The sequence below is a fragment of the Pantoea sp. SORGH_AS_0659 genome (assembly GCF_031453915.1).
GTDB lineage: Bacteria > Pseudomonadota > Gammaproteobacteria > Enterobacterales > Enterobacteriaceae > Pantoea > Pantoea leporis.
In genome coordinates this window covers 2,693,597-2,806,803 of sequence record NZ_JAVJAK010000001.1, presented here as the reverse complement: position 1 = coordinate 2,806,803, position 113,207 = coordinate 2,693,597, and the positions used below count along the sequence as shown (strand labels likewise).

The window sequence follows — 113,207 nt, the reverse complement described above, 5'->3', positions numbered from 1 at the left end:
TCGCCGCTACGGTTTTGCCATCTTCGTTCATGCGCATATAGAAGGCTTTGATGTCTTTCGGGTAGTTTTTCACTACCACCGGCGCTTTGAAGTGCTGCTCTGCGAGATAACGCTCGTGTTCGGATGAGAGATCCACGCCCCAGGAAACAGGGTTCTCAAAGCTCTGGCCGCTTTTCAGCAGAATATCAACCGCATCGGTGTAATCCACCTGAGCAAAGTCGGTCTGTACGAAACGCTCCAGACGCGCAACCGCATCCTTGTCTACACGCTCAGCAAAGAACGCCATGTCGTCGGCGCGCTCGTTCAGCACAGCCTGGAACACATATTTCAGCATGGATTCTGCCAATGCGGCCGCATCATCCAGCGTCGCGAACGCCACTTCCGGCTCCAGCATCCAGAATTCCGCCAGGTGACGGCTGGTGTTGGAGTTTTCGGCGCGGAAAGTCGGTCCAAAGGTATACACCTTAGACAGCGCACAGGCGTAAGTTTCGGCGTTGAGCTGACCCGATACGGTCAGGAACGCTTCTTTACCGAAGAAGTCTTTATCGAAATCGATTTTGCCCTGCGGATCGCGCGGCAGGTTTTCCAGGTCCAGCGTCGAAACGCGGAACATCTCGCCGGCACCTTCGGTATCCGAAGCGGTGATCAGCGGAGTAGAAACCCAGAAATAGCCGTTTTCGTGGAAGAAGCGATGCAGCGCCTGCGCCAGCGTATGACGCACGCGCGCCACAGCGCCCACCAGGTTGGTACGTGGACGCAGATGCGCCACTTCTCGCAGGTATTCGATACTGTGACGTTTCGCCGCCATCGGATAGGTATCCGGATCGTCAACCCAGCCGGTAACTTCGACGTTAGTCGCCTGCAGCTCGAAAGCCTGGCCTTCGCCCGGCGATTCGACCACTTTACCGGTAATGATTACCGAGCAGCCGGTGGTCAGACGCAGCACTTCATCCTGATAATTATTCAGAGAATTATTGACGACGGCCTGAACGGGATTAAAGCAGGAACCGTCGTAAACGGCGATAAAGGAAAGACCAGCTTTGGAATCTCTTCGGGTACGCACCCAACCACGTACGGTGACTTCACTGTCAACCGCGACACGGCCGTGCAGTACATCCGCTACAGGCACAACGCTCATAAAGTTCTCTCTATATATAAAAGAAGGTGGATAAAAGCCCTTTTTCAGGGTTTTGCTATGTTACTTGCGAGCCCACAGGAAACAAGCAAAATTGCCGGGTAAACAGGAGATTTGTTGCGTGAGAGCAGGGCGCAAGCGCCCTGCTATAAGAATCAGCTGGCTCTTTTGACCAGCGGTAGATCGAAGGCTTTGCGCAAGGCGCGCACGAAGGCTTTATCCTGGCAAATGGTTTTGCCGGGGCTGTCGGAGAGTTTTGCCACCGGTTTGCCATTGCAGCTCACCAGTTTGATCACGATATTCAGCGGCGTAACGCCCGGAATATCGCAGGACAAGCGTGTTCCGATACCGAACACCACGTTGGCACGTTGGCCGAAGTGCCGATAGAGCGCCAGCGCTTTGTCCAGATTGAGGTTATCCGAGAACACCAGCGTTTTGCTTTTGGGATCGATATCCAGCCGCTGATAGTGCGCAATGGCTTTTTCACCCCATTCCAGCGGATCGCCGGAGTCATGGCGCAGGCCTTGATAACGATGCGCAAAGCCCGGGCCAAAGTCGCGCAGGAAAGCATCCATGGTGATGCAGTCGGTTAAAGCAATACCTAACTGATCGTCATACTCATCCAGCCAGGATTGCAGCGCCGCACGTTGGCTGTTCGCCAATACCGGGCTGATTTGCTGGTGTGCCTGGAACCATTCATGCGCTTGCGTACCCACCGGATTAAGCTGCAGGCGGCGCGCCAAATCGTAGTTGCTGGTGCCCACCAGCCACGGAAACTCCGCTTTAAGCGTAGCGACGATCGCTTCCTGTACCGCTTTGGAGTAGCGGCGACGGGTGCCGAAATCCATTAGCTGGAAGCGCGACATATCCCAATCGCCGACCTGCTGACGGAAATTCGTAAGCTTGTGCTGCAAGTGCGCAACCGCCTGATCCACCCCCATCTGCGGCGTGCGATGGCGATGCACCACCTCACTGATCAGCGCCAGCAACGGCACTTCCCACAAAATCACTTCACGCCACGGCCCGCTGATCTGAATGGTCAGATGGCCGTTGTTGTTACGTACGTTGACTTGTGAGGGATCGAGGCGGAACTGGCGTAGCCAGTCAAGGTAATCGCGTTGGAAGAAAGGCAGCCCGCTGAGGTAGTGATACTCATCGTCGCTCAGGGCGAGCGTTTGCAGGGTTTCAATTTGTGCGCGGATCTCGTCCGCATAAATACCGAGCAGTTCGTCGCCACGGCAGCGAAATTCCGCCGTAACCGGGACATCATAATAGCGATGATAGACGGCCTGCTGCATGTGAAGCTTATACGCATCGGTATCAAGCAGCGTGGTCAAAATCGGGGAAGCATGTCCAGTCATGGTGCGTTTCAGCATCCTCTTCCGCGGAGCAGAGCCCGGTGTTCAACAAAGTCATAAAGACGCAGGAGTATAAAACAGTAATGACCGCGATCACACCATAATTGCGGGTGGCAGGTCGAGGGTCATTTGTGCCATTGTTAATGAATTGTAGCCTTTTCAACGAACGCACGCATTGACCGTGGCAACAGAGGCACAACCCGCTTAGACTTTGACGGGTCAACATATTAACGATTTAACGATGCGAGAAGGACTCATGACGCAACAGCCGCAAATTAAATATCGCCACGATTACCGTGCGCCGGACTACACCATTACCGATATCGACCTGACTTTTGATCTGGATGCGGCTTCGACGCGTGTCACGGCGGTCAGTCAGGTGAAGCGTTTGGGCGCTACCGATGCGGAACTGCGTCTGGATGGCGAAGACCTCACGCTGGTATCGCTGGCGGTGGATGGCAATCCGTGGCCGCATTACCGCGAAGAAGAGGGCGCGTTGTTCATCAACCAGTTGCCGGACAACTTCACTCTGACCATCATTAATGACATTCATCCGGATAAAAACACCGCGCTGGAAGGGTTATACCAATCCGGCGATGCGCTCTGTACCCAATGTGAAGCCGAAGGTTTCCGCCATATTACGTGGTATCTCGATCGCCCAGACGTGCTGGCGCGCTTCACCACCACCATTATTGCCGATGCCGCGCGTTATCCTTATTTACTCTCCAACGGTAACAAGCTGGAGAGCGGTCGCCATGAAGATGGCCGCCATTGGGTGAAGTGGCAAGATCCGTTCCCGAAACCGTGCTACCTGTTTGCGCTGGTGGCGGGTGATTTCGACGTATTACGTGATAGCTTTACCACGCGTTCAGGCCGCGATGTGGCGCTGGAGATCTTTGTCGATCGCGGCAACCTTGATCGTGCTGATTGGGCGATGACCTCGCTGAAAGCCAGCATGAAGTGGGATGAAGAGCGCTTTAACCTTGAGTACGACCTCGACATCTTTATGATCGTCGCGGTGGATTTCTTCAATATGGGGGCGATGGAGAACAAAGGCCTTAACGTCTTCAACTCCAAATATGTGCTGGCGAAAGCCGAAACTGCCACCGACAAAGATTACCTCGGCATTGAAGCGGTGATCGGTCACGAATATTTCCACAACTGGACCGGCAACCGCGTGACCTGCCGCGACTGGTTCCAGCTCAGCCTGAAAGAGGGGCTGACAGTATTCCGCGATCAGGAGTTCAGCTCCGATCTCGGTTCGCGCGCGGTGAACCGTATCGATAACGTACGTGTGATGCGCGGTGCGCAGTTCGCGGAAGACGCCAGCCCAATGGCGCATCCGATCCGTCCGGATCAGGTGATCGAAATGAACAACTTCTACACCTTAACGGTGTATGAGAAAGGGTCAGAAGTGATCCGCATGATGCACACCTTGCTGGGCGAAGAGAATTTCCAGAAAGGCATGCAACTCTATTTCGAGCGTCACGATGGCAGCGCCGCCACCTGCGATGATTTCGTGCAGGCGATGGAAGATGCCTCGAACGTCGATCTGTCGCAGTTCCGCCGCTGGTACAGCCAGGCGGGCACGCCAATCCTGACGGTGCGCGATGACTACAATCCAGAGCTGGAACAGTACACGCTGCACGTCACCCAGCGCACGCCGGCCACCGCCGAGCAGAAAGAGAAGCTGCCGCTGCACATTCCGCTGGATATCGAACTGTACGATAACGAAGGCAAGGTGATCCCGCTGCAGCATAACGGTCATCCGTTGCATCACGTGCTGAACGTCACCGAAGAGTTCCAGACCTTTATTTTCGATAACGTTTACTTCCAGCCGGTGCCATCGCTGCTGCGTGAATTCTCTGCGCCCGTGAAGCTCGACTACAAATGGAGCGATGCGCAACTCACCTTCCTGATGCGCCACGCGCGTAACGACTTCGCGCGCTGGGATGCGGCGCAAAGCCTGCTGGCAACCTACATTCGCCTCAACGTCGCACGTCATCAGCAGGGCCAGCCGCTATCGCTGCCGCTGCATGTGGCTGATGCGTTCCGCGCGGTGCTGCTGGATGAGCAGGGCGATCCGGCGCTGAAAGCGTTGATTCTTTCGCTGCCGTCTGAAAATGAAATCGCCGAACTGTTTGATGTCATCGATCCGCTGGCGATCTCAGCGGTGCGCGATGCGCTGGTGCGTACGCTGGCTAAAGAGCTGAGTGACGAATTCTTTGCGCTCTATCTGGCCAACCAAAGCAGCGAATACAAAATTGAGCACGCGGAGATTGGCAAGCGCACGCTGAAAAATGTCTGCCTCGGTTATCTGGCCTTCGCCGATGCGGCACAGGCGGACAAGCTGGTGCAGGCGCAATATCAGCAGGCAAACAACATGACCGATGCGTTAGCCGCGCTGGCTGCCGCGGTGGCGGCGAACCTGCCGTGCCGCGATACGCTGCTGGCGGCCTACGATGAGCGCTGGCATCAGGATGGTCTGGTGATGGATAAATGGTTTGTGCTGCAAGCCACCAGCCCAGCGGCGGACGTGCTGAGCAATGTGCGTGAGCTGCTGAATCACCGTTCGTTCACCATGGGCAACCCGAACCGTATCCGTTCACTGATTGGTGCGTTCGCGTCTGGTAATCCCGCGGCGTTCCACGCTAAAGATGGCAGCGGTTATCAGTTCCTGGTGGAGATGTTGACCGATCTCAACACGCGCAACCCTCAAGTGGCTGCACGCATGATCGAGCCGCTGATTCGCCTGAAACGCTACGATGCCGATCGTCAGGCGCTGATGCGTAAAGCGCTGGAAACGTTGCAAGGGCTGGATAAGCTGTCGGGCGATCTGTACGAGAAAATCACCAAGGCGTTAAACGCGTAAGAAAACCATGCGCAATAAATTGCGCCGCTACGAATAAATGCACACATCCGTAGCGGCGCGATTTATCGCGCGTCTTCAATTAACTCTGCTGCGCAAACTTCAACGGCTGCTCTGACGAGCCGCGCTTCATCACCCGATCCAGCACTTCCGCTTCCAGCTCTGCCAGACGTGCCGATCCGCGACGGCGTGGGCGCGGTAAATCGACGATCAAATCCAGGCCAATCTGGCCTTCCTCAATCAACAATACGCGATCGGCAATAGCTACCGCTTCGCTGACATCGTGCGTCACCAGCAGCACGGTGAAGTTATGCTGCTGCCACAGCGACTCAATCAATCCCTGCATTTCGATACGCGTCAACGCATCCAGCGCCCCGAGCGGCTCGTCGAGCAGCAGCAAACCTGGGCGGTGAATCAGCGCACGCGCCAACGCCACACGCTGTTTCTGTCCGCCGGATAACGCGGCAGGCCATTCATTGGCGCGATCCGCCAATCCCACCGCTTCGAGCGCTTCCAGCGCGGCGGCGCGCCATTCGCGGCCTTTCAGTCCCAGCCCTACGTTATCAATCACCTTTTTCCACGGCAGTAAGCGTGAATCCTGGAACATCAAACGCGTATCTTCGCGTGCCTCGGATAACGGCGCATTGCCCGCCAGCAACGCCCCGCGCGTGGTGGATTCCAGACCCGCCAGCAGGCGCAGCAAGGTACTTTTCCCGCAGCCGCTACGGCCGACCACGGCGACGAACTGCCCAGAGGGAATATGCAGATCGATATTATTCAGGATGGTGCGATCGCCATATTGCTTGCTGACGCCATTCACACCAACCGGCGTACCGCGATTTAAGCGCGCCGGATTTAGGGTTGCGTTGCTCATGCGTTCTCCTTCACTTGGTAGGCCGGATGCCAGCGCAGCCAGACGCGCTCCAGCAGTTGTGCCGCGACGTCGGCGAGTTTGCCGAGCAGGGCATAGAGAATGATGGCCACCACCACCACGTCGGTTTGCAGGAATTCACGGGCGTTCATCGCCAGATAACCAATGCCAGAGTTAGCGGAAATGGTTTCGGCGACAATCAGCGTCAGCCACATCAGGCCAAGGGCAAAACGTACGCCAACCATAATCGAAGGCAGCGCACCCGGCAGAATCACCTGAATGAACAGGCTCCAGCCAGACAAGCCGTAGCTGCGCGCCATCTCGACCAAACCCCGATCAATATTACGAATGCCGTGATAAGTATTCAGGTAAATCGGGAACAGCGTGCCCAGCGCCACGAGGAAAATCTTGGCGGATTCGTCGATGCCGAACCACAAAATCACCAGCGGAATCAGCGCCAGATGCGGCACGTTACGCAGCATCTGCACCGAGGTATCCAGCAAGCGTTCGCCGACGCGCGAGGTGCCGGTAATCAAACCCAGAATCAAACCAATCGAGCCACCAATAGAGAAACCGATGGCGGCACGCCAGCTGCTGATCGCCAGGTTTTGCCAAAGTTCTCCGCTCACCGTCAGCTTCCAGAAGGTGATGAGGATGTTTTCCGGTGACGGCAAAATGCGCGTCGACAGCCAACCCACTTGCGATGCCAGTTGCCACAGCGCAATCAGCACCACCGGTAAAACCCAGGGCAGTACAGCATTCGTTAGCTGTTTTTTAACGTTCGCCATCATCTGCTCCTTTAGCTCTGCGACACTTTTTGCGGCGTGAAATCATTGGCCACCGCTTCACCGTGCGCTTGCACCACGCGCGGCTTCGGCACTTCCGGAATCGCCAAATCGAGGTGCGGGAACAGCAACTCACCCACGCGATAAGCCTCTTCCAGATGCGGATAGCCGGAGAGAATAAAGGTCTCGATGCCGAGATCCTGATACTCCTGCATGCGCGCCGCCACGGTTGGGCCATCGCCCACTAACGCGGTACCTGCGCCGCCGCGCACCAGGCCGACACCGGCCCACAGATTCGGGCTGATTTCCAGCTTGTCGCGACGTCCACCGTGCAGTGCGGCCATGCGCTGCTGGCCTACCGAATCGGTGCGCGCAAACGCGGCCTGCGCTTTGGCAATGGTGGCATCGTCGAGATGGGCAATCAGGCGATCCGCCGCTTGCCACGCTTCTTCATTGGTTTCGCGCACAATCACGTGCAGACGAATCCCGAAGCGCACGGTGCGGCCTTGTGCCGCCGCTTTGGCGCGCACTTGCTCAATCTTCTCTTTAACTAACGCCGGCGGTTCGCCCCAGGTGAGATAGACATCGACCTGTTCAGCGGCCAAATCCTGCGCGGCATCTGATGATCCGCCAAACCACAGCGGCGGACGCGGTTCCTGCACCGCTTTAAACATCAGACGCGCACCGCGCACCTTCACATGCTTGCCTTCGTAATCGACGGTTTCGCCTTCGCTTACCAGCCGCCAGACGCGGGTAAACTCAGCGGACTCTTCATAGCGTTCACGGTGATCGAGAAACACGCCATCGCCGGCTAACTCTTCCGGATCGCCGCCGGTGACCAGATTAAACAGCGCGCGACCATTCGACAGACGATCCAGCGTGGCGGCCTGACGCGCCGCCTGCGTCGGTGAAATCACGCCCGGACGCAGTGCGACGAGGAAACGCAGACGCTGCGTAACCGGAATCAATGACGCCGCCACCAGCCAGGCATCTTCACAGGAGCGACCGGTGGGGATCAGCACGCCGCCGAAGCCAAGGCGATCCGCTGCCTGCGCAATCTGTTGCAGATAACCATGATCAACCGGGCGCGAACCCTCCGCGGTGCCAAGATAGTGACCATCGCCGTGCGTCGGGAGAAACCAAAATACGGATACGCTCATGATTAATTTCCTTTAGGCTGGGCGGATTGTGGATGCCAGATGCGGTCAGCAATATTCACTTTTACCGGCATCAGATGATTGGCATAAAACAGATCGGCCGTTTGCTGTTGGGCCTGCGCGGTATGGGCGCTGACCGGCGTAATGGTGGTCGGTGGACGATGGTCGAGATAGCTGGCAATCACCGGTTTCGGTAAGCCCATCGCATTCGCCAGCAGATCGATACTCTGGTCGCGCTGGCTGCGCGTTAACGCATCGGCTTCGCTGAAGGTATTCAGGACCTGCTGCACAAAGGCGCCGTTCGCCTCGGTGTATTTGCGCGTGGCTAAATAGAAGGAGCCGGTTTGATTGAGTTTGCTGCCGTCGGCCAGCACGCGCACGTTGCCTTGCAGCAGCGCGGCAGAGTAGTAAGGATCCCAAATTGCCCAGGCATCAACATCACCTTGCTGAAACGCGGCGCGCGCATCGGCGGGCGTCAGATAGGTTGGCTGAATGTCTTTAAAGCTCAGTCCGGCCTGTTCCAGCGCACGCAGCAGCAGGTTGTGCGAGCTGGAGCCTTTCTGGAACGCCACTTTATGCCCTTTCAGTTCGGCCACGCTGTGAATCGGGCTGTCTTTCGGCACTAAAATCACTTCGGCTTGCGGCTTGGGTGGCTCCGAGCCGACATACAGCAGATCGGCACCTGCGGCCTGCGCAAACAGCGGCGGGATGTCGCCGGTGCTGCCCAAATCGATGCTATCGACGTTAAGCGCCTCGAGCATCTGCGGGCCCGCCGGGAATTCCACCCACTTTATGTTGGTGTGCGGGAAGCGCTGCTCCAGCAGCTTGTGGGTTTTGGCCAATACCATGCTCACCGAACCTTTCTGATAACCGATGCGCAACTGTTCTGGTGCGTCGGCGGCCTGCGCGCTCACGCTCAAGGTGAGCAGCGCCGCGACGGCTGGCATGAGTAAACCCGTCAATATCCTTTTCATCTCTCTTCCTTTATACCGCTTGTGCGTAAGGTGGGTGGCGACGATGCAGCGCGTGCCAGAAGGTATCCAGCGCTTCATCAATGCGTTGCGACAGCAGCGGATCGAGCAGCGGCTGGCGGTCGTAATCGGTAATCTGGCCGTCAGTGGCGAACACGCCGTGCAACACTTCCTGCGCCTTTAGCGCGTTGAGTACTGGCTTCAGCGCGTAATCCACCGCCAGCAGATGTGAAGCACTGCCGCCGCTGGCCAGTGGCAACACCACTTTGTGTTCCAGCGCGCGCTCGGGCAGCAGATCGAGCAGGGTTTTCAGTGCGCCGGAGAACGAAGCCTTATAAATAGGCGTGGCGACAATTACGCCATCCGCCAGCGCCAAATCGGCTTTCAACGCGGCCAATGCGGGAGAATCGAAGCGTGCATAGAGCAAATCTTCAGGCTGGAAGTTGTGAATATTCCATGGAATCACTTCGACACCGCGTGCTTCCAGCGCGTGCTGGCACAGGCTCAGCAGCGCAGTAGAGCGTGAAGGGAAGCGAGGGCTGCCCGCCAGCGTAATAACCCGCATGGTCACTCCTTATAACTGAAAGTTATTGATTATCTGATATTCAGAACTGATGTGTTCAATACTGTCAGAGCAGGCAGCGAGGCTTAAATGATTTATCTGGTAATCCTAAGTCGCAAAATGGGATAGCCAGTGACATATAAAGAGGGGATGAAAACGCAGATTTCAGGCGCTTAGGTATAATCTGAAAAGCGAGGCTGCAAGGGTGCAGTTATATAAATCCTGCGGCCTCAGTGAATGACGTTAATGATTAAAGGGCGTGATGCATGGGTAAAACAGAGTAGTAACCAGAGAAATATATTTACACAGACCGCGCAGTTACCGATTGCATGCAGTGCTTGGTATTGAAAGTTATGAGAAAAGATAAATAATTCTCCACTATTCCCTCCTCCATGAATCGGATAAAACTGATCAACCGTTGTTTATTTCCTAATTTAACGTGGTTTTTATTTCACGAAATTCATGTCTAAACGCGAATAAAGGTTAATAAAATACGCACTATTCAACCCGCTTGTTACAAGTCATGCAAATTTTCGCCGATCAACATCACACTTCATGCAGCTGCGCTGAACAATTAATTTCGTAAGTTACATGTTAATGCTAATCGTGGTTGGAATTAAAATTCCAGGCCTGTTTATAATTGGTTGAGCTAATTTCCGCTAGAACACGATAACGATATTTCACTTATTTATTTACGCCCGCGTTTTGTGGCGTGAACTGCCGTTGCGGCAAATCAATTTATTTTTAGGGAGATATATATGGGTAGTTCTTCATTTGCTCAGGATTTGACTGAGCAGCGGGTCGCGCCTGCCACCTTCAATCGCATCTCACCCTCACCTAACGCTGCAGAAGAGCTGGTATGTTACTGGCTGCAACCCGATGCTGCGGGATCGCATCTCACCTCGTCATTGCTGCCGACCTTTCCGCACAGCACGCCGGCTGAAGATGATTTCCTGCTGTTCAGCGCTGAGCGCAGCGCCTTGCCGGTCAGCCTGCTGCAGGACGTGGCAAAGCTCAGTGACCAGCGTCCCGAACTGAACTGTTTTGTGGTCTCACTGGCGAAGCGCGAGCTGGCGAACGGTTTACACTCTTCTCTGCAGCTGTTTCAGCAACTGCATGCGCAGCGCTGGTGGCAGCAGGGCGGCTTTGCGGTAATCTTGCGTGCTGGCCTGGCCCGCGCGGGAGGGCCGCTGACGCGTATTCAGGATGTGATGCTGGCCGGCTTACTGCATACGCAAACCGCGTGGGTGCTCGACTACGCCAGTGAAGCGTCGCTGACCACTAAAGCAGAGGCCTCGCCGCGCTTAACCTATCAGCAATTTATTACTGATTATGAAAAACTCACGCGTTTGTCACACTATATTCCGGAGCGAAACCGCTATCGGGAAAGTTATTTACGCAGCGGCTTATTACAATTAGTCCAGCACGAGTTAAGTGGCGCCGATAAATTCTCAGATAATACCCGCCATGCATTAACCTACTTTGCGGAAAACTTCCCGGCCAAAGGTGCAATGGAAAAACTTATGTTGAAACAACCTGACATCTATTTCTCCATGATGAAAATGAGAAAAAAGCTGGGCGCTTAGCACCAACGTTAATTTTAAGAATAACTCCGGTGTGCGCGTGAATACTTTTATGTCACGCTTAAGGCCACTGAGATAATCCCCAGATGCCAAAACACCTATGTCTATAAAACGTAACGCGATTGCCAACTATGTTGGTCAAATCTATCTGACGCTGTCAGGTATTTTGGTTGTACCACTTTATATTCAACACTTAGGTATGGAAGCCTACGGTTTAGTGGGCTTCTTTTCGATCTTATTAACCTGGCTGCAATTACTCGATGCCGGTGTTTCGACCACCTTGATGCGGGAAGCGGCGCGCTATCGTGCTAATCAGGCGGAATTTGTCTGGTTCCCGGCGCTGTTTGCCACGCTGACCAAATTCTTCTTGTTCTCCACGATTGTGCTGGTGGTGTTGGGTTGGCTGGCGACGCCGTGGATTGCCACGCACTGGCTGGATGCGCGTCATCTTCCGGCGGGCGATGTGGTGATTGCCGTGGCGATTATGGTGATCACTGCGGCGATTCGCTGGCGCACCAGTCCGTATCGCAGCGTGATTGTGGGCTTCGAACATCAGGTGTGGCTGAACGGCGTCAACCTGATTATCACCACCTTGCGCACCTTTGGCGCGGTGCTGGTAATTCAATTCTTCTCTAATGCGGTATTGGCGTTTTTTGTCTGGCAGTTGCTGGTGTCGATTGCCGAAGCGGCCTGCTGTATCTACAAATCCTGCCAGCTGATCCCCAAAGCGGCGCGCAAAGAGAAGCGCGGCGATCTGAAAGAGGTGCTGAAACCCTTTATTCGTTTTGCGCTCAGCGCGGCATTTTCCAGCGCGGTGTGGACCTTTATTTCGCAAATCGACCGATTGGTGCTCTCCAAGACGCTGCCGCTAAGTGAATACGGTTCATTTACCGTGGTGGCGACCGCCGCGACCGGTATTCTGCTGCTGAGTAGCCCGATCATGCAGGCCATCGTGCCACGCATGACCGGCATGAAAACCCGCAAAGAGGGCGATGCGGAGTCCTTAAAACTTTACCGCTACACCACGCAGGCGGTGGCGATCTTTATGGCGCCGCTCAGTATCACCATCGCCTGTTACGCCGGCCCGCTGCTGTGGGCGTGGACGCAGAAAAGTCAGATTGTTGATGAGATGTCATTTGTCCTTAGCCTGTACGCATTAGGCAGTGGCATTCAGGCCATCTGCGGTTTGCTCTATCACCTGCAATACATCAACGGCAACCTCAAGCTGCACATGAAAGGCTTCACCTGCTTTGCCGTGCTGCTGGTGCCGCTCAACATCTGGTGTGCCATTCACTACGGCGCACTCGGCACCGGTTGGCTGTGGCTGGGCCAGAACATCTTCTATCTGGTGGGCTGGGCGTGGCTGGTGCATCGCCGCTTTGCGCCGGGCATTCATTTCACCTGGTTAACCCGCGACGTGATGCTGATTTGGGCGGTTTCTGCCGTCGTCGCCTGGCTGAGCACCATGCTGCCGATCGAGTGGAACCAAAATCGCTGGCTCAACCTGCTGTGGCTTGGCTTGATTGGCGCGTTCAATCTCGGCGTCTGCTGTCTGCTGCACAGTGTGGTGTTGAAGCGTCTCAGAATTCCGTTGTTTAACGTTGAGGAAAGAGGATGAGCATGATGTCATCTCACCGTATCCCTACGGTTTCGGTCATCATACCGAACTGGAATTGCGCGCCCTGGCTGCCAGAAGCGATGGGTTCATTGCTGCGTCAGTCATCGCCGCCGGAACAGATCATTGTTATCGACGATGGTTCCAGTGACAGCAGCGTAGCCTGGCTCACGGCGTTTGCGGCCCAGCATCCGCAGGTGATCCTGCTGAGCGGTGAGCGCGGCGGCGTCAGCGCCGCGCGTATGAAAGGGCTCTCTGTCGCAACTGGTGATTTTGTTTACTTCATGGATGCGGATGATTTTGTCTCCACCGATTTGTTCGCCGACTTTCGTCGCGTGCAGGCGCGCGCCATGAAGATATCGATCTGTTCTGCTTTGGCGCGAAAATGTTTTTTGATGTGCCTGCCGCGCAGCGCCACTATCAAACCATTCACCAGCGTCATGTCAGTGGATTGCTGCCCGGCGGCAGCACCAGTTTACGTACGCTGATGCAGCATCAGTCGGCGCATCGCGTCGTGTGGAGCAGCATCATTTCGCGTCGCTTGATTGATCAATTGGCGCTGCAGTTTCTGCCGATTCAAAACCATGAAGATGCGCCTTACATGTTTGCGCTCTATCTGCAGGCGCGTAACATTTATTGCACCAGCCAAAGCTACTACTACAAACGCTTTATGCTGACGTCGCTGTCGCAAAGCACGCGCGATTTTTCCTATGTGAAAAATTACTTTATTGCGCGTGAAAGCAGCGAACAGTTCCTGCGCGATCGGCAACTGCCGGTGGATGCGGCGTTGCTGGATAGCTATTACCAAACGGTGATGCACAGCTGCCTGGCGCAGATGCGCAAAAATCACATGGTGATCCCAACGGATTGGCAACCGCAGGTGAATCAGCTGGTGCGCAATGTGTTGCAGCACAGCGCGCGTCTGAAGCTAATGTGGTATTGCCCGACGATTTACAGTGGCTTGCAGGCGTGTCGCGAACAGCTTGGCCGCTATTCTGCACGACGCTGATAACGATCAAATTGTGATGCAGTAGAACAATTTACTTTTGCGCCAGCGCACCTTACCATTCTGGCGCACATTTTCCCGTGCACCCCGACTTCCCTGGTTTCCGTCATTGAGGAGAGTGCATGTTATATCCTATCGTCCGGCCAGCGCTGTTTAAGCTTGATCCTGAGCGTGCGCACGAACTCACCTTTCAACAACTGCGTTTTATTAGCGGCACTCCGCTGGAAGGGCTGATTCGCCAGTCGCTGCCATCACGTCCGGTAACCTGCATGGGATTAACCTTCCCGAACGCGCTCGGCTTAGCGGCCGGTCTCGATAAGAATGCCGAGTGCATTGATGCCTTCGGCGCGATGGGCTTTGGTTTTGTCGAAGTGGGAACGGTAACGCCGCTGGCACAACCGGGAAATGATAAACCGCGTATGTTCCGCTTAGTGCCTGCCGAAGGGATTATTAACCGCATGGGGTTTAATAATCTCGGCGTTGATCATCTGATTGCCAACGTTAAAAAGTCGCGCTTTAAGGGCATTCTCGGCATCAATATTGGCAAAAATAAAGATACGCCGGTCGAGAAAGGCAAAGACGATTATCTGATCTGCATGGAAAAGGTATATGCCCACGCCGGTTATATCGCCATCAATATTTCGTCACCCAACACGCCAGGATTACGCACGCTGCAATATGGCGAAGCGTTGGACGATCTTCTTTCTGCCATCAAATTAAAACAGCAAGAACTACAACAAAGGCACCTTAAATATGTGCCGGTGGCGGTAAAGATCGCGCCGGATCTGACTGAAGAAGAATTGATCCAGGTTGCCGACAGTTTGGTGCGCCACAATATTGATGGTGTGATTGCCACCAATACCACGCTTGATCGTTCGCTGGTCACCGGCCTTAAATACGCCGAAGAAATGGGCGGATTAAGTGGTCGTCCGGTGCAGTCACGCAGCACCGAAGTGATTCGCCGCCTGGCGCAAGAGCTGCAGGGCCGCTTACCTATTATCGGCGTCGGTGGTATTGATTCGCTGGTTTCTGCGCGTGAGAAAATTACCGCGGGCGCAACATTAGTGCAGATATACTCTGGATTTATTTATAAAGGCCCAAGCTTAATTAAAGATATCGTGACCTACCTCTAAGACATTTCCCACTTTACTGCGCCGAGGGGTTTATTTATCCCTTCGGCTCGTTTATATTTTGTCCTGCTGATGCATTTTTCAGCTTTTTCTCAGATTTATTTTTTTAATTAAGCGCCGTTTAGCGCAGCGATAAACCACAGGGCAGATCATGAAAATCAAACCTGATGACAACTGGCGTTGGTATTTCGACGCTGATCATGACCGCATGATGCTGGATTTAGCCGACGGCATGTTATTTCGCTCGCGCTTCTCGCGCAAAATGCTGACGCCTGATGCCTTTAATGTCAGCGGTTTTTGCGTTGATGACGCCGCGCTCTATTTTAGCTTTGAAGAACGTTGCCGTCAGAGTGGATTAAAAGGCGATCAGCGTGCGGAATTAGTGTTAAACGCGCTGGTGGCCAGTCGTTTTCTCAAACCCCTGATGCCAAAAAGCTGGCACTTCACGAATCATGCGCACAGCTGGCAGCCAGCAGCGGGCGATATGGTGGCGGTGACGCTGGCTGATAGCGGCGAACAGGCACAACTGTTTGTGGTTGAAAGCGGTGAAAATGCCGCGCTGTGCTTATTAGCGCAAAACGCGCTAACCGTGGCGGGTAAAGGTATGCAGTTGGGTGATGCGATAAAGATCATGAACGATCGTCTGCGTCCACAGCAGCAGGAACAAACCGCCCACTTTGCGCGGGCGGTGTAATCGGCTTACGCCAGTTCGATATCGCCTGCCGGAATACAGCTGCAGCTTAAGATGGTACCATCCGCGCGCACCGCGCTTTTCTTCAGTGCCTTCACTTCACCCGCCACCAACGTCACTTTGCAGCTGCCACAAATCCCGGCGCGGCACGAGTAGGGAATGCGGAAACCCTGCATTTCCAACTGTTCTAGCAGCACTTGCTGATTGTCGCCGCTAAAGCTCGTCCCCTGATAATCGATGCTCACCGCACTGTGGCTGCTGGCGGCTGGCGCCAGCGTTTCGACCACGGCGCCCGCACCGTAAGCGCGTGGGGTTTGCTTCTCGATAATGGTCACCGCATCGCCGACGCGAATAATGCCGCTATTAAGGGCGATCAAATTCAGGCCGAAATCGATATCGCCGCTGCCATCCTGCGCGCTGCGAAAACCCTGCAAGGTCGAGAGCGGTTCGCCATCAGGATGTTTACGGCCGCTTTCGGTACCGACGGTGGTAAACACGCAGCGGCTGCACGGCTTCGGCATCTCAAAGGTGATCTCGCCAATTTGCAGGCGTTTCCAGCTATCTTCTTCCCAGGCAGCGGCGCCGCTCACCACCAGATTGGGACGGAACTGCTCAACGCGCACGCTGGCCGGACAGCGCTGCTGCAGATCCTGCAACGAGGCCATATTCACCAGCAGGTAAGGAAAACCGTCGGCAAAGCTTAGCGGCACATGATCAAAACGCTTCACGCGGCGCGTCGGTTGCACGCCGGTCCAGCGCAGCTGCACCGGACGCGGGAAGAAGGTGCTTAACCAGCTGTTGATCGCGTCAGGCGCAACGCGCGCGGTGAAATGGTTGCCCCAGACTTCGGTGGGTGACTGCTCAGCGGTGAAATCAGCGAAGCGGATCAGCGCCTGCGAACCATCCGGTGCCTGCAGAAACAGCCCGTCCGGCAGCAGCGCCGGGGTAAAGCGCACCATTTCCGGAAACTGGCGGGCGGTCACGAACGTGCCGTCCCGTTCGGTCACCATAAAGATGCGATCAAAGCCCAGACCGCTTTCCAGCACCTGCGCATGTGACAGTTGCAGACCGCGCATAGATTTAACGGGATGGATGTAAAGGCGTGAAAGCGTAATCATCACCACTCCAAAAAAGGGGTCATAAGTTTTAAAGAAGCTAACTTTATGACATAGCACGCTGATTCGCTATAATGCGCAGCAATTTAAGCAAGAGTAAAAAGTGACGATATGAATTCTCTGTTTGCCAGTACGGCGCGTGGGCTCGAAGAGCTGTTGAAAAGTGAGCTAGACGCGCTGGGTGCGCAGGATTTGCAGGTGGTGCAGGGCGGCGTCCACTTTCAGGCCGACGACCATGTAATGTACCAAAGCCTGCTGTGGAGCCGTCTGGCTTCGCGCATTTTGCTGCCGCTGGGAGAATTTGGCGTCTGGAGCGATCTCGATCTTTACGTGGGGGCGCAAAGTATCCCGTGGACCGAGATGTTCGACAGCAACACCAGTTTTGCCATCCATTTTAGCGGCACCAACGAGGTGATCCGCAACAGCCAGTTCGGTGCGCTGCGCATTAAAGATGCCATCGTCGATAGTTTTACCCGCCAGAATCTGGAGCGCCCGAACGTTGATCGTGAACAACCGGGCATCCGCATCAATGCGTGGCTGAACAAAGATCGCGTCAGCATCGCGCTGGATCTAAGCGGTGATTCACTGCATCAGCGCGGCTATCGCCAGCAAACCGGCGCAGCGCCGCTAAAAGAAACCTTAGCGGCAGCCATCGTGATGCGTTCCGGTTGGCAGAGCAGCACGCCGTTGGTCGATCCGATGTGTGGTTCCGGTACGCTGCTGCTGGAAGCGGCGTTGATCGCCTGCGATCGCGCGCCTGGCCTGCTGCGTACCCATTGGGGCTTCAATCGCTGGAAGAAACATAATCAGGCTGCATGGCAGGAAGTTCATGCTGCCGCAAAAGAGCGCGCGCGCGTGGGTACCGCCGCTGCGACCGCCCGTTTCTTTGGCTACGATAATGACAGCCGCGTGCTGGAATCGGCGCGCGCCAACGCCCGTCGTGCAGGCGTGTTCGAGCTGTTCACCTTTGCGCAGCAGGATGTGATTAAGCTGAAGAATCCGCTGGCGGGCAAAGAGATTACCGGCACGGTATTGAGCAACCCGCCGTACGGTGAGCGTCTGGAAAGCGAACCGGCGCTGATTGCGCTGCACAGCCAGCTGGGCCGCATCATGAAGCAGCACTTCGGCGGCTGGAATCTGTCGCTGTTCAGCGCTTCGCCAGAGCTGCTGAGCTGCTTGCAACTGCGTGCCGATCGCCAGTTCAAAGCCAAAAATGGCCCGCTGGAGTGCGTGCAGAAAAACTATCAGCTGGCTGCGACCAGCGCAGAAGGCGGCGCGCAGATCGCCGAAGATTTTGCTAACCGTCTGCGCAAGAACCTGAAGAAGCTGGATAAATGGGCGCGTCAGTCGAATATCGATTGCTATCGTCTGTATGACGCCGATCTGCCTGAGTACAACGTAGCGGTCGATCGTTACGCTGATTGGGTGGTGATTCAGGAGTATGCGCCGCCGAAAACCGTGGACGCCAACAAAGCGCGTCAGCGTCTGTTCGATGTGATCAGCGCTACACTGAGCGTGCTGGAGATCCCGGCCAATCGTCTGGTAATGAAGACCCGCGAGCGCCAAAAAGGCAAAAGCCAGTATCAAAAGCTGGGCGAGAAGGGCGATTTCTTCGAAGTGCAGGAATTTGATGCGCGCCTGCTGGTGAATCTCACCGATTATCTGGATACTGGTTTGTTCCTCGATCACCGTATCGCGCGCCAGATGCTGGGCAAAATGAGCGCAGGCAAAGATTTCCTCAATCTGTTTGCGTATACCGGCACCGCCAGCGTACACGCCGGTTTGGGTGGCGCGAAAACCACCACCACCGTGGATATGTCGCGTACTTATCTGGAGTGGGCCGAGCGCAACCTGCGCCTTAACGGTTTAACCGGCCGTAATCATCGCCTGATGCACGCCGATTGCCTGAGCTGGTTGCGTGAGAGTGACGAACAGTTCGATTTGATCTTTATCGATCCGCCGACGTTCTCTAACTCTAAGCGCATGGAAGACGATTTCGACGTGCAGCGCGATCACATGATGCTGATGCAGAACCTGAAACGTTTGCTGCGTCGCGGTGGCACCATTATGTTCTCCAACAACAAGCGCGGCTTCAAAATGGATCTCGACGGCTTAGAACGTCTGGGTCTGCAGGCGCAGGAAATTACCCAAAAAACGCTGTCGCAGGATTTCGCGCGCAACCGTCAAATTCACAACTGCTGGCTGGTTAGCCACGCCGGTAAGGAATAAGTTTTATGTCACTGATCAGTATCCATGGCGCTTACCTCTCGTTCAGCGATGCGCCGCTGTTGGATAACACCGAACTGCATATCGAAGAGGGCGAACGCGTCTGTCTGGTTGGCCGTAACGGCGCCGGTAAATCGACGCTGATGAAAATCATCAACGGCGAACAGCCGCTGGATGACGGCCGCATCATTTATGAACAGGATTTGGTGGTGGCGCGTCTGCAACAGGATCCGCCACGCAACATTACCGGTTCTGTTTATGACTTCGTTGCCGAAGGCGTGGCCGAGCAGGCGGAGCATCTCAAGGCTTATCACGCGATTTCCCATTTGGTGATGGAAGATCCGAGCGAGAAGAACCTGAACGAGATGGGCCGTTTGCAAACCATCCTTGACCATCAGAATCTGTGGCAGCTGGATAGCCGCATCAACGACGTGCTGCAGCAGATTGGTCTGGATGCGGATACCGAGTTGTCTTCGCTGTCTGGCGGCTGGCTGCGTAAAGCGGCGTTGGGCCGCGCGCTGGTGAGCAACCCGCGCGTACTGATGCTCGACGAACCGACCAACCACCTTGATATCGAAACCATTGATTGGCTGGAAACGTTCCTCAAGACATTCACCGGCAGCATTATCTTCATTTCGCATGACCGTTCGTTTATTCGCAACATGGCGACGCGCATTGTCGATCTTGATCGCGGCAAGCTGGTTTCCTGGCCGGGCAACTACGATCTGTTCCTGACCGGCAAAGAAGAAGCGCTGCGTGTCGAAGAGATGCAGAACGCCGAGTTTGACCGCAAGCTGGCGCAGGAAGAAGTGTGGATCCGTCAGGGCATCAAAGCGCGCCGCACGCGTAACGAAGGCCGTGTACGTGCCTTGAAAGCGCTGCGTAACGAGCGCTCTGCACGTCGTGAAGTGATGGGCAAAGCCAATATGCAAGTCGGCGAAGCGGCACGTTCAGGCAAAATCGTGTTTGAGATGGAAGATGTCAATTACAGCGTGGGTGGCAAAACCCTGGTGAAAGACTTCTCTACTCAGGTGCAGCGCGGCGACAAAATCGCCCTGATTGGCCCGAACGGTTGCGGTAAAACCACCTTGCTGCGTTTGATGCTGGATCAGCTGAAAGCCGACAGCGGCCGCGTGCATTGCGGTACCAAGCTGGAAATCGCTTACTTCGATCAGCACCGCGCTGAGCTGGATCCGGATCGTACCGTGATGGATAACCTCGCTGAAGGTAAGCAGGAAGTGATGGTTAACGGCAAACCGCGCCACGTGCTCGGTTACCTGCAGGACTTCCTGTTCCATCCGAAACGCGCCATGACGCCGGTGCGCGCCTTGTCCGGCGGTGAGCGTAACCGCCTGCTGCTGGCGCGTCTGTTCCTCAAGCCAAGCAACCTGCTGATTCTCGATGAACCGACCAACGACCTCGACGTCGAAACGCTGGAATTGCTGGAAGAGCTGGTGGATGGTTATCAGGGCACCGTGATGTTGGTGAGCCACGACCGTCAATTCGTCGACAACACCGTGACCGAGTGCTGGATCTTTGAAGGCAACGGCGAAATCGGCACCTTTGTCGGTGGCTATCACGATGCTCAGCAGCAGCGCGCAGCCTATAAGCAGGGTAAAGCCTCGCAGGCTAAACCGGCTACACCGGTGAAAACCGCTGAGAAAAGTGACGCCGCCAAACGTCCGGCCAACAAGCTAAGCTATAACCTGGCACGTGAGCTGGAACAGCTGCCACAAAAACTGGAGCAGCTGGAAACCCGCATCGGTGAGTTGCAGGCTAAAATGAGTCATCCAGATTTCTTCAGCCAGCCACACGATAAAACCCAGCCGGTTCTGGATGCGTTAGCGCAAACCGAGCAGGAGCTGGAAGTGGCGTTCGAACGCTGGGAAGAGCTGGAAGCACTGAAAAACGGCGCGTAATCGGAAGGAGTCAGCATGTGTGCAGCGGATCAAGCGCATCAGTGGAGTCTTTGTCCACAGTGTGATTTAACAGTAAAGCTGCCCGCTGTACCGGTTGGCAGCCGTGCGCGTTGCCCGCGTTGTCACACCACGCTGCAAGCCAACTGGGAGGAGCCGCGTCGACGTCCGACCGGCTACGCCTTTTCGGCGCTGTTCATGCTGGTGCTGGCCAATCTGTTTCCTTTCATCAATATGCACGTCGCGGGATTGAGCAGCCAGATATCGCTGCTCGAAATTCCCCAGGTGATGGATCGCGAAGATTACCGCAGCCTGGCAACGCTGTTTCTGCTGTTTGTGCAGGGCATTCCTGCCTTCTGCATGATCACCATTATTCTGCTGGTCAATAACGTCCGCATGCCGCACAGCCTGCGGCTTGGGTTGGCGCGCGTGCTGTTTCAGCTGCGTAGCTGGGGCATGGCGGAAATTTTTATGGCCGGCGTGCTGGTCAGTTTCGTTAAGCTGATGGCGTATGGTGAGATTGGCCTCGGCAGCAGTTTTTGGCCGTGGTGTCTGTTCTGCGTGTTGCAATTGCGCGCTTTTCAATGTGTTGATCGCCGTTGGGTGTGGCACCGCATCAATCCGTTACCGCCGTTGCCGAAAACGCCGCTGGCCGGTGTTAGCGGCCTCAAGCAAGGTTTGCGTAGCTGTCCGTGTTGTACCGCGATTCTGCCCGCTGACCAACTGGCGTGCCCGCGTTGTGGTGTGAAGGCGCATGCGCGCCGCAAGCACAGTCTGCAGTGGACGCTGGCGCTGCTGATCACCTCGGTGATGCTCTACATTCCCTCGAATATCATGCCGATCATGGTGACCGAAACGCTCGGTTCGCAATATCCTTCGAACATTATGGCCGGGGTAATTTTGCTATGGAGCGACGGTTCGTGGCCGGTGGCGCTGGTGATCTTCATCGCCAGTATCATGGTGCCTTCGCTGAAAATGCTGGCGATTGCCTGGCTGTGCTGGCACGGCAGCGGACGCGGTGGGCGCGATGATGAAAAGATGCACGTGGTTTATGAGGTGGTTGAATTCGTTGGCCGTTGGTCAATGATTGATGTGTTTGTAATCGCCGTTCTCTCTGCGCTGGTGCGGATGGGTCGGCTGATGAGCGTGTATCCTGCGCCGGGCGCGCTGCTGTTTGCCATGGTGGTCATCCTCACCATGTTTGCCGCAATGACCTTTGATCCGCGCCTGCTGTGGGATCGACAACGAGAAACTGAACGTAAGGAGCCGCGTCTTGACGGACAACCATCACGGGACTGCTAAGGTCGACCAGATTAAACGCTGGTCGCCGGTCTGGATTGTACCTATTGTCACGCTGTTAATCGGCGGATGGATTCTTTTTTATCACTTCAGCCATCAGGGCCCGGAAGTGACGCTGATTACCGAGAATGCGGAAGGCATCGAAGCCGGTAAAACCACCATTAAGAGCCGCAGCGTCAACGTCGGTGTGGTGGAAAGCGCGGTTCTGACCGACGATTTGCACCATGTAGAGATTAAAGCGCGTCTTAATTCGGGCATGGAAAAGTTGCTGCAGGGCGACAGCGCATTTTGGGTGGTGAAACCGCAAATTGGTCGCGAAGGCATTACCGGATTGGGCACGCTGCTTTCCGGTGCCTATATCGAGCTGCAGCCGGGCGCGAAGGGCGATAAGCCGGAACGTTATCAACTGCTGGATGCACCGCCGCTGGCGCCGCCGGATGCCAAAGGCATTCGCATAACGCTCGACAGTAAAAAAGCCGGTCAGCTTAATGCGGGCGATCCGGTGCTGTTCCGCGGTTATCGCGTAGGTTCAGTGGAAACCAGCAACTTTGATACCGATAAACGCATGATGACTTATCAGCTGTTTATCTCGGCGCCTTACGATCGCCTGATCACCACCAACGTGCGTTTCTGGAAAGACAGTGGTATTGCCGTCGATATGTCTGCATCAGGCATGCGCGTAGAGATGGGATCGCTCACTACGCTATTCAGCGGCGGCGTCAGCTTTGATGTGCCGGACGGCGCTGAGCTGGGCCGGGCGGCGGAGAACAAGGCGGAATACCATCTGTACGACGATCAGCGCAGCATCCAGGATTCGCTCTACAGTGCTCATACCGATTTCCTGCTGTTCTTCACCGATTCAATTCGCGGCTTGCAGGTTGGCGCACCGGTTGAGTTCCGCGGCATTCGTTTGGGTACGGTGTCACAAGTGCCTTATATGATTCCGGGCGTGAATCAGGCGCTGAATACGGATTATCGTGTGCCGGTGCTGATTCGCATTGAGCCGGATCGGTTTGTTAATCGCCTGGGCGGAGATTTCAATCTTGAGCAGCATCTGCAGGATGGCAAAAAACGCGGTCTGCGTGCGACGCTGAAAACCGGCAACCTGCTGTCTGGCGCGCTTTTTATCGACCTCGATTTCTACGATAACGCACCGGCGTATCAAGGCCCGAATCAGGTGGCTGGCCTGGAAGTGATTCCAACCGTCAGCGGCGGCCTGGCGCAGATTCAGCAGAAACTGATGGCGGCGCTGGATAAGATCAACGGCTTGCCACTTAATCCAGTGCTGAATGAAGCCACAGGTACCTTGAAAGAGAGCCAGCGCACCCTGCAGCGGCTGCAGAAAACGCTGGATAACCTTAATCAGATCACGGCGAATCCGGCGATGAAAACCCTGCCTTCAGACATGCAGCAAACCCTGCGCGAACTGAACCGCAGCATGAAAGGGCTGCAGCCAGGTTCACCGGCTTACAGCAAGCTGGTGGGCGATATGCAGCGGCTTGATCAGGTACTGCGAGAACTGCAGCCGGTGCTGAAAACGCTGAATAGCAAAAGTAACGCGCTGGTGTTTGAGGCCAAGCCGGGCCAGGATCCACAGCCAAAGAGGGCGAAACAGTGAAAAAAGGGCTAATTATCGGGGCGCTGTTGCTGCTGGCAGGCTGCAGCAGCACCATTGAAAATACCTATTATCAGCTGCCTGCGGGCAGCAATGTGGCGCGCGTTGAAAGTGCCGCGGGCACTGGCCAACCGATGATTTGGGTTGAGCAAGTAACGGTACCGGATTACATGGCGGGCAATGGCCTGGTCTATCAGACCAGCGATGTGAAGTACGTGATTGCAGCCAATAACCTGTGGGCCAGTCCGCTCGATCAACAGCTGCAGCAAACGTTGATCAGTAATCTCAGTAAAGCGCTACCTGGCCGCCTGGTTGCCGGTGCGCCGCTGGGCGATACGCACGATACGCTGTCGGTAAACGTTACCGGTTTCCAGGGACGCTACGATGGACAAGTGGTGGTGAGTGGCGAATGGTTACTGCAGCATCAAGGACGCCTAATCAAACATGGCTTTAATCTGACGCTGCCGCAAACCGAAGATGGCTACGATGCGCTGGTACGTACTCTGGCTCTCGGCTGGCAGCAAACCGCACAACAAATCGCAAATAGTGTCGTTTCGCTAAATTAAGATTTGTTCGATGCTTATGCTAAGTCCTTGATTTACTGTAGTGTGATCGCAGTCAAATCAGGGGCTTTTTTTATTGCCTAATCAGCCAGATAGACGATCAACTGACAATTCTACATGGCACTTTAACGTCAAAAACATGACATTGGCGTGAATTTTGCGCATTGACCTTTCTTCGGCATCGGGTTAGAACATTACTGTGGTTGAACATTATATCGCCACTCTTTCTTTCCACCCAGATTCCACCAGACCTGAAATGAGGGAAACGAGGCATGAAGAGACAGAAGAGAGACCGCCTGGAACGAGCACATTCACGAGGCTACCAAGCCGGTATTACGGGCCGCTCGAAAGAGATATGCCCTTATCAATTGATCGATGCACGGTCTCACTGGTTGGGAGGTTGGCGTCAAGCCATGGAGGACAGGTCAGCGGTGGCCTAGCACTGCTGGATGTCTAACATTATGGAAGAAACCTCCGCTGCGTGCGGAGGTTTTCATTTGGAAGGATTAGAAAGCTGAAGTGTCTTTGAACAGACCCACTTTCAAATCGGTCGCAGAGTAAATCAGGTTCCCGTCAACGAAGACTTCGCCATCTGCCACGCCCATCACCAGTTTACGGTTAATCACACGTTTGAAGTGAATTTTATAGGTCACTTTTTTGGCAGTAGGCAGGACTTGTCCAGTGAACTTCACTTCACCCACGCCCAACGCGCGGCCTTTACCTTCTGCGCCCAGCCAGCCGAGGTAGAAACCCACCAGCTGCCACATCGCATCCAGGCCGAGGCAACCCGGCATTACCGGATCGCCAATGAAGTGGCAGTCAAAGAACCACAGGTCAGGGCGGATATCCAGTTCGGCTTCGACGAAACCTTTATCGAATTTACCGCCGTCTTCGGTCATTTTGACCACGCGGTCCATCATCAACATGTTGTTGGATGGAAGCGGCGGTCCATTTTCGCCAAACAGTTCGCCGCGACCCGAGGCAATCAGGTCTTCTTTACTATAGGATTCGCGTTTATCTACCATGTTCTCAATATGCCTTCTTTTAGTGAAGCCCGAATATTAGCGAACAGTTGTACGCTGAGCAATGTTATCAGCTGTGGTTGAACCAGTTGAGCCAACGCAGTGGCCACGGACGCAGGCGAGCTTCCTGCTGGTTCAGCTGGGTAATACGTTCCTGAATGGTGCTAAGCAGAGATTCGCCGCTTTCACTCTGCCAGGCAATGCCGGTCAGCAGCGGCAACGCTTCATCTACGCTCTCAATGGCCCAAAGATGGAATTGTCCGGCCTTAACCGCTTCCACAACATCCTGATTCAGACTGAGATGGCGCGCGTTACTGGCAGGGAAAATGACACCTTGCTTGCCGGTCAATTCACGTGAATGACAGATTTGGAAGAAGCCTTCAATTTTTTCGTTCAGGCCGCCGACGGGCTGCACGTTACCAAACTGATCAACTGAGCCGGTCACCGCAATCTGCTGGTTAACCGGCTGATTAGCCAGCGCACTGATTAACGCACAGAGCTCGGCCAGCGAGGCGCTGTCGCCATCCACTTCGGAGTAGGATTGTTCAAACACCAGTGAAGCGGAGAAGGGCAGCTGTTGCTCCAGCTCCAGCTCGGCAATCAGGTAGGCTTGCATAATCATCATGCCTTTCGCATGGATGTTGCCACCTAATTCGGCTTTGCGCTCCACATCGGTGAACTCGCCATCGCCCGGATGTACCACACAGGTAATGCGCGAAGGTTCTCCCCACGGACGCGGATGGCCTGGGAACTCAACCACCGAAAGGCCGTTGATTTGCCCAACCACTTCGCCTTCGGTTTCAATCATGATCTGATTAAGCAGGATTTCATCACGCATGCGATCGGCGAGGAAGCCTTCACGCCATTGGCGCGCTTCCAGCGCTTCTTTCAACGCTTCGCCATTGATGCAGTCGCCATGCAGCGCCGCTTCTTGCAGCTGGCGACGCAGCCAGCGCGGGCAAAGCGGCAACGTGTCTTGATCACCGGTCATGCGTGCTGCTTCGGTGATCAACAATGGCCAGAAATCGGCTTCAGGCTGCGCTAATCCGGCTTGTTCGGCTTGCGTTAGCGTCCACTGGCACCATGACGTCATGTCATCTTCGTCGAGAATTTGTAAGCTCTCTTCGAATTCGCTATACAGCGCCATCTCATGAACTTCGACGTCCATTTCCTGGAAGGCGGCCAGTGCATCACGGTCGCCACACAGTACCAGACGCACTTGCAACGGTAGCGGGGGAATGGCAACGGGCAATGGTTGACGCTCATCCTGTGAATACCAATCGAAGCGACCTTGCTCAATACACTTACGCAAACGCAGCCACAGCAGCGGCTGTGCCAGTAAAGTGTTGACCGCAAGAATCAACGTACCGCCATTGGCGCGATGCAGTAAGCCCGGTTCAGGCTGCACACGGTCTTTATATTGACGTACGCAACCGAACAACTGTTCAGCTTCAATCCAGTCGGCGAAATGCACGCCGCCCTGACTGGTGAAGGGGCGATTGATATCGGTTGGCGGTAGAAGACTGACGGTATCACCCATCACATGATAGTCGCCACCGTAAAGAGAAATCTCATCCGGCTGGAAACGTTGCGCCGCATCGGCGATGCAGGCCAGGTAATCGCTGTTTTCCTGACTGCGTAACAGCAGCAGCGGAAAACCCAGGGTTTGATGATGCAAATGCGCCAGCGCATTCAGCAGACGCGGCTGAACCGCGGCAAGACTATCGCAATCTTCCAGTGAGACGTTCGAGAAAATGGATTGGTAGCGGTCGCTATCCGGCTGCAGGGCTTGCCACGTAATTTGAGTGCTGGTCAAAATATTCGCATTAGTCTGATTTAGGAAAAGCGCGATTATACAGGAATCAACCTGGTTAATCACGGCGGAGTTCCGGCCCGGATTGTGACGGCTGCAACATGTTTTTCCTTGCTGCATCCAGGAAAAAAGCTGTTATTCTTAGTTTGTTACGTGATCACGATGAGATTCCGATGAAATACCAGCAACTCGAAAATCTTGAAAGTGGATGGAAGTGGAAATACCTGGTGAAAAAGCATCGGGAGGGTGAACTGATCACCCGTCATCTTGAGCTTAGTGCGGCGCAAGCTGCGGTCGATACGTTGTTGTCGATGGAAAACAGCCCGGTTGAGGTTAACGAGTGGATCGCCCAGCACATTCATCCAGATTTGGAGAATCGTCTCAAGCAGACGATACGTGCACGTCGTAAACGTCACTTTAATGCTGAGCATCAGCACACGCGTAAGAAATCGATCGATCTGGAATATCTGGTGTGGCAGCGTCTGGCAGGATTGGCGCATCGTCGCAGTAATACGCTGTCAGAAACCATAGTTCAGTTAATTGAAGATGCTGAACGCAAAGAGAAGTACGCCAGCCAGATGTCTACGCTGAAGCAAGATCTGCAGGCGATCCTCGGAAATGGTGGCTCGGAAAAAGAGTAGAATCCCTTTTTCGTTCTCATTACATTCAGCCATAAAAAAACCCCGCCTTAGCGGGGTTTTTTACTGCGTGATAACTTAAGCCTGTGGCTGAGTTACAACGTCTTTGATACCTTTCACGTCAATTTCAACGCGACGGTCTGGCGCCAGGCAGTCGATCAGGGCATTGCGGCCTTTCACGCTGTCACAGGTGTTGCCAGTAACTGGGTTGGATTCGCCCATACCGCGTGCAGAGATCTTGTTAGAAGGGATACCTTTAGATACCAGGTAATCAACTACAGATTGCGCGCGCTTCTCAGACAGTTTCTGGTTGTACTGCTCTGAACCGATGCGATCGGTGAAGCCCAGTACTACAACAGAGCCGTCTTTCGGATCCATTGAGCTCAGCTGGCTGTACAGCTGATCAAGAGCCTGCTGACCTTCTGGCTTCAGAGTAGATTTGTTGAAGGTGAACAGAACGTCAGACTTCAGGGTGAAACGCTTGGTTTCAACAACTGGCGCTGGAGCTGGAGCCGGAGCTACAACTGGCGCTGCATCTTCATCCTGACCGAAACGGTAAGAAACGCCTACGCTCAGCATGCTGTTGTCTGGACGTGCACCAACGGTACCTGCGTCACCGATGTTGTTAACCCACTGGTAGTCCAGGCGAGTTGCCCAGTTTTTGGTCAGTGCGTATTCAACACCAACAGCAGCCAGCGGAGAAACGCCGGTGTCGTGGTCGCTGATGCGAACGCCGTTGTTGTTCTGAGTTGAATCAGCACGCCATACCATACCACCCAGACGGGTGTAGACATCGAAGTCTTCGGTAATTGGGTAGCTCAGTTTAGCAGCCAGCTGAACGCCTTGTGCTTTGAACGCGCCGTTGATGGTGTCGCCTTTGTTAGGCATACGGCCCAACCAGTCGTAGCCCAGCTCGAAGCCCAGGTACGGGTTAGCCTGATAACCCAGGAAAGCACCAGCACCCAGCTGAGATTCGTGAGTTGGACCGTCGTTGTTCGCGTAACCGTTACCGTAGTAACCAGTATCGTGATACTGAGACCAGCCCAGTTTAGCACCGGTGTACCAAGTGTTATCTTTAGGTGCGGCCTGCGCTACGGTAGCGAAGCCAGCCAGTGCCACTGCAATTGCGATAGCTGTCTTTTTCATTTTTGCGCCTCGTTATCATCCAAATAGGCAATGAGCAAAAAGGTTGCTCTTTGTGTTAATCCTTCGCCGGGTCTAAACGCTCGCTTTTGACTCTACCGAAAAAACGGAGGTTATTGAGCACCCTGGCGAGCTAAAGTCTACAACGAGATTGGAAACTTACAAGTATGATGTGACGCCGGGCAGCAAAAAAACAGCGATTTATACACACATTTTAACAAATCATATGGCTAAATCTTCGGTATTAGAAAACAAAAAAGCGTCTAAGCCATTGTCATAGCTGGCGGGAAAAGAATCAGTAGCTTAGATGCAACTTTTGCAAAAAAAATGCTGAGAAAATTCCTGGATTTACTTAATGAAACAAATCTGAGGGAATTTTTGACGCATTAGGTTGTCTGGAATGAGCATATTGACGTCCCTGTGGACGCAAAATCAGACCGAGTGCTTCACCTTCCGCCGCTGCTTGTTCCAATTCTAAACGCTCTTCATCACTCAATTCGTACGGAATCCAGGCAAGCACGACGCTGTAGTTACCTGTACGTAATGCCTTCACCATACTTTCAACGGTGTTAAAACGCTCAGATTCGGTGATATGCATACTCTTTTCTAACGGCAATCCCGACTGCTGCATCCAGCTACGATTTAGCTTATGAGCCGGAGTGAGCCACAGCTGCCAGCGCGATTGCTCGCTCAACTGTTTTAGTACCGGAAGCAGCATAAGTTGCATCATTTCAGGTTGTTCGCTGGAGCGCAGTTCAGTGATTCCACCCAGCGAAGGTTGCGCTAAGCCAGGTGAAGCGAAACGGTGTGAACGATCAGCAGGGCCAGAGAAATGAGTACGCATAATTTAATCACTCAGTAATGAACTGTATGGATGTACAGTAATGACTTCCTGGATAAAGATCAACCTCAATTTCTGAAAACGCCTCGCAATTTCTGCACAAGATCCCGCACTCCTGCTTTTATTCATTGAACAGCTAAATCGTTTTTTTTATCTTCTAACCAGATGAATCTGCGAGCTTTTATAGGAAATTTCCCGCGCATGGAATCCATTGAAGGGGGCGTTATGAAGAGATATAACCCGGTAGTTGAGCAATCGAAAGCGCAGTTGGCGGCATTAGGTAAAATTGAATCACGTACGCAATTTGGGGGGTATGCGCTGACTATTGAGAAGGTGATTTTTGCTTATATCAATGAAGATGCGCTTTATCTCCGAGCCAGCGAGGCGCTTCACGTCTATAACGCACAGCGTTCACTCGAACCGCTGATTTACCGCAAGCGTGGCGTGCCGGTGACCTTAAGCTACTTCAAAGTAGATACACAGTTATGGCAAAACCCCGAACAATTATTGCAGTTATCGGCTAGCTCATTGCGCGCCGCACAGGAGGAAGCGGCTACCAGACTTGTCTCGCTGCGATTGAAAGATCTGCCGAATTTAAGCCTGCGACTGGAGCTAATGCTGCATAAGGTGGGGATCAGTTCGGTGCGGTTGCTGTGTGAAACAGGATCGCGACAAAGCTGGCTGAAACTACGCGCGGTGAATAAGCACATTGGGTTAAAAACGCTGCTGGCGCTGGAAGGTGCAATATCAGGACATCATGAGGCGGCGTTACCCAGCGCCATCCGGCAAGAGCTCTATGCCTGGTATTTAAAAATGCTCCGCCAGCATGCGGCGGCGGAGCATCAGCAGCCTTAATCGTTGACGAGGGTGCGGCGTAGACGGGCAATTTCGGGCAGCAGCGCGACCAACAATCCCAATTGCTGAATCACTAATGGTGCGCGTGTATCCGGGCTGTTTTTCATCTCGCTCATGCGCTGCATTAGCGCCTGCTGCATCTCTGTGGCTTGCGTATCCGTAACCTGATCGATCTGCAGCACATCTTCTATGAAGCAGACCGCGTCATCCAGTAAGGTCAGCAAGGTACTATCTGCCAGCTGTTCGCGATGCGCTCCCAGCGCCGAGATATAGCTGAGGAAGGAGTGGTTCAGACACAGCAGTCGAAACGCATTCTCACGTAACGGTTGTTGTAGCTTAAGTTCACCACTGATGTTTGACACCACTGACGCTAGCTCAGCATCGGCGTTATGCGCATCGCGACGTGCCACGCGATAAGCCAGGCGATTGTCCTTGCCTTGATGGTATTGCTCCATAATCGCATCCAGATAGCGGCAGTTGGCATCCAATGTTCGATCGGCAACGGCGGTGATTTTGCGAAAACGCCAGTCAGGCCAGACAAAAGCCACCGCTAGCCATGCCAGGCCACAGCCAAGCAAGGTATCCACCACGCGCGGTAGCGCCACTTCAAAGCCTTCGCCGAGCAAATTGAAGCACAGCAGAACCAGCAAGGTGATAAACAACGTGGCTTGTGCATATTGAATCTGGCGGAATGCGAAGAACAGCACGCCGCTCAGCACAATCAGCACCAGTTGACCTTCAATCGAGGGCACCAGCCACAAGACCGGCAAACCGATGGCGATGCCGGCTAAGGTACCGCCGATACGCAAGGCGAGGCGGCGTCGGGTGGCGTTGTAATTGGGCTGGCAGACGAACAGGCTGGTCAGCAAGATCCAGTAACCGCGATCGACGCCGGTGATTTGAATAAAGGCGTAGCCAACACACAATACCAGCGACATACGCACTGCATGGCGGAACAGGGCAGATTGTGGGCTGAGATGGCGACTCAGGCGTAAGCGGATATCCGCCCAGCCGCTGAGCCCTTCGCGTGACAGATGGTGATCGCTCTGCGGGGACGGTTCGGCCAGCATCTGCTCTGACTCAATCGATGCCAGTTGCGCATCAATGGCACGCAGATTACGCAGCAGCCAGAACAGTGCGTGAATGTGTGGATCCTGCGGCTCGTTCTGCTGAAGGCGTTGCAGCGCGGTTTCCAGCCGTTCAAAGGTGCGTTCAAAATGGCTGTCGTGATGCCACGGCTGACGCAGCAAAATGGTCTCCGCCAGTTGCCGACACGCGCGCGCTTGCATGTTCATCAGGCGCTGGAAACGGAACAGCACTTCGTTGTAACGCCAGTTATCACGCAGCAAATGATATTGCAGATGCGAGGAGCTGGCGCGTTCATGGATATCCTGCGCGACAAAATAGTAGTGCAGGCTGCGACGCGTGCTGCGTGAACCGCGGTCGCCACGCAAACGACTTTGAATGGTGCTTTTAGTGAGATTGAGCTGGGCCACCAACTGGCTGTTGACCATCGCCGTGGCAACCAGCGTAGCGTCATCCTGATCGCCGCCATCGGGATCAAACAGGTTTGCTTTGGCTTCAAGATAGCGCGCCAGCTGGGAAAAACTGCCTGCCAGCTGTTCCTGCACCGGACGCACCGGAAACATCAAATGACCAACAAAGGTCAGCAAGTTGTACCAAAGGGCACCGATCAACAGCAGCGCTGGCTGCATCCACCACTGTGGGAACAAGCTGATGCCCAGCATGGTATAAACCGCAATCAGCAGCGCACCAAAGGCGATGGTGGCATAACGCTGTCCCAGCGCACCGAGCAAAATAAAGCCCCAGCTGGAAAGCGCCAGACCCAGAGCAAACGCCCACGGATGGGGGAACAGCAGTTCCACCGACACCGAAGCAATACAGAAACACACCAGGGTGATCAAAAGATTGCGTACACGCCCAATCCAGCGATCGTCGAGATCCGCCAGCGCCGCGGCGACCACGCCGAGCGTCAGCGGAATGGTCCACTCGATTTGGTGCAGCCACCACGGTACCGCCGCGCATCCGGTTAAGGCAAAGAAGATGCGCAGCAAGTAGCGCAGGCTGCTGTTAAACAGATAACGTCGCCAGCCTGGCAAGGCGTCATGAATCATTGAACGGCCTCAGTAGCGGCGACGCGCATTGGCTTCACGCGCAGCCTGCGCTTCTTCAACGGAGACCACGCGACGGCCAACCGGCCACAGCGCAATCGCGGCAATTTTGAAGTTGGCGATGCCAACAGGAATGCCGATGATGGTCAGACACTGCACGATACCGGCCGAGATATGCGCAAGACACAACCACCAGCCAAACAGTATCAGCCAGAAAATGTTAAGGAAGGTGCCGCCGGTATTCATCACATGGCTTTTACTGTCGGGACGCAGCACATCGACATGCACCGCTTCGTTGCCAAAGGGCAGCAGAGACAGTTTGGTGATTTCCCAGCAGGAACGCGTCAACGGCAGCGTAAAAATCAGCACGATGCTCACCAGCGTGGCAAACAGCCAGCTGAGGGTGGTGAAAAAGCCGCCGAGAATGAAATTAAGAATGTTAAGTACGGTACGCATAAACGTGTTTTTCCTTTTGCAATCCGCAATATGTGGCGCCAAGTTTAGCTCTTTTTAAGGCTGGAGCGCCAAGAGTCTGACAGGTAAACTGCGCGATATCGAATTCCACATGACGGTGCGGACATGGAACTGAAAGCAACATCAATGGGTAAACGTCTGGCACAGCATCCCTATAATCGGGTGCGCTTGCTGGCCGCCGGCGTGGAAGTCAGTGGCGATCGCCATGAATATCTGATTCCGTTTAACCAGTTGCTCAACATTGCCTGCAAACGCGGCATGGTATGGGGCGAACTGGAGTTTCTGCTGCCAGATGAGAAAGTGGTGCGCCTTCATGGCACCGAATGGCAGGAAACGCAGCGCTTTTTCCATTATTTGCAGCACGCCTGGCAGCAGTGGAGCCAGGAGATGAGCGAGGTGAGCGCGGAGGTGCTGGTCGCGCTGGAGCAGGAAATCCTCGCCTTCACCCAACAGGATCGCTGGTTGAAACGTAGTGAGCTGAGCGCGGTAAAAGAGAGCATTACACGCCAGTTTTCTGCCTTGCCGTTGCCTCTCGCGCGTATTGCCGAGTTTGACAACTGTCGTGAGCGCTGGGAATTCTGCCAGCAATGGCTGGAGCAAGGTGAAGCAGCGATCCGCCAACGCAATCGCCAATGGACCAGCAAGATCCTCAGCGACTATCACGAATTCTTCTCCACCGTTGAAACCACGCCGCTCAATCCATCGCAATGCGAAGCTGTAGTGAATGGCGAAGACGCGCTGCTGGTGCTGGCGGGCGCGGGCAGTGGCAAAACCTCGGTGCTGGTGGCGCGCGCCGGTTGGCTACTAAAACGCAAGCTGGCGCAAGCGGATCAAATTCTGTTGCTGGCGTTTGGTCGTCAGGCGGCAGAAGAGATGAATGACCGTATTCAAACGCGCCTTGGTGAAAGCGCGATTCAGGCGCGTACCTTCCATGCATTGGCGCTGCATATCATCCGCGAAGGCAGTAACAAACAACCGGTGATCAGCAAGCTGGAAAGCGACAGCAAGGCGCGGCGTCAGTTGCTGATAGAGACCTGGCGTGAGCAGTGCAACAGCAAGAAAGCGCAGGCCAGCGGCTGGCGTCAGTGGTTGCAGGATGAGCTGGAGTGGGAGATTCCCGAAGGTCCCTTTTGGCAAGATGACAAACTGGCGCAGCGCATCGCATCGCGCATGGAGCGCTGGCTGGGCTTGATGCGCATGCACGGCGGCGCGCAGGCGGCAATGATCGCGGATGTGGCAGAAGCGCAGCGCGATAATTTCAGCAAGCGTGTCAAACTGATGGCGCCACTGTTAAAGGCATGGAAAAGCGCGCTGAAAGAGGAGGGCGCGGTCGATTTCTCCGGGCTGATTCATCAGGCGATTGCCATTCTGGAGAAAGGGCGTTTTATCAGCCCGTGGAAGCATATTCTGGTCGATGAGTTTCAGGACATCTCACCGCAGCGAGCCGCACTGCTGACGGCGCTGCGTCAGCAAAACAAGCGAACCAGCCTGTACGCGGTGGGCGATGACTGGCAGGCAATCTATCGCTTTAGCGGTGCCGAAATGAGTTTGACCACCGCGTTCCATCACTATTTCGGCGATGGCGATCGCTGCGTGCTGGATACCACCTATCGCTTTAACGATCGTATTGGTGAGATAGCCAATCGCTTTGTACAACAGAACCCGCATCAGCTGCGCAAGCCGTTGAACAGCTTGTGCAAAGGTAATAAAAAATCGGTGACTTTGCTGCCGCAGGATCAACTGGAAGCGCTGTTCGATAAACTGAGCGGTTATGCCAAACCCGAAGAGCGCGTACTGCTGCTAGCGCGTTACCACCATTTGCGGCCGGCAATCCTCGATAAAGCTAAAACGCGCTGGCCAAAGTTAAAGCTGGATTTCATGACGATCCATGCCAGCAAAGGACAACAGGCGGATTTTGTTATTGTATTGGGGCTGCATCAGGGACGCGACGGTTTCCCGGCACAAGCGCGGGAATCCATCATGGAAGAGGGTTTGCTGCCGCAGCCGGAAGATTTCCCGGATGCGGAGGAGCGACGGCTGGCGTATGTGGCGATGACGCGTGCGCGCCAGCAGGTGTGGCTGATGTTCGATAAAGATCGGCCTTCGGTATTTGTCGAGCACCTGCGCGAATTAGGTGTGCCACAAAGCCGTAAGGCCTGATGATTAGGGTTTCAGGCGTTCGGCGAGATAACGCTGATAGTCTGGAATCTGAATCTCAATCTGTTGGGCAAACTTCGGTGACTGGATAATAAAATCTGCGGTGGTGCGGTTATTGGCCACCGGGATATTCCACACCGTGGCGAGGCGCAGCAGCGCTTTGACATCTGGATCGTGCGGCACCGCATTCAGCGGATCCCAGAAGAAAATCAGCACATCAATTTTACCTTCCGAAATCAACGCCCCCACTTGCTGATCGCCGCCCATCGGGCCGCTTAGCATGGCGTTAACATCCAATCCGGTATGACGATTAATCAGATTGCCGGTGGTGCCGGTAGCGTACAACACATGCTGTTGCAGCGTGCTTTGGTTGGTTTGCACCCACTCCAGCAGCGAGGCTTTACAGTGATCGTGTGCAACGAGGGCGATATGTTTCTGAACCTGAAGGGTACGAACGGTCTGCTCCATAGGGCTTCCTGTTTCTTCTCATGCATTATGTGTTAATGCAGGAGTTTACCCCTGGCGTTTCATCACTATCAACTTGCGCGTAAGGTTTTCATCCAGCTAATAAAACGCAGACGTGTGGCGGCATCAAAACGCTTGAACCAGCCATGCAAAGAGGGAAGATCGCTAACGTCTTGCCAGGCGTAATCCAGATTCAACTGCGCCTCGCTGGCGCTCAGCGAATGTAAGGCAAAACGCGGAACCGAAGCGGCGTGGGCATCACGATTATAATTCACCATCGCCTTTTCGAAATCGTTATCACCTGGCTTCGGCAAATGGTCGCGCAGGCTGGTGATTTCTATGCCGCGTTCATCAATCAGTTGAAAGTTGAGGGTTTTGTCGAAGGTGGTACGTTCACGACGATTAGTGAGCGCAGGCAAGCGAATTGCCACCGAATGGGCATTGGCGCTGAAAGTGACAATCATCGGCACGGATTGAAAGTGCGCGGCGTCAGTGCCCGGTTTTTCCACACGAAACAGAAACTGATGCTGCCCACGATCCAGCTCAAGGCTGCCTGCGCCTTTCAACAGCGAACCAGAAATTTTACGCCCGTCCAGCACCAGCAGTTCGATCTCGGGATCGAGCTTGAGAGTGATGGCCTGGCATGAGGCTGATACGAGCAACAGCAGTAAACCCGTAGCAGTTAAAGACAGCTTCATTTCAACTCCCGGCAGAAGGGGGTAAATCGATTATGTGTAGCAAAGTATTACATTATGGCAGTAAATTTACATTTTTACATATTTATTCGTGCTGCTGCGCAAAGTTCTGGTGACCAACAGTTGCAGCCTGATGCGCAATGCCATCTACACTTAAGCGAATGAACCAGGAGAAAAAAGATGAATGATCAAACGATTCGCGATGTTCTGACTAAAACCAAACGTATCGCGTTAGTGGGCGCCAGCGACCGCCCCGATCGCCCGAGCTATGGCGTGATGAAATATTTACTTGATCAGGGATACGAGGTGATTCCGGTGAGTCCTAAATTGGCGGGACAGCAACTTCTTGGTCAAACCGCCTATGCCACGCTGGCGGATGTACCCGGAAAAGTGGATATGGTAGATGTGTTTCGCAATGCCGAAGCGGCGTGGGGCGTTGCGCAGGAAGCGATCGCCATTGGAGCGGATACGCTGTGGTTACAGCTGGGCGTGATTAATGAGCAGGCGGCGGTGCTGGCGCAAGACGCGGGTATGACCGTGATAATGGATCGCTGTCCAAAAATTGAAATTCCTCGGCTGGGGATTAGGCACTAAAACAGAAACGGCGACCTGAGTCGCCGTTTGATTAATGTCTCAGGCTGGGTGCCTGCAGCTGTTGCCGAATTGACGCGGCCAGCTCATCCATTGAAGGTTGTTCGGGATGTTCGAAGGAGGTTTCCCCCGCCAGCTGAACTTCAGCGACATAGGTATGCACCTGATCGCCTTCTTCATCTTCCATCACCACATGATACCAGGGCGCGGCGCGCAGCGTTTCGCTGGCAGCGACATCATCAACTTCTGGCTCATCAAGCGAAAACTCCGGATCGACATCCACGATAACGCCGAGCACCCCGGAGAGACGATGTCGGACCTGCTGTCCAATTCCAAATTTAGTCGTAATCATTGTGACCTCCCAAAAGACTGCCCTGTAACCAATATGGAGGCAGGGACAGCGTTTTCAAGTCACAGCACGCGGCAGGCAAAACCTTTCAGATAAAGCCCTTCAGGATAGCTGGCGATCACTGGATGGTCGGCTGCCTGACGGAACTGCTCTATAAATTGTACATCACGACCGGCATCAACGGCGGCATCAGCGATGATTTTCTGGAACAAATCGGTTGGCATCAGGCCAGAACAGGAGAAGGTCAGCAATACGCCACCGGGATTCAACAGCTGAATGGCCAGCATATTGATATCTTTATAGCCGCGACACGCGCCCATCAACTGATTTTTATTTTCAACGAATTTCGGTGGATCCATGACGATCAGGTCGAACTTTTCGCCGCTGTCGCGATAACGACGCAGCAGTTTGAACACATCGTCACGCACAAACTGGGCACGCGACACATCCAGACCATTGAGTTCAACGTTCTGTTTCGCCACGTCGAGTGCGTCTTGCGAAGTATCAACGCTAATCACTTCACAACAGCCGCCCATCAAGGCAGAAACCGCAAAACCACCGGTGTAAGAGAAGCAGTTCAGCACGCGTGCATTATCTGAGTAGCCACGCGTGGCAAAACGGCTGTCACGCTGATCAAGGTAATAGCCGGTTTTATGACCGCCCTGAATATCCACCAGCAGCTTCATGCCGTGTTCAGTAATCGGCAGCAGCGGTGGCGGCAGTTCACCCGAAACCGGCCCTTGCGCCAGCTCCAGTCCCTCTTTTTTACGCACCGCCACGTCTGAGCGATCGTAAATAGCGCAATCCGGGAAACACTGCTGTAAGGCGGAGACGATGGCCGGACGCTGATACTCGGCACCCGCAGACAACAGCTGCATCACCAGGAAGTTGCCGAAGCGATCGATGGTTACGCCCGGCATGCCATCAGACTCACCGGCAATCAGGCGATAGCTGTCCAGCCCATCACGTTTCGCCAGCCAGTCACGCCACAGCTGGGCTTGCTCAAAGCGGCGCACGAAGAAGGTGATGTCGATTGACTCATCCTGTTGCCAACTCCAGACGCGTGCGCGAATTTGTGATTGCGGAGAATACGCGGCGCGAGCCAGCCATTTGCCATTGCAGTCACAGATATCAATGGTTTCACCAGACTGGGCTTTACCTTCCATACGTGCAACGGCACCAGAGAACACCCACGGATGGCGGCGGAGCAGGGATTTTTCACGTCCCTTTGTGAGAATCAATCGAACGGTCATAGTTTGCTATGCTTACCTGAAAAAATGAGGCGCCATTTTCCGGCGGATGGCGGCAAATTGCAACGCAAGGTGATGGGAGAACGCAATGGTTACCACATGCTGTAAAATTTGGGTGCACGGCATCGTGCAGGGCGTGGGGTTTCGCTACCACACCCAAGCGCAGGCCAGAGAATTGAATCTTAACGGTTATGCGCACAATCTGGCGGACGGCAGCGTTGAAGTGCTGGCGTCCGGTGAGGCGCAGCAGGTTGATGCATTAATCAGTTGGCTCAAAGCGGGTGGGCCGCGCAGCGCGCGGGTGGATAAAGTTCTGGTGGAGCCGCATCAGCCCAGGGAAATGCCGACCCGATTCACCACCGGCTGATTACAAGCATTTCGCCGGTTTTGGCAATCCAGCAATTTTGGTCGCCTGCTTGGCCGGGCCTTCCGGGAAAAGACGGAACAGATAGCGGCTGTTGCCTTTCTCCTCGCCATACTTTTGCGCCATGGCTTTCACCAGCATGCGCACCGCCGGCGACGTATTAAACTCCTGGTAAAAGTTGCGCACAAAGTGCACTACTTCCCAGTGCGCGTCACTCATCACGATCGCTTCTTGCTTCGCGATGGCAGCAGCCAGCGGCTCGCTCCAGTCCGCGCTATTTTTCAGATAGCCTTCCGCATCGGTGGCAATCTCTTTACCAGCAAAATTCACAGTCATTCCTCATGGCGTTAATCGACACATTGTAAATTCGCCCGGCCATAAAAAGCAAAAACCCCGCCGAAGCGGGGTGTAATAACTATTGCAGCAGCTTAATCGCGGTTAGCGAAGCCCAGCAGGCTTAACAGGCTAACAAAAATGTTATACAGCGAAACGTACAGGCTTACGGTAGCGCGAATGTAGTTGGTTTCACCACCGTGAATAATGTTGCTGGTTTCCCACAGGATGGCACCGGCAGAGAAAAGGATGAACAGGGCGCTAATCGCCAGATGCAGCGCAGGCAGTTGCAGGAAGATATTAGCAACCACCGCCACCAGCAGCACGACAAAGCCGGCCATCATCATGCCACTCAGGAATGACATATCGCGGCGCGTGGTCAATACGTAGGCCGAGCAACCGAAGAACACCAGCGCGGTGCCGCCCAGCGCCATAGCGATCACATCACCCATGCCTGCAGTGAGGAACGAGCTCAGGATTGGACCAAGGCAGTAACCGAGGAAGCCGGTGAAAGCGAAGGCCGCCAGAATACCTGCCGGGCTGTTAGCCAGTTTATGCGTCAGGAACATCAAGCCATAAAAGCCGACCAGCATCAGAATCAGGCCCGGTGAAGGCAAGGCAAACACGGTGCTGAGTGTGGCTGTGACGGCCGAGAAGGCCAGCGTAAAGCCGAGTAACAGATAAGTATTGCGCAGCACCTTGTGGGTGCTGACTAACGATTGCTGCGACGAGCTAAAAATTCTTTCCATCATGCGCTCCTTAAAGAGAGAAACACCAAATATGGCTCGAGGATACGCAGCGCCTGAAAGACAGAAAAGGCGTTTTACCCATCTTTACGCGATAAATTGCTGTTTCGCTGAGCAGAATGGCGAAATTGACGCCGAAAAAATAGAATTTGGCTGTTTTTCAGCCGAACGATTCATTGCAGGCTTTACATCGTTATGGGGGATGTTTATAGTGCGCCTCATTGCGGAGGGGTGGCCGAGTGGCTTAAGGCAACGGTCTTGAAAACCGTCGATGGGAAACCATCCGAGAGTTCGAATCTCTCCTCCTCCGCCATTCACTCTTGCAGAGTGACGCAACAAAAAAATCCCCGGAGGGATGGCCGAGTGGCTTAAGGCAACGGTCTTGAAAACCGTCGATGGGAAACCATCCCAGAGTTCGAATCTCTGTTCCTCCGCCATATTAAAGAAGCCCGCAGAAATGCGGGCTTTTTGCTTTTCTGCGTTCATAAATTCCGAAAAACATCGCGTTGCTTTTCCATCTGCTGCCGTTCCCCGACGCCACGCGCGTTAACTGCTATATTCCATGCACGGTTTTTTGCAAACATCTGGCGATTTTCCGATGCAAGCTGAGTTACACTGTGCGGTAATTCGCTCTTTGGCGGGCTAATCGTTTGAAAGCCAGAGTGTTTCACTGATGAATTATGGAATAGGCACAATGATCAAGAAACTGAGTCTTTGCGCGTTGTCAGTCATCGCTGCGCTCCCGATGGGCATGTCCGCCTATGCTGCGGATGGAGATATGCAACTCCAGCAGGTGCTGATGTTAAGCCGTCACAATCTGCGTGCGCCGCTCGCCAACAACGGCAGCGTACTGGAACAATCCACCAAAAAGAGCTGGCCGCAGTGGGATGTCGCGGGAGGTGAGCTCACCACCAAAGGTGGCGTGCTGGAAGTCTACATGGGGAATTATACCCGTCAGTGGCTGGCACAGCAGGGCTTAGTCCAGAACGGGACTTGCCCGGACAGCAGCAACATCTTTGTCTACGCCAACAGCCTGCAGCGCACCGTGGCGACCGCGCAGTACTTTATCACTGGCGCCTTCCCTGGCTGTGATATCGCGGTCACGCATCAGGATGCGATGGGCACCATGGATCCGATCTTCAATCCGGTCGTCACCGACGGCAGCGATGAATTCAACAAGAAAGCCCTGGCTGCCATGACCGCGGCTAATGAAAAGCTGGCACTGAAGCCTGCCTTCCAGCATCTGGAAAAAATCGTCGACTACAAATCTGCCCCTGCCTGTAACGGCAAAAAGCAGTGTGATTTGAGCAGCGGCGATAACACTTTCAGCGCGGATAACGGTAAAGAGCCGAACGTAAGCGGTCCGCTGAAAATCGGCAACTCGCTGGTGGATGCGTTTACGCTGCAATATTACGAAGGTTTCCCGGCCGATCAGGTTGCCTGGGGCCAGATCAAAACGCCTGAACAGTGGAAAGAGCTGGCGTCGATCAAAAACGGTTATCAGGATGCGCTGTTCGCCTCTCCTGAAGTGGCGCGCGAAGTGGCCGCACCGCTGGTGGATTACATCCGCAGCCAGTTAGTCGATCAGGATAAAGCCAACGCGCCAAAAGTGACGCTGATGGTTGGTCATGATTCCAACATCGCCTCCTTACTCAGCGCACTGCAGGTTAAGCCTTATGAACTGCCGGGCAACGACGAGAAAACGCCGATTGGCGGCCAGGTAGTATTCGAACGCTGGCACGATGTGAAGAACAACAAAGATCTGCTGAAAATTGAGTACGTCTATCAAACGGCCGATCAACTGCGCGATGCCGATGTGCTGAGCCTGAAAAATCCACCGAAGCGCGTCACGCTGCAACTGGCGGGCTGCGAAACGGATGCCAACGGCTACTGCAGCTGGGATCAATTCATCGGCGCATTGAATGGCGCTCTGCAAGGTACGCCACTGCAGCCTGCTGCGGCAGAACAGCCAGCACCTGCGGCCGCAGCACCAGCCGCAGATGACGCTAAGCAGAAAGCCGATCAGACTGCTGCGGATAAAGCAGCCGCAGACAAAGCAGCAGCGGATAAAGCCGCAGCACAGAAGGCTGCAGACGCGAAAGCGGCTGAAGAGAAAGTGAAGGCGGATAAAGCGGCCGCGCAGAAAGCGGCAGACGATAAAGCCAAAGCGGAGAAAGCCACTGCCCAGAAAGCAGCGGATGACAAAGCCAAGGCTGATGCGGCAGCAGCACAGAAAGCGCAAGCCGATGCTACGCCAGCCAAATCAGAAGAACCGGCCAAAGCAGCGACCAGTAACTGAGTTTGCTGCTCAAAGAAAACCCCGCCGCGGCGGGGTTTTTTGTGCCTGTTAACCGGCGACGACCACCAGTTTTTGGTTGGCGAACTCTTTAATCCCCAGATCCGATAACTCACGTCCGTATCCGGAACGTTTCACGCCACCAAACGGCAGTTCTGCTGAGGTATCGCTCTGCGAATTGATAAACACCATGCCGGTTTCAATCTGCGATGCCATCTTACGGCCGCGCGCAATGTCTTTGGTCCAGACTGAACCGCCCAGGCCGTAATTTGAATCATTCGCCAGTGCCACAGCGGCACGATCGTCCGCCACCACATACACCTGTGCTACCGGGCCAAAGAACTCCTGATAGTAAGCAGGATTGTCTGGCGTCAGACCGGTGAGCACCGTTGGCTGGTAATAGCAGCCGACACCATCAATGGCGCGTCCACCAAACTCCACGCGCGCGCCATTTTGCACCGCTTCCTCAACCTGCTTCACTAAACGATCGCGCGCATCTTTTGAAGAGAGCGGACCAAGCGTGGTTTTCTCATCAAGCGGATCGCCCGGCGTGGCCGATTGCAGAGCCGCGCTAAATTTGGCCATAAACGTATCGGCAATTTTCTCATGCAAAATAAAGCGCTTGGCGGCGGTACAGACCTGGCCGCAGTTACTGAGGCGAGCTTGCGCACCCTGACGTACCGCTTCATCGATATCGGCATCGTCCAGCACCACAAACACATCGTTACCGCCCAGCTCCAGCGTCGATTTCTTCAAGTGTTTACCGGCCTGTTCCGCCACGGCACTACCGGCGCGTTCGGAACCCGTCAGCGCCACGCCTTGCACGCGCGGATCGGCAATCAAATCCGCGACTTGATCGGTGGAGATAAACAGGTTGGTCCATGCGCCTTTTGGCGCACCGGCTTCTTCTACCAGCTTTTCAAACACATCGGCGCAGTGCGGCACGATATTGGCGTGTTTCGCCAGCACCGGATTGCCGAGCGCCAGGTTTGGCGCCAGCACGCGCATCAGCTGATAGTAAGGGAAGTTCCACGGCTCAACCGCGACGATCACGCCAATCGGATGGTACTCAAGCCAGGCATCGCCCACATCGCTGGCGTAGGGTTGCGGCTGTAAAAATGTCGCGGCATGTTCAGCGTAGTAGCGGGCGATCTGCGAACAGATTTTTACTTCACCACGGCTCTGGCCAATCAGTTTGCCCATCTCTTTACTGGCGATGGTCGCCAGCTCTTCGGCCCGTTGGTCAATCAAATCGGCTAAACGGTGTAGCACCTGCAGACGCGGTTGGATATCGCCTTTACTCCACGCGGAATGATAAAGCGCATCTGCGGTTTCCAGCGCCTGTTGTGCATAGGCATCATCGTGCTCGTTCCACGCTTTTAGCAGTTGGTTATTGGCTGGATTGATACTTTGATAGGCTGACATACAAGGCTCCTTGGTGATGTAAAGGTAACAAAGGCGGGACAATGCCCGCCTGCAATTTAAACGTTTTTGCGCTCGACCGTTTTATCGTCCCAGGTCAGAACATCCTGGTCGGTCTTTTTGAAGGCGCGAATCAGCACTTCATCGCTGCCTTGCTGGCTCCAGATCTGCTCGGCTAAACGTTCGTCGTAGTTGGCTACCTCAAAAATGGCTTCAGCGATTTCGCGTGAAGTGTGGCGCAGTGATGCCCATTCGCCTACGTGATGCTCTTTCGACTGTTCTGTTGTCATGAAGGTCTCCTGTTGTGGATTTTATCCCTGTAGCTTTACCGCCAGTCCGGCGACGTGTTGGCCCTGAAAACGGGCAATATCCAGTTCTTCCGCCGAAGGTTGACGTGATCCATCTCCGCCCGCCAGCGTGGTGGCGCCGTAGGGCGTTCCGCCGCGTACGTGGGAGATGTCGAAGAGTTCTTTAGTGCCATAACCGATGGGAACAATCACCATGCCGTGATGGGCGAGGGTGGTCCAGACGGAAGTGATGGTCTGCTCCTGGCCGCCGCCGGTACCGGTGGAAGCAAAGACGCTGGCGATTTTGCCGTACAGCGCGCCCGAAGCCCACAGGCCGCCAGTGCGATCCCAGAAGTTACGCATCTGCCCCGCCATGTTGCCGAAGCGCGTGGGCGTGCCAACGATGATGGCATCGTACTGCGGCAAATCTTCCGGTTTCGCTTCAGGCGCGGCTTGGTTCACTTTGCCGCCAACCTGGGCGAAACGCTCGGCATCCATGCTTTCCGGCACGCGCAATATCGTAACTTCCGCGCCGCTCACGCTCTTTGCACCGTCGGCCACGGCTTGCGCCATGGTTTCAATATGTCCGTACATCGAATAATAGAGCACCAAAATCTTTGCCATGGTTTTCATCCTGCTGGGGTGGTGAGTAATCAAAAGTATAGAAGAGCCTGCGCAGGCTGCTGTACAGAGGTTAAGCAGGTGCCAATAAGTGTCGGCTAACCGCTTGTAACGCGGCGGTAAATTTGCTTTTTCGCAGTGAAATGAGTGAATTATCTGTTTCAAATTGTGAATATCAGGCCGATCTCACCGCTGCGCTGTCTATTATTTAATCAGGTGTGCGGAATATCCGCCGCCAGGCTTTTCACGGCAGCATCGTGATAAGCCCCTAATCTGGATGCTCAATCCGTGGAGGAAATGATGGCCGAACATCGTGGAGGATCAGGCAATTTCGCAGAGGACCGTGAAAGGGCCGCAGAAGCGGGTCGCAAAGGCGGCAAAAACAGCGGGGGTAATTTTAGAAACGACCCACAGCGCGCGTCTGTAGCCGGTGAAAAAGGGGGACGCAGCCGCGGCAAGAAATAGCGCGACTGACCGTTAATCCCCGGCCGCCGGGTTCGCCCGGCGGTGACAGGCATTGCAATTTCCCCGCTCTCTGAGCAAACTGACCGCCAACTGATTATTCTGGTGCGTTATGTCCGCTTCTTCTTCTCGTCTCAGCCTGCGTATTTCGCGTCAGGAGTTGGTGCTCATATTTATTACCATGGTTTGGGGTGGCACTTTTTTGGTGGTACACCGGGCGATGGCCCATTCCGGTCCGTTCTTTTTTGTGGGATTACGTTTTGCTACGGCATCGCTGCTGCTGGCCTTTTTCTTCCGTCGTTATCTCAAGCAAGTTACCTGGCTGGAAATCAAAGCCGGCGCGCTGATTGGCCTGTCGATTGCCGGCGGCTACGGTCTGCAAACCTGGGGCATGCAAACCATTTCCAGCAGTCAGTCGGCGTTTATCACCGCGCTCTACGTGCCGGTGGTGCCGCTGCTGCAATGGTTATTCCTGCGCCGTCCGCCGGGATTGATGGCGTGGCTGGGCATTTTGCTGGCGTTTACCGGTTTAGTGCTGGTGGCGGGTCCGCAGGATGGCAGTTTGACGCTGAATGCCGGTGAAATCGCCACCTTACTGAGCACGCTGGCAATCGCCGCGGAGATCATCCTGATCAGCCGTTATGCCGGACAGGTCGATGTGCGCCGCGTCACGCTGATTCAGCTGATGGTGGCATCGGCCTGCGCCTTTGTTCTGATGATCCCGAATGGCGAATCGGCTCCTGCCATGTCAACGCCGTTGCTGCTGAGCGCGTTGGGGCTGGGTGCGGCCAGCGCCTTAATTCAGGTGACGATGAACTGGGCGCAACGCAGCGTTTCACCGACGCGTGCCACGGTGATTTACGCCGGTGAACCGGTGTGGGCGGGCGTGGTAGGGCGTTTGGCGGGCGAGCGTCTACCTGCTGCTGCGCTGCTGGGCGCGGCACTGATTGTTTGTGGGGTGATCGTCAGCGAACTGCGTATACGCCGCAAGAAAGCGGTGCCCGATCAGGCACCGCTCGAGCCTTAAGGGTGTTGCCGTGCCGCCTCGTTCGCCAGCGCGGCGCCGCGACGTTGTAAAATCGCGTTCAGGATGATGGCACCAAAGGTGGCGGTGCCGATGCCGCCAAGGGTGAAGCTGCCAATCTTCAGCGCAAAATCACCGGCGCCCAGCACCAGCGTGGTCGCCACCATGATCAAATTGCCATTCTGATTAAAATCCACATGGTTCTGCACCCAAATGCGTGCGCCTGCCACCGCAATCAAACCAAATACTACAATCGATGCGCCACCAATCACCGGACCGGGAATGGTGTGGATTAGCGCGCCAAATTTCGGTGAGAAGCCAAGCACCAAAGCGATCGCCGCGGCGGCCACAAAGGCCAGAGTTGAATAGACTTTGGTCACCGCCATCACACCGATATTTTCCGCGTAGGTGGTGACACCGCTGCCGCCGATTGAGCCCGACAGCATGGTTGCCAGACCGTCACCGACAAAGGCGCGGCCCATCCAGGGATCGAGATTGCGCCCGGTCATGCCCGCCACGGCTTTAATGTGCCCGAGGTTTTCCGCTACCAGAATGATCGCCACAGGCGCGATCATCACGATGGCCTGCATATCAAAGATGGGTGCGGTGGTGTGCGGCAGGCCAAACCACGGTGCGTTGGCAAGGCCGCTGAAATCCACCGGTTTGCCGAAGCCCATCACGTTGGTTAGCAGTGCATAGATGGCCCACGCGACAATCAGGCCGACCAGAATCAGCAGGCGCTGGATCATCCCGCGCGTGAATACCGCCACCAGACCAATGCACAGCACCGTCATCACCGCCATCCAGCTGTCAAACATCGAGCCGGACACACCGTGCACCGCAATTGGCGCCAGGTTCAGACCAATCGCCATCACCACCGCGCCCGTGACCACCGGCGGCATCAGACGCTCGATCCAGCCGGTGCCGACCTTCATCACGATCAGGCCAATCAGCGTATAGAGCGCGCCGCAGGCAATCACGCCGCCCAGCGCCAGCGCCAGGTTGGGGTTGAGTCCCTGACCGTTAAAGCCGGTTACCGCGATGATTACGCCGACAAACGCCGCGCTGGATCCGAGATAACTGGGTACGCGCCCGCCGGTGACCAGGAAGAACAGCAGCGTACCGATGCCCGAAACCAGAATCGCCAGATTGGGGTCCAGTCCCATCAGCAACGGCATCAGCACCGTTGCGCCAAACATTGCCACAGCATGCTGCAGGCCAAGGACGACCGTCTGCGCAAACGGCAGCGTTTCGTCCGGCGCAATCAGCCCATCATCGGTCATGGCTGACTTTTTTTGCCAGCGGGGGAACCAGGAACTCGCCATCGTCATCTCCAGGGTGTCAGTGAAAGCGGGCCGCACAAGGCGGCGTTAGCGGGCGTCCTGCCGTAAAAGGTGATGATAGCCACGGTCAAACCATGCCAGACCGTGCGTTTCATCATTGCGTACCAGCGCCTGCACTTCGCAAAACAGAATGTCGTGCGTGCCCACGCTGACCACTTGTGCCACTTTGCAGTCAAACGACACCAGCGCGCCGTCTAACAGCGGTGAACCGCTGGCCAGCGTGTGCCAGTCAGCGGCGGCAAAGCGTTCTGCCATCGGCGTTTTGCCGCCAAATAGCGTCGAGAGATCTTCATGCCCGGCGGCCAGGGTGTTAACGCAGAGATAACCGTTGTCGCGAAAAATCGGCCACACCGACGCTGAGCGATTAAGACAAACCAGCAGCGTAGGCGGCGTATCAGTAACGCTGCACACCGCCGAGGCGGTAAATCCGGCGCGTCCAGCGGGACCTTCGGTGGTGATGATATTCACCGCCGCGCCTAAGCACGCCATCGCGTTACGAAACGCATCGCGTTCTACACCGGGTAAAATTGGCAGTTCATGCACGCTCATTGGCGGCTCCTGTGATTAGCTGGCCGCTCGCTGGGCAGGCGCAGCCGTATCGGCCAGCCAGCGCAGCAGCAGCGCATTAAAGTTGTCGGCATCGGTGACGCTCATCGCGTGTCCGCCCCGGGCCATCTCAATCAGGCTGCCGTTGGGCAGCGCCTGCGCCAGCTGCGGTGAGCAGCTCCACGGCACCAGCAGATCGTCCTGGCTGCAGATCGCTAACACTGGCTGGGAGATGCGCGCCACATGTGCGCGGAAATCCGCGCTTTTCAGCGCATGCAAGCGACGCAGCAGGTTTTCCATGCCCTGGAAATGGGCGACATGGTGCGCATCTTCAGCGTTAATGCGCTCCTGATTGCGCGCCAGCCATTCCGCGGGATAGAGGAACAGCGGCTGCGCACGCACAAAGGCTTCGACGCCGACGTTCATCAGCAGATCCTGACGCACCTGGAAGCAGCGCTGCGTGTGCGCATCCAGCGAAAGCCAGCCGTTGATCACCACCACGCGGCCCACGCGCTGCGGGAAGTCCAGCGCCAGTTGCAGGCCGATTAAGCCGCCCAGCGCATGGCCGATAATGTCGTAATGTTGAATGCCGTGCTGTTCCAGCGTTTCTGCCAGTTCCGCCGCCATCATCGTCATGCTGTAGCCGTCCGGCAGCGTATCGGTACTGCGGCCGGTGCCGCGCTGATCGTACGTCACCACGCGATAATGCGGCGTCAGCGCCGCCAGCTGCGGTTGCCAGAAACCGGCGACGCCGCCTAAACCGGAAGCGAGCACCAGCGTCGGCGCATCTTCAGCGGTTGAACCCTGGATCTCCAGATGCATCAGGCCTCCTGTTTGCCGATATGCGCCACGGTGGCGATTTCGATCAGCGCATCCGGTTTCACTAAGCCGCACTGAATGCAGAAGCGCGCCGGTTTATCACCGGGGAAGTATTCGGCGTAGATCTGATTAATCGCTGCGTAGTTGCTCCAGTCGGTGAGAAAAATCGAGTTGAAGGTCACGTCGTCCATGGTGCCGCCGGCAGTTTCGATCACCTTTTTAATGGTCTCCAGCACGTGACGCGTTTGCGCGGCGGCATCACCGACGTGCACCACGTTGTTGTTGGCATCGAACGGCAAGGTGCCGGAGACGTAGACAACGCCGTCAGCTAAGGTGCCGGGCACGAATGGCGCAATGGGCGTACCGGTGCCGGGCGGAATAATCACACTTTTAGGCATGGCGAAATCCTCTTCTTATCGGTTTGCAGGTGAATCGAGGCGTTAGCTTTTCAGCGTTTCGCAGAACGTGTCGGTATCGCTGACCCAGCCAAAAAACGTTTCGATATTGAAAATGGCCGCCTGCTGGGCAAACGCCGGGCCCGCCTGATAGGTCGCGTCTTCCAGCACCACGCCGAAATATTCCAGGAAGAAGCCGTCACGCAGCGTCGATTCCACGCAGACGTTGGTGGCGATGCCGGTAAACACCAGATGGCGGATGCCACGGCTGCGCAGCATGCTGTCGAGCGAGGTATTGAAGAAGCCGCTGTAGCGCGGTTTCGGCAATACGATATCGCCGGCCTGCGGCACCAGTTCATCGACCAGTGCATAATCCCAGCCGCCTTTTGACAGCAGCGTGCCTTGCAGTTCCGGGCGCTTGCGCATGGTTTTCAGCGCATTAGATTTGTGGAAGTTGGGGGATCCGGCATCACCGGCTTCAACGTATTGGTCGTCCCAACCGTTCTGAAACCAGATGATCTGCATCCCGGCGGCCCGCGCTGCGGTGACCGCCTGATGGATTTTGGCAATCACCGGCTTGGTAGCGGAGACATCAAAGCCCGCCAGATCGAGATAGCCGCCTTGCGTGGCGTAGGCGTTCTGCATATCCACCACAATCAGCGCACTTTGCGCGGGCGGCAGCGCGATGGCTTCCGGGCGCGCCGGCAAGGTGACGTTCGGTAAACTTGAGGTATGGGCGCAAACAACGGTACTCATCAGGCAACCTCCTGCTGGGATGCGATTAAATCGTGGCGACACTGCATTAAGGGCTGGATACGTTCACCGAAATCTTCGATGCCTTGCAGGAAGTCATCGAAGGTGAGCAACACGCCTTGCGTGCCATCGACTAAAGCAACCTCATCCAACATTCGTGCCACATTGGCGTAAGAACCCACTAATGTGCCCATGTTGATGTTGACGGCGGAGGTCGGATCGGCCATCTGGCGCACGTTGGTGTCGCTGCCAGATTTGGTGTCCTGCTGACTTTGCGTGGTGAGCCAGGCGAGCGCCTCTTCATCGGCGCCGGCTTTGTAGTGTTCCCATTTGGCGCGTGCGGCTTCGTCGCTTTCGGCGGCAATGATCATAAACAGCACATAGGAACCGACGTCGCGCCCCGCTTTATCGGCAGCTTGCTTCATACGCGCGGCAGTTGGCGCGAAGGCAGTTGGCGTGTTGACGCCTTTGCCAAAGCAGAAGTTGTAATCGGCGTGCTGCGCCGAGAACGCCATGCCCGCATCGCTCTGACCGGCGCAAATCACTTTCATCGGTTTCTGCGGCTGCGGGCTGACGCGGCAATCGTTCATGGTAAAGAACTCGCCCTTGAAGTCGCTCTGGCCGGTGCCCCACAAATCGCGCAGCACGGTGACGTATTCGGTCAGATATTGGTAGCGGCTGGAGAAGTAAGCATCGCCCGGCCACAAGCCCATCTGCTCGTACTCGGGTTTCTGCCAGCCGGTAACGAGGTTGACGCCGAAGCGGCCATTCGAGATGGAATCAATGGTGGAGGCCATACGCGCCACAATCGCGGGCGGCAAGGTCAGCGTGGCGGCGGTGGCGTAGATTTCGATGCGTGAGGTCACCGCCGCGAGTCCCGCCATCAGCGTGAAGGATTCGAGGTTGTGATCCCAAAACTCGGTTTTGCCGCCAAAGCCGCGCAGTTTGATCATCGAAAGGGCAAAGTCGAAATGATAATGCTCTGCTTTCAGCACGATCTCTTTGTTCAGTTCAAAAGTCGGTTTGTACTGCGGCGCATGGGTGGAGATCAGCCAGCCGTTATTACCAATCGGGATAAAGACGCCAATTTTCATGTGAAACCTCTCTGCATTAGACGGGGACTGCTTCACGCGCTGCGCTGCTTCCTGCACGCATCCTGCGGGCGGCGCTCCATCACAAAATTGCAAAGGCTGTGCCACATTTTTAAAAGAGATAAATAACAATGCGTTAAAAGTATCGCCTGTTCTAAACTGGAGTAATTGGTCCATTTCAGACCGTTTGGTCAAAACGTTTTGCACGTTTTTCATGCGCCGCATGGTCAAAAAAGGTGCAGGCGGGCGATTAGGCAGGAAAGAAGGCCTTTGTTATGATGCGTTGACGCAGGACGGAAGAGGTAACAGTGTGAAAAGCGATGAAAAAAAACCGGGACGCCGTTCGCGAGCGGTCGCCGCAAAGCGGGCAGCCATTCTGGAAGCGGCGTTAACCTTCTTCTCGCAATACGGTATTCACGGCACCAGCCTGGATAAAGTGGCGGAGCGCGCCGACGTCTCCAAAACCAATTTGCTGTATTACTATCCGTCGAAAGAAGTGCTGTATGTGGCGGTTTTGAAAGAGATTCTTGATGTGTGGCTGGCGCCGCTGCGCGCGCTGCAGCACGATCACGATCCGCTGACCGCGATACGTCAATACATTCGCCTTAAGCTGGAAGTCTCGCGTGATCATCCGCAAGCTTCACGGTTGTTCTGCCTTGAGATGTTACAGGGCGCGCCGCTGCTGAAAGGTGAACTGGCCGGTGATTTAAAAGCGCTGGTGGATGAGAAAGCGGCGATTATCGAACAGTGGATCGCCGAAGGGCGGCTGGCGGGCGTGCAGCCGCAGCACCTGTTTTTCCTGCTATGGGCGACTACGCAGCACTATGCGGATTTCGCCTCACAGGTGGAAGCGATTACCGGCCAGACGTTGAACGATGCGGCGTTTTTTGAACAGACGCTGGAAAACGTGCAGCGCATGATAATTGAAGGGATTCGCGTGCGCTGATCCCGCGTTTTCAAGGAGAGTGCATGGATTCGTTATCACAACTGACATTAGGCGCGGCGGTCACCGTTGCGGTGATGGGCAAGCGCGTCCCGCTGTGGCAAGCGGCGCTGGTGGGCGCGGTGGCGGGCACCTTGCCGGATCTCGACGTGTTTATCGATCACGGCGATGCCATCCGCAATATGACGCTGCATCGCACCGAAAGTCATGCGCTGATAATCCTCACCTTAATTGCACCGCTGCTCGGCTGGCTGGTGGCCGGTGCGACACGCAGTCGCGCGCACTGGCGCGGCTGGACGCTGGCGATGTGGCTGGCGCTGGTGACGCATCCGCTGCTGGATCTCACCACCGTTTACGGTACGCAGCTGGGCCTGCCGCTCACCGATTTCCCTTATGCCATTGGCAGCATATATATCATCGATCCGTTGTATACCTTGCCGTTGCTGATTGCGCTGCTCGTCGCCCTGTGGCGACGTGACGCGGTGGGCTTGCGCTGCAATCAGGCGGGATTATTGGTGAGTACGCTCTATCTCGGCTGGAGCATGGTGGCACAGAGCATGGCGACGCAACACATTGAGCAAGCGCTGGCGCAGCAATCAGTGCAGCCGGAGCAACTGCTGGTGACGCCGACCGCATTTAATACGCTGGTGTGGCGCACGGTGATCATGACGCCAGAGCGTTATGGCGAAGCCTATTGGTCGCTGTTGTCACCGGGGCGTCCGCTGCAGATAAGCTGGCACGATCGTCAACCCGCGCTGTTTGCGCCGTTCAAAGGGCAATGGCACGCCGAGCGTGTGGCGTGGTTTAGTCATGGGTTTTACGCAATGAAACTGCAGGGCGATCGCACGTTGTTCAGCGATTTAAGGATGGGGGAAGAGCCGAGTTACACCTTTACCTTTAATCTGGGATCGCCGCAGTCGCCGGAGCTAGCGCCACAGCGAGTGCCTTCGGTGCGTCCTGCATTGGGTGAGGCGTGGCGTAAGCTGCGGGAGAGATTGTGACTTCGTGGTGAAGCGTGTTTGCTGATGAGGTGCGCTTTCTGTCAAAAAAGAAAAAGGCTGCACTTTCTTTCAAAAGGCAGCCTTAACGTAGCCGTAATAAATCAGGCTTTACGACGACGTAACAACCAGCCCATGGTCAGCATCACAAACCACAGCGGCGTGACCATCAGCGCCTGACGGGTATCTTCCTGCAGCGTCAGCAGCACCAGCACAAAGGCGAAGAACGCCATGCATACCCAGCACATAAACTTGCCCAGCGGCATTTTGAACTTCGATTCAGCATGACGCTGTGGATGCTGCTTACGATACGCCAGATAGCTGCACAGGATGATGGTCCAGACGAACATAAATAGAATCGCCGACACCGTAGTGACCATGGTGAATACCGTCATCACATCCGGAATCAGGTAGATCAGCGCCACGCCCGCCAGCAGACACAGACAAGAGAAGAACAGGCCGGTGGTTGGCACCGCACGCGCCGAGAGGCGACCAAAGGCTTTATGCGCTACGCCTTGTTCCGCCAGGCCGAACAACATGCGGCTGGTGGAGAAGATGCCGCTATTGGCGGACGAGGCGGCGGAGGTCAGCACCACGAAGTTGACGATGCTGGCGGCGGCAGGCAAGCCGATCAACACAAACATCTCAACGAACGGGCTGCGATTCGCCAGCACCTGATTCCACGGCGTCACCGCCATGATCACCATCAGCGCCAGCACGTAAAACATAATAATGCGCAGCGGAATGGCGTTAATTGCACGCGGCAAAACTTTGTGCGGATCTTTGGTTTCTGCTGCCGCGGTGCCGACCAGCTCAATGCCGACAAAGGCGAAAACCGCAATCTGGAAGCCAGCAAAGAAGCCGCTCAAGCCTTTCGGGAACATGCCGCCGTGATCCCAGATGTTGCTCAGGGACGCGGTGCCACCGTTCGGCGACGGATAATGCATGCTCACCAGCACAATGCCGGTGATGATCAGCGCCACAATGGCGACGATTTTGATAATCGCGAACCAGAACTCCATCTCACCAAACAGCTTCACCGTAGCGATATTCAATGCCAGGAAGACAAAGACGCACAGCAGGGCGCTCATCCAGATGGAGAAGTCCGGGAACCACAGCTGGAAATAGGCGCTGATGGCCACCACGTCGGCAATGCCGGTCACCACCCAACAGAACCAGTACGTCCAGCCGGTAAAATAGCCCGCCCACGGACCGAGTAAATCGGCAGCGAAATCGCTAAAGGATTTGTATTCGAGGTTGGACAACAGCAGTTCGCCCATGGCGCGCATGACGAAGAACAGCATAAAGCCAATGATCATGTAGACGAAAATGATCGACGGGCCCGCGAGGCTGATGGTTTTACCCGAACCCATAAACAACCCGGTGCCGATGGCGCCACCGATAGCAATTAACTGAATGTGACGATTATGCAGGTTACGCTGGAGTTTATCCGGCTGTTCGGCCGTAGCGAGCGCCTCTTTTGATTGATCAACCATAAATTTTTCTTTCCTGTCGAGATGTTGTGTCAGCTCTATTGGCTGTTTTGCCCGTCATACTTTAAGCCGCAGATGCGTTGGCTACGCGTGTTCACCCCAGGAACTGACTAAATTAAGCTCCCCATGATTCACACTCTTGCCGCCTTCCTGCGGCTCACATTATTTAGGGCATTCGTTATGAGCCTTTGTCCAGGCAAGTGGCATAAGATAGTGGAAAGCCAACCCGTTTCGGTAATGGTTTTTCCCCCTTTGTGACCTTTTGCGTGCTTTGCTCTGTCAGTAATTATTTACAGAGTTTAAAGCGCAGTCATTTTGCGTAAATCTTCAACAATTAAGCGATTTACGTCACTTTCCGCGCACATGACTTCTACACTTGTTAGTTCATTTCATCAGGAAAAGTGAGGCATTGTGCGCGCTCTGTTCGCCGTCGCGTTGCTGGCTGTATGCGGCTGGTTTAGTTTGCCGTGGTTGAAAACGCATCTGCCGCCTCAGTGGAACCCCTTTACACCGCTCAACGTTACCGATCCGCCCGGTTGGATGACGCGTTACAAGCTAAAAAAGCTGAGTGGCGATCCGGCTGCCTGCCTGGCGGTGATGCGGCAAGCCAGTGAACAGCGGCTGGTGCAGTTTCGTGCCGTGCCGCCAATGCAAGGGAATTGCCCGATTGAGCAGCCGCTACGCATCAGCGGCTACGGTGACGTCACGCTGAGCAGCAGTTTTCTCGCCAGCTGTCCGATGGCGGTGGCCAGCACCATGTTTGTGATTAACAGCGACAGCGCATTACGTCAGGCCGGTTTTAACAGTCCGCTGAAACGCATTGCCCATGTTGGCAGCTACGCCTGTCGCAATATTTATCATCGTCAGGAAGGGCGTTTGAGTGAGCACGCCAGCGCCGATGCCTGGGATATTACCGGATTTCAGCTGGCAAATGGGCGTTGGTTGCAGGTAGGAAAAAACTGGCAACAGCCAGAGGATGCGGCGGCTGGACTGCATGCGCTGTGGCGTAACGGCTGTGCGACGTTCGGTAATGCGCTGGGGCCCGATTATAACGCCGCGCATGCCAGCCATTTTCATCTTGGCATGCGCGGTTCGGGTTACTGCCGTTAGCTATACCGCAGGATTAAGCCCACGTTTTATCAGGAAATGATTAGCCGGCCAGGAGAAAATAAAGCCAGTCATTATGGCCAGTTGCAGCATAAACCAGAATGCCGCCACCAGCGGGTTGACCTGCTCGTTCAGCACAAACTTTAGGGCCAACGCCATAAAGATAAAAATACCTAATTGAAAAATCAGCAGGGGGAAAATTTCGGTTTTTAACGCCAATAATAATGCGCTGCCAAATGAATGTTTTTCACGTTAGCGAATCGCCAGAAATTGAAAAAGTAATCCCATAAACAATGAAGCGATAACGCAAATAAGCGCCTGCATGCCTATCGTCGGATTAATGGCAAATTGTTTTAGTAAAGTGACTATCGGGATTGTCATTATATCGCCAAATATACAAGCCGCTGCGGATAATGACGTGGAAATAAATATAGTTTGCCAGCTGGCGTTACTGCGTATTTTTTGTGAAACCAACAGCGCAAGTTTTTGCTGTTGTGATGGTTTACGGCCTAAGTACCACCAGACGATCCAGCCAATAAAAGGCATATACAAACCGGTTAATGGCCAAATGATATTCATCACCGCCACCGGATGTGGATGGCGAAAAAGATCTTTTAAAATCATCAGGGCAGTGCAGACGCCCAGAACAAGGAAAGGTAATGCAAACTGGTTCAACATAGTCAGTTCCGCTAAGTTTCCCACCTACATGCGACAATGCGCCTGAGCCTTACTGCAGCACTGTCTTCCAATGCATCTTTTCACTCCGCTAGCATTAAGCGTAGCCGTTAATCAGCGTGAGAGAAATCACATCATTACTTAATGTATTATCTTAACCGCAGAAATAGGTGGGATTAACATTAAGTCAAAACTCATTTACCGTACAAACCCCTTTCACAGCAAAACAATCTGCTTTTTGCATCAATAATTTTAGTTAATGACGATGCTAAAAATTTATCAATCTAACGATCATTTTCAATCAACTGGGTGATTGAAACTACTTCAGAAAAATCCTATTCTAATCTGCTGAGGAATTAAACTTGTGAACCTGTTAACAATTAACGTGAACTTACACATTTTCATTACGTTAACGCATTGACAGTAGAAGAGTTATGCTAGCTGCTGGCAAATTTGCTCCTTTTTCAATCAATATTTTTTGTCTGGCTAATTTATTTTTTGCGTTAACACGAACTAATTTCAGAATGTAAAAGCGTGAAACAGCGCTAAGGCAATAATGACGACCGATAATTATTTCGTCTGGCGAGGCGAAATGGAAAATGAATTTCTGGCGCTAACGCAAGTGACGCAATTGAAATCCCTGTTGCAACAGCAGATTGAAAAGCTGGGTTTCGATTACTTCGCTTTTTTGGTTCAGCATCCGGTGCCCTTTACCCGGCCGCGCTTGTTTTTGTTCAGTACATACCCGGAAGGCTGGGTAAAACGCTACGAAAGCGAGAACTATTATAAGGTCGATCCGGTGCTATTACTCTGTCAGCGGCCGGGACGGGGTGTTGAATGGACGCGCGATTTATTTACCGGTGCGGGTAATTTGTGGGCAGAAGCCAACGCTGCGGGATTAATGAGCGGCTTTTCCTGCTCAGCAATGGCACCAAATCGTACCATTGGTATATTATCTATTGCATCGACACTTCACAGTAAGACCCAACACTTGCGCATAGAGCTTGAGGTGAAACTGCATCTTCTGGCGGAACTGAGTTTGCGCGTGTTGGAGCGTTTGAATGACGATTCTATGGTCGTTTTATCTAACGATTTTAGTCAGCGTGAATTAGAAATCTTAAAATGGACGGCGGAAGGAAAAACGTCGGCGGAAATTTCACTTATTTTAGCCATATCTGAACATACGGTGAATTTTCACCAAAAGAATATGCAAAAGCGTTTTAATGTTTCCAATAAAACGCAGATTGCCTGTTATGCCGCTGCGGTTGGCCTGATATAGCGAAAAAGCAACTACTAATTTTAGTAGTTCCTTCTCCCGTGTCAGTTGTCTACCCTGCGCGCAACGTTGCCAGGCTGGCTCAAAGAAATCATTGCATACATGGGGATGTCAGAGGCGCATGATGAAAGTAATTCAAACACAGCTTAAGGATATGCCGTCCTCACTGTTGGCAGAACTGGGAACGTATCGCTATAGCGTGTTTGCGCGCGGCGAAGGGTGGTCGATTCCACCGCGATTGAGTACGCCAGGGCAAGAGTACGATCGTTTTGATCGTTCGGATGTCACCTGGTTGATTGCCTGGAACGCTCGTCAGGGTATTTGCGGCTGCGCACGTCTGTTGCCGTGGCATGAACCTGAGGTGCCGGAAGGTTTTATTCTGCCTTTCGATCAGGAAAAGGTATGGGAAATGTCGCGCTTCTCGGCGCGCCTTGAGGTGGACGCGGAGCTGCCGCTGAGTATTTTGTGGCACTCGGTGCAATTAGCAGAACTGAGCGGCATGGAGTATTTGATCAGTTCGGCGACGCCAATGCTTGAGAAGATGTTCGAACAGCATCAGGTAGTCTACGAGCCGCTCTCACCGGGCTTGATCCAATCTGAAGACAATCTGTTTGCCATTCGCATTCCGGTTGATCAACCGGCGCTGGCGGAGAAATATCGGGGTACACGACGCTTTAGCCCGGAAGAGGTGCTGCCGTCGCTGGGTGTTTCAGTAAACTGGCAATCACACACCTAAATACCCCGCGCATTTCGCGCGGGGCACATCGCTTATTGACGGTAAGCGGTTTTGATCTGACGAATTGTATTATTAAACACTTCCGCCTGCGGCTTATCGCCTAACGAAGCTTGCACATAACGCTCCATGTTGATGATCACCTTACCGGCATCGGCTTGACCCATTCCTTTCAGAATCAGCGTCACCATCATTTTCAGACAGGCGACTTCGTCGGCCAGCGCCTGCGTGTCTCGTGAAGTTGCGAAATCTTCATCACTCATAATTGACTCCTTGGGGTATTACTCAATGTTGACACATTCTTCCTGTGCGTAAGAAAGAGAGTATATCATAGGGTTTTCAGATGAATTTTAATGAAGCGAAGCGGTAAAAGTCAGACCGCTTTTTAATTGCGCATTGCGCTATTTGTCAGCAACCAGAATTGGCGTTTAGCTGTTATTTACCAGGCGATCGGAATGCGACAATAAAATCGAGCTATAAATTATAACTTAATGATATTATTAACAATTTAACTTATCTCATTTTGCATGTTATTGCCCTGTGCAGTAAAAGCTGGATCAAAGAAATGTTATTGATTTGCATCAGTTCATTTGAGATTTATCTGTGACTGTAGATGTTTTTTCCACCTGAAAACCGGTAAGATGACCGTTCTGAAATATATTTCCCTTTCTTAACCTGCGGAGTACGTCCCGTTGATCAGCCTGCTTCTTGTTGATGACCATGAACTGGTACGCGCCGGTATTCGCCGCATTCTGGAAGATATGAAAGGCCTCGTTATTGCGGGTGAAGCGGCGTGCGGTGAAGACGCTGTGAAATGGTGCCGCAGCAATCCGGTTGACGTAGTGCTGATGGACATGAACATGCCCGGTATTGGCGGCCTGGAAGCGACACGCAAAATTGTGCGCTTTAACCCGGATATCCGCATCATCATGCTCACCATTCATACTGAAAATCCACTGCCGGCGAAGGTAATGCAGGCGGGCGCAGCGGGTTATCTCAGTAAAGGCGCCGCGCCGCAGGAAGTGGTGAGTGCGATTCGCTCGGTGCATTCAGGGCAACGCTATATCGCCTCGGATATTGCCCAGCAAATGGCACTCAGCCAGATCGAACCGCAAAAAGCCGAATCCCCCTTCAGCTGTTTGTCGGAAAGGGAATTGCAGATTATGCTGATGATCACACGCGGGCAGAAAGTGACGGAGATTTCCGAACAACTCAGTCTCAGCCCGAAAACCGTTAACAGTTACCGCTATCGTATGTTCAGTAAGCTGAATATCAGTGGCGACGTCGAGTTAACGCATTTGGCCATTCGACATGGCTTGTTCAATGCGGAGCCATTAATCAGTAGTGAGTGACGTTTTCGATTCCAAAGCCTTTCTCAGCACCGTGACCAGCCAACCCGGCGTCTACCGTATGTACGATGCGGCCGGTACGGTGATCTATGTTGGTAAAGCCAAAGACCTTAAAAAGCGCCTGACCAGCTACTTCCGTACGCAGGTGGGCAGTCGCAAAACTGAAGTGCTGGTCAGCAACATCCAGAACATCGACGTCACCGTGACGCACACCGAAACGGAAGCGCTGCTGCTGGAGCATAACTACATCAAGCTCTACCAGCCGCGCTATAACGTGCTGCTGCGCGATGACAAATCCTATCCTTACATTTTCCTCAGTGGCGATAGCCATCCGCGTCTGGCGATGCACCGTGGCGCGAAGCACGCCAAAGGCGAATACTTTGGCCCGTTTCCGAACGGCTATGCGGTACGTGAAACCCTCGCGCTGCTGCAAAAGGTATTCCCGATTCGCCAGTGTGAAAACAGCGTGTATCGCAACCGCTCGCGCCCGTGTTTGCAGTATCAAATTGGCCGCTGCCTTGGACCCTGCGTTTCCGGCTTGGTTAGCGAAGAGGAGTATGCGCAGCAAACCGATTACGTGCGTTTGTTCCTCGCGGGAAAAGATGATCAGGTGATCAATCAGCTGGTCAAGCGCATGGAAAATGCCAGTGAGGAACTGCGTTTTGAAGAGGCCGGGATTTTACGCGACCAGATTCAAGCGGTAAGGCGCGTAACCGAGCGGCAGTTTGTCTCCAATCAGGGTGAAGACCTGGATGTGATGGGCGTGGCCTTTGATGCTGGCATGGCTTGCTTGCACGTGCTGTTTATCCGTCAGGGCAAAGTGCTCGGCAGCCGCAGCTACTTCCCGAAAGTACCTGCCGATACCGAACTGACCGAAGTGGTACAAACCTTTGTCGGACAGTTCTATCTGCAAGGCAGTGAAGCGCGCACTTTGCCGGCGGAAATTCTGCTGGACTTTACTCTACCGGAACGTGAGCTGCTGGCGGAATCGCTGAGCGCGCTGGCGGGACGTAAAGTGAATATTCAAAGTAAGCCGCGTGGTGACCGTGCACGCTACCTGAAACTGGCGCGCACCAATGCGGCAACGGCACTGACTACCAAGCTGTCGCAGCATTCGACCATTCAGCAGCGTCTGGCGGCGCTGGCGACGTTCCTTGAGCTCGACACCATTCATCGCATGGAGTGCTTTGACATCAGTCACACCATGGGCGAGCAGACCATTGCGTCGTGCGTGGTGTTCAACCGTGATGGTCCGCTGCGTTCGGATTACCGTCGCTACAACATTGAGGGCATCACGCCGGGCGATGATTACGCGGCGATGAATCAGGTGCTGCGCCGTCGTTACGGCAAAGCGCTGGAAGAGGACAAAATCCCCGACGTGATCATCATCGACGGCGGTAAAGGTCAGTTAGCGCAGGCGAAACAGGTGTTCGCCGAGCTGAATGTACCCTGGGATAAAGATCGTCCGGTTTTACTCGGCGTGGCGAAGGGTAGCGATCGTAAAGCCGGGCTGGAAACGCTGTTCTTTGAAGCGGAAGGTGAGGGCGTTTCCTTACCGCCGGACTCGCCTGCGCTGCATGTGATTCAGCATATTCGTGATGACTCTCACAATCATGCGATTTCAGGTCACCGGAAAAAACGCGCCAAAGTGAAGAACACCAGCGCGCTGGAAAGCATTGAAGGCGTGGGGCCAAAACGGCGCCAACAGCTGCTCAAGTATATGGGCGGCCTGCAACCGTTGATGAATGCCAGCGTCGATGAGATCGCCAAAGTGCCGGGAATTTCCACCGCGCTGGCGGAAAAAATCTACTACTCACTGAAACACTAACGTTGAAAGAGGGGGGGCAATGTAGCAACATACATGAAACCCTACTCACACCAGACAGTTACTGGCATATGCAATTTAACATTCCGACGTGTCTTACCCTGTTTCGAGTCGTACTTATTCCCTTCTTTGTCCTGGCGTTTTATCTGCCATTTCAATGGGCTCCCTTTGCTACTGCACTGATCTTTGTGATTGCTGCGGTTACTGACTGGTTTGATGGTTTTTTAGCGCGTCGCTGGAAGCAGACCACGCGTTTTGGCGCGTTCCTCGATCCGGTTGCGGATAAAGTGCTGGTGGCGATTGCGCTGGTGCTGGTGGCGGAGCATTTCCACGCGTGGTGGATTACGCTGCCTGCGGCAACGATGATCGCGCGTGAAATCATTATCTCTGCGCTGCGTGAGTGGATGGCGGAGATCGGCAAACGCAGCAGCGTGGCGGTGTCGTGGATCGGCAAGGTGAAAACCACCGCGCAGATGTTCTCGCTGTTTGCCTTGCTGTGGCGTCCAGAAGCCACGGTGGTTGGCGTGGGTGTGGTCGCACTGTACATCGCAGCCGTGCTGACGTTCTGGTCAATGTTCCAGTATTTAAGCGCAGCGCGCGGCGATTTGCTTGATAGCTGATCGATGCGATTTAAAAAGCAGCAAACGGACGCAGTGTGTGGATAATTCTATTGACTCACTGCGTCAGATAAGTAGAATGCATCGCATCGAACGGCAGCAAGCCTGCAAGAAGCTGAACAAAATCAGCAAGTTCGATGAAGAAATACAGAATCGAGTATTTCAATTTGTAGCAAGGCAGCAACTGAACGAATCACAGAGAGCTTACTTCAGTAAGTGACCTGTGTGAGTGAAGGAAGCTAACGCAGCAACAAATTGAAAGACGAAGATTATGCGGGAATAGCTCAGTTGGTAGAGCACGACCTTGCCAAGGTCGGGGTCGCGAGTTCGAGTCTCGTTTCCCGCTCCAAATTTAGTGGTTCGTATTCAACGGATTACATATCAGATTAAAGGCGCGTTGGCAGAGTGGCCATGCAACGGATTGCAAATCCGTCTACCTCGGTTCGACTCCGGGACGCGCCTCCAATTTACACCCTGCCCGGGTGGTGAAATCGGTAGACACAAGGGATTTAAAATCCCTCGGCTTATGGCTGTGCGGGTTCAAGTCCCGCCCCGGGCACCATATTCAAAAGACTAATTAAAACAAAGCTATATAAGCAATGTCGTAACCGCCTAAGGGCGGTTTTTTCGTTTTTGTCGTTACCTCATCGCCAATAAAAAACCCGGCTAAGCCGGGCAAGTCATTACGATTGCGGTTGTCCCACCGGACCTGCACCTTCGCTGGCACCCGGCACCGGTTGGTTACTTGGCGCATGTGGGCGCCCATCGTTGCCGACCGCATCACTCTTGTGCATACAACCCGCCAGCGATACCAAGGTTAACGTCACCAATGCTGCTTTTGCTAAAACGTTCATCTGCTGCTCCTTATAATTAAGCGATTGAGTAACCAATCCCAAAGAGATCAAAGGATTGACCATGAGCTAAGCAAAGTCAGTGACAGCAAATTACGCAAGCGAAGCGCGGCAGTAACCATAAAAAACGCCGGATTTCCGGCGTTTTTCGTCTCAATCCTAATATTTCTATCCCAGATTGCCACTCAGCCGCTCGCGGAAATCGCTGCTGCGGTTATCCAGCCCGATAAAGGTGACGTTCGCTCCACGGCGCTGATAGCGATATTCGATAGCATCAAGGGCCGCCACGCTGGAAGCGTCCCAAATCTGCGCATGCGTCAAATCGATGGTGACAGTTTTTGGATCGTGGCCGTAATTGAAGTGTTCAAACAAATCATTGCTGCTACCAAAGAACAGCGGGCCGCGCACGGTGTAATTGACCTGTTGGCCATCCTCGCTCAGCTGGCGTTCAGCGTGAATGACGTGAGCGATGCGGCGTGCGAACAGCATCATCGCCAGAATCACACCAACCAGCACGCCAATCGCCAGGTTGCCGGTCCACACGGTGACAGCAACCGTCAGCACCATCACAAAGGTTTCCGACCACGGCATGCGTTTCAGCGTAGCCGGCTGCAGGCTGTGCCAGTTCACGGTTTTCACCGCTACCACCATCATAATGCCCGCCAGTACTACCATCGGGATCTGTGCCATAATCTGGCTCAGTCCGGTCACTAATAACAGCAGCACGATACCCGCCGCGACCGTAGAAACACGCGTACGTGCTTTGCCCAGCTCGACGTTAACGATGGTTTGGCCAATCATCGCGCAACCGGCGATACCGCCATAGAAGCCCGCAAGAATATTGCCGACGCCCAGCGCCCAGGATTCGCGGCGTTTAGCGGAAGGCGTATCGGTGATGTCATCCACCAGTTTGGCGGTCAGCAACGATTCCATCAAACCCACAAAGGCGATGCTCAAAGCGGTGGGCCAGATGATTTGCAGCGTGTGCAGATTGATTGGCACCAGCAGCGTAGTGAAGCCCGGCAAACCGGCGGTCATTGGCCCTTCATCGCCCACGTTCGGTACGCGATAGCCAAGCAGCAACGCCACCGCCGTCACCACTACAATCGCCACCAGCGGTGAAGGGACGCTTTTCAGCACTTTCGGTAGCAGCAGCACGATGGCCAGCGTAACGGCGAACAGCACCCACACCAACGCGGATTGTCCCCAAACGTGCGGGACCTGCGCAAAGAAGATCAGGACGCCGAGGGCGTTAACGAAGCCGATCATCACCGAACGCGGGATATAGCGCATCATGCGCGACAACCCAGCGAGCCCAAAGATAATCTGGATAATGCCGCCCATAATCACCGCCGGCAGGATGTATTCAACGCCGTGCGCATGCACCATTGGGCCGATCACCAGCGCCACCGAACCGGCCGCTGCGGTGACCATCGCCGGACGACCGCCCAAAATCGACAGCGTCAGGCACAGCACCACCGAGGCCACAAGGCTGACTTTAGGATCGACACCGGCAATCACGGAGAAGGAGATAACTTCCGGGATCAGCGCCAGCGCGGTAATAATGCCGGCCAGACACTCGCGGGTTAGCAGGGCAGGCGAACGTAAAACGCGCCCCACAGTGATATCGCTCTCCACCGCAGTGGTGCGCTCAGTTGGTTGACTCATAAATTGTGCAGGCTCTTTTATTATTGTGCGCATACCGTCGCGGTACGGCAGTAACCAGTTAGGATTTTCCGAGAAGGGATGTTACCGGGCAATAAGGTGAGACGCTAGCGCGTTGGGGCAGGTGAGGGTGATTCCATCCCTGGAATCCGGCTTTAGACCGCGAGATCGTCAGGTGTTTTATTCACAACCAATTCAAGCAGATGGCGATAAATATCCAGCTGAATCACATCGCTTTCCATCTCAAGACGGTTAATCAGAGAAGCAATAATCGCTTTATTAGAAACCGGCATACCGGCTTGCAGGATTTCGGCGATGATCTGCCCGAAAACTTCCATTTCACTACTGTCGCTATTACCGGCCAGTTTGAAATAGTCAGCGATGGCAGCGCTACTGTTTGCGGCGTTTTGCATATGTGAAGCCCTTAAGATCGGCCTGATGGCAATGTGCCTTCAGCTCCATGATGAAAAAAATTTGCACGCGGACAGGCGCGCAACACCCAACTCATCAACCAACGCAAAAAGACACCTCTGAAGGTGGAAATCCACAACACCTTCAGAGGCGACGCAAAGTGCATCATTCGTTACGGAGCCGTCAGCTGGCTCACGGGACGTAAACTTATACAATCCGGCGCAACTTGTACAACCTGTATTTTAAGCAATTTGTGCTAGCCCTTATTTAACAGTTACTTATGATTTGTAATGTTTTCTAAAAGCTATACAAGAATAGGCCCAAACCGCCAAATTTTCAGTGAGTTGTACAACTGATAAAGAAAGCTGGAGATTTTTTGTGCTGCCAACTACGTTTGCAGGTGTAAGCAAAATTTTTCATTGGCGAGCGGCTTACCTTATAATAACGCTCCCGTTTAGTTAGATACCTAACCATTAGGCCACTACGTTTTGAGCGACTATCCCCAACCCTTTTCTCGTTTGCTGCATCTCACCGCGCACGCGTGGCGTTTGGCTGTTGATCGTCGCCTCAAAGAGAGCGGATTGAGCATGAGCAGCTGGATGGCGATTGCCAGCGTTGCAACCGCCGCCGAGCCGCCAACGCAAAAAGCGCTGGCGCAGTTGCTTGGTCTGGAAGAGGCCAGCGTCGTGCCGCTGGTGGATCGTCTGGTGAAGCAGCAGCTATTGGCGCGCGTGCAGCCGCCGGAAGATCGCCGCAAACGCCTGCTGATTCTGACTGAACAGGGCAGCGTGGCTTTTGCCGAAGTGAAAACGCAGGCCGATGCGCTACGTGCACAGTTGCTGGCGGATATCGATCCTGCCTCGTTGGCGATAACGGAACAGGTGCTGCAACAGCTGCTCGCGCGTCTGGGAAGCGTTTAACGGTGGCAAAACGTAATCCTTATGCTCCGCGCGAATGGCTGCCGCATGAGAAGCCGATGCTGCCGGGCTCGCCCTCAACGCCGCTGCATTCGCCTTCGAAGCGCATCGCATTTGGCATCATTGGCTTATTGATCTCGATTACCGGCGCGCTGAGTAACGCGCTGGTCTCTGCCAACCTCACCAATCTGCAAGGCACCTTCGGCGCTTACAGCAATGAGATCGCCTGGTTGCCCGCGGTATATGTGATGGGCAACATCTCCATCAACCTGCTGCTGGTGAAGTTCCGCCAGCAGTTTGGTCTGCGGCTGTTCACCGAAGCGTTTCTGGTGCTGTATGTGATCGTGGCATTTTTCCACCTGCTGGCTAACGATCTCAGCTCGGCGATCATTGTCCGCACCGCGCATGGCATGGTCGGCGCGGCGCTCAGTTCGCTCGGCATCTATTACCAGATTCAGGCCTGGCCGGCGAAGCATCGGCTTAAAGCCCTGGTGATTGGCATCACCGCATCGCAGCTGGCGATTCCGCTGGCACGATTGTTCTCCACCGAACTGCTGCAGCTGCAAGAGTGGCGCGGTTTATACCTGTTTGAACTCGGTCTGGCGATGATCGCGCTGGGCTGCGTGCTGGTGGTGAAACTGCCGCCCGGCGACCGCATCAAAGCCTTTGAAAAGATGGATTTCCTCACCTTCATGCTGATGGCGCCGGGCATGGCGCTGCTGTGCGCGGTGCTGTCGCTGGGCCGCATCGAATGGTGGTTCAGCACGCCGTGGCTCGGTGTGGCATTAGCGCTGGCGCTGGTGTTGATCGTGGCGGCGATTATCGTCGAGCACAACCGTAAGAATCCGTTGCTGAATACCCGCTGGCTCAGCAACGGCACGATTGTGCGGCTGGGCATTGTGATGATCATGATGCGTATTCTGCTGGCCGAGCAAAACACCGGCGCGGTGGGTTTCCTGCAGCAGCTTGGCTTACTCAACGATCAGATGCGCGGTCTGGCGTTAGCGATCATTGCCGGGGTGATTTGCGGCATGATCGCCAGCGCATTAACCATCAAACCCACGCATCTGAGCTGGCCAATTGTCGTGTCGTTAGTGGTGATGATCGTCGCCTCGCTGATGGATGCGCAATCCAACCCGCTGACGCGTGCCCACAATCTCTACTTTAGCCAGTTTTTGCTCGGTTTCGGCAGCGCCTTCTTCCTCGGGCCCGCTATGCTGCTGGGGATTGGCGGCGTGGTGACGCAGCCGAAAAACCTGGTCAGCTTCTCGGTGCTGTTCGGTATGAGCCAGAACTTAGGCGGCCTGATCGGCGCGGCCATTCTCGGCACCTTCCAGACGTGGCGCGAAAAATACCACTCCAGCCTGTTGGGCGATCAGCTGTCGCAGCTGGATCCCAACGTGACCGAACGCCTCAGCCAGTACAGCTCGCTGTTCAGCAGCCAGTTGCCGGATAGCGTGCTGCTCAGCGCGCAAAGCAGCAGCCAGCTGCAAACGGTGGCGACGCTGCAAGCCAACGTGCTGGCCTATAACGATACTTATCTTCTTACCGCCGCGCTGGCTTTCATCACCTTAATCTGGGTGCTGTATCGCCTGACGCGCTTACGCTATATCAACTGGCGTCAGACTAAAATGAATGCGGCACAACCAGTAACCCCGACGGAGAATTCATGAGCCAACAGGACGACATTCAGGCGGCGGAGCGCGAGCGCACCAACCGCCGACGCATTCTTTCTATCGCCGCTGGCAGCGGCATTGTCATCGTCGGCGTGCTGGTGATCCTCTATGCCTGGCAGCTGTGGCCGTTCACCAGCACCGTTCAGTCCACGGAAAACGCCTACGTGCGTGGCCAGGTAACCTTTATCAGCCCGCAGGTGAATGGCTATCTGACTGAAGTGAACGTGGTGGATTTGCAGCCAGTGACCAAAGGCCAACTGCTGATGACCATCGACGATCGTATCTATCGTCAGCGCGTGCATCAGGCGCAGGCGCAGCTGGATATGAAAATCGCCGCGCAGAACAACAACCAGCAGCAACGTAAAAGTGCCGAAGCCAATATTCTCAGCAATAAAGCGGCGCTGGAAAATGCCAAAGCGCAGGCGCTGAAAAGCAGCCTCGATCTCAAGCGCGTTGAGAATCTGGCGGCTGATGGCTCGCTGTCGGTACGTGAGCGCGACGCCGCGCGCGCGGCAAATGCCCAGGCGCAGGCACAGTTGCGTCAGGCGGATGCGCAGGTGGCCGTTTCACAACAGAATCTGCAAACCGTGGTGGTGAATCGCGCGTCACTGCAGGGCGATGTTGCCAGTGCGCAGGCGGCGCTGGAGTTGGCAAATATCGACCTGGCGAATACGCGCATCATCGCGCCAGACAGCGGCCAGCTCGGTCAGCTGTCGGTGCGCAAAGGCAGCTATGTGACCGCCGGCACGCGTTTGACATCGGTGGTGCCAGAAAACAAATGGATCATCGCGAATTTCAAGGAAACTCAATTGGCGCGCGTGCGTCCCGGTTTACCGGTGAATATCCGCGTCGATGCGCTGGACGGTAAGCACTACGATGGCCGCGTCGAGTTTATTTCGCCTGCCGCCGGTTCCGAATTCAGTGCTATCTCGCCGGATAACGCCACCGGCAACTTTGTGAAAATTGCCCAGCGCATTCCGGTGCGCATCAAAATTTTGAATGACGATCTGCAAGCACTGCGTCCGGGCATGTCAGTGGAAGTGAGCATTGATACCGCCGCAGAGCCGCACAAGGATGCGCCATGAGGCGCTTACTGTTAGCCGCGTGCATGGCATTAATGGTGGGCGGCTGTGCGACGGAAGTAGAAAAAGCGCCGTCATCGTTGCCGATTCCTGAGAGCTGGCGTCAGCAGGTGGGCCCGCATGCGCTGCCGGAGGCGCAATGGTGGCAGAACTTTGGCGATGCCAATCTTAATCGCCTTGTCACGCAGGCGCTGCAGCACAACAGCGATGTCCTCACCGCGCGTTCACGCGTGGATCAATACCGTGCCGAGTTGCGTGCCGCGCAGGGCGATAATTTCCCAACGCTGTCGGCGGGCGTGGCGGCTACGCATCAGCGTGCGCTGTCGGCGGCCACCGGTCAGCCGTATGAAAACGCGGTATTTCAGGGATTGCTGCAGGCCAACTACGAGGTGGATTTATGGGGCAGCCGCAGCAACAGCATTCGCGCTGCGGAAGCTTCGCTGGATGCGCAGCGTGCTGCCGCTTCTGCTGCTGAGCTCACCGTCGCCAGTTCGGTGGCATCGGGCTACCTCAGCTTGTGCGCGCTGGATGAACAGCTGCGCGTAACCCAGGCAACGCTGGCGACACGCAAAAACTCGCTCAACCTGGCGCAGCGCCAGTTTGAAACCGGCTACACCTCGCGGCTTGAATGGATGCAGGCCGCCTCGGAATATCAAACCGCCAAAGCGCAGATCCCGCAGTTGCAGCATCAGATCGAGCAGCAGGAGAACGCGCTTAGCGTGCTGGTGGGCATGAATCCGCGCCAAATTGCGCGCAGCAGCCAGTTCGACCACATCAAGCCGCAAACCCTGCCATCGCTGCTGCCGTCGCAGTTGCTGAATCGCCGTCCCGATATTGTGCAGGCGCAGCGCCAGCTGCTGGCCGCCGACGCGTCACTGGCGTCAACCCAGGCCAAACTGTTGCCGTCGCTCAATCTCACCGCCAGCGGCACCTTGCAAAGCAGCGAACTGCATCAGCTGCTGGATAATCCGTTCCGTCTGTGGAGCATTGGCGGCAGCATTCTGGCTCCGCTGCTGAATCGCGAAGCGCTAACTGCTCAGGTGGATGTGGCGATGGCGACGCGTAATCAGGCGCTGTACGGTTATGAAAAAGTGGTGCGTAACGCCTTCTCCGACGTGGATAACGCGCTGGATGCCATTCGCCGTAGCGAGGAGCAGCTGGCGGAGTTGCAGAAACAGGAGAGTTATGTGGCGGAAGCGTATCGCATTGCCCACAACCGTTACCAAAATGGTTACGCCTCTTATCTGGATGAGCTGGACGCCCAGCGCACGCTGTTCAGCACTCAGCTGAATATCGTGTCAGTAAAAAATACGCTGCTGTTAGCGCAAATCGATCTATATCGTTCGCTCGGCGGCGGCTGGCAGGGTTAAACATCATGTCGCAAGGCCATTTTTCGGTAGAAATTCCGCCGTAAAACGGCCTGCGTCTGGTTTTAAATCGGCAGTAAACGATTCTAAAGTCATTCATGCTTCTTTTTACTTGTCTTTACAAATAATGTTATTATCCGCCCGCTTTACACAGTCTGAACGGAACAGTGTTGGTAAGTTTACCAGCGCGGTCGCTCACTTGAGCGGCATGCAAAGACAGGGGAAGAAAAGGAAATGATGAATAAAAAAATCGGTTTTGCGTTGTTAGTTACTGCGGTCCTGTTAACCGGCTGTGCGCCGCGTACCGCGCCGATCCAGAATGTTAGCCAGACCGTGGGTCAGAGCTACTCGGATGAGCAAATGAAGCAAGCTATCGTCCAGGCGGGCGCCGCTAACCATTGGGTGATGACGCCAGCGGGTCCGGGCGTGATGAATGGTCACCTGGCCGAGCGCGGACATACCGCGGATATTCGCGTGAACTACACCGCGAACAGTTATCAAATTCAGTATGTCAGCAGCCAGAATCTGAAAGCAGGCAGCGGTCAGATTCACCGCAACTATAACCGCTGGATTCAGAACCTGAGCCAGGGCATCCAGACGCGACTGGCGGTCGAAGCCGCTAAATAAGCGCGAAGCGTGATTGCTGACATAATGTTGTAAAGTTAGCCGTAACGCTGCCGAAATAGAAACAGGCGGGCCACGTGCCCGCCTTGTTAATCGGCGACATCCGCATGGGATGACGGGTATAGAGAGCAAGGAAGGGATGCCGCGCAGCGAAAACCGGACCATCCCTGAGGCTGAAGAAAGAATACAGGTATGAAACTCGCTTACTCCCTTGTTGACTGGCACGCCATCGCGCCGGGCAACAGCACCGCAGAAGAGTGGCAACGTTGGGCGCAACAGGCACCGGCGTTAGATGCCACGCAACCTATCGCGAAACCCCAATTTTTGCCGATGATGACCGCGCGTCGTCTCAGCGCCGGCAGCCGTGCTGCGGTTGAGTGCGGGCTGGCGTTATTGGCGCGGCACAGCGTGGACGCCATCGTCTTCACCAGTCGCCACGGCGAACTGGAGCGTAATCTGCGCATTCTCACCGCGCTGGCGGAACAGCAAGCGCTGTCGCCCACCGATTTCGCCATGTCGGTTCACAACTCAGCGGTGGGCAGTTTGACCATCGCCGCGCGTCAGCCGTTGGTTTCATCCTCGGTTTCGGCCGGTATTGATAGCTTCCAGCAAGGATTGATAGAAGTGGCGGCGCTGCATCAGGCGGGTTATGCGCAGGTGCTGCTGGTGGATTTTGACGGCGTGGTGCCGGATTACTACCGTCCGTGGCTACCGGAAATCGATCGCTTTAATGCGCCGTACGCGGTAGCGCTGCTGCTACGGGCGGGCGAGGCATGGCGTTGCGAAGCGCAGGCCGGCAAACCCGCTGAGCTGCACAACCCTCTGCCGCAAAGTCTGCAATTTCTGGCGGCGATGCTGCACAACACGCCACGTTTTAGCGTGGCCGGCGAGCGCCATCAGTGGCACTGGGAGCGTCTGCATGGTGGATAATTCGCTGACCGAGGCGCGTCCCGGTTTCAACTATTACTGGCGGCTGGTGATGACCGCCGTCAGCTTTACGCTGTTCAGCGTGGGCGGCCTGCTACTGTCGCTGATTTGGTTCAATCTGCTGTTACTGGTGCAGCGTGATGGCCTGCGCCGTCGCCATATCGCCCGCAGCAGCATCGCCTGGAGCTTCCGCTGCTTCCTGCGTTTCTGCCGCTTTGTCGGGGTTTACGATTACCAGATCATCGGCGCAGAACAGCTGCGTCAGGATCGCGGCTGCCTGATCGTCGCCAACCATCCGTCACTGATCGATTACGTGATGATCGCGTCGGTGCTGCCGGAGATGGATTGCCTGGTGAAAGCCGAGCTGCAGCACAACATTTTCTTCCGTGGCGTGATTCGCGCCGCCGATTACCTGATTAACAGCGAAGCCGATACGCTGCTGCCAGACAGCCAGCAGCGACTGGCGCGCGGCGATACCATTCTGATTTTCCCGGAAGGCACGCGCACACGTTATGGCGAGCCGCTGAAGCTGCAGCGCGGTGCCGCCAACATTGCGGTGCGCGCGGGCTGCGATTTGCGTGTGGTGCACATCAGCTGCACCGAGCGCATGCTCGATAAGCAAAGCCGCTGGTATCAGATTCCGCTGGTTAAACCGATTTTTACTGTACGCGTACAATCGCGTATTGCCAGCCACGCCTTTAGTGAGGCCGAAGAGGATTCGCAGCCGCTGGCCGCACGTCGTCTGACGCGTCATCTGCAACAGGCGCTGGTGCCTGAAGAGACCAACTAAGTTATGCAAGTACTGATTAACGACATCAAACAGATGATTATCGACACGCTGAATCTGGAAGATATCAGCCCTGACGACATCGAAACCGACGCACCGCTGTTTGGCGAGGGGCTGGGCCTCGATTCAATCGATGCGCTGGAGCTGGGACTGGCGGTGAAAAATCGCTTCGGCGTACAGCTCTCCGCCGAGAGTGAAACGTTGCGCGCGCACTTTTTTTCCGTGGCTACACTGGCCGCGTTTGTTGAACAACAGCAAGCCTGAGAGCAGTCAACATGATGAACAAAAACGAAATTTACCAGGAAGTGGCTTCGCTGCTCACCTCGCTGTTTGAAATTGAGCCGGATGATATTCGTCCGGACGCCCGCCTGTATGAAGACCTCGAGCTGGATAGCATCGATGCGGTCGATATGGTGGTGCATCTGCAAAAGCGTACTGGCCGTAAGATCAAACCGGAAACCTTCCGCGCGGTGCGTACCGTGCAGGATGTGGTGGATGCCGTCGATCAACTGATGCGCGACGAAGCCTGATCGCATGCTGCTGCGGCTGCTAAACGGAGCGGCGCTGCTGGCGTGGCCGTTTCTGGTGTGGTTAACCCTCACCCAGCCACAGTGGCGCGGCGTGACGGGCCTGCTGGCGCTGCTGTTTGTGCTGCGCGTCTGGACGCTGCGCCGCGCCGCCGGGCCGATGGCGCGCGTGATGCTACTGCTGGCGCTGGTGGGCAGCGCGTTATGCCTCGCCAGCCTGCTGCTGCGATCGCAACATCTGCTGCTGTGGTATCCGCTGGTGGTCAATGCATCGATGCTGCTGCTGTTTGGCGCGTCGCTGTGGAGCCCCATGCCGCTAGTGGAACGGCTGGCACGGCTGCGCGAACCGGATCTGCCGCCGCGCGCGGTGCGTTATACCCGCCGCGTAACGCAAGTGTGGTGCGGCTTTTTCATCTTCAACGGCAGCGTGGCGTTGCTCACCTGCCTGCTCAATGATGTCACGCTTTGGACACTCTGGAATGGGTGCATCAGCTATCTGCTGATGGGCACGCTGATGGGCGGCGAATGGCTGCTGCGTCAGCGCATAAGGAAACAGGCATGAACTTACATAGCCTCCGCGACTGGCTCAGCGCGCCGGATCGCATGGTGGCCTGGCACGGCCAACAGCAACATACGCTGCACACCTTGCGTCAGCAGGTGCGGGCGCTGGCCGATCGGCTGCAAAACCAGCCCGGCCAATATTGGGCGCTGTGCTTTGATAACAGCTATGCGTTTACCGCCGCGCTGCTGGCGCTGTGGCACGCCGGTAAAACGCCGGTGATCCCCGGACACTGTCGCGCGGCCCAGCTGGAAGAGATGGCCGACAGCCTGGATGGCGTGATCAGCGATATGCCGCTGGCAGTCGCGCTGCCGCAGCTGCGCTGGGACGGCGCGCTGGCGAGCGGTGCGTTACCGCCGATCGCCGCCGACGCCACGCTGGTGTTGTTCACCTCTGGTTCGACCGGCACGCCGCGTCGCGTAGTGAAATCGCTGCGCGCGCTGGATCTTGAAGCCCGCTGGCTCTCCAGCTTGTGGGGCGCACGCTTACGTGATTGCCATGTGATTGCCTCCGTCAGCCATCAACATCTGTATGGCCTGAGTTTTCGCATCGTGCTGCCGATGGCGTTGGGTTTACCCTTTGCCGCGCAGCAAATTTTCTACAGTGAACAGCTGGCCGATCATCCACCCGATCGTCGCTACGCGTTTATCAGCAGCCCAGCGTTTCTGCGGCGTCTCGATCCGGCATTGGCCGGGCCGCGCTGCGAACTGATCGTGTCCGCCGGTGGTGCGTTGCCGTGGACGGCGGCGCAGCATGCGCAACAGGCGCTGAGCTGTACGGTTGATGAAATCTATGGCAGCACCGAAACCGGCGTGATTGGCTGGCGCTCTGCACGTGAGGAGAACGCGCTGTGGCACTGTTTCCCGCAGATTACCCTGCGTGAGCAGGACGCCGGACGCTGGCGGGTGTTTTCCGCCTTGCTGGAAACCGATGACGGTTGCGCGCTCGACGATCGTATCGTGCAGCAGCCGTCCGGCCAGTTTCAGCTGGCGGGACGTCAGGATCGCGTGGTGAAGATCGAAGATAAACGCGTATCGCTGAGTGAAATTGAACGCCGCCTGCTGGCGTTGCCCGGCGTGGAAGATGCCGCCGCGCTGGCGATTCAGCGTCACGGTCGTCACGCGATTGGCGTGGTGCTGGCGCTGCCTGAGATGCTGGATGCGGCGACGCTGCATCAGCTAAAAATTGAGTGGAAACGCGCGCTGCAACCCTGGCTGGAGCCGGTGGCGATTCCGCGCTATTGGCGCGTGGTGACGTCGATTCCTGTCACCGCACAAAGTAAACGCGCCTGGCCACAAATTGAGGAGTTATTTGATGCTGCCGGTTGAACTGCATGCCGAACAGCAGGGCGATGCACTGACATTGCGCCTGCACGTTGTTGCCGACCTCTTTTGGTTTCGCGGCCATTTCCCGACGCTGCCAATCCTGCCCGGCGTGGCGCAGCTCGACTGGGCGCTGCATTACGGCCTGACGCGTTTAGCCATCGGTAAATCTTTCGCCGCGATTGACAATATCAAGTTCCAGCAGCCGGTGCCGCCGGATGCCGAGCTGGCCTTACAGCTGCAGTGGCAGGCAGAAAAATCGCTGCTCAGTTTCAGCTACAGCCTGATCAACGGCGATGTGGCGACGGTGGCCAGCAGCGGGAAGATCCGCCTGTGTTGAGTTCTCACTTCACGCCTTGTGTGCTGATTCCCTGCTATAACCACGGCGCGATGCTGGCGTCGGTGCTGGCGCGGCTGGCACCGTTCAACTTGCCGGTGATTCTGGTGGATGACGGCAGCGATGCCACCACCAAACAGCAGATTGCGGCGCTGGAGGCACCACAGTTGCAGGTGCTGACGCTACCCCACAATCAGGGCAAAGGCGCGGCGGTGATTGCCGGGATGCGCGCGGCGGCGGCGGCGGGTTACAGCCACGCGCTGCAACTGGATGCCGATGGCCAGCATCAGGTGGAAGACACGCCGCGTATGCTGGCCGAAGCGCAGCGTTATCCGCACTGTCTGATCTCCGGTCAGCCGCTTTACGACGCCTCGATTCCCAAATCGCGCCTCTATGGCCGCTACATCACCCATTTCTGGGTGTGGGTAGAAACGCTGTCGTTCTCGCTGAAAGACAGCATGTGCGGCTTCCGCGTCTATCCGCTCGCGCCATCGCTGGCGTTGTGCGATCGCCGTCCCATTGGTCAGCGCATGGATTTCGACACCGAAATCATGGTGCGCCTCTATTGGCAGGGCACGCCGAGCCGTTTTATCACCACGCGCGTGACCTATCCGGCCAGCGGCGTATCGCACTTTGATGCGCTGCGGGACAACCTGCGCATCTCATGGATGCACACGCGGCTGTTCTTCGGCATGTTGCCACGCATCCCGCAGTTACTGCGTCAGCGTAGTGATGCGCAACACTGGTCTGCAACGCCGGAACGACGCGGGCAGAGCGGTTTGCGCTTTATGCTGTGGCTCTATCGCCGCGCCGGACGCTTGCCTTTTATCTTGCTGCTGTGGCCGGTGGTGGCGGTTTACTGGCTAACCGGACGCACAGCGCGCGCCGCCTCGCAGCAGTGGCTGACGCGAGTACGGGCGATGGCGCAGCGGCAGAACATCGCGCTGCCTGCGCCGCTCAGCAGCTATCGTCACTTTTTGCGTTTCGGCTACAGCATGCTGGATAAAGTCGCTAGCTGGCGCGGCGATCTGCAATGGGGACGCGACATTGATTTCGCGCCGGGTGCGGAAGCCACCATTCGCGCCGCCGAGGGCAAAGGCCATCTGATTCTGGCCTCGCATCTCGGTGATATCGAAGCCTGCCGCGCGATGGCCAAACAGGTCAGCGGATTGGTGATTAATGCGCTGGTGTTTACAGACAATGCGCAACGCTTCCGCGAAGTGCTGGAGAGCATTGCACCGCAGGCGGGCGTCAATCTGCTGCCGGTCACCGATATCGGTCCGGACACCGCCATTCTGCTGCAGCAAAAACTCGATGCCGGTGAATGGGTGGCGATTGTTGGCGATCGTACTGCCGTGCATCGCCAGCGCGGCGGCGAGCGTCGCGTGGTGTGGAGTGAATTTATGGGCCATCCTGCACCGTTTCCCCAGGGACCGTTTGTGCTGGCGGCGGCGTTGCGCTGTCCAGTGCTGCTGATGTTCGCCCTGCGCGAACAGGGGCGATTGCGGGTGCACTGCGAAGCCTTTGCCGATCCGCTCTCGCTGCCGCGCGCCCAGCGCCAGCAGGCGTTACAGGCCACCGTCGATCGCTACGCCGAACGGTTACAACAGCACGCGCTGATGGCGCCGCTGGATTGGTTTAACTTTTACGATTTCTGGACGTTGCCCGAGGAGAAAAGCCGCGATGAGTGAAAGCAACTACCGCGCTGAGGTGGACATTACCGTGTCGTTTCACGACTGCGATCCGATGGGCGTGGTGTGGCACGGCAACTATTTCCGCTTTTTTGAAGTGGCGCGCGAAGCCTTGCTGCGCAGCGTCAATTACAGCTACGGCGAAATGGCCGCCAGCGGCTACGTCTGGCCGGTGGTCGATACCCATGTGAAATACCGCCAGCCGCTGCGCTGCGAAGAGATGGTACGCGTCGTTGCCAGTATCAGCGAATACGAAAACCGTTTACGCATTGATTATGTGATCCGCAACGCGGCGGGGCAGGTGACCACCAAAGCACACACGCTGCAGGTGGCGGTCAATGCGGCGACGCAGGAGATGTGTTTTGTCTCGCCCGATATTCTGTTTGAACGCCTGGGAGTGAAACCGTGATCAGAACCCTTTGTCTGCTGCTGCTGGTGATCTGCGCCAACGCCAGCGCGGTCACGCTCGAGCAGTTGCAACAGCGCTTTGCCAGCCAACCGGTGATCCGCGCCAATTTTGTTCAGGTGCGCACCATTGCCGGCATGGCGCAGCCGCTGGTGTCACGCGGTCAGTTGCTGATCGCCCAGCAGCAGGGTTTGTGGTGGCAGCAAGCCACGCCGTTCCCGCTGATGCTGATCCTTGATGATAAGCGCATGGTGCAGAGCATGAGCGGCCAGCCGCCGCAGGTGATCACCGCCGACAGCAATCCGCAGATGTTCCAGTTCAACCATTTGTTGCGCGCGCTGTTCCAGGCAGATGAAAAGGTGCTGCGTGAGAATTTTGCGCTCGATTTCCACGATCTGGGCAACAATCGCTGGCAACTTGGTTTGACGCCGAAAGCCGCGCCGCTGAATAAGATCTTTAACCGTATCGATCTGCAAGGCGAGGCGTTTCTTAATCGCATCACGCTGGATGACAAGCAGGGCGATAAAACCGAGATCACCCTTAGCGCTACCCGTACCGAACCGAAACAGTTAACCGATGAAGAGCGAGCCCGTTTTGCCCCAGCGCAGTGAAAAAACCGTTGCGCTGCTGTGGCTGGCGGTGTGCCTGACGTTAGCGCTGGCGCTGGCGGTTTTACTGCCGCGCAGCCAGCTGAACAGCAGCGTGCTGGCGTTGTTGCCGCAGCAAAACCTCGGCCAGGCACCAGCGGAGATCCAGCACGGCTTTATGCAGCGCCTCGATCGTCAACTGGTGTGGCTGGTAAGTGCCAACGATCACCACGGCGATGCGGTTGCGGCCTGGTGGCAAGCGCAGCTGCAAGCCTTGCCGATGCTGAAACAGGTGAGCGGCGAACTGGATGACGATCAGATGCAGCGCTGGGGCGCCTATGCGTTTCAACATCGCAACGGCTTGATCGATCCGGTCACGCGCGCACGCTTGCAGAACGGCGGTGGCGCGCAGGCCGACTGGATTCTGGCGCAGCTGTTCTCGGCTTTCGCGGGCGTCGGCAGCAAAGAGATCGGCCACGATCCGCTGCTGCTGGTGCGCGGCGCGCAACTGGCGATGCAGCAGAACGCCAACAAAATGCTGCTGCATAACGGCTGGCTGACGGTCAAGGATGCGCAGCAGCGCCGCTGGTATTTCCTGCACGGCGAGCTGGCGAGCAATGCTTTCAGTATCAAAGAGAGCCACCAGCTGGTGACCGCGCTCAATCAGCTGGAGCAACAGCTGAAAACCCGCTGGCCGGATGCGCAACTGCTGACGCGTGGCACGGTGCTGTTTAGCGACGATGCCAGCCAGCGCGCGCAGCATGATGTCGAAACCCTCGGCAGCGCAACGTTAGCGGGATTGCTGCTGCTGGTGTGGCTGGTGTTCCGTTCATTACGGCCGCTGGCGCTCTGTGCGCTGTCGGTGGCGATGGGCGCGATGGCAGGCACGGTGCTGACGCTGCTCTGTTTTGGTGAGCTGCATCTCACCACCTTAGTGATGAGCCTCAGCATTGTCGGTATCTCTGCCGATTATACGCTCTACTACCTGACGGAACGCATGGTGCATGGCGAGCAAGCCACGCCGTGGCAAAGCTTGCATAAGGTGCGCGGCACGCTGCTGCTGGCGCTCGGCACCACAGCGATTGCCTGGCTGCTGATGCTGCTGGCACCGTTCCCCGGCTTGCGCCAGCTGGCGGTATTTGCCGCCAGCGGATTAAGCGCTTCCTGCCTGACGGTGATCTGTTTTTATCCGTGGCTGGTGCGTGGTTTACCGGTGCGACCGATTCCGGCCATGGTGTGGCTGGCGCGCTGGCTGGCCGCGTGGCGGCGTAATAACTGGCTGAAGCGCGGCTTACCGGCGCTGGTGGCGATCTATGCGCTAAGCGGCATGCTGCAACTCAAGGTCGATGATGATATTGCCCATCTGCAAAGCGCCCCGGCGCAGCTGTTAGCGCAGGATCGTCAGCTGGCGCAGCTCACCGGTCAGCAGGCCGATCAAACCTGGTTTGTGGTGTGGGGCGATGATGAACAGCAAGCACTGCAACGGCTGAGCGCGTTAACACCGAAGCTGCAGCAGGCGCAGCAGCGCGGTTGGTTTAGCAGTTATCGCGTGCTGCCGCTCAGTTCGCTGGCGCAGCAGCAGCAGGATGTAGCGCTGCTACAGCAGGCTGCACCAACCATTCTGGATCGATTGAAGCAGGCGGGCATTACTGTAGCGAATGCTAATCTCAGCGCCATGCCGGTGACCGCCGCCGACTGGCTGGCGAGCCCGCTGAGTGAAGGCTGGCGGCTGCTGTGGCTGTCGCTGCCGGACGGACGCAGCAGCGTGCTGGTGCCGATCGGCGGCGTTAAAAACAGCGCCGCGTTGCAGCAGCTGGCATCCCAGCAGGCGGGCGTCAGTTGGGTTGATCGCAAGGCCAGCTATGATGAACTGTTCCGCTTCTGGCGCACGCTGCTGAGCGGATTGCTGGCGCTGGCATTATTGCTGATTACCGGCAGCTATATGCTACGGCTGGGCGTTAAAGCCGGGATGCGCAGCGCGCTGCCGTCGTGGCTGTCGCTGGCGGCGGCGCTGGCGACGCTGGGCTGGATCGGCGCGAGCCTCAATCTGTTTGCCTTGCTGGCGCTGATTCTGGTGCTGGGCATCGGCATCAACTACACGCTGTTCTTCAGCAATCCGCGCGGCACGCCGTTAACCTCCATGCTGGCGGTGACGCTGGCGATGATGACCACACTGTTAACGCTCGGCATGCTGGTATTCAGCAGCACCGCCGCCATCAGTGGTTTTGGTACCGTGCTGTGCAGCGGGATTTTTTGTGCATTCATGCTGGCGCCGCTGGCGCTGGCCCCGGGAAAAAGGAAGCGACGATGAAAATGGGCATTTTGCTGCTGTTGAGCCTGCTGGTAAGCGGCTGCGCGCAGCATCAGAGGGACCTCAATCGGCCAACCGCGTGGTTGAAGCCGGGCGTGCGCGTCATGCTGCCGGCGCCGGGCATCTCGCCGGCGTTTCAGCAGCAGCAGTTGCTGACCGGCCACGCCAAAGGCAAAACCCAGTCGCTGCTGGTGCTGCTGAGCGCGGATTCACAGCAGCTGAGCCTCGCCGGTTTGTCATCGCTTGGCATTCGCCTGTTCCGCGTCACCTATGATAAAAACGGCATTCACACGCAGCAGATGATGGCGCTGCCGGAAATGCCGCCCGCCAGTCAGGTGTTGGCGGATGTGATGCTGAGCCACTGGCCGATCAGCGCGTGGCAGCCGCAGTTGCCGCGTGGCTGGACGCTGACCGACATCGACGATCGTCGCGAGCTGCGCGATGCGTCCGGCAAGGTGGTGACGCTGATTCGCTATCTGCAACGCGGCGAGTTGCGTGAGCCGATCAGCATCGATCAACGTGCGTTTGGTTATCAGATTCAAATCCAACATCTGGATGCCTCATCATGATTTACATCTCCGCCTTTGGCATGGTGAATGCGCTGGGCAACAACCTGGCGCAAATTGCCGCGCAGTTGCAAGCGGGCCACGCGCCCGGCATGCAACCGCGCGACGGCTGGCTGCAAGACGGCAAACGCTGCTGGCTGGGTGAAGTGCAGGGCGCATTGCCGCTGATTCCTGCCGCGCTGGCGGCGCATAACACCCGCAACAATCAGCTGCTGCTGGCCGCGCTGGCGCAGATACGCCCGGCAGTGGATGCGGCGATCGCGCAATATGGGCGCGATCGCGTGGCGATTGTGCTTGGCACCAGCACCTCCGGCGTTGATGAAGGCGATCGTCAGGTGGATGACGCCTTGTCGGGCTACGATTACCGCATGCAGGAGCTTGGCGATCCATCACGCTTCCTGGCGCATTTTTTAGCGCTGGACGGTCCGGCTTACACCATTTCGACTGCCTGCTCATCCAGTGCGCGCGCCATAATTAGCGGCCAACGTTTGATTGATGCTGGTTTAGCGGACGTGGCGCTGGTGGGCGGCGCGGATTCGCTAAGTCGTATGCCGATTAACGGTTTCGCCAGCCTGGATTCGCTTTCTGAACGTCACTGCGCGCCGTTTAGCGCCGATCGCGACGGCATTTCGATTGGTGAAGCTGCCGCGCTGCTGCTGCTGACGCGCGAAAAGCAGCCGCTGGCGCTGCTCGGCTGCGGTGAATCGTCGGACGCGTGGCACATGTCGGCACCGCATCCTGAAGGCGTCGGCGCCGAGCGCGCTATGCTGATGGCGCTGCAACAGGCGGGTTTACAGCCGCAGGATGTTGGTTACATCAACCTGCACGGTACCGCCACGCCGCTGAACGATCAGGTGGAGTCTGCGGTGATTCATCGCCTGTTTGGCGATCGCGTGCCGTGTAGCTCAACCAAACACCTGACCGGCCACACGCTGGGCGCGGCGGGCGCCACCGAAGCGGCTTTAGCCGCACTGATTCTGCAGCAGCATCTGCCGCTGCCGCCACAGGATTTCTCGCTGGCGGCACGCGATACCTCGCTGCCGGCATGCGGTTTGATCACCGCACCACAGCCTTTGGCGCGCCCGGTGATTGCCTCAAATTCGTTTGCTTTTGGCGGGAACAATACCTGCCTGATTGTAGGAAAGACTTATGAGTGATTTTCTGCCGGTTGATGCTTATCTGCCGCATCGTGCACCGATGTTGCTGCTGGATCGCGTCATCCAGGTCACCGACGACAGCGTGACCTGCGAAGTCAGTATCAACGCGACAGGCGTGCTGGCCCCTTTTCTCACCCCACCGGGCGATTTACCGGCGTGGTACGGCGTGGAGATCATGGCGCAGACCGTTGGCGTCTGGTCGGGCTTTCATGCGCGTCAGCGCGGCGACAGTGAGATTCGTCCCGGCATGCTGCTTGGCGGACGCGGTTATCGTGCCAGCAGCGCCGCTTTCGCCGCCAACAGCACGCTGCGCGTTGAGATGCGCCTGCTGATGCGTGACGACCGATTGGGCAGCTTCGAAGGGGAGATTCGCTGCGGCGAGGCGATCATCGCCAGCGGGCGGCTGAATACCTATCAGCCCAATGAACACGAGTTAATTCAATTGCAACAAGGAGTTCAGCCATGACACGCAGAGTTTTAGTGACCGGCGCAAGTAAAGGTATTGGCCGCGCCATCGCACTGCGTCTGGCGCAGGATGGCTTTGAGATAGTGGTGCATTATCACCGCGACAGCGCCGGTGCCGCGCAGACGCTGGCTGAGATTGAGGCGGCGGGCGGATGTGGGCGCACCTTGCAGTTTGACGTGGCGCAGCGCGATGCCACACGCAGCGCACTGGAACAGGATATCGCCGCACACGGCGCCTACTACGGCGTGGTGAGCAATGCGGGCATCACGCGCGATGCGGCGTTCCCGGCGCTGACCGATGACGAGTGGGACAGCGTGATCCACACCAATCTCGACAGCTTCTACAACGTGATTCATCCGTGCGTGATGCCGATGATTGGCCTGCGCAAGGGCGGACGCATTATTACGCTCTCCTCGGTTTCGGGGATCATGGGCAATCGCGGCCAGGTCAACTACAGCGCGGCCAAAGCCGGTATTATCGGTGCCACCAAAGCGCTGGCGATTGAGCTGGCGAAACGCAAAATTACCGTTAACTGCATCGCGCCCGGCTTGATTGATACCGGTATGACCGATCTTGAGCCGCTGGTGATTGACGAGGCGATGAAGCTGATCCCGATGAAGCGCATGGGCGCGGCGGATGAAGTCGCCGGACTGGCCAGCTACTTAATGTCGGACATCGCGGGCTACGTCACGCGTCAGGTGATTTCAATCAATGGAGGTATGCTGTGATTCAGCGCGTAGTGGTAACCGGCATGGGCGGCGTGACCGCTTTTGGTGAGCGCTGGAGCGCGGTGGCTGAGCGGATCAAACAGGGCAAAAATGCGGTGCGCCATATGCCGGAATGGCAAGTGTACGACGGCTTGCACACGCTGCTCGGCGCGCCGGTGGACGACTTTACGCCGCCAGCGCATTACACGCGCAAACGCATTCGTTCGATGGGGCGCGTCTCACTGATGGCAACGCGCGCCACCGAACTCGCGCTGGAGCAGGCCGGTTTGATCGATCATCCGGTGCTGACCAGCGGTGAAACCGGCATTGCTTACGGCTCCTCAACCGGCAGCACCGGACCGGTGAGTGAATTTGCCACTATGCTGACGGAAAAGCACACCAACAACATTACCGGCACCACTTACGTGCAGATGATGCCGCACACCACCGCCGTTAACGCGGGCCTGTTCTTTGGCCTGCGCGGCCGGGTGATCCCGACGTCCAGCGCCTGTACGTCGGGCAGCCAGGCGATCGGCTATGCGTGGGAAGCGATTCGCCACGGTTACCAAACCGTGATGGTGGCGGGGGGTGCGGAAGAGCTGTGTCCATCCGAAGCGGCGGTGTTTGACACGCTGTTCGCCACCAGCCAGCGTAACGACGCGCCGCATACGTCGCCCGCGCCGTTCGACCAGCAGCGCGACGGATTAGTGATTGGCGAAGGTGCAGGCACCTTGATCCTCGAATCGCTGGAACATGCGCAGGCGCGCGGAGCCACCATTTATGCCGAGCTGGTGGGTTTCCACACCAACTGCGATGCCGCGCATATCACCCAGCCGCAGCGTGAAACCATGCAGATTTGTATCGAGCGCGCGCTGAAAACCGCCGGCGTCACGGCGGAGCAGATTGGCTATATCAATGCCCACGGCACCGCCACCGATCGCGGCGATATCGCCGAGAGTCAGGCCACCGCAGCGATCTATGGCAACAGCACGCCAATCTCTTCGCTGAAAAGCTACTTTGGCCATACGCTGGGCGCGTGCGGGGCGCTGGAAGCCTGGATGAGCATTGAGATGATGCGTGAAGGCTGGTTTGCGCCGACGCTGAACCTGTCGCAACCGGCCGCTGAATGCGGTGAACTTGATTACATCATCGGTGAAGCGCGCCAGATTGAGACAGATTACATCCAATCCAATAACTTTGCCTTTGGCGGGATTAACACTTCGCTGGTGTTTAAACGCTGGCGCGAAGGCTGATAGCAGGTCGCCATGAATGGCGCTTGTTAGTTAAGTCCGCGACGAACGCATGCCGGATGCGCTTTTGGTCCGGCGGTCCTCGCGCCGCTTACGCGGTACCTTCACTTCACTCGTTTGCCTGACGGACCGGCGGAGACGGGACTTCCTTATCCCGGCTCCGCCTTTCGCCCGCGTCCTGCGGGCTCTCCTGGCTTCCTCGCTTCGTTCAGCGCTGCGGATTGCCTGACCAAAAGCGCACCCGGCCTGCTCGTAAGCTTCGGTACATGTTGTTGAAAAGGGCACAGTTGCCAGAGGCGCTGGCGCGTCTGCTGCGGCAAAAGGGCTATTCGCAGCGCTGAGGCTTTTACGTTGGGCCAGGAGCCTCACGTATGGATGCGTGAGGCAGTTCGGGGTCGGCCAGGGAAGGCCGATCCGCGAACGGTCCGTTGGCACGACATGGAAGCCGAAGGCACCGCGCTAGCGGCGCGAGGACGGCCCGTGACACAGCAGATGTGTCAGAGCCCGCTACCTAGTCAAAGCAAAACCCTTTCTTCAGTGATAAGCATTGGTCGCCATGAATGAATGGCGACCCTATAAGACCGGGCAGGGTACCCATTGCACCACTCCTCCATGATATGAACGCAAAAAGTGGGATTTTTCTTGCTTTCGCACAACGACTGCGCATAATCGCAAACCGCAATAATAATGATTATCACTTCGTTTGCATTAGGGGATCCCATGCGCACTATGCCTTTCAATCCCGGACTGAAACCGACGCTGTTGGCCGTAATGGTCAGCGCCGGTTGTTTGCCAGTGATGGCTGCTACCACCAACACCACAACCTCAACTGACGCGAAAAACGAGCAGCAGACGCTGACCGTGACCGCGACACCGCAAACCGATTTCAAACCAGGCGGCAACGATCTGGTACCGGCTTTCCTCGATGGCCAGGTTGCACACGGCGGCCGCCTTGGCATGCTGGGTGAGCAGAACGCCATGGACGTGCCGTTCAACGTCATTGGTTTTACCTCGAAAATGATTCAGGATCAGCAGGCGCAAACCATCGGTGACGTGGTGCGCAACGATGCTGGCGTGCAGAATCTGAAAGGCTACGGCAACTTTGCCGAGAGCTATCGCATTCGTGGCTTCAAGCTGGACGGCGATGCCATGACCTACGGCGGCCTGGCGGGTATCGTGCCGCGTCAGGTGATGGATGCCTCACTGATTGATCGCGTGGAGATCTTCAAAGGGGCTAACGCCTTGCTGAACGGTTCGGCGGAGAGCGGCGTCGGCGGCATGATTAACCTCGAGCCGAAGCACGCTGATGATACGCCGCTGACGCGCATCGGGGTGGACTACACGTCCGGTTCCCAGGTGGGCGGCACCGCCGATATTGGTCGTCGTTTTGGCGACGATAATCAGTTTGGCGTGCGTCTGAATGCGGTTAACCGCGAAGGCGGCACCGAGGTGGATGGCGAGAAAAAACGCACCACCGCTGCGTCACTCGGGCTGGATTATCGTGGCGCTCGTCTGCGTACGTCGCTCGACGTTGGCTACCAGAAAAAGACCTTCCACGATGCGCGTAACGGCGTCAACATCAGCGGCATCGATTTCATTCCTGATGTGCCGTCCAACGCGAAAAACTACAGCCAGAAGTGGGTGTTCAGCGATATCGAGTCGGAGTTTGGTCTGGCGAAAGCCGAATACGATCTGACCGATCAGTGGACCGCCTATGCGGGCCTCGGCGCGCAGCACACACATGAAGTGGGCAACTACGGCATTCCGAAGATCCTCGACAGCGCCGGCAACGCCACCATTGGTCGCTTCCGCACCAATCGCGTGCAGGACAACATGAGCGGCATGGTTGGCCTGCGTGGTGATTTCACCACCGGTCCGGTGACGCATAAAGTGAATTTCGGTTATTCGGCGATGACCACGAATGCGAAAAACAGCTATCGCATGTCGTCGGGCAACGATGCCAACGTAAATATTTATCACCCGCAGGATGTGGCTGAACCGGATAGCGTGTTCGCCGGTGGCGCTAAGTTCAGCGATCCGCTGACCACTTACCGTTCACGTTCGCAAGGCTACCTGCTGAGCGATACGCTGGGCTTCTTTGATGACACCTTGCTGGCAACCGTCGGCGCGCGTCATCAAAAAGTGGTGGTGCGTAACTACGGTTATGACGGCGTTGAAGATACCGCGACACGTTTCGACAGCAGCCGTTGGTTGCCGGCCTACGGTTTGCTGTATAAAGCCACACAAAATATCTCGCTGTATGCCAACCATACCGAATCGCTGACGCCAGGCACCGCCGCGCCGTTTACCGCCACCAACTACGGTAGCGTGACCGGCATCGTACATGCTAAGCAGAACGAAGTGGGTGTCAAAGCGGACTTTGGTCGCGTCGGCGGATCGCTGGCGCTGTTTGAAATCAAACAGCCGGTTGGCGTGCTGAACAATTCGGTCTACCAGCTGAATGGCGAGCAGCGCAACCGTGGCGTGGAGTTGAACGTATTCGGTGAGCCGGTGCTGGGCCTGCGTCTTAACAGCAGCGCCACCTGGATCGATCCGGATATGACCAAAACCGGTGACAGCGATCAGGATGGCAAAAATGCCATCGGCGTACCGCGCTTCACTGCGGCGCTGGGGGCGGAGTATGACATCAAGCCGGTGGACGGTTTGACCGCCACGGCATTGCTGAACTACACCGGTTCACAATATGCCGACCTGGCAAACAACATGAAGCTGGATGATTACACCACGCTGGATTTGGGTCTGCGTTACCGCATGAAGGTTAACCAGAACGATATGGTGTGGCGCGTGGGCGTGGATAACGTCACCAATGAGAAATATTGGGCCAATGTTGATGACAGCGGCACCTATTTGTCGCAGGGTGAACCACGCACGGTGAAGGTTTCACTCAGCTACGATTTCTAATCTGTTCTCGAATGGGGCGCGCCTGTGCCCCATTATTTCTCCGCCAGAAATTTTCCTGTAACTTAGGGCGCATTGCATTACACTCTGTGCGGCAATCCTGCGCGAAAACTCGCCTTTATTTTTGAGTCATCATGAGTTCACCTGCACCACCAGACGACCACGACGAACCTTATCGGCAGCCGCTCGACGACGCGCTCTTCGCCATTGTGGTGCTTGCAGTCACTTCGGTTACGCTTATAATCTTCGTCCTGATGATTACGCTGTGGATGAGTTAAGGTCAGCACCGGGAAAAGGAAGCCTGTAAGGAGATGTCGATGGAATCCAGCGATGACAAACTGATCGCCATAATTGGCCTGCTCTCCGCCTGTTTAATTGGCGTGGTGTTTCTCTTCACCATGACCTGGCTCACCGACGTGCGTCACCCCGCGGATCCTTCACTCGATGTGCAAACCTGCCCGCAAAAACCCGCCACTACGCAACAGTCTTAGCTTTTTGTCTGCCAGTTCTGCCACTTAATCTGTTGACTGCGCAACTCCAGCGCCAGCGCCTCATGCAGGGTGCGATTGCCATTGGGATCGCCGAGGCCAAACAGCGCGCCCGGTGAACGCCGATCGTCGGCCCACGCCGGATACTCCACCACCGGATAGAGTGAAATCCCTTCCAGCGCCACGCCGTGATCCAACGCCAGACGCGCTTCTTCACTGATCTGCCGCAGCCAGGGCGCTCGCGCATCACCTTCGGCTCCGGTTTCGGCCAGAATCATCGGGCGCTGATAACGTTGCCAGCACTGCATTAACAAACGGTGCAGCGGTTGGCGCGTCGGATGGTCGAACGGAATGGTTTCGCCTGAGAAAAACCAGTGATTGTCGGGATAGTAATTAAGACCCAGAATATCGAGGAAATCCGCGCGGCCACCCAGTTCAGGCGCATCGCGTCCGCCAATCCAATCCCAGGCTTCAAACTGCGCCTGATGCTGCGCGTCGGCATAAGGTTTGCTGTCGGGATTATCGGGATCGGTCGCCACCTGCACCAGCGGATCGGTCAGCACAAAGCGGGCATCGGGATAAACCTCGCGAATGGCGTGCATCGCCGCCAGCGAGGCGCGCACTAATTGGCGCTTCAGCTCACGACCGCGATCGCTGGCGTAGGGATCGAGCCAGGAAACATCCGCGCCAGCCCACGACCAGAATGAGATCTGATTGATCGGCGTGAAAAAGGGCTTTTCGATGCCTTCATCGCGCATCAGTTGCGCCATCGCGCGGGCGAAGCGTTCAAAGTGATCGATAAAGCTGGCTTTCCAGATATCCAGGTGATCGGGATAGCCAAAGTGCGCCAGCTCCCAGATAATCTGCATATCGTGACGCGCCGCGGCGTGCACCATCGGCAGAAAGGTGCGCCAGTCATATTCATTGGGCACGGCTTCAATCAGATGCCAGCGAGCGCCATCGCGCGCGGTGTGCAAACCTTCCTGCGCCAGTGCGGCATAATCTTTCTCCAGCAGCATGTCGTGGCCGCTGCTGATCACCATATCGAGCCGACGTCCGCCTGCGCGACGGGCGGTTGAACAGGGAAAACTGCCCTGAAAGAAACTGCGGAACAGCTGAGGGTGATGGCGCAGGGATTGCTGAGTCATAATCCTCTCCTCACATTGAGCGCCGGATGCAGAATGCAGAACGCCTGGCTAAGTCTAGACTAAATTGACGGTGCGCCATTGGGCAGAAAAGGAAGCCTCCGATTGCTTCTTCGCGCATTGATACCAACAATAATAGGTCCACAGCTTTCAGGGATTCACTATGAGTGAAGCAGCAACCTCTTTGCCGCCTGAGGAACATTCGGGCAACCGGCTGAAACCGAGTGTTGAGGCGCGTTGCGCACGACATCCGGGCATGAGCGGCATTCATCCGCTCAACGATGGATTGGACGCTTTTGCTGCGCGCTATCAGTTGATGAGCATGGCGCAGCACACCATTGATGTGCAGTACTACATTTGGCACAACGATATGTCCGGCCGCTTGCTGTTCAGCGCGCTGCTGGACGCCGCCGAGCGCGGGGTAAAAGTGCGATTGCTGCTGGATGACAACAACACGCCGGGTTTGGATGAGACGCTGGCGGAACTCGATCGCCACGCCAATATCGCCGTGCGCTTGTTTAATCCGTTCTCGTTCCGCACGCTGCGCGCGCTCGGTTATCTCACCGATTTTTCCCGCCTCAATCGACGTATGCACAATAAGAGCCTGACGGTGGATGGCGCGGCGACGCTGGTGGGCGGGCGCAATATCGGCGACGAATATTTTGGCACCGGCGATGAACCACTGTTTACCGATCTCGATGTCCTGGCGATTGGTCCGGTGGTCGACGAAGTGACGCAGGATTTCGAACGCTACTGGCGCAGTAAAGCGGTATCGCCGCTGCGCAAGGTGGTTGATGTGAGCGGCGATGCGCATCAGGCGGTGCGCTTGCCACAAGAGTGGCAGCAGAGTGAAGCGGTGGAGCGCTATCTGGCACGGTTGGAGCACTCGTCGTTTATTAGCCAGATGGAGCAGGGCGAGCTGGAGATGACGTGGGCGGAATCGCGGCTGCTGAGTGATGATCCGCGTAAAGGGCTCGGCAAAGCAAAACGCCGCAGTTTACTGCCGCAGCGCATGCTAGAGGTCATCGGCACGCCGCAGCAGCAGTTCGATATTATCTCGGCCTATTTTGTCCCGACACGATCTGGCGTGGCGCAGCTGCTGGCATTGAAGCGGCGCGGGGTGAAGATAGCCATCCTTACCAATTCGCTGGCGGCCAATGACGTCACGGTGGTGCACGCCGGTTATGCGCGCTGGCGCAAAAAACTGCTGCGCCACGGCATCGCGCTGTATGAACTGAAGCCGCAGGACAATCCGCAAACCGCGCCACACGATCGCGGTATCACCGGTAATTCAGGTTCCAGTTTGCATGCCAAAACCTTCACCGTGGACAATCGCAAAGTATTTATCGGCTCGTTCAATTTCGATCCGCGTTCCGCCATGCTGAACACCGAAATGGGGTTGGTGATTGAGAGTGAAGCCCTGGCGCAGCAAACGCATCAGCGCTTTATTGCCGGGATGCGCGATCGCGCCTGGACGCTACGTCTGGATAAGTGGGGACGCGTCAATTGGGTCGAGTTTGCTAACGAGCAGGGCGAAGTGGTGCACAAACATGAACCGCAATGCACGCTGCTGCAGCGCTTGCTGGTGCGACTGGTGTGGCGCTTGCCGGTTGAGTGGCTGCTTTAGATAAAAAGGGCCAGCGTAGCGGGCCCTTTTTTCATTTGCGTTGCGGCTTACCGGAGAACAGGAAGCGCAGCAGCGGAATGCGCAGATGGATTTCATACAGCGTAAACGCCACGCCAAATACCATCAGTAAGCCGACGAAGAAGCCGAGCGTGTTGTTGCCGATGTGCGGCGTGATGTAGATGCCGTACAAAATGGTCAGCGGATGGTGTACCAGATAGATAAACAGCGAGGCATTCACCAGATACATGATGCGCGGCGAATGGCTGTTCAGCAGCTTATGGCCGAAGCTAAAACAGACGTTTAGCATGCACAACCCCATCAGCGTCGAAATGATCATATCGATTTCATACAGCCAACCTTCACCGCTGCTGTAACGCTGATTCAGGCTATAGGCGATGAATACCGCGATAGCGCCAAAGCACATCACCGGATTAAAGCGCACAAACAACGCTTTCAGCGCCTGATGCTTCCAGCTCAACGCACCCAGCATAAAGAACGGCAGGAACATCAGCGTTTGCATCACGGCAATGCTGAACAGGCCATCGGCAAACACGGCCGGAACGAAATAAAACAGCACGCGGCGGAACGCACACCAAATTAAGGCATAAGTCAGTAGTGCCAGCGTCAATTTACCCCAGCCAATTTGCTGATAATCGATGCTGCGCTGCTGCTTATTCAGCCAGCGAAACGCCACCATACCGAACGTGGTCAGAATCACCAGTACCAATAAAAACCACAGATGAGATATCAGCTCCCACGCCAGCGTGTTGTACTTGTCGTACAGCGAGAAACTGTTCCAGTCGCCGATTTTATCGGTGAGATTTTTGGTGATGAAAAACTGCGGCAAGGTAATCAGCGGCACGGCAGTCAACATCGGGATGCCGACACGCTCCAGACGCACTTTCAACCAGCGCTGCGGCTGGTAGCGTAAGTAGAGCATGTAGGAAAAATAGCCTGAAATAACAAAGAACACCTGCATGCGGAAGGCGTGAATAAAGTCGTTTAGCACCGTCAACCACATTGAGGCGTCATGGCTGTTCACGGCCCATTTCTGCGTGGAGTAAATCAGAGAGACGTGAAAAGGCACGCCTAATAACATTAAATACGCGCGAATCGAATCGAGGAAATATTCACGTTCGGGTTTAGCTGAACTCATAATCTTCCAATAGTCAGTTTACTTGCCGGTTTCGCCCTGAAACCGGATTATGCCGAAGGAAAATTCTACCGGCTGTAAACAGGGTATACTATCAGGTGAATCTGTATGTGATTTTGCGGGGTTTAATTATCCTAAAAGCACATTTTCAGCTTACAAATCAGCGGAACAATCTATTACATACGCTGTCGGAAAACCGAATAATCCTTTAAGATAATCGGGTTTGATCTAAGCACACGAAAGGGGGGGATGTGCTGAATAATGTGAATAATAAAGTGGGACTGGTAAAGATGCGCTGGGTAGGCGCGGCAGTTCTGCTGGCTATGTATGCCAACAATAGTTGGGCGTTTAACATTGATGATGTTGCAAAACAAGCCAAGGCGTTGGCAGGGAAAAGTTTCGAAGCGCCAAAAAGCAATTTACCCTCTCAGTTTCGTGAAATGAAGTTTGCTGACTATCAGCAGATCCAGTTTAACCACGACAAAGCTTATTGGGGCAAACTGCGCACGCCGTTTAAGCTTGAGTTCTATCATCAGGGCATGTATTTCGATACGCCGGTGAAAATCAACGAAGTGACGGCGTCTTCAGTACGTGAAATTAAATATAACCCTGACTACTTCAATTTCGGCAACGTAAAACACGATGCTGATGCAGTCAAAAACCTTGGCTTTGCTGGGTTTAAGGTGTTGTATCCATTAAATAAAAAGGGCAAAGACGACGAGATCACCAGCTTCCTCGGCGCCAGCTATTTCCGTGTGATTGGCGAAGGCCAGGTGTACGGTCTTTCGGCACGTGGACTGGCGATTGATACCGCCTTGCCGTCGGGCGAAGAGTTCCCGCGCTTTAAAGAGTTCTGGATTGAGCGTCCAAAACCGCAGGACAAACAGCTGGTGATCTATGCGCTGCTGGATTCGCCACGCGCGTCCGGTGCCTATCGTTTCATCATCAAACCGGGCAAAGAATCGACGGTTGATGTGCAATCCAAAGTTTACCTGCGTGATAACGTCGGCAAACTGGGCGTTGCGCCACTGACCAGTATGTTCCTGTTTGGTGCAAACCAGCCTTCGCCAGTGACCAACTTCCGTTCTGAGCTGCACGATTCGAATGGTCTTTCGATTCATGCCGGCAACGGTGAGTGGATTTGGCGTCCGCTAAATAACCCGAAACATCTTGCGGTTAGCACTTTTACCGTTGAGAACCCGAAAGGTTTTGGTCTGCTGCAGCGCACGCGTGATTTCAGCCGTTTCCAGGATCTCGACGATCGCTATGACCTGCGCCCAAGTGGCTGGGTTGAGCCGCAGGGTGATTGGGGTAAAGGCCGTGTTGAACTGGTAGAGATTCCAACTGCCGATGAAACCAACGACAACATCGTTGCGTTCTGGACGCCGGAAAAACTGCCAGAGCCGGGCAAAGAGATGAACTTCCAGTATCGTCTGCACTTCACCCGTGACGAGAATCAGCTGCACTCAGACGACATCGCCTGGGTAAAAGACACGCTGCGCTCTGCCGGTGATGTGAAGCAGTCGAATCTGGTGCGTCAGCCGGATGGTTCTATCGCCTTCACCGTGGATTTCGTTGGCAAAGCGATGAGCAAGCTGCCGGAAGATACGCAAGTGGCGCCGCAGGTGAGCGTGGGTAACAACGCTGACGTGGTTGAGCAGAGTGTGCGCTACAACCCGGTGACCAAAGGCTGGCGTCTGGTGTTGCGTCTGCGTGTGAAAGATAACAAGCAGCCGACTGAGATGCGTGCGGCGCTGGTGAGCGGCGACAAGACATTGACGGAAACCTGGAGCTATCAGCTACCTGCCAATGAATAAATCGATATTTCTACCTCAATCTTACGTGGAGGCTCTGCCGCTTGATGCGGCAGGGCGCGCCCGTCTCAGCGATTCGCTGCAGAATGCGCAGGCGTTCCACGCTATTCATACGTCGCTGGGGCAAGATAACGCCGCCAGCGAGCGCCCGGATGATGCGCCGCTGAAATCGGTGTCATCCCGTGTGCAAATGGCCTGGCCGGACTCACTGGCGGATGGTCAGCAGCTCAGCAAGGATTATCTTGATCGCACCACACTGAAGGCGATGCCGAAAGTGAAGCGTTCGCTGATGTTCCCGGAGATCTGGCGCACCAACCCGATTGCGCGCGCCTGGGATTCCCTGCGCGGCCAGAAATCCACTCCACGCTATGCCACCGTTGAAGAGCAGAAAAACGAGGACAAGTGGCGCCACGTTGGCTCCATGCGTCGTTACGTACTGCTGATTCTGACGATTCTGCAGACCGTGGTGGCAACCTGGTACATGAAAACCATTCTGCCGTATCAGGGCTGGACGCTGATCGATCCTATCGAGATGTTCAACCAGAACTGGCTGCAGTCGGTTGAGCTGATCCTGCCGTATATCCTGCAGACCGGGATTCTGTTCCTGTTCGCCATCCTGTTCTGCTGGGTTTCTGCCGGTTTCTGGACCGCGCTAATGGGCTTCCTGCAGCTGCTGATCGGTCGCGATAAATACAGTATTTCGTATTCGACAACCGGCGATGAGCCACTGAATCCGGAACACCGTACTGCGCTGATCATGCCGATCTGTAATGAAGATGTAGAACGCGTGTTTGCTGGCCTGCGTGCGACCTGGGAATCGGTCAAACGTACTGGCAATGCCGAACACTTCGACGTCTACATTCTGAGCGACAGCTACGATGCCGATATCGCCATCGCCGAGCAGAAAGCCTGGATGGAGCTGGTGCGTGATGTCGGTGGCGCCGGCAAGATTTTCTATCGCCGTCGTCGTCGTCGTGTGAAGCGTAAAAGCGGCAACATCGATGACTTCTGCCGTCGCTGGGGCAGCAACTACAGCTACATGGTGGTGCTGGACGCCGACAGCGTAATGAGCGGTGAGTGTCTTACCGGTTTAGTGCGCATGATGGATGCTAACCCGAACGCCGGTATTATCCAGTCTTCGCCGAAAGCGTCAGGCATGGATACGCTGTATGCGCGTTGCCAGCAGTTTGCTACCCGTGTGTACGGTCCGCTGTTCACCGCTGGTTTGCACTTCTGGCAGTTGGGTGAATCACACTATTGGGGCCATAACGCCATCATTCGTGTGCAACCGTTTATCGAGCACTGTGCGCTGGCACCGCTGCCGGGTGAAGGTTCCTTCGCGGGTTCGATCCTGTCGCATGACTTCGTTGAAGCCGCGCTGATGCGTCGTGCCGGTTGGGGTGTGTGGATCGCCTACGATCTGCCAGGCTCCTATGAAGAACTGCCGCCGAACCTGCTGGATGAGCTGAAGCGTGACCGTCGCTGGTGCCACGGTAACCTGATGAACTTCCGTTTGTTCCTGGTAAAAGGGATGCATCCGGTTCACCGTGCGGTGTTCCTGACGGGCGTAATGTCCTATCTCTCTGCGCCGTTGTGGTTCATGTTCCTCGCGCTTTCTACTGCCTTGCAGGTGGTGCACACGCTGATGGAACCGACCTACTTCCTGCAACCACGCCAGCTGTTCCCGGTGTGGCCGCAGTGGCGTCCCGACTTGGCGATAGCCTTGTTCTCAACTACGCTGGTGCTGTTGTTCCTGCCGAAACTGTTGAGCGTGGTGCTGATTTGGTTCAAGGGAGCGAAACCTTATGGTGGCGCCATCCGCTTGTTCTTCTCGCTGATTCTGGAGATGCTGTTCTCAGTGCTGCTGGCGCCGGTGCGCATGCTGTTCCACACCGTGTTTGTGGTCAGCGCGTTCCTTGGCTGGGAAGTGGTGTGGAACTCGCCGCAGCGTGATGATGATGCGACACCGTGGAGCGAAGCTTTCCGTCGTCATGGTTCACAGATGCTGTTGGGTCTGGTGTGGGCGGGCGGTATGGGCTTCCTCGATCTGAACTTCCTGTGGTGGCTGTCGCCGATCGTCGTCTCGCTGATCCTGTCGCCGTTTGTATCGGTGATGTCGAGCCGTGCAACGGTAGGGCAGAAGAGTAAGAACGCCAAACTGTTCCTGATCCCGGAAGAGTATGAGCCACCTAAAGAGCTGGTTGATACCGATCACTATCTGCAGATCAACCGTCAACGCGCGCTGAAAAATGGCTTTATGCATGCACTGTTTAACCCGGCGTTTAACGCGCTGGCGACGGCGATGGCAACATCGCGTCATAAGCAGAGCGATTTACTGGATCATGCGCGTGACCGTCGTGTCGATCAGGCACTGAGCGATGCGCCAGAGAAACTGAATCGCGAGCAGCGTTTGCAGCTGATTAGCGATCCGGTGGTGCTGGCTCGTGTGCACTCACGCCTGTGGGAAAGCGCGGACAAATATCATCAGTGGGTGGAAAGCTATCAGAAGCTGAAGCTCAATCCAGAGGCGCTTCCACAGCGCTGAGGATGAGAAAGTAGAAAGCGGCAGAAATGCCGCTTTTTTTTCGCCAGAAATATGACGCAATCTTTACGTGTTAAGGAGTGGTCATCGTCCCTGCGAGATGGTTAAACTAACGCCAGTTCATTGTGAGTAAATGTTGTGAATTATTTCCTGAAAATAACCGCGCTTAGCGCCGCGATTCTTCTGCTCACCGGTTGTGGCAGTATCATCAGCCGCACCTTTCCCGGACAAGGTCACGGCAACCAATATTATCCCGGCGTGCAGTGGGACGTTCGTGACGGACCGTGGCGTGTGCTAACCATTATCGATTTGCCGCTGTCGCTGGTGATGGACACGCTGTTACTGCCCGTGGATGCCAGTCACGGTCCGTACGAATAAACGTTATTACAGATTGTCAGAAGGGCTGTTGTCGTCTTCCCACTCTTGTGCCGCCGCTTCGCCCTCTTCAAGGTCACGCGGTGGTTCCAGCTGGAACTCGCCGTCATCCCATTCGTGCAGCGTATTTTCCGCCTGCCACTCCTGACGCAGTTCGACTTCATCAAAATCGCCATCAAAGATGGCTTGTGCGGCGTCTCCACTGGAGATCGGCAGGCATTCACCCTGACCATCCTCTTCAGCGAAAAATTCGGCCTGCCACATAATGTCGCCATCCTGCATCACGTACTTCTGCAGGGCGAACTGGCTCACGCTGGCATCTTCTTCAGCGATCTCTGGTTGGCTGGCGAGGAACTCTTCACGAGCGGCTTCAATGGCTTCTTCAAGGGTGGTAAACAGGCTCATCATCAACTCCATGTCTGTAAAAAAGGGATTTCACAGAAGGATAGACGAAAAATCGTGACGTGCAGGGCGGAGAGGAAATATCAGTTGGGCGGTTGCGTGAAATTCAACCGCCCAACCGGTCAGGCTATTTTCTGCGGGAAATGCAATACCGGGCGTACTGATTCGTGAATAATTGGAGCAGAGTAACGAATACAACATTTAATACAGGGCTTAACCTTTTTAAAATTAATACGCGCGGTTGATAATGCCTGATTTAAATTATATAGAGTGCCAATAAATACCATATCCTCCTTTACAGGTAAGCGTTTGCACTCTTTCCGATGCAGAAGATGATAACCTTCCTGATCGGTACTGATCGTCACGTAGTAGTAGATACCTTTATTCATATTATATTGTCCTGAGATATATTTGCTGTGTGTAATCTTTTTATATTTTTTAAAAGTGAACGGGTGAAGCTAAGTGCTGCAATCGAAATTAACTGGATTCGATTTTACGAACCAATTCCATAAAGTTATAAGCGAAGCGATTATTTTAACGAAAAGGAATATGGGGTTTTTTAATCAGACAATACCTTGTTTAGTAAGTTAATTTTACTTCATTGATAAGTGATGCCGAAGGATTTAGCAATATTAAATAGGAATAGCCCTGGAAGTTGTAGAAATCAGGTCCGAAACGCTAAACTTTGGTGAATAAATATTAATGAGTGACAATTCCGGTAATCCTGCATCAACGCAGAATTTGGCTGCTATGGCGCAAGGAAAGGTTAATTTTACGTCAACATTGCGTGCTGAAGAAAAGTGATGTCTGATTAAATGCGGCGCTAAGCCAACTATCAGCCTAAGTTCAGGCTGGCACGGCTCACTAATAAATTACCGCATGTGATCGCGCCAAAAGGCAAATTAGTGCATATAAACAGCGGAGCACACAGGGTGCCCCGACCAATATTAATAAACCGATGGTTCGCCTTGCGGACGCGTTTTAAAGCGGCGATGCAGCCACATGTATTGCTCTGGAGCCAGCAGCACCGTCTCTTCCACCACTTTATTCATCACCACAGCGGTATCAAGTTCAGATTCCAGCGTAAATTTGTCGCGGATATCTGGCATCATTTTCAGCTCATAGCCGCGCGCGTTCGGCAGACGTCGCGCCAGGAACGGCACCACGCTTGGGTTTGCCAGACGAATCAGCATATGGGTGCCGGTGGTGGTCGCCGCATCCTGAACCGCGAAGAATGGCGCAAACACGCTGCTGCGCGGACCATAATCATGATCCGGTGCATACCAGATAATGTCGTTGTTCTTCATGGCGCGAATCATGCCTTTCAGATCTTTGCGGTCCAGCATGCTTTTATTGGAGCGCATCCGGCCCCAGGTTTGCAGCCAGTCGATCAACTTGTTGTCGTTGGGACGATACACGCCAATGCCTGGGTTGTGCATACCAAATACCCGCGCTCCCAACTCCAGAGTCAGAAAGTGCATACCAATTAATAATATGCCGCGCTTCTCTGCCAGCGCGTTAGTCACGTGCTCCAGTCCGCTGGTGGTGACCCATTTACGAATACGCCAGTCCGGCCAGAACCACGCCATCCCGGTTTCAATCAGCCCCATGCCTACCGATTCGAAGTTGTGCTTTACCATCGCGTCACGTTCATTGGTCGGCATAGTGGGGAAGCACACTTCAAGATTACGCTGCGCCACTTCAACGCGCCGCTTCATAAAGCGCATGGCAACGCGACCCAATCCGCAGCCAATTGCATGCAGTACCGGATAGGGCAACAGCACCAGCAGATAAAGAAAGCCAATGCCGAGCCAGGTCAGCCAATAGCGTGGATAGAAGAGTTCACGGGTGAGTTGGGGAAGTTGAGTCATGGAAATGTCAGTATCCTGCGTCTTATGCCAGAGAGTCCGGTTTCTGTAATTTTTTGTCATTATGCCATTTTTTCATTCTGGCTGAAATCAAGCATAGACCGGGGACGGCTTTCCGACAGCAGGTATGCGCACGAAAACGCAATTGTGGCGCACAAATGCGTGTGTAATTTCAGCCGGCAGGCTTATCAAACCAACATTTTTGTATCAGGCAGAATTCGGGTATCATACGCGCGCTAAATTTCTCTGATTGCTAACAGGACGAACACCATGCCAGTGTTACATAACCTTGTTTCCAATAAAGAGCTGAAGGAACGTATGTTGGCGGAAACCGAACCACGTACCACAGTCTCTTTTTATAAATACTTCCAGATTGCCGATCCTAAAGCCTTCCGTGATGCCCTCTACGTTGAGTTAACCAAACTCAAGGTGTTTGGTCGCGTCTATGTTGCGCACGAAGGCATCAACGCACAAATCAGTGTGCCCGCCAGCCGCTACGAAAAGATGAAGGCCGCTTTGTATGCCTTTGATGCGGCGCTAAATAACTTGCGCATGAACATTGCGCTGGATGATGACGGTAAATCTTTTTGGGTGCTGCGCCTGAAAGTGCGTGAACGCATTGTTGCGGATGGGATTGAAGACAATAGCTTTGATGCCAGCGATGTGGGTGCTTACCTGAAAGCCGCGGACGTTAATGCAATGCTCGACGATCCGGATGCGCTGTTTGTGGATATGCGTAACCACTACGAATATGAAGTGGGGCGCTTCGATAACGCCATGGAAGTGCCGGCCGATACCTTCCGCGATCAACTGCCGATGGCCGTTGATATGCTGCAGGATCAGAAAGACAAAAAGATTGTTATGTACTGTACCGGTGGCATTCGTTGTGAAAAGGCCAGCGCCTGGATGAAACACAACGGCTTCAAAGATGTTTATCACATCGAAGGCGGGATTATTGAATACACCCGCCGGGCGCGTGAACAGGGCTTACCGGTGCGTTTCAAGGGCAAAAACTTTGTCTTTGACGAGCGCATGGGCGAGCGTATTTCCGACGATATTCTTTCCAGCTGTCATCAGTGCGGCACGCCTTGCGATAGCCACACCAACTGCATCAATGATGGCTGTCATTTGCTGTTTATTCAGTGCCCAAGCTGCGCTGAAAAGTACAACAACTGCTGCAGCCCAATCTGCATGGAAGAGTCAACGTTGTCGCCAGAGGAGCAGCGCGCACGCCGTGCGGGCCGTGAAAATGGCAACAAAGTGTTCAACAAATCACGTGGTTTGCTGAACATGACGATGGCAATTCCGGCGCCAGATAAAAAATAAGCGACAAACAGCCTGAGGTCTGCGGACTTCAGGCTGTATTTCGTTTACTTACGCACGCCTTCCACCGAAATAATCAGTTCAGCTTTCTGCGATGCCGGGCCAAGATCTTTGCTGATGTTGAACTCTTTCAGCACGATCTCACCGCTGGCTTCAAATCCTGCACGGTAGCCGCCCCATGGATCTTTGCCTTCACCGATCAATTTTGCATCCAGCGTGACGGGCTTGGTCACGCCATTCAGCGTCAGGTCACCGGTGATCTTGTAATCTTTACCCTCTTTCTTCACGGCGGTAGAAGCAAAGGTTGCCTGCGGGAACTTACCGGTGTTGAGGAAATCCGCGCTGCGCAGGTGTTTATCACGCTCAGCATGGTTGGTATCGAGGCTGTTGGTGTTGATGGTCACGTTGACTTTATCTGCCGCAGGATTGGCTTCATCAAAAGTGAAGCTGCCATCAAAGTCTTTAAAGGTGCCGTACAACCAGCTGTAGCCTAGGTGCTGAATGCGGAACTGCACAAACGCGTGCTGGCCTTCCTTATCAAATTTGTAATCAGCCGCGCTGGCCGTCAGGCTGGCGCTCAATAATCCGGCCGCTGCTACTGCCAATAATGTCTTCTTTAGCATGTTACTTTTCCTTTTCAGAGATTAACGGGATGCGGTAACCCAACATCCTTTTCAGTGTCACATCACGGTCGATAAAATGGTGTTTCAGGGCTGCCAGCGCGTGCAGTGCTGAGATCAGCACCAAACCCCACGCCAGCCAAAGATGAATGTCACCCGCCAGATCCGCTTGTTGCGCGGCACCGCTGAACAGGGCGGGAACCGCGAACCAGCCAAATACGGAGATCGGTTTGCCATCGGCGGTGGAGATGAGATAACCGGTGAACAGCAGCACCAACAGTAAGCCGTATAACAGCCAGTGCGCGGCGGTAGCGCTGCGTCGTACGGCGGGCGAATAACTCGCCAACGGTTTGGGCGGCGGTGAAATAAAACGCCAGCCGAGGCGCAGCAGCAGCGCAGCGAACAGCAGAATGCCGATGCCTTTATGAATTTCGGGCGCATCGTGATACCAGCCATCGTAATAACCCAATCCGACCATCCACAAACCCAGCGCGAACATGCCGTAAATAACCAGCGCCATAAGCCAATGCAATAAAATCGAGACAGCGCCGAAATGCTGTGTGGAATTACGCCACATTAAAATCACCTGGAATGAAATAAGTGGTAATGAGCATCTACATTTTGCAATGAAAGATCAATTAACCTTACTTTTCTATAAAGTTGAAAATCATCTTCGGAATAAATGAGGATTTAATTAAAACTCAGTCAGAATAATTGAAGGGATAGCTTAAAAGGCGGGGCTTATTGCGAAGTATTGCATATTCACTACACCAAATGCGGCATAGCGCTGCGCTGAATGTTGATATAGGTAATTAACTGTCAGTTTGTGTCAATTTCGCCGGCACAGGATTAGTACCGGCAAGTATGGTTTAGTTAAATCGCGCGAGGGAGAAAGGCGCAATATCGAAAGAGAACGGTTTGTTCTGCGCAAATTCACTGGCAAGTTCACCCAGCACGCTGGCGAATTTGAAACCGTGTCCGCTTAAGCCGGTGATGATCAGACGATTAGGCTCGCCCGGCAGCGTATCGATAATGAAATCTTCGTCCGGCGTATTGTCGTAGCTGCAGGCTTCACCATGCAAACAGACGCCCACGCCCGGCAGGAATTTACGCAGGAAGTTAAAAGATTCGTTGCCGTCTACCGCGATGCTGCCAAAAGGTTTGCGATCGGCCGGCGTTTGCATCAGCTGTCCGCCATCGTGACGTCCCACTTTCAGCGCGTTGTTATCCGCCGGGAAGCCGTAAAAGTGGCTGCCATCGCTCATCTCCACGGTAAAGCCGGGGAATTTATTGTTCTCGCTGTAGCGACCATCTGCCTGATACCAGGCGAAAACTTTGCGCACGGGCGCAACCGGCAGATCGGCGACCAACTGGCTCACCCAGGTACCGGCGCTGACCAACAGTTTACGCGCGCGGAAAATGCCATCGCTGGTAGTGACTTGCTGCAGATCGCCGTCACGACCTATCTCTGTCACCGGACAGTTAAACAGCTGCGCGCAACCGGCCTGTTCCGCCAGCTGCACCCAGCTGCGCACCGCTTGCTCACATTTGAGGAAGCCGGAGTTGGGTTCGTACACGCCGATGTAGCCATCCGGCACTGTGAACTGCGGCCAGCGCGCGCGCACTTCATCGGCTTGCAGGATTTTCACATCCAGCTGCCACGCTTTCGCGCTATCGATAACATTTTGAATAAAGGAGGAGGTGATGGGCGCTAAGTTGAGGATGCCGCTGCGATGCATGATGCGCTCGCCGCTCTGGCGTTCCAGCTCATCCCAGAGTGTCTGTGCGCGTAGCACCAGCGGCACGTAGCGTTCACCTTCACCATACGCATGGCGAATCAGGCGGGTTTCCCCATGATGTGTGCCCTGGCTGTGCGGCGGATGGGCGCTATCAATCATCAGCACCGATAAGCCAGCCTGCGTGGCGTAAAACCCGGCTGCTGCGCCGACCGAACCGCTTCCCACCACAATCAGATCATAAACCATAACGACATCACTCCAGCAAAACAGCGAAATTTTTCAACAGCATATCAAAAGAGAGCGCCCATGAAAAAGGCACCCTGTTGGGTGCCCTTTCACGCGATAGTAGAAATTAATGCTTTTGATTGTCGCGTAGGTACTGCTCGGTAGACTCTATTTTTGCAATGCCAGCTTCGAGTAGAGAGATGAACTGTCTGGCTACGTCGGTAGTCAGCCAGTAGGTCGGACCCACGTCAGCTTCTTCTTCTTTCTGCCCCTGCGAGGAGAGCGAGTGCAGGCGAATCATCATGGCGTCATAACTGTCTACGGTGCTGATGTCCCATCCTACCAACGGATGAGTCTGGATGACGTCTTTATTTCTGTCCATTATAACCTCCGTATTACTCGTTAAACGAAGTGCTTCTTGAGGTTCAATGCGGCTGTATCGTGCACTAGCGAAACAATTATAACATGAAATAGCGGGTACAATAGTTAAAAGGTATGACGAACCTAAACAGAGTAAAAATAAACGCGGTTAACATTGCCGTTTAATCGAATAATAAAATGCCCGCAGCGTCAGGCATTTTATTGGAATTATTACTGGCAACACTGACGAAGTTATCGGCTTTTATAAGGGAAAACTTTAGGCCGAAAAAGGGGGCACTTTTATGAGTGTGGCTCGACCGGCAGCAGGCCGTGACGTTTCTGAATCTCTTCCGCCAGCCGGGTAAAATGCTGCTGTAACTGCTCGTCATGGTTCTGGTTTTGCGCTTCCAGCGTCAGGTTGTGGACCAGCAACTGATTGGCGCGATCGTCGAGACAGAAGGTCAAGGTGGCAAACGCATTTTCTAATACGGTTAAGCGGCGCTGTTGCTCAGCAATAAATGCCAGCAATTCTCCGAAGGTCATCGCCTCTTCTGGTTTTTCAGTAGTCATGTAAAACACCTCCTGTAAGCATGACGAGGCAAGAATAGGGGATCGTTTAACATGAGTCTAGATGCAGGAAGTTTTTCTGGCGAGAGGGAAATAAAAACAAAAAAGCCGGATAGCGATACCCGGCAAAAACGGCACAGTGGCAGTTAATCGTTATTGAACCAGTCGTCAGCGCTTTCCCAGGTTTCTTGTAACAGTTCGCTGATGCGTTCGCGTGACTCTTTACAGCCACCAAACACGCTGAGTTGGTTGCCGCCGGCATAACGCACTTTGACGTGATGATCATCGTCGGGGAAATCCTGCGTAATGCGACGAACCAGTTCGACGCTGAGTGCATCCAGTGCACCCGCAGGAAGGGGCGAAGTTTTTGCTACGGTAATTTCAACACGCATAGAAGCCTCCGGGATAATATACTGTTTATTTGTACAGTATAAATTTCCCGAAGGCAAGTAGCAGATCATTATTCTTTGATGCGCCAGTTCAGCGTTTCACCAGCAAGGAAAGGCACCAGCGTGTCATCTGCCAGCGCAATGCGCTCTTCAACCTGCCAGGATTCTCGCACCAGCGTCAGCGTGCCTTCATTCAGCGGCAGATCGTAGAAGTTCGCGCCGTTCTCCGAGCAGAAGGCTTCGAAATGTTCCAGCGCATTCAGCTCCTCAAACACGGTGGCGTACGCCGGCAATGAGGTCGGCGCATTGAACACGCCGGCGCAGCCACAGCTGGCTTCCTTGAGATGACGCAGATGTGGCGCGGTATCGGTACCGAGGAATACGCGACGATTCCCGCTAGCAACCAGCTTACGCAGCGCTTCCTGATGGATATTGCGCTTCAGAATCGGCAGGCAGTAAAGATGCGGACGCACGCCGCCCACCAGCATGTGGTTACGGTTGAACATCAGGTGCTGTGGCGTAATGGTGGCGCCCAGCAGATCATTACCGGCTGCCAGATACTCCGCCGCTTCTTTCGTGGTGATGTGCTCCATCACCACTTTCAGCGCCGGGAACTGTTTACGCAGCGGTTCCAACACGGTTTCAATAAAGCGCGCTTCGCGATCAAATATATCGATGTGAGAATCGGTCACTTCGCCGTGCACCAGCATTGGCATGCCGATCTGCTGCATGCGATCCAGCACCTTAGCGATAGCGGCGATGTTGGTCACGCCGTGGCTGGAGTTGGTGGTGGCGTGCGCAGGATAGAGTTTGGCGGCGGTAAAAGTGCCGTCACGGAAGCCGCGCTCGATCTCATCGGGATCAAGTGAATCGGTGAGATAGCAGGTCATCAGCGGAGTAAAAGCGTGCTCAGCAGGTAACGCAGCCATGATGCGCTCGCGATACGCCACGGCAGCGGCCACGCTGATAACCGGTGGAACCAGGTTTGGCATGACAATCGCACGACCATTTACTGCGCTGGTATAAGGCAGTACGGCGTTGAGCATCGCGCCATCGCGCAGATGGATGTGCCAGTCGTCAGGGCGGCGGATGGTAATGTGCTGAGGTTGGGCTGTCATTCAAAAAGACTCCGGCTGAGAAGAAAACGAGAGGCACGTTTAGGCCGGGGAGTAATCATAAGGATGTGGGCAACCGTTTGCACGGGATTTTATTGTGACAAACAAAAACCGCACCGGAAGGTGCGGTTGCGCGGATTAATCTGTAAACGGAATCACCAATTGGCCCGGTTTCACTTCAATTCCTTTAGCAAGTTTCTTCGCCAGCGCTTCGCCTTTGCTGCGGTCTGCACTCAGCACATAAGCAGGTCTCTCATTAAAGTAGCGCTTCAGCGACTCATTGAGATACGGCGTGAGAGTTTTCATGATCGATGCCATTTTCTCCGGCTGCACCTGCGCATCGACAATCTCCATGTCATGCAGATAAATCGCGCCTTCCTGTGCGTTGTAAACCGGCTGCGCCTTCATTTTCAGCAGCATTTCGGCCTGCTGCGGACCAAACAGCGAGCTGACATTGATATTGGCTTTACCCGAGAGCGTTATTTTGCCGGGTTCTTCACGGCCAATCTGGCTGTTGAGATCGCTCAGCACAATGTGCGCATTCACCAGCCCGGAAACGCCGATATCTTTTTCGAAGTTATTGCGCTTTTGCAGCGCCTGATTCACTTCCTGTTCGCTGATGGTGTATTGCGTCAATTGGTTACAGCCGCTGAGTAGCACGGCAAAAAGCAGAGCGAAAAGCCCGGTAAGCGCCTTTTTCATATTGTCCTCATCCTGATCGAAACGGCAAAACAGCCATAGCCTGCCTGAATCAGCGGCATGTGTCACCAGGAGAGAGATGAGAAGCGCCGCAGCGCCTCTCAGGGATGAAGATTATGCGGCGATGGAGGAGAGCAGATTAACCTGGGTTTGTTTCGCCATGTTGTCGCGATAATCGGCAACGCGGCTTGGCCATTCAATGCCGTTGACCAGCGTTAAGGAGCGCAGCAGCGGGAACAGATGAATATCATCTTCCGACAGTTCGCCATTTACCGCATTGGGTTTGACGATCAGCTTGTCGAGCTGACGCAGATCGTCGCTGATGTTTTTGATTAAGCCCGGCGCGTGTTTACGCAACTCGCTGAAATCGCCCACGCTGGCCTGCTTCTTCTCGCTGAAGTAGCTACGCGCTTCCGGCGTAGCGAATTCGGCGAAGGAGGCATCGGCGATGCGCGGCAGCAGCAGCTTATTGACGTAGCCATTCACGTGGCGCAGCCAGTCGCTGATCGCAGGATTGCTTTTGCCATTGAGCAGCGGTTGGTGATCGTATTTATCTACCAGGCGCACAATATCCATACTTTCCGGTACAGCGCTGCCGTCGGCCTGTTGCAGAATCGGCGCCATTTTCTGGCCGATCAATTTTTTCGGCGTTTGCTCGTCGTCATTCAGCATAACGATGAGTTCTAATGGCAGATTTTTTAAGCCGAAAATCATGCGTGCTTTGACGCAGAAAGGGCAGTGATCGTAGATGTAGAGTTTCATCCCGTTTCTCCTGTGGTTCTAAGGGTGACAGAGGTCACCCTTTTTCCGGACGTGCGGGAAGTATGGAAGAGATCTTTGGCGGGGGCAAATTAGCTGCTGAAAATCGCTGGTGCCACCGAACGCGGCTGGAACTGCCACCAAAGCGCCAAAAGGGTGATCATGCCAACGCTGCTCAGCAGCATCCACGGCAGTTCCGGCAGCGCCCATTGCTGGCCCATATCGAACATCCAGCCGCCGCCGGAGTAGCCGATCAAGCCGCCAATCGCGAGGCCGAGTCGGCTGAAGCCCATATAGCTGCCGCGCGCACGTGAACTGGCCAGCGAAGCGCTGAGCGTTTCTCGCGCCGGTTCCGCGATGATTGAGCCCAGATAAAAGAGGGCGATCAGCATAAACAGCGACGGCAGCGAATCGGTCATGCCAACCGGCAGCAGGCTGAACGTCATCAGGAACAAGCCGGCCATCAAACGCGTTTCGAGGCGGAAGCGTTTTTCGCTCCAGCGCGCCAGCGGATAGAGCAGGCTTAATGACAGCAGCGCTTCAATCGCGTACATCCACTTCACCGCAGCAGGCGCCCCGGCTACCTGATTCACCATCACCGGCAGCATTAACATCACCTGCACGGCGAGAATGTAGTAGCCGGTCAATGTCAGCACGTACAGGCGAAAACGCTTGTCCTGCCAGACGCGTTGCATCCCTTCACGCATCGCAATGCGTTCGGTCGAGATGCGCCACGCCGGTAACCAAACGGCGTTAAACAGCGCAGCAGTGACAAACACCGCCGCGCCAACCCAGCACACCAGACGGAAATCCCACGCCAGCAGCCAGCTACCAATCAGCGCGCCCAGCACCGCACCAGCGCTGTCCTGCATCATCAGCAGGGAGAAGAAGCGGCCGCGATCGCGTGCGCGCACCAGTTTCATCACCAGCGCGCTGCGTGGCGGGTCAAACAGCGTGCCGCCAAGACCGGAAAGCAAACAGGCAAACCACAGCAGCCAGGGTTCATGCGCCAGCGCCATGCAGGCAAAACCCGCCGCGCGCATCAGCATGCCGGTGACGATCAGCGGACGCGCGCCAAAACGGTCGGCAATCGCACCGCCGAAGATGCCGAATCCCTGCTGGACGAACTGGCGCAAGCCAAGCGCAATACCGACCATCAACGCGGCCCAGCCCAGCTGTTCGACAAAATGGATGGAAATGAGGGGAAACACCACGAAAAAGCCCATCACAACCAGCATGTTATCCACTAAAAGAAATGTTTTACCGAGGCGTCGTGCCCGCGCAACCCGAGACATGCTAATTCCTGAGCAAATGAGAGGAGATAAGAGACCAATTGGTCTATTTTCCGCCTGCTCAGTGGCGAAAAACAGCTTTCTCAGGATGATATTTTTTCATCGAATCCGCAGAAATATTAATCCTAAATCAGGATGAATCCTGAGGAACGCGTTCAAGAGTTTTACCGCAAGCGGGGTGACGGTTATAGTGAGGAGTATCGCCGCTGGCGTACATCTTTCTTAAGTTATGGATTTCAGGAGTCATGATGTTTGGCTATCGTTCTGCTGGCCCACGCGTGCGCCTCACTACCGATCGCTTAGTGGTGCGTTTAGTACACGAACGCGATGCCTGGCGATTAGCGGATTATTACGCTGAAAATCGTGCGTTTCTCAAGCCGTGGGAACCGGTGCGCGACGAGAGCCATTGTTATCCTTCGGGCTGGCAAGCGCGCCTCGGACTGATCGCCGACATGCATAAACAGGGCTCAGCCTACTATTTTGTGCTGATGGACCCGGAAGAGACCGAAGTGCGTGGTGTGGCGAATTACAGCAACGTGCTGCGCGGCTCGTTTCACGCCTGCTATCTCGGCTATTCGCTTGGCGAGAAGTGGCAAGGTCAGGGGCTGATGTTTGAAGCGCTCACTACCACCCTTCGCTATATGCAACGCCAGCAACGTATTCACCGCATTATGGCTAATTATATGCCGCACAATCAGCGCAGTGGCGATCTGCTGGCGCGCCTCGGATTTGAAAAAGAGGGTTACGCCAAAGATTACTTGTTGATCGATGGGCGCTGGCAGGATCATGTACTCACCGCGTTGACCTGCCGGGAGTGGACCCCGGATCGTCGTGGACAATAATAAAGGATCACCTCAATGAAAATGGCCTTATCCGCGCAGGCATTGCGCGTGATTGGATGCCTGCTGGAGAAGCAGGTCACCACGCCGGATCAATATCCGCTCTCCCTTAATGGCGTTGTCACCGCCTGTAATCAGAAATCTAACCGCGAACCGGTGCTGAATCTCAGCGAGATGGAGGTGCAAGCGCAGCTTGATGAGCTGGTGAAAAAGCATCTGGTGACCGCCAATAACGGCTTCGGTCAACGCGTCAGCAAGTATGAACAGCGCTTCTGCAATTCCGCTTTCGGCAATCTGCAACTGAGCAGCGCTGAAGTCGCCGTGCTGACGCTGCTGTTCCTGCGCGGTGCACAGACGCCGGGCGAACTGCGCACCCGCAGCGGTCGTCTGCATGAATTCAGCGATATGAATGAAGTCGAGCAGACGCTTATCGGTTTAAGCACGCGCGAGGATGGCCCAATGGTGGTGCGACTGGCGCGCGAACCGGGCAAACGTGAAAGCCGCTATATGCATCTTTTTGGTGGCGAAGTAGAGGAAGACGCGGCCAGCGCAGAAAGCGTCAGTGACAACGGCGATTTAACCGCGCGTGTCGCGCAACTTGAAGAAACGGTTGCTGAGTTGCAGTCGCAACTGCAACAGCTGCTGCAAAAGGAGCACTAATATGACGCTGCGTATTGGCATTGTAGGATTGGGCGGTATCGCGCAGAAAGCGTGGCTGCCGGTGTTATCGCAAGCCAGCGGCTGGCAATTAGCGGGTGCGTTTTCGCCCAATCAGGCAAAGGCGCAACCGATCTGCGATAGCTATCGCATACCTTATTTTGGTCAACTGGATGCGCTGGCCGCCGCCAGTGATGCGGTGTTTGTTCACAGCAGCACCGCCAGCCATTACGAAGTGGTTAAAGCGCTGCTGCTGGCGGGCAAAGATGTGTGCGTCGATAAACCGTTAGCCGAAACGCTGCAACAGGCTGAAGCGCTGGTGGCGCTGGCGGACAAGCAGAAGCGCAAGCTGATGGTGGCATTTAACCGCCGCTTTGCGCCGCGTTATCAGCAGTTGAAAAGTGACATGCCACGCGCCGCCTCGCTGCGCATTGAAAAGCACCGCGCGGATAGCGTGGGTCCACAGGATTTGCGTTTTACCCTGCTGGACGATTATCTGCACGTGGTGGACACCGCGCTGTGGCTGGCGGGCGGCAGCCTGACGCGCGAGTTAGGGCACATTGAGACCAATGATGATGGCGCGATGCTGTACGCCGAACACCATTTCTCCGCCGGATCGCTGCAAATCACCACCAGCATGCATCGTCGCGCCGGGACACAACGCGAAGTCGTCAGCGCCATCTGCGACGGTGATTACATCGAAATTAACGAGATGCGCGACTGGCAGCAGGAAAACCGCGGCGGCATGGTGCGTGATGTGCCGCCCGCGTGGCAAAGCCACCTTACTCAGCGCGGTTTCAGCGGCGCAGCGCACCATTTCATCCAGTGTGTTGAAAATCAGACGATGCCTGAAACCAGTGGCGAACAGGCGCTGGCGGCGCAGCGTCTGGTGGAAAAATTGTGGCGCGATGCCGAACGTGAATAATTCCTTGTAACACTCAATGCTGGTCATTTCCCGCCGTGGCAGTAGACTATCGCCGGACATCACGGGATGTCCGCGCTAAGTCGCTCATTTCTCCGACACTTTTCAGGATGCGCCACTCAATATGAATTTGTTGAAATCGCTGGCTGCGGTCAGTTCGATGACCTTGTTTTCCCGCGTACTGGGCTTTGCCCGCGATGCCATTGTGGCGCGCGTTTTCGGCGCCGGAATGGCAACCGATGCCTTCTTTGTTGCCTTCAAACTGCCGAACCTGCTGCGCCGTATCTTCGCTGAAGGCGCGTTTTCTCAGGCGTTTGTGCCGATTCTGGCGGAATATAAAAGCAAGCAGGGCGAAGATGCCACGCGCGTGTTTGTCGCTTACGTCTCCGGATTACTGACGCTAGTGCTGGCGGTGGTAACCGTGTTAGGGATGATCGCTGCGCCCTGGGTGATTGTGGTGACGGCGCCAGGCTTTGCCGATACCGCCGATAAATTTGCCTTAACCAGCGCACTGCTGCGCGTCACCTTTCCCTATATTCTGCTGATCTCGCTGGCCTCGCTGGCGGGCGCGATCCTCAATACCTGGAACCGTTTTTCCGTGCCGGCGTTTGCGCCGACGCTGCTGAACATCAGCATGATTGGTTTTGCTGTCTTCGCTGCGCCGCATTTTAATCCGCCGGTGATGGCGCTGGCGTGGGCCGTGGTGGTCGGCGGCGTGTTGCAGCTGTTTTATCAGCTGCCGCATCTGAAAAAGATTGGCATGCTGGTTTTGCCGCGCCTGAATCTGCGCGATGCGGGCGTGTGGCGCGTAATGCGTCAAATGGGGCCGGCGATCCTCGGCGTGTCGGTGAGCCAGATTTCACTGATCATCAACACTATTTTCGCCTCCTTTTTGGTTTCCGGTTCGGTTTCGTGGATGTATTACGCCGATCGCCTGATGGAGTTTCCTTCCGGCGTGCTGGGCGTGGCGCTGGGCACCATTTTGCTGCCCTCGCTGGCGAAGAGTTTTGCCAGCGGTAATCAGGAAGAGTATTCACGGTTGATGGATTGGGGACTGCGCCTCTGCTTCCTGCTGGCGCTGCCGAGCGCGGTGGCGTTGGGCATTTTGTCCGGGCCGCTGACGGTCGCGCTGTTCCAGTACGGCAAGTTCACCGCGTTTGATGCCCTGATGACGCAGCGCGCACTGATTGCCTATTCAGTGGGTTTGATGGGGCTGATCGTGGTGAAAGTGCTCGCACCCGGCTTCTATTCTCGTCAGGACATCAAAACTCCGGTGAAAATTGCCATCGTGACGCTGATTGTGACGCAGCTGATGAACCTGGCGTTTATCGGCCCGCTCAAACATGCCGGTTTGTCGCTGTCGATCGGTCTGGCCGCTTGCCTGAATGCGGCGCTGCTGTACTGGCAACTGCGTAAGCAGGATATCTTCCAGCCGCAGCCCGGCTGGTTCAGTTTCCTGACCCGTTTGCTGATTGCCGTAGTGGTAATGGCCGCAGCGCTGTTTGGCATTCTGCAGGTGATGCCGGCATGGGAAGAGGGGCAGATGTGGTGGCGCTTGATTCGTCTGGCGGCGGTCTGCGCCATTGGCGGCGGCGCATACTTTGCGATGCTGGGTCTGCTCGGCTTCCGCCCGCGCGACTTCGCGCGCCGCACGCTGGTATAAAATTATGCTCCCACGCAGACGGAAGTTTGTTTTGGTCCGGCGGTCCTCGCGCCGCTTCGCGGTACCTTCACTGCGTACGTCAGCCTGACGGACCGGCTCAGACGGGACTTCCTTGTCCCGGCTGAGCCTTTCGCCCGCGTCCTGCGGGCAAATCCTGGCTTCCTTTCTCCGTTCAGCGCTGCGGATGCCTGCCCAAAACAAACTTCCGTCTGCTGCTTATCACTGGTGCGCTGTGCTTAAAAGCACAACAAAAAGGCCGCCATCCCAAAAGATAGCAGCCTCTTCAAACCCACTTTTCTCTACCCTTTACGACTTAGCGTCGCCTGACCTTTACCCAAACCATCCGGGCCATAAAACGCCTGGGTTTGGTGGGGTCGCAACACCGCCAATGCTTCATTGGTGTAGCCGATTTGATGCTGCAACAAAATCCCGTTATGCGTATTGGCATCGCGCAAGCGGCGCGTATGTTGCTGAATACGCATCCAGCGGCTTTCGCGATCGCTGTGATCACCATAGGGCGCCTGCGTGCCGAGCGTTTTCTCGGTGGTGCGGCGCATCTCGTCCAGATAATTCAACGTCGTCAGCAGCGCGCTTTTATCTTCAGAAATACGCTGCAGCAGGTTGCCATTGATCTGGCCGGCAGAAAGTTGCTGTTGTTCTTCATCCATTACCACCGCAAGGGATGTCAGCACGTCCTGCATTTTGTCTAAGGTGATCAGCAGATGGTCCATTGGGATTAGTTACCCTCTAAATACGCCTTGGTATCGGCGATCAGCGCGTCGGCGATCTTACCGGTATCCATTTTCAATTCGCCATTACGAATGGCCGTCTTCAGCTGCTCAACGCGCGCTGTATTAATATCTTTGCTGCCAGGCTGCATCAGTTGCGCCTGCGCGGTACTCAACTTCACTTCCGCACCGCTTTCGCTGGTGGTGCTGGCTGCTGGCGTCGCGCTCTGACGCACTTTGCTGCTGTTATCGTTATTGTCGCGTGTTTGAACAGTGCTAACCGGATTCGTAGGCTGCGTTCTGTCGATGCTCATGGTAAGGCTCCTGTAAGGTCAGTTGGGGGTTAGCCAACTGAGTCAGCATAGGGTAATGTC

Annotated in this window: 112 protein-coding genes, 5 tRNA genes and 1 pseudogene (1 of these 118 cut by a window edge); 66 read left to right on the top strand and 52 right to left on the bottom strand. The window is 55.3% G+C overall.

Annotated elements, in window-relative coordinates:
* Both asnS and pncB read right to left on the bottom strand, forming a co-directional pair.
* On the bottom strand, positions 1-1,138 hold the 5' portion of the coding sequence (gene asnS, locus Q3H59_RS13300; RefSeq protein ID WP_309835295.1) for an asparagine--tRNA ligase. 263 nt of this gene lie to the left of the window's left edge; 1,138 of the gene's 1,401 nt are visible here — the first part of the coding sequence; its start codon is at positions 1,136-1,138; its stop codon lies off the left edge, out of view.
* A 152-nt stretch (positions 1,139-1,290) separates the two neighbouring features.
* Positions 1,291-2,511, bottom strand: coding sequence for a nicotinate phosphoribosyltransferase (pncB, locus tag Q3H59_RS13295; protein ID WP_254633439.1), 1,221 nt, complete (start codon positions 2,509-2,511; stop codon positions 1,291-1,293).
* Positions 2,512-2,749: 238 nt separating this feature from the next.
* On the opposite strand from pncB, the gene pepN reads away from it, so the two are divergent.
* Positions 2,750-5,365, top strand: a complete 2,616-nt coding sequence (pepN, locus tag Q3H59_RS13290) for an aminopeptidase N (RefSeq protein ID WP_309835293.1) — start codon at positions 2,750-2,752, stop codon at positions 5,363-5,365.
* Positions 5,366-5,444: 79 nt separating this feature from the next.
* On the opposite strand, the gene ssuB is transcribed toward pepN, so the two are convergent.
* Genes ssuB through ssuE form a run of 5 tightly spaced genes read right to left on the bottom strand, consistent with a single transcriptional unit; the run spans position 5,445 to position 9,711 of the window.
* Positions 5,445-6,236, bottom strand: coding sequence for an aliphatic sulfonates ABC transporter ATP-binding protein (ssuB, locus tag Q3H59_RS13285; RefSeq protein WP_101760939.1), 792 nt, complete (start codon positions 6,234-6,236; stop codon positions 5,445-5,447).
* Positions 6,233-7,021, bottom strand: coding sequence for an aliphatic sulfonate ABC transporter permease SsuC (gene ssuC, locus Q3H59_RS13280; protein ID WP_192234541.1), 789 nt, complete (start codon positions 7,019-7,021; stop codon positions 6,233-6,235). Before ssuC ends, ssuB begins: the two co-directional genes overlap by 4 nt.
* Positions 7,022-7,032: 11 nt before the next feature.
* On the bottom strand, positions 7,033-8,178 hold the full coding sequence (gene ssuD / locus Q3H59_RS13275) for an FMNH2-dependent alkanesulfonate monooxygenase (protein ID WP_309835289.1): 1,146 nt from the start codon (positions 8,176-8,178) through the stop codon (positions 7,033-7,035).
* Between the two features lie 2 nt (positions 8,179-8,180).
* Positions 8,181-9,149: a sulfonate ABC transporter substrate-binding protein gene (locus Q3H59_RS13270; protein ID WP_137385505.1), complete on the bottom strand. Its 969-nt coding sequence runs from the start codon at positions 9,147-9,149 to the stop codon at positions 8,181-8,183.
* Between the two features lie 10 nt (positions 9,150-9,159).
* On the bottom strand, positions 9,160-9,711 hold the full coding sequence (gene ssuE / locus Q3H59_RS13265; protein ID WP_110865858.1) for an NADPH-dependent FMN reductase: 552 nt from the start codon (positions 9,709-9,711) through the stop codon (positions 9,160-9,162).
* Positions 9,712-10,466: 755 nt separating this feature from the next.
* Here ssuE and Q3H59_RS13260 point away from each other — a divergent pair.
* The 6 genes from Q3H59_RS13260 (at position 10,467) to Q3H59_RS13235 (ending at position 15,736) form a co-directional block, all read left to right on the top strand.
* Positions 10,467-11,294 carry a hypothetical protein gene (locus Q3H59_RS13260; RefSeq protein ID WP_309835287.1) on the top strand — a complete coding sequence of 276 codons (828 nt, stop codon included), beginning with the start codon at positions 10,467-10,469 and terminating at the stop codon, positions 11,292-11,294.
* Between the two features lie 97 nt (positions 11,295-11,391).
* Positions 11,392-12,909: a lipopolysaccharide biosynthesis protein gene (locus tag Q3H59_RS13255; RefSeq protein ID WP_277974711.1), complete on the top strand. Its 1,518-nt coding sequence runs from the start codon at positions 11,392-11,394 to the stop codon at positions 12,907-12,909.
* A 2-nt stretch (positions 12,910-12,911) separates the two neighbouring features.
* Positions 12,912-13,394 carry a glycosyltransferase family 2 protein gene (locus Q3H59_RS13250; protein WP_309835285.1) on the top strand — a complete coding sequence of 161 codons (483 nt, stop codon included), beginning with the start codon at positions 12,912-12,914 and terminating at the stop codon, positions 13,392-13,394.
* The gene (locus tag Q3H59_RS13245) at positions 13,292-13,915 is read left to right on the top strand and encodes a glycosyltransferase (protein ID WP_309835284.1); all 624 of its coding nucleotides are present in this window, start codon (positions 13,292-13,294) and stop codon (positions 13,913-13,915) included. Before Q3H59_RS13250 ends, Q3H59_RS13245 begins: the two co-directional genes overlap by 103 nt.
* 119 nt (positions 13,916-14,034) lie before the next feature.
* Positions 14,035-15,045, top strand: coding sequence for a quinone-dependent dihydroorotate dehydrogenase (pyrD, locus tag Q3H59_RS13240; RefSeq protein WP_192413838.1), 1,011 nt, complete (start codon positions 14,035-14,037; stop codon positions 15,043-15,045).
* 148 nt (positions 15,046-15,193) lie between these two features.
* Positions 15,194-15,736: a cell division protein ZapC gene (locus Q3H59_RS13235; RefSeq protein ID WP_101760931.1), complete on the top strand. Its 543-nt coding sequence runs from the start codon at positions 15,194-15,196 to the stop codon at positions 15,734-15,736.
* Positions 15,737-15,741: 5 nt separating this feature from the next.
* On the opposite strand, the gene Q3H59_RS13230 is transcribed toward Q3H59_RS13235, so the two are convergent.
* On the bottom strand, positions 15,742-16,851 hold the full coding sequence (locus Q3H59_RS13230) for a YcbX family protein (protein ID WP_309835282.1): 1,110 nt from the start codon (positions 16,849-16,851) through the stop codon (positions 15,742-15,744).
* A gap of 108 nt (positions 16,852-16,959) precedes the next feature.
* Here Q3H59_RS13230 and rlmKL point away from each other — a divergent pair, with 108 nt between their 5' ends.
* The 6 genes from rlmKL (at position 16,960) to rmf (ending at position 24,907) form a co-directional block, all read left to right on the top strand.
* Positions 16,960-19,077 carry a bifunctional 23S rRNA (guanine(2069)-N(7))-methyltransferase RlmK/23S rRNA (guanine(2445)-N(2))-methyltransferase RlmL gene (gene rlmKL / locus Q3H59_RS13225; protein WP_192234381.1) on the top strand — a complete coding sequence of 706 codons (2,118 nt, stop codon included), beginning with the start codon at positions 16,960-16,962 and terminating at the stop codon, positions 19,075-19,077.
* 5 nt (positions 19,078-19,082) lie between these two features.
* On the top strand, positions 19,083-20,993 hold the full coding sequence (locus Q3H59_RS13220; RefSeq protein ID WP_137385513.1) for an ABC transporter ATP-binding protein: 1,911 nt from the start codon (positions 19,083-19,085) through the stop codon (positions 20,991-20,993).
* 15 nt (positions 20,994-21,008) lie between these two features.
* Positions 21,009-22,292, top strand: coding sequence for a membrane integrity-associated transporter subunit PqiA (gene pqiA / locus Q3H59_RS13215; protein ID WP_309835280.1), 1,284 nt, complete (start codon positions 21,009-21,011; stop codon positions 22,290-22,292).
* Complete coding sequence (gene pqiB, locus Q3H59_RS13210; RefSeq protein ID WP_192413831.1) at positions 22,264-23,907, top strand: intermembrane transport protein PqiB; 1,644 nt, start codon at positions 22,264-22,266, stop codon at positions 23,905-23,907. The genes pqiA and pqiB overlap by 29 nt, the downstream gene beginning before the upstream one ends.
* Positions 23,904-24,470 (top strand): membrane integrity-associated transporter subunit PqiC, encoded by a 567-nt coding sequence (gene pqiC / locus Q3H59_RS13205; RefSeq protein WP_101760925.1) that lies wholly within the window; start codon positions 23,904-23,906, stop codon positions 24,468-24,470. Before pqiB ends, pqiC begins: the two co-directional genes overlap by 4 nt.
* 269 nt (positions 24,471-24,739) lie before the next feature.
* Positions 24,740-24,907, top strand: coding sequence for a ribosome modulation factor (gene rmf / locus Q3H59_RS13200; RefSeq protein ID WP_071531634.1), 168 nt, complete (start codon positions 24,740-24,742; stop codon positions 24,905-24,907).
* Between the two features lie 66 nt (positions 24,908-24,973).
* On the opposite strand, the gene fabA is transcribed toward rmf, so the two are convergent.
* Entirely contained in the window at positions 24,974-25,492 is a 519-nt protein-coding gene (fabA, locus tag Q3H59_RS13195) for a bifunctional 3-hydroxydecanoyl-ACP dehydratase/trans-2-decenoyl-ACP isomerase (RefSeq protein WP_101760924.1), read from the bottom strand.
* Between the two features lie 67 nt (positions 25,493-25,559).
* On the bottom strand, positions 25,560-27,422 hold the full coding sequence (locus tag Q3H59_RS13190) for a Lon protease family protein (protein WP_309835276.1): 1,863 nt from the start codon (positions 27,420-27,422) through the stop codon (positions 25,560-25,562).
* Positions 27,423-27,475: 53 nt separating this feature from the next.
* Between Q3H59_RS13190 and matP the strand changes: the two genes are divergently transcribed.
* Entirely contained in the window at positions 27,476-27,943 is a 468-nt protein-coding gene (gene matP / locus Q3H59_RS13185) for a macrodomain Ter protein MatP (protein ID WP_309835274.1), read from the top strand.
* Positions 27,944-28,018: 75 nt separating this feature from the next.
* Here the strand turns inward: matP and ompA are convergent, their stop codons facing one another.
* The gene (ompA, locus tag Q3H59_RS13180) at positions 28,019-29,086 is read right to left on the bottom strand and encodes a porin OmpA (RefSeq protein ID WP_192413827.1); all 1,068 of its coding nucleotides are present in this window, start codon (positions 29,084-29,086) and stop codon (positions 28,019-28,021) included.
* Positions 29,087-29,435: 349 nt separating this feature from the next.
* A complete protein-coding gene (gene sulA, locus Q3H59_RS13175; RefSeq protein ID WP_101760921.1) occupies positions 29,436-29,927 on the bottom strand; it encodes an SOS-induced cell division inhibitor SulA in 492 nt (163 codons plus the stop codon).
* A gap of 222 nt (positions 29,928-30,149) precedes the next feature.
* Between sulA and Q3H59_RS13170 the strand changes: the two genes are divergently transcribed.
* A complete protein-coding gene (locus Q3H59_RS13170; RefSeq protein ID WP_101760920.1) occupies positions 30,150-30,779 on the top strand; it encodes a TfoX/Sxy family DNA transformation protein in 630 nt (209 codons plus the stop codon).
* Here the strand turns inward: Q3H59_RS13170 and yccS are convergent.
* Together yccS and Q3H59_RS13160 are read right to left on the bottom strand one after the other, a co-directional pair.
* On the bottom strand, positions 30,776-32,914 hold the full coding sequence (gene yccS, locus Q3H59_RS13165) for a YccS family putative transporter (RefSeq protein WP_192234372.1): 2,139 nt from the start codon (positions 32,912-32,914) through the stop codon (positions 30,776-30,778). The genes Q3H59_RS13170 and yccS overlap by 4 nt on opposite strands.
* Before the next feature lie 9 nt (positions 32,915-32,923).
* Entirely contained in the window at positions 32,924-33,367 is a 444-nt protein-coding gene (locus Q3H59_RS13160; protein ID WP_008101434.1) for a YccF domain-containing protein, read from the bottom strand.
* Between the two features lie 123 nt (positions 33,368-33,490).
* Between Q3H59_RS13160 and helD the strand changes: the two genes are divergently transcribed.
* On the top strand, positions 33,491-35,545 hold the full coding sequence (helD, locus tag Q3H59_RS13155; RefSeq protein WP_192413825.1) for a DNA helicase IV: 2,055 nt from the start codon (positions 33,491-33,493) through the stop codon (positions 35,543-35,545).
* Between the two features lie 3 nt (positions 35,546-35,548).
* On the opposite strand, the gene Q3H59_RS13150 is transcribed toward helD, so the two are convergent.
* Together Q3H59_RS13150 and Q3H59_RS13145 are read right to left on the bottom strand one after the other, a co-directional pair.
* Complete coding sequence (locus tag Q3H59_RS13150) at positions 35,549-36,010, bottom strand: methylglyoxal synthase (protein ID WP_101760917.1); 462 nt, start codon at positions 36,008-36,010, stop codon at positions 35,549-35,551.
* A 68-nt stretch (positions 36,011-36,078) separates the two neighbouring features.
* Positions 36,079-36,705: a DUF2057 family protein gene (locus tag Q3H59_RS13145; RefSeq protein WP_192234368.1), complete on the bottom strand. Its 627-nt coding sequence runs from the start codon at positions 36,703-36,705 to the stop codon at positions 36,079-36,081.
* Between the two features lie 177 nt (positions 36,706-36,882).
* Between Q3H59_RS13145 and Q3H59_RS13140 the strand changes: the two genes are divergently transcribed.
* Complete coding sequence (locus Q3H59_RS13140; protein ID WP_101760915.1) at positions 36,883-37,296, top strand: CoA-binding protein; 414 nt, start codon at positions 36,883-36,885, stop codon at positions 37,294-37,296.
* Positions 37,297-37,327: 31 nt separating this feature from the next.
* On the opposite strand, the gene hspQ is transcribed toward Q3H59_RS13140, so the two are convergent.
* Both hspQ and rlmI read right to left on the bottom strand, forming a co-directional pair.
* Positions 37,328-37,645 carry a heat shock protein HspQ gene (gene hspQ, locus Q3H59_RS13135; protein WP_008101422.1) on the bottom strand — a complete coding sequence of 106 codons (318 nt, stop codon included), beginning with the start codon at positions 37,643-37,645 and terminating at the stop codon, positions 37,328-37,330.
* 59 nt (positions 37,646-37,704) lie between these two features.
* Complete coding sequence (gene rlmI, locus Q3H59_RS13130; RefSeq protein ID WP_309835267.1) at positions 37,705-38,895, bottom strand: 23S rRNA (cytosine(1962)-C(5))-methyltransferase RlmI; 1,191 nt, start codon at positions 38,893-38,895, stop codon at positions 37,705-37,707.
* Positions 38,896-38,980: 85 nt separating this feature from the next.
* On the opposite strand from rlmI, the gene yccX reads away from it, so the two are divergent.
* Positions 38,981-39,259: an acylphosphatase gene (gene yccX, locus Q3H59_RS13125; RefSeq protein WP_137385522.1), complete on the top strand. Its 279-nt coding sequence runs from the start codon at positions 38,981-38,983 to the stop codon at positions 39,257-39,259.
* On the opposite strand, the gene tusE is transcribed toward yccX, so the two are convergent.
* Complete coding sequence (gene tusE, locus Q3H59_RS13120) at positions 39,260-39,586, bottom strand: sulfurtransferase TusE (protein ID WP_280172659.1); 327 nt, start codon at positions 39,584-39,586, stop codon at positions 39,260-39,262.
* Positions 39,587-39,684: 98 nt separating this feature from the next.
* Positions 39,685-40,338 (bottom strand): FtsH protease modulator YccA, encoded by a 654-nt coding sequence (gene yccA / locus Q3H59_RS13115; protein WP_007887332.1) that lies wholly within the window; start codon positions 40,336-40,338, stop codon positions 39,685-39,687.
* A gap of 222 nt (positions 40,339-40,560) precedes the next feature.
* On the opposite strand from yccA, the gene Q3H59_RS13110 reads away from it, so the two are divergent.
* The 3 genes from Q3H59_RS13110 (at position 40,561) to agp (ending at position 42,634) form a co-directional block, all read left to right on the top strand.
* A tRNA-Ser gene (locus tag Q3H59_RS13110) sits at positions 40,561-40,648 on the top strand.
* 36 nt (positions 40,649-40,684) lie between these two features.
* Positions 40,685-40,772: transfer RNA gene (locus tag Q3H59_RS13105), tRNA-Ser, on the top strand.
* Positions 40,773-41,029: 257 nt separating this feature from the next.
* Positions 41,030-42,634: a bifunctional glucose-1-phosphatase/inositol phosphatase gene (gene agp, locus Q3H59_RS13100; RefSeq protein ID WP_192413819.1), complete on the top strand. Its 1,605-nt coding sequence runs from the start codon at positions 41,030-41,032 to the stop codon at positions 42,632-42,634.
* 48 nt (positions 42,635-42,682) lie between these two features.
* Here agp and Q3H59_RS13095 read toward each other — a convergent pair whose 3' ends face one another.
* Genes Q3H59_RS13095 through wrbA form a run of 3 tightly spaced genes read right to left on the bottom strand, consistent with a single transcriptional unit; the run spans position 42,683 to position 44,964 of the window.
* The gene (locus tag Q3H59_RS13095) at positions 42,683-44,056 is read right to left on the bottom strand and encodes an NAD-dependent succinate-semialdehyde dehydrogenase (RefSeq protein ID WP_101760910.1); all 1,374 of its coding nucleotides are present in this window, start codon (positions 44,054-44,056) and stop codon (positions 42,683-42,685) included.
* A 56-nt stretch (positions 44,057-44,112) separates the two neighbouring features.
* Positions 44,113-44,343 (bottom strand): YccJ family protein, encoded by a 231-nt coding sequence (locus Q3H59_RS13090; protein ID WP_007887329.1) that lies wholly within the window; start codon positions 44,341-44,343, stop codon positions 44,113-44,115.
* Positions 44,344-44,364: 21 nt separating this feature from the next.
* A complete protein-coding gene (gene wrbA / locus Q3H59_RS13085) occupies positions 44,365-44,964 on the bottom strand; it encodes an NAD(P)H:quinone oxidoreductase (protein WP_222181764.1) in 600 nt (199 codons plus the stop codon).
* A gap of 297 nt (positions 44,965-45,261) precedes the next feature.
* Between wrbA and Q3H59_RS13080 the strand changes: the two genes are divergently transcribed.
* Both Q3H59_RS13080 and Q3H59_RS13075 read left to right on the top strand, forming a co-directional pair.
* Positions 45,262-45,426 carry a general stress protein gene (locus tag Q3H59_RS13080; RefSeq protein WP_061717065.1) on the top strand — a complete coding sequence of 55 codons (165 nt, stop codon included), beginning with the start codon at positions 45,262-45,264 and terminating at the stop codon, positions 45,424-45,426.
* A gap of 109 nt (positions 45,427-45,535) precedes the next feature.
* The gene (locus Q3H59_RS13075) at positions 45,536-46,450 is read left to right on the top strand and encodes a DMT family transporter (protein WP_110865876.1); all 915 of its coding nucleotides are present in this window, start codon (positions 45,536-45,538) and stop codon (positions 46,448-46,450) included.
* Here Q3H59_RS13075 and rutG read toward each other — a convergent pair.
* From rutG to rutA, 6 genes are read right to left on the bottom strand one after another with little or no spacing between them, the layout of a single operon-like run.
* On the bottom strand, positions 46,447-47,772 hold the full coding sequence (gene rutG / locus Q3H59_RS13070) for a pyrimidine utilization transport protein G (protein ID WP_110865877.1): 1,326 nt from the start codon (positions 47,770-47,772) through the stop codon (positions 46,447-46,449). The genes Q3H59_RS13075 and rutG overlap by 4 nt on opposite strands.
* 45 nt (positions 47,773-47,817) lie before the next feature.
* Positions 47,818-48,339, bottom strand: a complete 522-nt coding sequence (gene rutF / locus Q3H59_RS13065; protein ID WP_309835255.1) for an NADH-dependent FMN reductase RutF — start codon at positions 48,337-48,339, stop codon at positions 47,818-47,820.
* A gap of 15 nt (positions 48,340-48,354) precedes the next feature.
* Positions 48,355-49,158 carry a pyrimidine utilization protein D gene (gene rutD, locus Q3H59_RS13060; protein ID WP_309835253.1) on the bottom strand — a complete coding sequence of 268 codons (804 nt, stop codon included), beginning with the start codon at positions 49,156-49,158 and terminating at the stop codon, positions 48,355-48,357.
* A complete protein-coding gene (rutC, locus tag Q3H59_RS13055; RefSeq protein WP_110865880.1) occupies positions 49,158-49,553 on the bottom strand; it encodes a pyrimidine utilization protein C in 396 nt (131 codons plus the stop codon). Before rutC ends, rutD begins: the two co-directional genes overlap by 1 nt.
* Before the next feature lie 42 nt (positions 49,554-49,595).
* On the bottom strand, positions 49,596-50,306 hold the full coding sequence (rutB, locus tag Q3H59_RS13050) for a pyrimidine utilization protein B (protein ID WP_110865881.1): 711 nt from the start codon (positions 50,304-50,306) through the stop codon (positions 49,596-49,598).
* Complete coding sequence (rutA, locus tag Q3H59_RS13045; protein WP_049851054.1) at positions 50,306-51,397, bottom strand: pyrimidine utilization protein A; 1,092 nt, start codon at positions 51,395-51,397, stop codon at positions 50,306-50,308. The genes rutB and rutA overlap by 1 nt, the downstream gene beginning before the upstream one ends.
* Before the next feature lie 307 nt (positions 51,398-51,704).
* Between rutA and rutR the strand changes: the two genes are divergently transcribed.
* Together rutR and Q3H59_RS13035 are read left to right on the top strand one after the other, a co-directional pair.
* Positions 51,705-52,340 (top strand): HTH-type transcriptional regulator RutR, encoded by a 636-nt coding sequence (gene rutR, locus Q3H59_RS13040; protein WP_110865882.1) that lies wholly within the window; start codon positions 51,705-51,707, stop codon positions 52,338-52,340.
* A gap of 23 nt (positions 52,341-52,363) precedes the next feature.
* The gene (locus Q3H59_RS13035) at positions 52,364-53,338 is read left to right on the top strand and encodes a metal-dependent hydrolase (protein ID WP_309835249.1); all 975 of its coding nucleotides are present in this window, start codon (positions 52,364-52,366) and stop codon (positions 53,336-53,338) included.
* A 101-nt stretch (positions 53,339-53,439) separates the two neighbouring features.
* Here Q3H59_RS13035 and cycA read toward each other — a convergent pair whose 3' ends face one another.
* On the bottom strand, positions 53,440-54,831 hold the full coding sequence (gene cycA, locus Q3H59_RS13030; RefSeq protein WP_101760901.1) for a D-serine/D-alanine/glycine transporter: 1,392 nt from the start codon (positions 54,829-54,831) through the stop codon (positions 53,440-53,442).
* 408 nt (positions 54,832-55,239) lie between these two features.
* Here cycA and Q3H59_RS13025 point away from each other — a divergent pair, with 408 nt between their 5' ends.
* Positions 55,240-55,938, top strand: a complete 699-nt coding sequence (locus Q3H59_RS13025) for an extensin family protein (RefSeq protein ID WP_101760900.1) — start codon at positions 55,240-55,242, stop codon at positions 55,936-55,938.
* Here the strand turns inward: Q3H59_RS13025 and Q3H59_RS13020 are convergent.
* A pseudogene (locus Q3H59_RS13020) lies at positions 55,939-56,481 on the bottom strand (DUF4396 domain-containing protein). It lies immediately after the preceding gene.
* Between the two features lie 685 nt (positions 56,482-57,166).
* Here Q3H59_RS13020 and sdiA point away from each other — a divergent pair.
* Complete coding sequence (sdiA, locus tag Q3H59_RS13015) at positions 57,167-57,889, top strand: transcriptional regulator SdiA (RefSeq protein WP_101760898.1); 723 nt, start codon at positions 57,167-57,169, stop codon at positions 57,887-57,889.
* 121 nt (positions 57,890-58,010) lie between these two features.
* Entirely contained in the window at positions 58,011-58,622 is a 612-nt protein-coding gene (locus tag Q3H59_RS13010) for an acyl-homoserine-lactone synthase (protein WP_192413974.1), read from the top strand.
* Positions 58,623-58,654: 32 nt separating this feature from the next.
* On the opposite strand, the gene Q3H59_RS13005 is transcribed toward Q3H59_RS13010, so the two are convergent.
* A complete protein-coding gene (locus tag Q3H59_RS13005; RefSeq protein ID WP_007887303.1) occupies positions 58,655-58,882 on the bottom strand; it encodes a DUF2594 family protein in 228 nt (75 codons plus the stop codon).
* A 429-nt stretch (positions 58,883-59,311) separates the two neighbouring features.
* Here Q3H59_RS13005 and uvrY point away from each other — a divergent pair, with 429 nt between their 5' ends.
* The 6 genes from uvrY to Q3H59_RS12975 all read left to right on the top strand — a co-directional run bounded on the left by uvrY (position 59,312) and on the right by Q3H59_RS12975 (position 62,972).
* Positions 59,312-59,971: a UvrY/SirA/GacA family response regulator transcription factor gene (gene uvrY, locus Q3H59_RS13000; RefSeq protein ID WP_008102320.1), complete on the top strand. Its 660-nt coding sequence runs from the start codon at positions 59,312-59,314 to the stop codon at positions 59,969-59,971.
* On the top strand, positions 59,964-61,796 hold the full coding sequence (gene uvrC / locus Q3H59_RS12995) for an excinuclease ABC subunit UvrC (protein ID WP_309835246.1): 1,833 nt from the start codon (positions 59,964-59,966) through the stop codon (positions 61,794-61,796). Before uvrY ends, uvrC begins: the two co-directional genes overlap by 8 nt.
* Before the next feature lie 68 nt (positions 61,797-61,864).
* Positions 61,865-62,413, top strand: a complete 549-nt coding sequence (gene pgsA / locus Q3H59_RS12990) for a CDP-diacylglycerol--glycerol-3-phosphate 3-phosphatidyltransferase (protein ID WP_008102316.1) — start codon at positions 61,865-61,867, stop codon at positions 62,411-62,413.
* A 270-nt stretch (positions 62,414-62,683) separates the two neighbouring features.
* Positions 62,684-62,759: transfer RNA gene (locus Q3H59_RS12985), tRNA-Gly, on the top strand.
* A gap of 42 nt (positions 62,760-62,801) precedes the next feature.
* A tRNA-Cys gene (locus tag Q3H59_RS12980) sits at positions 62,802-62,875 on the top strand.
* Positions 62,876-62,886: 11 nt separating this feature from the next.
* Positions 62,887-62,972, top strand: a tRNA-Leu gene (locus tag Q3H59_RS12975).
* Positions 62,973-63,093: 121 nt separating this feature from the next.
* On the opposite strand, the gene Q3H59_RS12970 is transcribed toward Q3H59_RS12975, so the two are convergent.
* From Q3H59_RS12970 to Q3H59_RS12960, 3 genes are all read right to left on the bottom strand, one after another.
* Positions 63,094-63,264 carry a hypothetical protein gene (locus Q3H59_RS12970; RefSeq protein ID WP_167391169.1) on the bottom strand — a complete coding sequence of 57 codons (171 nt, stop codon included), beginning with the start codon at positions 63,262-63,264 and terminating at the stop codon, positions 63,094-63,096.
* A 165-nt stretch (positions 63,265-63,429) separates the two neighbouring features.
* Entirely contained in the window at positions 63,430-64,929 is a 1,500-nt protein-coding gene (locus Q3H59_RS12965; protein WP_309835243.1) for a SulP family inorganic anion transporter, read from the bottom strand.
* Between the two features lie 152 nt (positions 64,930-65,081).
* Entirely contained in the window at positions 65,082-65,339 is a 258-nt protein-coding gene (locus tag Q3H59_RS12960; protein ID WP_008102310.1) for a biofilm/acid-resistance regulator YmgB/AriR, read from the bottom strand.
* Between the two features lie 486 nt (positions 65,340-65,825).
* Here Q3H59_RS12960 and Q3H59_RS12955 point away from each other — a divergent pair, with 486 nt between their 5' ends.
* The 23 genes from Q3H59_RS12955 (at position 65,826) to Q3H59_RS12845 (ending at position 88,013) form a co-directional block, all read left to right on the top strand.
* A complete protein-coding gene (locus Q3H59_RS12955) occupies positions 65,826-66,257 on the top strand; it encodes a MarR family winged helix-turn-helix transcriptional regulator (protein WP_101760893.1) in 432 nt (143 codons plus the stop codon).
* Between the two features lie 2 nt (positions 66,258-66,259).
* Positions 66,260-67,927, top strand: coding sequence for an MFS transporter (locus tag Q3H59_RS12950; protein ID WP_280172668.1), 1,668 nt, complete (start codon positions 66,260-66,262; stop codon positions 67,925-67,927).
* Positions 67,924-69,015 carry an HlyD family secretion protein gene (locus Q3H59_RS12945; RefSeq protein ID WP_110865890.1) on the top strand — a complete coding sequence of 364 codons (1,092 nt, stop codon included), beginning with the start codon at positions 67,924-67,926 and terminating at the stop codon, positions 69,013-69,015. Before Q3H59_RS12950 ends, Q3H59_RS12945 begins: the two co-directional genes overlap by 4 nt.
* Complete coding sequence (locus Q3H59_RS12940; RefSeq protein ID WP_192413706.1) at positions 69,012-70,382, top strand: efflux transporter outer membrane subunit; 1,371 nt, start codon at positions 69,012-69,014, stop codon at positions 70,380-70,382. The genes Q3H59_RS12945 and Q3H59_RS12940 overlap by 4 nt, the downstream gene beginning before the upstream one ends.
* A 234-nt stretch (positions 70,383-70,616) precedes the next feature.
* The gene (locus tag Q3H59_RS12935) at positions 70,617-71,006 is read left to right on the top strand and encodes a hypothetical protein (protein WP_167391170.1); all 390 of its coding nucleotides are present in this window, start codon (positions 70,617-70,619) and stop codon (positions 71,004-71,006) included.
* A 189-nt stretch (positions 71,007-71,195) separates the two neighbouring features.
* Positions 71,196-71,933 carry a beta-ketoacyl synthase chain length factor gene (locus Q3H59_RS12930; protein WP_137385538.1) on the top strand — a complete coding sequence of 246 codons (738 nt, stop codon included), beginning with the start codon at positions 71,196-71,198 and terminating at the stop codon, positions 71,931-71,933.
* Positions 71,923-72,720: a 1-acyl-sn-glycerol-3-phosphate acyltransferase gene (locus tag Q3H59_RS12925; protein WP_110865892.1), complete on the top strand. Its 798-nt coding sequence runs from the start codon at positions 71,923-71,925 to the stop codon at positions 72,718-72,720. Before Q3H59_RS12930 ends, Q3H59_RS12925 begins: the two co-directional genes overlap by 11 nt.
* 3 nt (positions 72,721-72,723) lie before the next feature.
* Positions 72,724-72,981 carry a phosphopantetheine-binding protein gene (locus Q3H59_RS12920; protein WP_007887282.1) on the top strand — a complete coding sequence of 86 codons (258 nt, stop codon included), beginning with the start codon at positions 72,724-72,726 and terminating at the stop codon, positions 72,979-72,981.
* An 11-nt stretch (positions 72,982-72,992) separates the two neighbouring features.
* Positions 72,993-73,247, top strand: coding sequence for an acyl carrier protein (locus Q3H59_RS12915; RefSeq protein WP_101760886.1), 255 nt, complete (start codon positions 72,993-72,995; stop codon positions 73,245-73,247).
* Positions 73,248-73,251: 4 nt separating this feature from the next.
* On the top strand, positions 73,252-73,806 hold the full coding sequence (locus tag Q3H59_RS12910) for a hypothetical protein (protein WP_110865893.1): 555 nt from the start codon (positions 73,252-73,254) through the stop codon (positions 73,804-73,806).
* The gene (locus Q3H59_RS12905; protein ID WP_309835231.1) at positions 73,803-75,131 is read left to right on the top strand and encodes an AMP-binding protein; all 1,329 of its coding nucleotides are present in this window, start codon (positions 73,803-73,805) and stop codon (positions 75,129-75,131) included. The genes Q3H59_RS12910 and Q3H59_RS12905 overlap by 4 nt, the downstream gene beginning before the upstream one ends.
* Positions 75,118-75,465 (top strand): beta-hydroxyacyl-ACP dehydratase, encoded by a 348-nt coding sequence (locus Q3H59_RS12900; protein WP_110865895.1) that lies wholly within the window; start codon positions 75,118-75,120, stop codon positions 75,463-75,465. Before Q3H59_RS12905 ends, Q3H59_RS12900 begins: the two co-directional genes overlap by 14 nt.
* Positions 75,459-77,153 (top strand): glycosyltransferase, encoded by a 1,695-nt coding sequence (locus Q3H59_RS12895; RefSeq protein ID WP_309835230.1) that lies wholly within the window; start codon positions 75,459-75,461, stop codon positions 77,151-77,153. The genes Q3H59_RS12900 and Q3H59_RS12895 overlap by 7 nt, the downstream gene beginning before the upstream one ends.
* Positions 77,146-77,562 carry a thioesterase family protein gene (locus Q3H59_RS12890; RefSeq protein ID WP_309835228.1) on the top strand — a complete coding sequence of 139 codons (417 nt, stop codon included), beginning with the start codon at positions 77,146-77,148 and terminating at the stop codon, positions 77,560-77,562. The genes Q3H59_RS12895 and Q3H59_RS12890 overlap by 8 nt, the downstream gene beginning before the upstream one ends.
* Positions 77,562-78,170, top strand: a complete 609-nt coding sequence (locus tag Q3H59_RS12885) for an outer membrane lipoprotein carrier protein LolA (protein ID WP_370445552.1) — start codon at positions 77,562-77,564, stop codon at positions 78,168-78,170. Before Q3H59_RS12890 ends, Q3H59_RS12885 begins: the two co-directional genes overlap by 1 nt.
* Complete coding sequence (locus Q3H59_RS12880) at positions 78,136-80,457, top strand: MMPL family transporter (RefSeq protein ID WP_309835224.1); 2,322 nt, start codon at positions 78,136-78,138, stop codon at positions 80,455-80,457. The genes Q3H59_RS12885 and Q3H59_RS12880 overlap by 35 nt, the downstream gene beginning before the upstream one ends.
* On the top strand, positions 80,454-81,026 hold the full coding sequence (locus Q3H59_RS12875) for a DUF3261 domain-containing protein (RefSeq protein ID WP_222181783.1): 573 nt from the start codon (positions 80,454-80,456) through the stop codon (positions 81,024-81,026). Before Q3H59_RS12880 ends, Q3H59_RS12875 begins: the two co-directional genes overlap by 4 nt.
* The gene (locus tag Q3H59_RS12870) at positions 81,023-82,180 is read left to right on the top strand and encodes a beta-ketoacyl-[acyl-carrier-protein] synthase family protein (protein ID WP_309835222.1); all 1,158 of its coding nucleotides are present in this window, start codon (positions 81,023-81,025) and stop codon (positions 82,178-82,180) included. Before Q3H59_RS12875 ends, Q3H59_RS12870 begins: the two co-directional genes overlap by 4 nt.
* The gene (locus Q3H59_RS12865; RefSeq protein WP_309835218.1) at positions 82,173-82,646 is read left to right on the top strand and encodes a 3-hydroxy-fatty acyl-ACP dehydratase; all 474 of its coding nucleotides are present in this window, start codon (positions 82,173-82,175) and stop codon (positions 82,644-82,646) included. The genes Q3H59_RS12870 and Q3H59_RS12865 overlap by 8 nt, the downstream gene beginning before the upstream one ends.
* Complete coding sequence (locus Q3H59_RS12860) at positions 82,643-83,374, top strand: 3-ketoacyl-ACP reductase FabG2 (protein WP_309835216.1); 732 nt, start codon at positions 82,643-82,645, stop codon at positions 83,372-83,374. Before Q3H59_RS12865 ends, Q3H59_RS12860 begins: the two co-directional genes overlap by 4 nt.
* On the top strand, positions 83,371-84,606 hold the full coding sequence (locus Q3H59_RS12855; RefSeq protein ID WP_192413685.1) for a beta-ketoacyl-ACP synthase: 1,236 nt from the start codon (positions 83,371-83,373) through the stop codon (positions 84,604-84,606). Before Q3H59_RS12860 ends, Q3H59_RS12855 begins: the two co-directional genes overlap by 4 nt.
* Before the next feature lie 717 nt (positions 84,607-85,323).
* Positions 85,324-87,525 (top strand): TonB-dependent siderophore receptor, encoded by a 2,202-nt coding sequence (locus tag Q3H59_RS12850; protein WP_309835213.1) that lies wholly within the window; start codon positions 85,324-85,326, stop codon positions 87,523-87,525.
* 314 nt (positions 87,526-87,839) lie between these two features.
* A complete protein-coding gene (locus Q3H59_RS12845; protein WP_167391168.1) occupies positions 87,840-88,013 on the top strand; it encodes a hypothetical protein in 174 nt (57 codons plus the stop codon).
* Here Q3H59_RS12845 and Q3H59_RS12840 read toward each other — a convergent pair.
* On the bottom strand, positions 88,010-89,158 hold the full coding sequence (locus tag Q3H59_RS12840) for a beta-glucosidase (RefSeq protein WP_309835211.1): 1,149 nt from the start codon (positions 89,156-89,158) through the stop codon (positions 88,010-88,012). The genes Q3H59_RS12845 and Q3H59_RS12840 overlap by 4 nt on opposite strands.
* Positions 89,159-89,318: 160 nt before the next feature.
* Here Q3H59_RS12840 and Q3H59_RS12835 point away from each other — a divergent pair, with 160 nt between their 5' ends.
* The gene (locus tag Q3H59_RS12835; protein ID WP_101760872.1) at positions 89,319-90,782 is read left to right on the top strand and encodes a phosphatidylserine/phosphatidylglycerophosphate/cardiolipin synthase family protein; all 1,464 of its coding nucleotides are present in this window, start codon (positions 89,319-89,321) and stop codon (positions 90,780-90,782) included.
* A gap of 31 nt (positions 90,783-90,813) precedes the next feature.
* On the opposite strand, the gene mdoC is transcribed toward Q3H59_RS12835, so the two are convergent.
* A complete protein-coding gene (mdoC, locus tag Q3H59_RS12830) occupies positions 90,814-91,938 on the bottom strand; it encodes a glucans biosynthesis protein MdoC (protein ID WP_101760871.1) in 1,125 nt (374 codons plus the stop codon).
* A gap of 278 nt (positions 91,939-92,216) precedes the next feature.
* Between mdoC and Q3H59_RS12825 the strand changes: the two genes are divergently transcribed.
* The 3 genes from Q3H59_RS12825 to Q3H59_RS12815 all read left to right on the top strand — a co-directional run bounded on the left by Q3H59_RS12825 (position 92,217) and on the right by Q3H59_RS12815 (position 96,669).
* Positions 92,217-93,752, top strand: a complete 1,536-nt coding sequence (locus tag Q3H59_RS12825; RefSeq protein ID WP_192234533.1) for a glucan biosynthesis protein G — start codon at positions 92,217-92,219, stop codon at positions 93,750-93,752.
* Positions 93,745-96,294, top strand: coding sequence for a glucans biosynthesis glucosyltransferase MdoH (gene mdoH / locus Q3H59_RS12820; protein WP_101760869.1), 2,550 nt, complete (start codon positions 93,745-93,747; stop codon positions 96,292-96,294). The genes Q3H59_RS12825 and mdoH overlap by 8 nt, the downstream gene beginning before the upstream one ends.
* 135 nt (positions 96,295-96,429) lie before the next feature.
* Positions 96,430-96,669 carry a YceK/YidQ family lipoprotein gene (locus Q3H59_RS12815; protein ID WP_110865906.1) on the top strand — a complete coding sequence of 80 codons (240 nt, stop codon included), beginning with the start codon at positions 96,430-96,432 and terminating at the stop codon, positions 96,667-96,669.
* Positions 96,670-96,675: 6 nt separating this feature from the next.
* On the opposite strand, the gene Q3H59_RS12810 is transcribed toward Q3H59_RS12815, so the two are convergent.
* The 3 genes from Q3H59_RS12810 to Q3H59_RS12800 all read right to left on the bottom strand — a co-directional run bounded on the left by Q3H59_RS12810 (position 96,676) and on the right by Q3H59_RS12800 (position 98,939).
* Positions 96,676-97,071, bottom strand: a complete 396-nt coding sequence (locus tag Q3H59_RS12810; protein ID WP_101760867.1) for a MysB family protein — start codon at positions 97,069-97,071, stop codon at positions 96,676-96,678.
* Positions 97,072-97,190: 119 nt separating this feature from the next.
* Positions 97,191-97,457 (bottom strand): hypothetical protein, encoded by a 267-nt coding sequence (locus tag Q3H59_RS12805; RefSeq protein ID WP_008103132.1) that lies wholly within the window; start codon positions 97,455-97,457, stop codon positions 97,191-97,193.
* Between the two features lie 558 nt (positions 97,458-98,015).
* Complete coding sequence (locus Q3H59_RS12800; protein WP_101760866.1) at positions 98,016-98,939, bottom strand: Kdo(2)-lipid IV(A) acyltransferase; 924 nt, start codon at positions 98,937-98,939, stop codon at positions 98,016-98,018.
* 267 nt (positions 98,940-99,206) lie between these two features.
* Here Q3H59_RS12800 and Q3H59_RS12795 point away from each other — a divergent pair, with 267 nt between their 5' ends.
* Positions 99,207-100,262 (top strand): rhodanese-related sulfurtransferase, encoded by a 1,056-nt coding sequence (locus tag Q3H59_RS12795; protein WP_101760865.1) that lies wholly within the window; start codon positions 99,207-99,209, stop codon positions 100,260-100,262.
* A gap of 44 nt (positions 100,263-100,306) precedes the next feature.
* On the opposite strand, the gene Q3H59_RS12790 is transcribed toward Q3H59_RS12795, so the two are convergent.
* From Q3H59_RS12790 to mdtH, 10 genes are all read right to left on the bottom strand, one after another.
* Entirely contained in the window at positions 100,307-100,882 is a 576-nt protein-coding gene (locus Q3H59_RS12790; RefSeq protein ID WP_101760864.1) for a YceI family protein, read from the bottom strand.
* A gap of 1 nt (position 100,883) precedes the next feature.
* Entirely contained in the window at positions 100,884-101,456 is a 573-nt protein-coding gene (locus Q3H59_RS12785; RefSeq protein ID WP_110865908.1) for a cytochrome b, read from the bottom strand.
* Positions 101,457-101,748: 292 nt separating this feature from the next.
* Positions 101,749-102,864, bottom strand: coding sequence for an N-methyl-L-tryptophan oxidase (solA, locus tag Q3H59_RS12780; protein WP_222210593.1), 1,116 nt, complete (start codon positions 102,862-102,864; stop codon positions 101,749-101,751).
* Between the two features lie 106 nt (positions 102,865-102,970).
* Entirely contained in the window at positions 102,971-103,225 is a 255-nt protein-coding gene (gene bssS, locus Q3H59_RS12775; protein ID WP_008103119.1) for a biofilm formation regulator BssS, read from the bottom strand.
* 278 nt (positions 103,226-103,503) lie between these two features.
* Positions 103,504-103,773, bottom strand: coding sequence for a hypothetical protein (locus tag Q3H59_RS12770; protein WP_101760862.1), 270 nt, complete (start codon positions 103,771-103,773; stop codon positions 103,504-103,506).
* Between the two features lie 143 nt (positions 103,774-103,916).
* Complete coding sequence (gene dinI, locus Q3H59_RS12765; protein ID WP_101760861.1) at positions 103,917-104,162, bottom strand: DNA damage-inducible protein I; 246 nt, start codon at positions 104,160-104,162, stop codon at positions 103,917-103,919.
* Positions 104,163-104,230: 68 nt separating this feature from the next.
* Positions 104,231-105,277, bottom strand: a complete 1,047-nt coding sequence (gene pyrC / locus Q3H59_RS12760) for a dihydroorotase (RefSeq protein WP_309835199.1) — start codon at positions 105,275-105,277, stop codon at positions 104,231-104,233.
* Between the two features lie 135 nt (positions 105,278-105,412).
* Positions 105,413-105,976, bottom strand: coding sequence for a lipoprotein (locus Q3H59_RS12755; RefSeq protein ID WP_101760859.1), 564 nt, complete (start codon positions 105,974-105,976; stop codon positions 105,413-105,415).
* A 111-nt stretch (positions 105,977-106,087) separates the two neighbouring features.
* Complete coding sequence (gene grxB / locus Q3H59_RS12750) at positions 106,088-106,735, bottom strand: glutaredoxin 2 (protein ID WP_101760858.1); 648 nt, start codon at positions 106,733-106,735, stop codon at positions 106,088-106,090.
* Between the two features lie 89 nt (positions 106,736-106,824).
* Positions 106,825-108,027 (bottom strand): multidrug efflux MFS transporter MdtH, encoded by a 1,203-nt coding sequence (gene mdtH, locus Q3H59_RS12745; protein ID WP_101760857.1) that lies wholly within the window; start codon positions 108,025-108,027, stop codon positions 106,825-106,827.
* A gap of 245 nt (positions 108,028-108,272) precedes the next feature.
* Between mdtH and rimJ the strand changes: the two genes are divergently transcribed.
* The 4 genes from rimJ to murJ all read left to right on the top strand — a co-directional run bounded on the left by rimJ (position 108,273) and on the right by murJ (position 112,105).
* Positions 108,273-108,866, top strand: a complete 594-nt coding sequence (gene rimJ, locus Q3H59_RS12740; protein ID WP_101760856.1) for a ribosomal protein S5-alanine N-acetyltransferase — start codon at positions 108,273-108,275, stop codon at positions 108,864-108,866.
* A 15-nt stretch (positions 108,867-108,881) separates the two neighbouring features.
* Positions 108,882-109,523, top strand: a complete 642-nt coding sequence (locus tag Q3H59_RS12735; RefSeq protein ID WP_309835194.1) for a DUF480 domain-containing protein — start codon at positions 108,882-108,884, stop codon at positions 109,521-109,523.
* 1 nt (position 109,524) lies between these two features.
* Positions 109,525-110,445, top strand: a complete 921-nt coding sequence (locus tag Q3H59_RS12730) for a Gfo/Idh/MocA family protein (protein ID WP_137385551.1) — start codon at positions 109,525-109,527, stop codon at positions 110,443-110,445.
* 121 nt (positions 110,446-110,566) lie between these two features.
* Complete coding sequence (gene murJ / locus Q3H59_RS12725; RefSeq protein ID WP_309835192.1) at positions 110,567-112,105, top strand: murein biosynthesis integral membrane protein MurJ; 1,539 nt, start codon at positions 110,567-110,569, stop codon at positions 112,103-112,105.
* A gap of 299 nt (positions 112,106-112,404) precedes the next feature.
* On the opposite strand, the gene flgN is transcribed toward murJ, so the two are convergent.
* Positions 112,405-112,836: a flagellar export chaperone FlgN gene (gene flgN, locus Q3H59_RS12720; protein WP_101760852.1), complete on the bottom strand. Its 432-nt coding sequence runs from the start codon at positions 112,834-112,836 to the stop codon at positions 112,405-112,407.
* 5 nt (positions 112,837-112,841) lie between these two features.
* Positions 112,842-113,147 (bottom strand): flagellar biosynthesis anti-sigma factor FlgM, encoded by a 306-nt coding sequence (gene flgM / locus Q3H59_RS12715; RefSeq protein WP_101760851.1) that lies wholly within the window; start codon positions 113,145-113,147, stop codon positions 112,842-112,844.
* Between the last annotated feature and the right edge of the window lie 60 nt (positions 113,148-113,207).

Excerpts from the sequence above, each read along its gene's own strand:
- ssuE (WP_110865858.1), bottom strand. The coding sequence starts at position 9,711 with ATGCGGGTTATTACGCTGGCGGGCAGCCCTCGCTTCCCTTCACGCTCT.
- rutB (WP_110865881.1), bottom strand. The coding sequence starts at position 50,306 with ATGAGTACCGTTGTTTGCGCCCATACCTCAAGTTTACCGAACGTCACC.
- Q3H59_RS12755 (WP_101760859.1), bottom strand. The coding sequence starts at position 105,976 with ATGAAAAAGGCGCTTACCGGGCTTTTCGCTCTGCTTTTTGCCGTGCTA.
- flgN (WP_101760852.1), bottom strand. The coding sequence starts at position 112,836 with ATGGACCATCTGCTGATCACCTTAGACAAAATGCAGGACGTGCTGACA.
- yccX (WP_137385522.1), top strand. The coding sequence starts at position 38,981 with ATGGTTACCACATGCTGTAAAATTTGGGTGCACGGCATCGTGCAGGGC.
- Q3H59_RS12940 (WP_192413706.1), top strand. The coding sequence starts at position 69,012 with ATGAGGCGCTTACTGTTAGCCGCGTGCATGGCATTAATGGTGGGCGGC.
- Q3H59_RS13095 (WP_101760910.1), bottom strand. The coding sequence starts at position 44,056 with ATGTCAGCCTATCAAAGTATCAATCCAGCCAATAACCAACTGCTAAAA.
- yccA (WP_007887332.1), bottom strand. The coding sequence starts at position 40,338 with ATGGAAAGAATTTTTAGCTCGTCGCAGCAATCGTTAGTCAGCACCCAC.
- Q3H59_RS12795 (WP_101760865.1), top strand. The coding sequence starts at position 99,207 with ATGCCAGTGTTACATAACCTTGTTTCCAATAAAGAGCTGAAGGAACGT.
- Q3H59_RS12835 (WP_101760872.1), top strand. The coding sequence starts at position 89,319 with ATGAGTGAAGCAGCAACCTCTTTGCCGCCTGAGGAACATTCGGGCAAC.
- Q3H59_RS13260 (WP_309835287.1), top strand. The coding sequence starts at position 10,467 with ATGGGTAGTTCTTCATTTGCTCAGGATTTGACTGAGCAGCGGGTCGCG.
- Q3H59_RS12935 (WP_167391170.1), top strand. The coding sequence starts at position 70,617 with ATGAATAAAAAAATCGGTTTTGCGTTGTTAGTTACTGCGGTCCTGTTA.
- Q3H59_RS12965 (WP_309835243.1), bottom strand. The coding sequence starts at position 64,929 with ATGAGTCAACCAACTGAGCGCACCACTGCGGTGGAGAGCGATATCACT.
- Q3H59_RS12875 (WP_222181783.1), top strand. The coding sequence starts at position 80,454 with ATGAAAATGGGCATTTTGCTGCTGTTGAGCCTGCTGGTAAGCGGCTGC.
- Q3H59_RS13035 (WP_309835249.1), top strand. The coding sequence starts at position 52,364 with ATGGATTCGTTATCACAACTGACATTAGGCGCGGCGGTCACCGTTGCG.
- Q3H59_RS12870 (WP_309835222.1), top strand. The coding sequence starts at position 81,023 with ATGATTTACATCTCCGCCTTTGGCATGGTGAATGCGCTGGGCAACAAC.
- cycA (WP_101760901.1), bottom strand. The coding sequence starts at position 54,831 with ATGGTTGATCAATCAAAAGAGGCGCTCGCTACGGCCGAACAGCCGGAT.
- rmf (WP_071531634.1), top strand. The coding sequence starts at position 24,740 with ATGAAGAGACAGAAGAGAGACCGCCTGGAACGAGCACATTCACGAGGC.
- Q3H59_RS13010 (WP_192413974.1), top strand. The coding sequence starts at position 58,011 with ATGAAAGTAATTCAAACACAGCTTAAGGATATGCCGTCCTCACTGTTG.
- hspQ (WP_008101422.1), bottom strand. The coding sequence starts at position 37,645 with ATGATTACGACTAAATTTGGAATTGGACAGCAGGTCCGACATCGTCTC.
- Q3H59_RS13075 (WP_110865876.1), top strand. The coding sequence starts at position 45,536 with ATGTCCGCTTCTTCTTCTCGTCTCAGCCTGCGTATTTCGCGTCAGGAG.
- agp (WP_192413819.1), top strand. The coding sequence starts at position 41,030 with ATGATCAAGAAACTGAGTCTTTGCGCGTTGTCAGTCATCGCTGCGCTC.
- bssS (WP_008103119.1), bottom strand. The coding sequence starts at position 103,225 with ATGGACAGAAATAAAGACGTCATCCAGACTCATCCGTTGGTAGGATGG.
- Q3H59_RS13230 (WP_309835282.1), bottom strand. The coding sequence starts at position 16,851 with ATGATTACGCTTTCACGCCTTTACATCCATCCCGTTAAATCTATGCGC.
- mdoC (WP_101760871.1), bottom strand. The coding sequence starts at position 91,938 with ATGAGTTCAGCTAAACCCGAACGTGAATATTTCCTCGATTCGATTCGC.
- grxB (WP_101760858.1), bottom strand. The coding sequence starts at position 106,735 with ATGAAACTCTACATCTACGATCACTGCCCTTTCTGCGTCAAAGCACGC.
- Q3H59_RS12810 (WP_101760867.1), bottom strand. The coding sequence starts at position 97,071 with ATGAGCCTGTTTACCACCCTTGAAGAAGCCATTGAAGCCGCTCGTGAA.
- rutG (WP_110865877.1), bottom strand. The coding sequence starts at position 47,772 with ATGGCGAGTTCCTGGTTCCCCCGCTGGCAAAAAAAGTCAGCCATGACC.
- rutC (WP_110865880.1), bottom strand. The coding sequence starts at position 49,553 with ATGCCTAAAAGTGTGATTATTCCGCCCGGCACCGGTACGCCCATTGCG.
- Q3H59_RS13080 (WP_061717065.1), top strand. The coding sequence starts at position 45,262 with ATGGCCGAACATCGTGGAGGATCAGGCAATTTCGCAGAGGACCGTGAA.
- matP (WP_309835274.1), top strand. The coding sequence starts at position 27,476 with ATGAAATACCAGCAACTCGAAAATCTTGAAAGTGGATGGAAGTGGAAA.
- rlmKL (WP_192234381.1), top strand. The coding sequence starts at position 16,960 with ATGAATTCTCTGTTTGCCAGTACGGCGCGTGGGCTCGAAGAGCTGTTG.
- murJ (WP_309835192.1), top strand. The coding sequence starts at position 110,567 with ATGAATTTGTTGAAATCGCTGGCTGCGGTCAGTTCGATGACCTTGTTT.
- pncB (WP_254633439.1), bottom strand. The coding sequence starts at position 2,511 with ATGCTGAAACGCACCATGACTGGACATGCTTCCCCGATTTTGACCACG.
- Q3H59_RS12915 (WP_101760886.1), top strand. The coding sequence starts at position 72,993 with ATGATGAACAAAAACGAAATTTACCAGGAAGTGGCTTCGCTGCTCACC.
- Q3H59_RS13270 (WP_137385505.1), bottom strand. The coding sequence starts at position 9,149 with ATGAAAAGGATATTGACGGGTTTACTCATGCCAGCCGTCGCGGCGCTG.
- pyrD (WP_192413838.1), top strand. The coding sequence starts at position 14,035 with ATGTTATATCCTATCGTCCGGCCAGCGCTGTTTAAGCTTGATCCTGAG.
- rutF (WP_309835255.1), bottom strand. The coding sequence starts at position 48,339 with ATGAGCGTGCATGAACTGCCAATTTTACCCGGTGTAGAACGCGATGCG.
- mdtH (WP_101760857.1), bottom strand. The coding sequence starts at position 108,027 with ATGTCTCGGGTTGCGCGGGCACGACGCCTCGGTAAAACATTTCTTTTA.
- Q3H59_RS12920 (WP_007887282.1), top strand. The coding sequence starts at position 72,724 with ATGCAAGTACTGATTAACGACATCAAACAGATGATTATCGACACGCTG.
- Q3H59_RS12800 (WP_101760866.1), bottom strand. The coding sequence starts at position 98,939 with ATGACTCAACTTCCCCAACTCACCCGTGAACTCTTCTATCCACGCTAT.
- Q3H59_RS13235 (WP_101760931.1), top strand. The coding sequence starts at position 15,194 with ATGAAAATCAAACCTGATGACAACTGGCGTTGGTATTTCGACGCTGAT.
- ssuD (WP_309835289.1), bottom strand. The coding sequence starts at position 8,178 with ATGAGCGTATCCGTATTTTGGTTTCTCCCGACGCACGGCGATGGTCAC.
- ssuC (WP_192234541.1), bottom strand. The coding sequence starts at position 7,021 with ATGGCGAACGTTAAAAAACAGCTAACGAATGCTGTACTGCCCTGGGTT.
- wrbA (WP_222181764.1), bottom strand. The coding sequence starts at position 44,964 with ATGGCAAAGATTTTGGTGCTCTATTATTCGATGTACGGACATATTGAA.
- Q3H59_RS13170 (WP_101760920.1), top strand. The coding sequence starts at position 30,150 with ATGAAGAGATATAACCCGGTAGTTGAGCAATCGAAAGCGCAGTTGGCG.
- rimJ (WP_101760856.1), top strand. The coding sequence starts at position 108,273 with ATGTTTGGCTATCGTTCTGCTGGCCCACGCGTGCGCCTCACTACCGAT.
- Q3H59_RS12905 (WP_309835231.1), top strand. The coding sequence starts at position 73,803 with ATGAACTTACATAGCCTCCGCGACTGGCTCAGCGCGCCGGATCGCATG.
- Q3H59_RS12850 (WP_309835213.1), top strand. The coding sequence starts at position 85,324 with ATGCGCACTATGCCTTTCAATCCCGGACTGAAACCGACGCTGTTGGCC.
- Q3H59_RS12970 (WP_167391169.1), bottom strand. The coding sequence starts at position 63,264 with ATGAACGTTTTAGCAAAAGCAGCATTGGTGACGTTAACCTTGGTATCG.
- Q3H59_RS12730 (WP_137385551.1), top strand. The coding sequence starts at position 109,525 with ATGACGCTGCGTATTGGCATTGTAGGATTGGGCGGTATCGCGCAGAAA.
- ompA (WP_192413827.1), bottom strand. The coding sequence starts at position 29,086 with ATGAAAAAGACAGCTATCGCAATTGCAGTGGCACTGGCTGGCTTCGCT.
- pyrC (WP_309835199.1), bottom strand. The coding sequence starts at position 105,277 with ATGACAGCCCAACCTCAGCACATTACCATCCGCCGCCCTGACGACTGG.
- Q3H59_RS13190 (WP_309835276.1), bottom strand. The coding sequence starts at position 27,422 with ATGCAGCAAGGAAAAACATGTTGCAGCCGTCACAATCCGGGCCGGAAC.
- Q3H59_RS13220 (WP_137385513.1), top strand. The coding sequence starts at position 19,083 with ATGTCACTGATCAGTATCCATGGCGCTTACCTCTCGTTCAGCGATGCG.
- rutA (WP_049851054.1), bottom strand. The coding sequence starts at position 51,397 with ATGAAAATTGGCGTCTTTATCCCGATTGGTAATAACGGCTGGCTGATC.
- Q3H59_RS13140 (WP_101760915.1), top strand. The coding sequence starts at position 36,883 with ATGAATGATCAAACGATTCGCGATGTTCTGACTAAAACCAAACGTATC.
- Q3H59_RS13250 (WP_309835285.1), top strand. The coding sequence starts at position 12,912 with ATGATGTCATCTCACCGTATCCCTACGGTTTCGGTCATCATACCGAAC.
- Q3H59_RS12860 (WP_309835216.1), top strand. The coding sequence starts at position 82,643 with ATGACACGCAGAGTTTTAGTGACCGGCGCAAGTAAAGGTATTGGCCGC.
- Q3H59_RS12845 (WP_167391168.1), top strand. The coding sequence starts at position 87,840 with ATGGAATCCAGCGATGACAAACTGATCGCCATAATTGGCCTGCTCTCC.
- Q3H59_RS12865 (WP_309835218.1), top strand. The coding sequence starts at position 82,173 with ATGAGTGATTTTCTGCCGGTTGATGCTTATCTGCCGCATCGTGCACCG.
- yccS (WP_192234372.1), bottom strand. The coding sequence starts at position 32,914 with ATGATTCATGACGCCTTGCCAGGCTGGCGACGTTATCTGTTTAACAGC.
- pqiA (WP_309835280.1), top strand. The coding sequence starts at position 21,009 with ATGTGTGCAGCGGATCAAGCGCATCAGTGGAGTCTTTGTCCACAGTGT.
- Q3H59_RS12925 (WP_110865892.1), top strand. The coding sequence starts at position 71,923 with ATGGTGGATAATTCGCTGACCGAGGCGCGTCCCGGTTTCAACTATTAC.
- Q3H59_RS13255 (WP_277974711.1), top strand. The coding sequence starts at position 11,392 with ATGTCTATAAAACGTAACGCGATTGCCAACTATGTTGGTCAAATCTAT.
- Q3H59_RS12900 (WP_110865895.1), top strand. The coding sequence starts at position 75,118 with ATGCTGCCGGTTGAACTGCATGCCGAACAGCAGGGCGATGCACTGACA.
- Q3H59_RS12910 (WP_110865893.1), top strand. The coding sequence starts at position 73,252 with ATGCTGCTGCGGCTGCTAAACGGAGCGGCGCTGCTGGCGTGGCCGTTT.
- Q3H59_RS12930 (WP_137385538.1), top strand. The coding sequence starts at position 71,196 with ATGAAACTCGCTTACTCCCTTGTTGACTGGCACGCCATCGCGCCGGGC.
- Q3H59_RS13090 (WP_007887329.1), bottom strand. The coding sequence starts at position 44,343 with ATGACAACAGAACAGTCGAAAGAGCATCACGTAGGCGAATGGGCATCA.
- ssuB (WP_101760939.1), bottom strand. The coding sequence starts at position 6,236 with ATGAGCAACGCAACCCTAAATCCGGCGCGCTTAAATCGCGGTACGCCG.
- Q3H59_RS12880 (WP_309835224.1), top strand. The coding sequence starts at position 78,136 with ATGAAGAGCGAGCCCGTTTTGCCCCAGCGCAGTGAAAAAACCGTTGCG.
- pepN (WP_309835293.1), top strand. The coding sequence starts at position 2,750 with ATGACGCAACAGCCGCAAATTAAATATCGCCACGATTACCGTGCGCCG.
- Q3H59_RS13145 (WP_192234368.1), bottom strand. The coding sequence starts at position 36,705 with ATGAAGCTGTCTTTAACTGCTACGGGTTTACTGCTGTTGCTCGTATCA.
- fabA (WP_101760924.1), bottom strand. The coding sequence starts at position 25,492 with ATGGTAGATAAACGCGAATCCTATAGTAAAGAAGACCTGATTGCCTCG.
- rutD (WP_309835253.1), bottom strand. The coding sequence starts at position 49,158 with ATGCATCTGGAGATCCAGGGTTCAACCGCTGAAGATGCGCCGACGCTG.
- Q3H59_RS12960 (WP_008102310.1), bottom strand. The coding sequence starts at position 65,339 with ATGCAAAACGCCGCAAACAGTAGCGCTGCCATCGCTGACTATTTCAAA.
- Q3H59_RS13245 (WP_309835284.1), top strand. The coding sequence starts at position 13,292 with ATGTTTTTTGATGTGCCTGCCGCGCAGCGCCACTATCAAACCATTCAC.
- Q3H59_RS12890 (WP_309835228.1), top strand. The coding sequence starts at position 77,146 with ATGAGTGAAAGCAACTACCGCGCTGAGGTGGACATTACCGTGTCGTTT.
- Q3H59_RS12735 (WP_309835194.1), top strand. The coding sequence starts at position 108,882 with ATGAAAATGGCCTTATCCGCGCAGGCATTGCGCGTGATTGGATGCCTG.
- Q3H59_RS13005 (WP_007887303.1), bottom strand. The coding sequence starts at position 58,882 with ATGAGTGATGAAGATTTCGCAACTTCACGAGACACGCAGGCGCTGGCC.
- sdiA (WP_101760898.1), top strand. The coding sequence starts at position 57,167 with ATGACGACCGATAATTATTTCGTCTGGCGAGGCGAAATGGAAAATGAA.
- sulA (WP_101760921.1), bottom strand. The coding sequence starts at position 29,927 with ATGCGTACTCATTTCTCTGGCCCTGCTGATCGTTCACACCGTTTCGCT.
- Q3H59_RS12840 (WP_309835211.1), bottom strand. The coding sequence starts at position 89,158 with ATGACTCAGCAATCCCTGCGCCATCACCCTCAGCTGTTCCGCAGTTTC.
- helD (WP_192413825.1), top strand. The coding sequence starts at position 33,491 with ATGGAACTGAAAGCAACATCAATGGGTAAACGTCTGGCACAGCATCCC.
- Q3H59_RS12770 (WP_101760862.1), bottom strand. The coding sequence starts at position 103,773 with ATGACTACTGAAAAACCAGAAGAGGCGATGACCTTCGGAGAATTGCTG.
- flgM (WP_101760851.1), bottom strand. The coding sequence starts at position 113,147 with ATGAGCATCGACAGAACGCAGCCTACGAATCCGGTTAGCACTGTTCAA.
- Q3H59_RS13150 (WP_101760917.1), bottom strand. The coding sequence starts at position 36,010 with ATGGAGCAGACCGTTCGTACCCTTCAGGTTCAGAAACATATCGCCCTC.
- solA (WP_222210593.1), bottom strand. The coding sequence starts at position 102,864 with ATGGTTTATGATCTGATTGTGGTGGGAAGCGGTTCGGTCGGCGCAGCA.
- pgsA (WP_008102316.1), top strand. The coding sequence starts at position 61,865 with ATGCAATTTAACATTCCGACGTGTCTTACCCTGTTTCGAGTCGTACTT.
- Q3H59_RS12945 (WP_110865890.1), top strand. The coding sequence starts at position 67,924 with ATGAGCCAACAGGACGACATTCAGGCGGCGGAGCGCGAGCGCACCAAC.
- mdoH (WP_101760869.1), top strand. The coding sequence starts at position 93,745 with ATGAATAAATCGATATTTCTACCTCAATCTTACGTGGAGGCTCTGCCG.
- Q3H59_RS12785 (WP_110865908.1), bottom strand. The coding sequence starts at position 101,456 with ATGTGGCGTAATTCCACACAGCATTTCGGCGCTGTCTCGATTTTATTG.
- dinI (WP_101760861.1), bottom strand. The coding sequence starts at position 104,162 with ATGCGTGTTGAAATTACCGTAGCAAAAACTTCGCCCCTTCCTGCGGGT.
- Q3H59_RS13160 (WP_008101434.1), bottom strand. The coding sequence starts at position 33,367 with ATGCGTACCGTACTTAACATTCTTAATTTCATTCTCGGCGGCTTTTTC.
- Q3H59_RS12790 (WP_101760864.1), bottom strand. The coding sequence starts at position 100,882 with ATGCTAAAGAAGACATTATTGGCAGTAGCAGCGGCCGGATTATTGAGC.
- rlmI (WP_309835267.1), bottom strand. The coding sequence starts at position 38,895 with ATGACCGTTCGATTGATTCTCACAAAGGGACGTGAAAAATCCCTGCTC.
- Q3H59_RS12805 (WP_008103132.1), bottom strand. The coding sequence starts at position 97,457 with ATGAATAAAGGTATCTACTACTACGTGACGATCAGTACCGATCAGGAA.